A 114,669-nucleotide genomic window follows, 5' to 3' on the forward strand; every position below is an offset into this window, starting at 1 on the left:
CGCTGGCTCGAGCGCGGCCGGTCCGAATGCCTGGATTGAGGCGGCTTTCGCGATGAAGGGACCCGGAACCTTTGGCGTGCCACGCGGTTGAATCTGGCTAACGTGTCAGCGGCACGGCACGACGAAGGGGACCGAGTGGATCGCGAACTACGTCACACCGACACGAAGTCGGAAAACGATCGATACCGCCTGCTGGTCGATGCGATCACCGACTATGCGATCTACATGCTCGACCCAGACGGGATCGTCACCAACTGGAATGCGGGCGCGCAACGCTTCAAAGGCTACACCGCCGATGAAATCATCGGCCAGCATTTTTCGCGTTTCTATTCGCCGGAAGATCGCAGCGACGGATTGCCGGCGCGGGCGCTGGCCATAGCCCGCACCGAAGGCAAGTTCGAACAGGAAGGCTGGCGGATCCGCAAGGATGGCGAACGTTTCTGGGCGCATGTCGTCATCGACCCGATCTGGGCGAAGGACGGCGCGCTGATCGGTTTCGCCAAGATCACCCGAGACTTGACCGAACGCCAGGCCGCCGCGGAGTCCTTGCGCCGGAGCGAGGAGCAATTCCGGCTGCTGGTCCAGAGCGTGACCGATTATGCGATCTATCGCCTCGATCCCGAAGGCCATATCGTCAGCTGGAATTCGGGTGCCGAACGAATCAAGGGCTATACGCCCGCCGAGGCCATTGGCGCCCATTTCTCGCGCTTCTATACGGAAGAGGATCGCCTGGCCGGCGAGCCCCAACGCGCTCTGTCGATCGCGCGCGAGCAGGGCCGCTTCGCCGCGGAGGGTTGGCGCGTTCGCAAGGACGGCAGCCGGTTTCGCGCCAGCGTGGTGCTCGACCCTATCCTAGGCGACAAAGGCGAGCTCATCGGTTACGCGAAGGTGACGCGCGACGTGACCGAACGCGACGATGCCCAGCGCAAGCTCGACCTCGCGCGCGAGGCGCTGTTCCAGTCGCAGAAGATGGAAGCGATCGGTCAACTGACCGGCGGTGTGGCGCATGATTTCAACAATTTGCTGATGGCCATCCTCAGCAGCCTGACGCTCCTCGAACGGCGCGTCTCGGGCGACGCTTCCGCGCAACGGCTGATCGACAATGCCCGGCAAGGCGCCGAACGCGGTGCCGCGCTCACGCAGCGCATGCTCGCCTTCGCGCGCCGCCAGGAACTCAATCCGGAGCCGGTCGACGTGCCCGGACTCGTCCGCGGCATGAGCGATCTGCTCCAGCGCACGCTCGGCCCTTCGCACCCGATCGGGCTGCAATTTCCGCTGTCGCTCCCGCCGGTGCTCGCCGATGCCAATCAGCTCGAAATGGCGCTGATGAACCTCGCGGTCAACGCGCGCGATGCAATGCCCGACGGTGGCGCGATCACGGTTGCCGCAAGCGAAGTCACGGTGCGCGACAGGGAGGTCGATGGCCTCGATCCCGGGGGTTACGTCAAGCTCGCCGTCGTCGATACAGGGTCCGGCATGGACGCCGAGACGCTGGCGCGCGCGACCGAGCCGTTCTTCACGACCAAGGGAGTCGGCAAGGGCACCGGGCTGGGCCTGTCGATGATCCATGGCCTTGCCGAGCAAATGAAAGGCGGACTGGCCCTGCACAGCGTCGTCGGACGCGGCACCACCGCCGAACTGTGGCTGCCGGTTACGAATGAATGCGATAAAGCCGTGCCTGAGCCGACGGCACCGGCCGCGATCGTCGACCAACAGCGCAACCTCCGCATCCTGGTGGTGGACGATGACAGCCTCGTGCTGATGAACACCGCCGCCTTGCTCGAGGATATGGGGCATGTCGCGATCGAAGCCAGCTCGGCGGCGGAGGCACTGGCGGTGCTCCGCGGGGGAGCGGCGATCGATCTGCTGATCACCGATCAGGCAATGCCGGGCATGACCGGCGCGCAATTGATCGAGCAGGCGCACGAATTGGTCGGCGACCTGCCGATCATCCTGGCATCGGGCTATGGCGAACTGCCCGAAATGGCATTTCAGAGCATCGTCAAACTCGGCAAGCCGTTCGGTCAGGCGCAACTCGCCGCCGCGATCCGCAAGGTAGCAGTCGAACGACAGGCTCGAACAGGCGCCGATCATGCGCCAGCGCCCGCCTTGAAAGCCGAGGTCGTTGGCCATGCATGACAGCGCCAGCCAATTTCCTCAATAGACGCAACTATCCGACAATATATATCGATAGTTATAACAGACCCGAATTTGGATTTACGTAGTAAACCCTGGCCTGTTATTTTCTAAATCTCGATGTTACCAATATTCATGGGGAGAACTTCGAGCATATTTTATAGTAGCTGCGTGCTGTGTTTCGCTTGTGCCGGTGCGACAGGTGCGCGTGCCATGGACGAGCCATTCCTGTTCGCGGCCCTTCAGCCGGAAAAGGCGGACCAGACCGCTGGTCCTCAGGATCAGCAGCCTGGAACTGCGGATGACATCATCATTTACGCATCCCGACAGGGCGTGTTGCCGGGTGTCGCACCGGAAAACGAGCTCAACGAAGAAGATATTGCCGCATACGGCGCCAACAGCGTCGGCGACCTACTCGATGACGTGGGCGGCGCGGCCGATTCGTCAGGTGAAGGCCCGGTGATCCTGATCAATGGTCGGGAAACCACCGGGCTGAACACGGTGAACGACCTTCCGACCGAAGCGATCCGCAAGATCCAGGTATTACCGCAACGTGTTGCCGGTCGGCTGGGTGAACGCCCAACCCGGCGGGTGATCAATGTGGTGCTCAAGAATAACCACCGACAACTCACCGGAAACGCCGAAGGCACGTTCGCAACCGCTGGTGCGGGACGAAATTACAAGGGCGAGATCAACTTGTTGCGGCTGAAGGACGGCAATCGCGACAGCCTGGTCCTACGCGCCGAGCGGGTCGACCCGCTGCTCGAAAGCGACCGCAACATCGTCAGCGAGCCGCTGACGGCACCCTATGATACACGCGGCAATATTTTCGCCTCTACGATCTTTGGCGCGGAGATCGACCCGGCGTTGAGCGCGCTCGCGGGACAAATGGTCGCTGTCGCACCGGTTCCAGCAGGCAATGCGGCGCCGACATTGGGTGCGTTGGCAGCCAATGCCAACAAACCCAATTTTACCGATGTTCGTGATTTTCGCACGCTTACTGCTGGCAAGCGCACCTTCTCGGTGAACGGCAACATTGCGCGGCAATGGGGCAAGACAGCGCTCTCGCTCAATGCGCGCGCGGAATGGGTGAGCACGGACTCGCAGTCGGGCCTTGCCGGCGTGTCGCTATTGCTGCCGGCCGGTACCCCATTTTCGCCGTTCACGCGCGATGTCAGGATCGCTCGATACGTCGGCGATGCGCTGCGCCAGCAGGGGCACAACGCCAATCTCGAGCTTGGCGGCGATTTCACGACGCCGGTCGGGAACTGGAACCTGCGCGTTGCCGGGAATTGGCAACACCTGGCCGCCAGGACCGACAGCCAGGCAGCCTTCGATGCGACCCTGCTCCAGGCCGCGATCAGCGCCGGGACGGTGAACCCGTTCGGAGCGCTACCCGCCGACCTGACGGCGCTCCGCTACAATTTTTCGCGTTCGCGCAGCGACAATGCGTCGTTGCGGGCGACGCTTTCCGGTCGGGTGTTGAAACTGCCGGCGGGCGCGATGCGCGCCGCGGTGACGGCGACGGTGCGGACCGACCGACTCAATGGGCGGTGGGAATTCCTGTCGGTGCCGAACATGACGAGGTTCACGCAAAACGAAGCGGCACTTTCGGGCAACCTTCAGGTTCCCCTCCTCGGCGACAAGTCGCCGATCGGCAATTTGGAGCTCGACCTCAATGGAGCGATCCGCAGGCTCAACCGGATCGGGACGGTCGAGGATTTCGGCGCCGGCCTGGCGTGGCAACCGGCCAGGTCACTGAATGTCCGCGGCTCGTTCGACCTGCAGCGGCAAGCGCCTTCGGCCCAGACGCTCAGCGACCCGCAGATCGTCTACGATAATTATCGTATTTTCGACTTTGTCACCGGACAGACGGTCCAGGTCCGCTATATTACCGGGGGTAATCCCAACCTGCCCGTCGCCAGGCGGAGAATCTGGTCGGTCGGGGCCACTTATCTGCCGTTCAGTAACGCGAATCTCATCCTGTCCACCGAATATTCCAGGCGGCGAACCACCAATCTTCAGTCGACACTCCCCCCTGTCAACGCGCAGGTCCAGGCGGCATTTCCCGATCGCTTCGTGCGCGACGCCAACGGCGTTCTGACGCTGGTCGACAGCCGGCCGGTCGCCTTTGCGTACGACAATAGCGACCAGTTGCACTCGCGGATCGACTTTCACGGTTCGCTCGGAAAGCCGAGCCGGAAACGCGCGGCTGGCCCGGGGAGCGATCCCGACGGAGCTTTTTCGTTCGACGGCCGACCACGCTTCAATTTCAGTATCGAGCACAATTGGATCCTCCGCAGCGTGCGTCGGGCCCAGCTTGGCCTGCCCGAGGTCGACCTGCTGGCCGGGGGCGCGACTGGATATGGCGGGGGCTTGGCTCGGCACACCGTCCGGGTTTCGGCCAACCTCGCGGCTCGGGGTGTGGGGATGCAGCTTTCCGGCATCTGGCGCAGCGCAACGCTGATCAAATCCGCCGATACGCCCTCGCCAAGCGACCTCTTTTTTTCGGCGCAGACCAGCGTCGATATGCGGCTTTTCGCTGATCTTGGCACCCTGGCACGGGGCAGCAGCGTGTTGAAAGGAGCGCGCTTGTCGTTGTCGGTCACCAATCTGCTGGATTCCAAGCAACGGGTTCGTGACGGCAACGGACTGACGCCGACACGATATCAGCCCTATCTGCTGAACCCGCTCGGGCGCGCGATCACGATCGGCCTTCGCAAGGCATTTTGAGCCGGCGCAGCTCACCGCCGCCGGGAATCAAAAGCCCCGCCAGTGTCAGCTGGCGAGGCTTTTTGAAGTTCAGCTAGCTGGCAAATCAGATCACCGGAACCGTGACCCAATTGTGGCTGCCGTCATTGAGGTTCGGGACGCCGACAGTCGCACCACCATTGTACCAGACAGTCGTGCACTTGTCGCCGGTATAGCCGTTCTGCTTGGCCCAGGCACCCGGCAGCTTCGTCCCGGTCTTGCTCGGCGAGATGCAGACCACGACCTGACCGATGATCAGCGTCGCACTGGTGTCGAAGCCTTCGCCAGCATCCTCGTGGGCGCGGAGCGCATTGGTCTGGTCGACGTTGACCGTAGTCTGCGCTTCGTTGCCCTGCAACGTCGCCGGATCGTTATAGGCATCATGGTGTTCGGTGTAAGCGGCGGTGCCCTGGAACTTGCAGTGCGGATTGGCGTCGCTGCCGCCATGGAACGGGTCGCCCCACCAGCTCGGGAGGTTCAGCGGATCCGAGCCTTGTGCGGTGAAGGCGGCGCAATTGCCCCGAACCGCATCCTCGGAATCGCCGAAGTCACCGTTGATGACGTAGATGCCGACCGCCGGATGGTAAATGTCCACGGCGGGATGATAGACCGCCTTGAGGATGTCGCAGCTGAACGCATGGGCGTACGTCGTCTTGAACGTTCCCATGAAATCATAGGTGCTGGCGCTGTAATGGCCCCCGACGGCCTGCTTGATCCCGAACATGTTGACGCTGCCGCCGTTGCGATACGGGTCGCCAAGAATTTCGACATGCGCCGGGGTAAAGGTACCGGCGCCGACCAGGGTGCCGGGAATTGCGTCGGTAATCGAATGGGTGCCGGTTTCGACAGGTCCAGCCGCCAGCGTTACTGGGCCGAGGACCACTTGGCCGGTCCAGATGTCGCCGCCCGCACCATCGGTGTCGTGCACCAATGCCGCCGCGTCACAGGTCGCCTGCATTCCGGGAAGAACAACCTGCCCGGGATCGGCTGCCGGCGTCGGATCGACAAGGGTGACCGCGGCGAATGCCGGAATCGGGGCGACGGAGACTGCGAGCGCGACAATCGCACTCGCAGAGGCTCGAAAGGTCGAGATCATGGTCTACTCCTAATTTATTCCGCGAATTCATCATCTCCCGTCGACGACTCGCTGTTCAATCGGGATCTGTGGGAATTTTGTAGGTAGTAGTAGCTATAGTAAATAGGACGTTTACGTCTTTATGGTAAAAATATGGCCTAATACGACACCAAAGATATAAGATGTTATTCAAGTATAACTTTGGTTATATTAATCAAAATTAGCTCTTTCTGTCTTCAGCATTAGAACTTCTTCTTTTCTTCCAGACACTCCCTTCCGCCGAATATACCGATCTTCAGAGCGGCATAAGCTATGTCCTAAGCTCGAAATGGGTATGAGCAAACGCGTCAGCGGATTGCGAATCGTTAGGTTTCCGACCATATCGGCCGCACTGCTTTGGCAAACAGCAGCATCACTTGGGGCCGCCTTCGGGCGGCCCCTGTTTTGTCCGGCCTATTTCATCTGCCGCCTGGCAGAGGCCATCGTCGCCTTGCCATATGGCGGCTTGAGGCCAGCGAGCTTGGCGATATCGAAGCGCGACTGGCGGTACACCGCCTTGGCGTGGCTGAACGTCCTGAACCCGTCATGCCCGTGATACGCACCCATCCCCGACGGGCCGATGCCGCCAAACGGCAACTCCTCGTTGGAGATGTGGAAGATCACGTCGTCCAAGGTCACGCCGCCCGAGATCGTGCGATCCAGCACGCGGCGGCGCTCCCTGTCATCGCTGCCGAAATAATAGAGCCCCAGCGGCCTGTCGCGCCGGTTCACCTGGGCGATCGCGGCATCGATATCGTCATAGCGCCGCACCGGCAGGATCGGCCCGAAAATCTCTTCCTGCATCACCGTCATGTCGTCGGTGGCGTCGCGGACGATGTGGAGCGGCATCTTGCGGCTGTTCGACGCGGCGAAATCCTCGTTCGCCGGATTGACCGTCTCGATCGTCGCGCCCTTCGCGCGGGCATCCTCCAGCCAGTCCTGCAGCCGCTGGTGATGGCGATCGTTGATGATCGAGGTGTAGTCGGGATTGGCGAGCAAGGTCGGGTACATCGCCGACACCGATTGCTTCAGGCCATCGACCACCGCTTGTTCCTGATCCGCGGGCACCAGCATGTAATCGGGCGCCAGGCAGATCTGACCGGCGTTGAGCATCTTGCCGATCGCGACGCGTTCGGTGCCCCGTTTGACGTCGGCCGAGCGCCCGAAGATCACCGGCGACTTGCCGCCGAGTTCGAGCGTCACCGGCGTCAGATTGTCTGCCGCGGCGTGGAGGATGTGCCGGCCGATCCCGGTGGCGCCGGTGAAGATCAGGTGATCGAACGTCAGCCCCGAAAACTCCTTGCCGACCTCCGGCCCACCCGACACGAAGGCGAGCTCGTCCGCGGCGAAATAGCTGGGGCAGATTTCCTCGAACAAGGCGGCGACGCGCGGCGTGAACTCGCTGGTCTTGACCATCGCGCGATTGCCCGCCGCGAAGACGCCGGCCAGCGGCGCCATGATCAGGTTGACCGGAAAATTCCACGGCGAGATCACGCCGACCACGCCCTTGGGCTGGAATTCGATCCAGCCCTTGGCGCCGAGCAGCCCGAGCGGTGCGGTCACCGGCCGGCGCTCTGGGCGCGACCAGCTGCCCACGTGCTTCAGCGCATGTTTGAGCGGCGCGACCGAAGCGGCAATGTCTGTCAGCATCGACTGCTCCCGGCTGCGATGCCCGAAATCCTCACTCAGTGCATCGCACAAACGGTCGGCATTGTCGGCGATCATCGCGGCGGCGCGCTTCAAGCGATCCTTGCGCACACTGAGGCTGACCGGCAATTCGGCCATGAACGCCGCGCGCTGCGCCGCCAGGATGTCGTGCATCGTCATCGCTTCGTTCCTCTCCGATTGTTCAGGCGCAGCCGATCGCCCCGGCGACCGGTATGATGACGCTGGCTTGGCCCGTGCGGTCGATGCGGAGCGTCGCATCGGAAATCGACCCGCTTTTCGGCGCACTGGCGTCGGTCTTCACAGCGACTTGCAAGGTCGCCGTCGCGCCGCCGCCCTTATATTCGGTGATCTGCGAGTAACCGAGGCCGCCGATTCCGTTCTGCGCGCTGATCGCAAGATCCGCCACCTTGCCGTCGATCGTTACCCGCAACGCCGCGGGATCGGTGGTTGCCATCGCCACCAGCGCCATGCTCGGCGTCCGCGTCCACAGAAATGCCGCACAGCCTTTGGCCGGCAATCGCTGCGCGGGCAGCGCGCTGATCGGCAGTCCATCGACCGAAGACACCAGCGGATCGATAACCTGCGGTGCGGGCGGCGCTACTGGAAGTGTTTTGATCGGCGGCGCGTCCTGCCCCGGCGCGGGCGCGGCAATCAACAACAGAGCGAGCGGCAACATCCTCATCGCCGTGCTTGCTATCACGCGTTGACGTTAAGGGTAAGCGGGGATCAGCTGGGCGCCTTCTTGCGGATCAGATAGCGATAGACGCCGAACGCGTTGATCCCGAGCAGCACGCCATTCTGCGTGCCCAGCGCCCCGTCGCGCGCCAGCACCGCGCCGGCGATCCAGCAGAGGGCGGACCCGACGAAGATCACGAACCCCCAGCCGGTCACCCGCCGCCCCGAATCGAGCGACACCATCAACGCTGCGATGATCCCGCTGCCGGAAGCAGTCCATTTGAGCACCGTGGTCAGCGTTTCCATCATCATCTCTTAGCGAACGAACGGCATCGCCGAATTGCCGCAAAGCAAGCCGCGCAATTTGAATTCGCCGCCGCCCGAGCCTAGATCGCGCCCAGCATCCTTTCCGGAGTTTCTCATGACCGCCGATCCCATCGTCATCCTGTCCTATGCCCGCACCCCGATGGGGAGCTTTCAGGGGACGCTGACCGGTGCAAGCGCGACCCAACTCGGCGCGACCGCGGTCAAGGGTGCGGTCGACCGCGCCGGCGTCGACCCCAAGCAGATCGAGCGCATCTATATGGGCTGCGTACTGCCTGCCGGGCTCGGCCAGGCGCCCGCGCGCCAGGCAGCGATTAACGCCGGTCTGGGCGATCATGTCGAGGCGACAACGGTCAACAAGATGTGCGGGTCGGGCATGCAGGCGACGATCATGGGTAGCGAGGCGCTCGCCGCCGGCTCGGTCGACCTCATCGTCGTGGGCGGCATGGAGAGCATGACCAACGCGCCGTACCTCTCGCTGCGCCATCGTGGCGGCGCGCGGATCGGGCACGACGTGCTCAAGGACCACATGTATCTCGATGGGCTCGAGGACGCGTATGAGCCCGGCAAGCTGATGGGCGCCTTTGCCGAGGAAACCGCGCAGGAATATCAGTTCACCCGCGCCGCGCAGGACGATTACGCGATCGCCAGCCTCGAGCGCGCGCAGGCCGCGCAGAAATCGGGCGCGTTCGAGCGTGAAATCGTCGCGGTCGAAGTGGTCGGCCGCAAGGGCACCGACACCGTCACGCTCGACGAACAGCCGGCCAAGGGCGATGCGTCGAAAATCCCGACGCTCAAACCCGCCTTCGCCAAGGACGGCACGATCACCGCGGCCAACGCCTCGTCGATCTCCGACGGCGCCGCCGCCTTGGTGCTGACGCGCGCCTCGGTCGCCGGCAAGCTCGGCAAGAAACCCGTGGCTCGGATCGTGGCGCAAGCCGCGCATGCCCACGCCCCGGCCAAGTTCACCACCGCTCCCGTCGCAGCGATGCAGAAGGCGCTCGACAAGGCCGGCTGGACCGTCGCGGATGTCGACCTGTTCGAGGTCAACGAGGCGTTCGCCATCGTCGCGATGATCGCGATGCACGACCTCGGCATCCCGCACGACAAGATCAACGTCAATGGCGGCGCCTGCGCGCTCGGTCATCCGATCGGCGCGAGCGGCGCTCGCATCCTGACGACGCTGGTGTCAGCGCTTCAAACGCGCGGTCTCAAGCGCGGGATGGCGTCGTTGTGCATCGGCGGTGGCGAAGCCACGGCGGTGGCGGTCGAACTGATCGACTGACCGGCCACGCGGCGGTCATAGTGGCCGCCGCGCATGACTGCGTCAGGCCTTGCCCATATCAAACGGCAGCGGCAGCATCGGCAATTGCGCCACCGCCAGGACGATCGCCGCGCGCACCGCCTCGACATGACGCCGATTGTCGGCCTCGCTCATCGTTTCGATCATCGGGTTATAGTCGGCCGGCCGGATTCCCTGCCCGTCCATCACCGCGAACCAGCTGGCGTCGCGGAACAATTCATCGGTCGACAGAACCAGCCGACCCGACGCCCGGAACTGATCGATGCGATACGCAAGCGTGTCGGGGATCGGCATGTCCTGGCAATAGCGCCACAGTGGCTCGTCACGACCCCCCGTCATCTTGTAATGCAGCACCAGGAAGTCGCGGACGTCGAGCATTTCCTGCCCGAATACGCGGTCGAATTGTTCAGCGACCAACGCGTCGTCGCCGCGGCGCGGAAACAAAGCGAGCAGCTTGGCGATGCCGCTCTGGATCAGGTGGATGCTGGTCGATTCAAGCGGTTCGAGGAACCCACTCGACAGGCCGATCGCAACCACGTTCTTGACCCAGCAGCGCTTGCGCTTGCCTGGCAGGAAGCGGATCAAGCGCGGCTCGGCGATCGGCTCCTCGCCCAGCGCATCGAGCAGCGATTGGCGCGCGGCGTCATCCTCCTGGAACCGGCTCGAATAGACATAGCCATTGCCGGTGCGGTGCTGGAGCGGGATGCGCCAGCGCCAGCCCGCTTCCGCGGCGGTGGCGCGCGTATAGGGGATGACTTCGGTCTCAACAGCGCTGGGCGCCGCCCAGGCGCGATCGCAGGGCAGCCAGGCGCTCCAATCCTCGAACCCCGCGCCCAAAGTCTGTTCGATCAGCAGTCCGCGCAGCCCCGAACAGTCGATGAAGAGTTCGCCGACCACTTCGTCTCCACGCTCGGTGACAAGGCGGGTGATGCAGCCGCTTTCTGGATCCTGGTCGACCCGTGCGACCTTACCTTCGACCCGCGCGACGCCGCGTGCCTCGGCATGGCGGCGCAGATAGCGCGCATAGAGTCCGGCGTCGAAATGGTAGGCATAGCCCAGGGTCGAGCGCAGCGATCGCGGATCGCCGACCGGCGTCGCGAACCTGCCTGCGCGCGCAGCTTGCGCCGTCAGCGAGAAATCCTCGGTCGCCGCCGCCATCCCACCCAGCCATGCGCGGATCAGTCGGTGAAGGAACATCACTCCGTCGCCGGGTGGGCCGAAGGTGCCGAACGGATGGAGATAGGTGCTGCTGTCGCCGCTCCAGCCGGTGAACTGAATGCCGAGCTTGTAGGTCGCCTTGGTCTCGCGAATGAACTCGGCTTCGTCGAGCCCGACGATCTGGTTGAACCAGTGGATCGTCGGGATCGTCGCCTCGCCCACGCCGATCGTCCCGATCTCTTCGGATTCGATCAGAGTGATGGTGCGGCCCGATCCCTGTAGCGCGCGGCTCAATGCCGCGGCCGTCATCCAGCCGGCGGTGCCGCCACCCAGGATGACGATATGCTTGATGCCGGCCTCGTCCATGTCAGCGACTCTAGCCAAGCCTCAATTGCCTGGACAGGCCGCGCGGCCATCAGGCTCGGGGCGCTTGAGCGCTAGATAGACCGTGCTCCACAATTGCGCCGCGTTGGATTCGTCGACGTCGCGCCCGCTCGCGCCGAACGCGGCGACCTCGTACCGGCCGCCGCCAAAGCGCCACGACCATAGTTCGGAGCTCTGGACTTGGCGGGTGGCGGCGATGGCGCGCCACAAGCATTGCTGCGTCGCTCTGAGCTTCGCGCGGACCGCGGGCGACACGTCGCTCCGCGCCAATTGACGCTCGAGCCCGGCGGCAGCGAGCGCCTGTTGCCACGACCAGATCACGGTGCCGTGATAGGCATTGGGGCCGAATTTGGCGGCGAGCGAGCCTGGCGCGAAGGCAGGATTGGCGACCAGCATGCCGGCCCCGGTCATCAACCCCGCCGGGAACGGCTTGCCGATCACGTCCGCCGCTGTCGTCAGCGCAGCATCGTCGGGACTGCCGAACAACAAGGCAAAACCCTCGTCCGAATTCTCGATCGGAACGGGCGCGCCCTGCGCGTCGAGCGCGATCGCGTTGAAGCGCAAACCGGCCTGTCCAACCGCCTGCAGCGCCGCCGTGGCGGGCACGCCGGCTTGCGCGGCATAGGCCGCGATCGCGGCGCGGGCACGCGGGGCCGGGATAGTCATCGCGAACAGCCCCGGCGAGCGAGCTCGCCAGGTCGCCTCGATCTCCGGCAGCCTGGCGAACGCCGCGCGGTCATCGGACGTCATATAGGGTGCGAGCAGGCCGGCGCGGTCCATCGCTGCCGCCGCATCCAGCGCCGCGGGCACGAAGATCGCGTTGACGTCATAGGGAAAGCGACCGCCCCCCAGCCCGTCATTGCTGTCGCGCCACTCGCCGGCGTCCATGCCCGGATTGAGCGATATCAGATTGGTCGGCGCGGGGTTTTCCGCGAAGGGCCGCGCGCGGCGCAGGACGTAGCGCAGGTTGCGCATCAGCGCATCGCCGGCGCGCTCCTTGCCGTGCCGCTGCGTCAGGAAGGCGGTGGCCCGGGCCCGCCCGCGCGGATCGTCGACCAGCCAGGCGCGCGCGACCGGCGCGAGCATGAAGTCGCCGTCGATCATGTTGTAATTATAGGTCGGCGCGCCCGACTTGCTGCCGTCGACCTTTAGATGATCGAGGATCGCGAACTCGCCGATATCCTCCTCGTGCGCGACTTGTCCTTTGTCGGACAACCGTTCGAGCACCGAACTCAGGCCCGTCTCGACCGCGGCGGGTTGCAGCACGGGCATCAGCAGCCGCACCGACATCAGGGTGTCGCGCCCGAAATAGGTGTTGAAGCGCCACGACCCGGCGAGGAACTTCTCGCGATAGCTCAGGAATTCCAGCGCGCGACGCGCCCCGGCGTCGGGATTGGCCTGCGGGGTGAGCAGGCCGGCGATCGGCACCGGGGCCAGCGGCGTCTCGCCGGACAAAGCGGTGATCGCGAGCGTTATCCGGCCATCCGCTTCGGCGACGATGCTCCGTCCGTCCAATCGGCCACGCACGACGCGGACGCTCAAACGATAGCCGGGCGCTCCATCGAGCCGATCGCGGGCCCAGGTCAACATGTCGCCACTTACCGTCACGCGCGTAAGTATTTCGGCCGGCGCAGTGCCCAGCGCCTGATAATCGCGCAGCACTCGCACGCTCGACAATACCGCCTGCTTGGCTGTGAGGCGCGGCGTCGCGATCCGGGCCGTGAAGGAAACGCCGTGGAGCGGCCGTCCCTTAGCATCCGGCATTGTCAGTGGCGTGGCCGGCGCCATCATCGTCCATTGCGGCTTACCCTGGACAGGATCGAACCACAGGCCGACGCCGCTATTCCCGGCGGGAAAGGCGACGATCAGGCGCGGATCGCTCCCCGAGCGCAACACGATATGCGCGGCGACCGGTCCTTTGCGCACGAAGCTGTTGAGATTCAGCCCTTCCTTCTGGACGAAAGCGGGATTCGCGCGGGGCATCGTTCGGGCGCCGAGCGCGGTGCCACAGGCCAGCGCCAGGAGCAGAATCGATCGTAGCCGCATCCCCTGTCCTTCGTGCAACATCACGCCAGCCCGGGAGCGCCCCGGGCCGGCGCGATCCCTTTTCCTATCAGAATTTCGCCGTGATGCTGGCGAGAACGTTGCGCCCGACGATACCGCGGCCATAGAAATAGCCGTTGACGATCGACTGCGTCTGGCCCTGGCGCGGATTGCCCTCGGTATAGCCGCGTACATTGGTCAGATTGTCGACGCTGACGTTCAGGTTGATCTTGGACGACAGGTTGATCGAGCCGCCAACGCTGAACACGCCATAAGCGGGCAGCGCGACGCCGTTGCCGGCATCGGCGTAGATCTTGCCGATATATTTGTATCGGCCGTAAATCTCGCCCAGCCCGCCCGGCAGGATGAATTGCGGCGTGACGGTCAGCAATTTCTTGGGCGTGCGCTCGGGCGTATTCCCTTCATATTGCGGCTGCGCGGTGCCGTCGAAGCGCAAATTCTGCAGCTTGGGATCCTGATACACGCCCGACAGCGACAGCTTGAAGAAGTCGACCGGCTTGAGGTCGAAATCGAGCTGGATACCCTTGATATTGTCGTCGGCGGTCGCGTTGGACACCTTGGTCGGGTCGCTGGGGTCGAGGAACGTATAGCCCTGGTTGCGGAACTCGGTCTTGAACGCGACCAGCGAGCCGACCAGCATGCGTGACTGGAAGCGAACTCCGGCCTCGTACAGGGTCAGGTTGGCAGGCTGATGGATACCGCCATTGTCGCCGGCACTGGTCTGAAATCCGCGGGCATAGCGGGCATAGACCGAGAAATTGCGCGTCAGCGTGTAGTTGATGCCCGCCGTCGCCGCGAGGTGATCGTAGCTGCCTTCCTGGCGCGTATAGGTGCCGTTGAACGACTGCCCAAGTGTAGGAATGATCCCCGGCGTGCCCGCGGGCACCGGCGGATTGACCGCGTAGGAATTGCCCATATCGACGCGGTCGTGGACGTGCTCGTAGCGCGCGCCAAAGTCGATATGGAGATTGTCGCCGATCTTCAGCTCATCGTTGAAATAGCCTGAAATCGATTCGAGCTTGTCCTTGAAGATGCCCTGGCCCCAGTCGCCATAGCTGACCATGCCGTTGTTGGTCAGCTGACCGATGACATTGTTCTGGGCGTTGAGCGCAACCACGTCGTAGATGTTCGAGCCGTTGGTCACGTCGTTGATCAGCGACGCGGTCGCGGACTGATCGTTATATTTGGTGACGTTGTAATACATGCCGCCGATCGTCAGCGAATTGTCGATCGCGCCGCTGCCAAAGTCGAACTTCACGCCGAAGTCGCTGCCGAAATCCTTGCTGTCGAGCCGTTGGTGGTTGAGCACCGTCTGCTGCAGCAAACCGTTACCGTTGAGCGCGTTGAGCGTCGCGGTATCGCTGACCGGGATAACCTGCCCCGTCACCACGTTGCGGATGCCGAAGCTCGTCGTTCCGGGGAAGGCCATCGCGCCACGAGTCAGAAAGCCCGGCTGAATAATATTGCCTTGGGCGTCGCGCACCGGCTGGTCGAGCGGAGAGATGCCCTGCGTCAGATACGTGACCGCCGAGGCCGGCGGCTGCCCGTTCGATCCGGGGAAGATGCCGTTAAAGTCGAACGACGACTTCAGATAGCGCGCGCGGGCGAAGACGCTGATCTTGTCGGTGATCGGCTTTTCGAGATCGATGCGATATTGCGTCGTCTGGGTGTGGATACCGTCGCTCAGGCTGAACGGCCGGAGGCACGTGCCGGTCGCGCACGAATCGGGCACCAGGATCTGGCCAAACGCGCGGCCCGCGATATTGTCGCGCAGCCCGTTGAGCCCCGGGACGTCACCGATCTTGCCGCCGTTCGAGGTGAACGGCATGTCGGCGTAATAAGCGTCGTGCTGGTCGCCCTTCTTGAAGGTGAAGCGCAGGAAGCCGCCGCCGGCGAACTTGGTCTCCAGCATCGCCTTGAAATGGTAGGTCGTATAATCGAAGTCGGAGCGGCGGAATCCGGGGTTCGACGTCACATAACCGCCGACCGAGAAAGCGACATTGTCGGTAATCGGCGCCGAAAAATACCCGTCGGTGCGCAATTCGCCATAGCTGGTGCCGGTGAACCGCGCCATCGCGGTGGCGCGATCGTAGCTCGGCTTGAGCGAGATGAAGTTGATCGTCGCCGCGGCGCCATTGACCGCCAGCACGCCCGACGTGCCGCCTTCGACCGCCTCGAGCCGATCGATTGTGATGTCGTTCTGAAAATATTCGTCGGCGCCGCCACCGCCATAGATGATCGGCATGCCGTCTTCTTCGAGCTGGATGAACGTCTGGGCACCGCCGCGCAGACCGCGCACCGAATAATTGTTGGAGACCGCACCGGCGGTTCCCTCGACGAAGATGCCCGGCACGAGTTCGAGCGCTTCGGCGGTCGAGCGCGGCGCCTTGCGTTGGATGTCGGCGGCATTGGCCAAGGTGACGTCCGACGACGAGTTGAACAAGGTGCGCTTGCCCGACGTGTTGCCGACCACGACGATGTCGTTGAGCGTCTGGCCGTCCGACTGCGCGTCGGTGTTAGGGGCCGTGGTCGGCTCGGCCGATTGCGCTGCCGGTTGGGTGGCATCCGGCGTTTGCGGCGGCGTCTGCTGCGCCATCGCGCCGGTTGCCGGGAGGACGGCCGAACCGACCAGCAGCGCGGCCTTGAGCCCGAGTCGGAGGCGCCCGCTGCCCGTCGTTTCGCGCGGCTCAGCCGTTACGGACGCCGGCACGAGGCGATTGAATACTCCAGACATGACATCCTCCCTTACGCATTACGCTGTTAAGGCGGCGGCGCTATCCGTTTCTGAAATTCATTTCAATAGCAGATATTCTAGTGATTTTACGCTACGGAATCAGCCGATAGCAGCGGCAATCGCACTGCAACGATTGACGGCAGGAACGAACCGCGAGGACGGCGGCGCCGGCGTCAGGCCAGACGGACGGCTGCGCACCAAATCCCACGGGTAAAATCTGTCTCTTTGAAAAAGTTCCCCGATTTGAGACGAGTGGAACCAAATGCGCGGACTGCCGGCGCGCCCGCGGAACGTCGGCTTAGCGGCGCCCATCAACAAGCGCCGATCGTTCGGATCAAAGATCGAAGCTGAAATACCGGCTGAAACGGATATCTGTATAAGGCCCAAACGGCCCACACGGCACGAACCCGGCACGTTCGTACAACGCCCAGGCTGGCGCGAACGGCGCATTGCTGCCCGTTTCCAAACTGAGACGACGATAGCCCCTCGCCCGTGCTTCCCGCAGGATATGATCGAGCATCGCGCGCGCGACGCCGCGCCGCAGCGCGTTCGGCGCGGTGCGCATCGATTTGATCTCGCCATGCTCGGCATCGAGTTGCTTCAACCCACCCATGCCGAGCAGATCGCCGCCATCCCAGACCGTCCAGAACGTCACGCTCGGATGCTTCAGCCCCGACAAATCGAGCGCGAACACGCTGTCGGGCGGCGAAATCTCGTGCATCGAGCGGAGATGATATTCGACCAGCGCGACCACTTCAGGCCGCGAGACATCGTCCAGCTCGATCCGCATCACTCGATCGTTTCGGCCGAATCGACGCCCCATAAATGGCTGACCTCGACGAAACCGCCGCGGCCGGTGACGTCGAAATAGCACCAGCCGTCGCCGCACTTGCTGACGCGGCCGATCACGCCCGGCTCCGCCCGCCAATTGATCTTGCCCGCGAAGCGCGGCGAATCGCGCAATTCGGCGATATCGCCCATCACCATTGCGGTGCGCTGGTCGCTGATCAAATTGGCCTGCATCCAGCCCTGCGTCCCACCCGGATCCTCGACCTTGCGCCAATAGGCGCCGCCGCCCTTTTCCTTGTAATTCTCGATCACTTTCACCGGCAGGCCCTGGCGCTGATATTTCCAGCTGACCGGATAGATCCGGCTCGGGCCGGTGCGCATGAACGCCGATTTGGCGTTGATCGATGCGAAATAAGGCGGTTTCTTTTCCACCAGCGCGGCAATCGCCGGCACCGCAATCGCAGCCGCCGCGATTCCCGACAACCCCCAGCCGATACGCATGGCCATCCCCTTTTACGCCACAATCGATTCGTACCTATTGCGCAGGCGCCGCAGTGCATCAACCGCATTGACCAAAACCCGTGAAGCCGCCAAGCCGAGCGCATGGCCGGGTCCAAGCGCAAACCTCGGGTGATCGTGACGCGCGAGCTGAGCGATGCGGTGATGGACCGCATGGCGCAATTGTTCGACACGCGCCTCAATCGCCAGGACATCGCGATGACCCGCGACGAACTCGTCGCCGCGGTCCAGGATGCCGACGTGCTGGTCCCGACCGTCACCGACACGATCGACGCCGACCTGATCGAAGCCGCCGGCGAACGGCTCAAACTGATCGCCAATTTCGGTAATGGCGTCGACCATATCGACCTGAAGGCGGCGCGTGCGCGCGGCATCCTGGTGACCAATACGCCCGGCGTGCTGACCGAGGACACCGCCGACATGACGATGGCGCTGATCCTGTCGGTGCCTCGCCGCCTGGCCGAAGGCGAAAAGCTCGCGCGGTCGGGCCAGTGGAGCGGCTGGAGCCCCGGCGCGATGCTCGGCCACCGGATCGGCGGTAAGACACTCGGCATTGTCGGCATGGGGCGGATCGGTCAGGCAGTCGCGGTGCGTGCGCGCGGCTTTGGTCTCACCGTCCATTACCACAATCGCCATCGCCTGCCCGAGAGCGTCGAGCATGAACTCGCCGCGACCTGGCACGCCGATCTCGACGAGATGCTGGCCGGGTCTGACTTCATCTCGATCCACACACCGCACACCGATCAGACCGAGCAATTGATCGACGCGCGCCGGCTGTCGCTGCTCAAGCCCCAGGCTTATATCGTCAACACCTCGCGTGGCTCGGCGATCGACGAAACCGCTCTGATCGACGCGCTCGAACGCGGCAAGATCGCTGGTGCCGGACTCGATGTGTTCGCGCATGAGCCGGCGATCGACCTACGCCTGCTCGCGCTGCCAAACGTCGTGCTGCTGCCACATATGGGATCGGCGACGTTCGAGGCGCGCGCCGCGACGGGTGAGCGGGTCATCAGCAATATCCAGCACTGGGCAGACGGCCATCGCCCGCCCGATCAGGTGCTCGAGGGGTGGATCTGACCTAGGCTGGGGACTCATATTCCTGTCCTCATCCCAGCGCATCCTCCCGTCACCCCAGCGAAAGAACATCGGGTTGAACATGCTCCGCATGCTCAAGGATCGTCCGGGGGACGATCCGACCCGATGTTGGTCTCTGGCGGTGACGCAATGCCGCTTGAGATCCCAGCTTTCGCTGGGATGACGAGTTTTGGAGGTTCCCCTGCCGAGCCTCGATCAGCTACCGAGTCCCGCCAGCCATTCGGCGATCATCGCCCGCCCCGCCACGACCGCAGGCGGACCCAGCCGGTCGTGCGCCGCCCGCAAAACCTCCGGCGTCGAACCGACTTCGGCGATATCGGCGCCGTCATTGGCGAGCCAATGCTCGAACCGTTCATCCTCGCCCATCTCGGCATGGAATTGGAGCGCGAGCAGGTTACGACCGCGTGCGAAGGCTTGGGCGTAAGGTGTCGTCGTCGCAAGCAATTCTGTACCATCTGGTAGGTCGAACGTGTCGCCATGCCAATGCAGCAGATCGATGCCGTCGAGGTGACGCAATGGGCCCGCTTTGCCCGCATCGGTGAGCGCGACAGGCGCGAATCCGATCTCTCGCACCGGCCCTTTGCGCACTTCCGCACCAAGGGCAGCAGCGATCAACTGGCTGCCCAAACACACGCCAAGCGTCGGCAGGTCTGCCGCCAGGCGCCGGCGGATCACTGCGATCTCCTCGCTCAGCCAGGGATAGCGGTCGGTGTCGTAGACGCCCATCGGGCCGCCCATCACCACCAGCAGATCGGGCGACATGGTGTCGAGCCGCGCGCACCCCGCGTGGTGCGCGGCGACGCGTTCGATCGCATAGCCCGCGGCCTCGATCGGCTCGCGATACCCGGCGATGCCTTCATGCTCGACATGACGGAGAACAAGTGCACTCTTCATCGCCGCCACAGGTAGCGGATCAGAATTGCCCGGCAATGAACCTTCTTTTGGCCGTTCCAAAGCCGGGCTGCGCCGTCAGTCGCCGGTCAGGATACGATCGACCAATTGCTTAACCGTCGGCACGAAGCCGTTCGAATAGAACGGATCCCTCTTGAAATTATACGCGCCGTGCCCGGCGAACATCAGATTCTGGTCGACATCGCCGCCATGCGCGATGTCCTGCAGGGTCTTCTGGATGCAGAAGCTACGCGGATCGGCCAGCCGCCCGGTCGAATTGGTCTCGCTGTCGGCCCAACTCGAAAACAGGCATTGCGACAGGCAGCCCATGCAGTCCGCCTGATCCTTGCGGATTTCCGCCTTCTCGGTCGGCGACACGAACACCAACGTGTTGTCGGGGGTCTTGAGTGCTTCGGTGAACCCATGCCCGAACCATTCGCGCGCGCGGAGCAGATCGTTCCTGGTCACCCAGAAATTCTTGCCCTTCACTCCGACGTCGAGCTGGAAAGTGTGATCGCCGGCTTCCTGGGTGGAAAAGGCGATCTGGCGCTCCGACCGTGCCTCAAGCGCGCGCAGGAACGGATTGCGGACCGCTGAGGAATAAAAGCCGGTCGGCGAGAAACGGTGCAGCAACACGGCGCCTTCCTCGATCTGCGTCAGCCTGGCCTTCCAGGCCTCGGGGATCGGGCTTTCCTGGGTCAGCAGCGGCCGCGTCCCGAACTGGAATGCGATCTTGCCGAGTTCGGGATTGTCGATCCAATCGTTCCAGTCGCGCAGGAACCACACGCCGCCCGCCATGACGATCGGCACGTCGTCGGAAATGCCACCCTCGCGCATCGTCTCGCGCAATTCCTTGACGCGCGGATAGGGGTCCTGCGGCTCGAGCGGATTTTCGGCGTTGGACAGGCCGTTATGACCGCCCGCCAACCAGGGATCCTCATAGACCACCGCGGCGAGCCATTCCGCCGCCTTCGAATAAGCCCGCTTCCACAAGGCGCGAAATGCGCGTCCGGAGCTGACGATCGGCAGGTAATTGACGTTGTACGACGCCGCGATCTCGCTGAGCTTGTAGGGCATGCCAGCGCCGCAGGTGACACCCGCGACCAGGCCGCGCGTGCGTTCGAGCACCCCGTGCAGCACCCGCTGCGCGCCGCCCATTTCCCACAGCACGTTGATGTTGATCGCGCCCTTGCCGCCGGCGATTTCGAATGCGCGCTTGACCTGCTGGACCGCGCCTTCGATCGCATATTCGACCAGTTCCTCATGGCGCTCGCGGCGAGTCAGCGCCTTATACACCTGAGGAATGATCTTGCCCTCGGGATCGTAGCTGTCGGCATTGACCGCGGAGACCGTACCGATACCGCCAGCAGCCGCCCAGGCGCCAGCGCTGGCATGGTTGGTCGCGGCGACGCCCTTGCCGCCTTCCACCAGCGGCCATACCTCGCGGCCATTATAGACGATAGGCGTCAAGCCCTTGAACACGTAACTCTCCTGCGACCAATAACGCAGCCTATAGCGTTTCGCTGCCTGGAGGCGAGCAAAATACTCGTCAGGACAGGGCGCCTGCCCTGCCCAATGCCTGCTCGTATAAATCCGCATAGGCGGCGATCATCGCCTTGTCATCATACTCGGCGATCGCCTTGGCGCGGTTCGCCTTGCCCACGGTCGCGCGCAGCTTGGCATCGGCCGCCAGCGTCTGGATCGCGTCGCGCAAATCGACCTCGCCCGAATGCGGCGTGATGTAGGGGCGGTTCTCTTCGCTCACCATGTGCGGGATGTCCCCGGCTGGGACGGAGGCAATCGGCAACCCGGCAGCCATTGCTTCGACCACCGAGATCGGGAATTGCTCGCTCAGCGATGATAGCGCCATGATGTCGAACAGCCCGACATAGGTGTGCGGATCGGGCAGGAAGCCGGGCAGCAGCACCTTGTCCTGCATTTCGAGCGCGCGCGCCGCCATCTCGATCTTCGCGCGCTCGGGCCCCTCGCCGACGATCACCAGCCGCACGCGCGCCGAGCAGCCGGCGGTCGCGCGCACCAATGCCGGCAGGTTCTTGACCTCACGCAACCCGGCCAGCGCGCCGACGATCACTTCTCCAGGGTTGCGGATCAAGCCCGGTATCGCCTTGGGATTCGGCTTTTTCGCGTAGAGCGCAGTGTCGATCCCGTTGGAAATCCGGCGCAGCCGCGGTGCCGATTGCTTCCAGACATTGGTCGCCACCCATTCGAGCGTCATCGACGGCACGACAACAGCATAAGCGGCGGGAAACGCCATCCGGCGATAGACCGCGCGCTGCGGCTTGAGCTTCATCGCTTCGTCGGCGTTGAAGCCGTCTTCGTGATGAATGATCGGCGGCATGGTCTTGGGAAAGACGCGCTTGGCCATCACCGCGTCGATCGCGCCCCAATTATAGCTCAGCACCAGGTCGAACCGGCGCATATATTTGGCGATCGCCTCGTACCGGCCGACCGACGGTCGCCCCGTCAGCGGCGGCGGGTTTTGCGCGATTTCATAGCTGATGCCTGACGCGATCGCATCGCGCGCCGAATATTGGTCGGGCATGCCCGACACGATCGTGTGCCGCGAGCGGTCGCCGAACGCGTTGATCAACTGAACCGAGCGCGCTTCCTTGCCGCCCAGGTTGAACGAGGAATGCATGTGCAGGATATTGAGGGGTGCGGGCAAAACTTGGCCTCTATTCCGTCATGCCGGACTTGTTCCGGCATCCTCCGTGGTATGAAACAGTTCGTGTCGGGCTCTAGCCGCACGGTGGACCCCGGAACAAGTCCGGGGTGACGGTAGGAATTACAGACCAAAGACGCTCTTCGGGATGTGCGTGATGCGGCACGCCAGATCAGCTTCGCCGCTCGCGATGACGAAATGATCGCCGGCGTCGGCAATACCGGTCGTGAAGACGACATTGTCGAGATACATCAAGTCCTTGATCGGATCGGTCAGATGCGGCGCGGGCTCGAGCAACGGCAGATCGCTGGTCGCGATGGTGACCGACGGATCGCGCGCATCGAGCAGCGACCAATAGGTACGGTAAATGCCGACCACGCCATAGGGCTCGACCCCATGCCACAAGGAAAGCCAGCCGCGATCGGTCAGCGCCGGCGGCGCCCCCCCACCCATCCGCGCGGTCGCCAGCGTCGCGGCATGCGGCCGAATGCCGGGTTTGTCGTGCGGCTTCCAATGGAGCGCGTCCGGCGAGGTAGCGAGATTGATCGACGGACCGGCGCGCCACTCGCTGCCCGGCGGATAGGCGAAATAGAGGTCGCCCAATGGACGCGTCTGCGCCCAGTAATTGGCGCCGATCCGGTCCTCGAAGATCAGCATGTCCTTGTTCTGGTGATCGAGCACGATCCCTTCGAGCAGCCAGTCGCGCGCGTCGTTGGAGGAATAGAGCGTGGTCGAATGCCGCTCCGGGCTGACCGAACAGGTCGTCATCAGCCAGCGATTGCCGATCCGGCTGATCCGGGCATCCTCGACGCCATAGCATTGGTAGGAGGCGCGCGGCGCGATCGCGTCGCGATAATGGACATCCACCACCGACCGTCCCTCGGCATCGAGTTCGACCGGCAGCAACCACGACAGGCTGGTCAGCGCCATGACTTTCCACCCACCGCCGCGCATCATGAATTTTCGCGGATCGGCGGTATCGACCATCTCCAACGGCCAGGGATCGAGGCAATATCTGCCGGCATCGGGCGCCGTGCCGTCGCTGGGTACCCAGCGGAGCGAATGGATCTTCTGGTCGACGATCGGCGTCTTGAGTGCCTCGGCGATCCGCACCATCATCAACAGATTGCCGTTGGGCAGTCGCGTCATCCCGGGGTTGAACGCGCCCAGGCAATAGGTCTCGGCATCGATCCGCCCGGCCAGAGGCCCTTTCGACAGGTCGACATCGAGCGGGCTGAAAACAAGCTGGTCGAACGGATAGCTCATTCGTCATCCTTGCGCAGGGGTGCGATGGTGATCTGCTGCACGACCGCGCGGCGCGGCTGGGTCAGCGCATAATGGACGGCGACGGCGATATCCTCAGATCTCAGCATCTTCTCTGCCTTGACCAACTGCTTCTGCTGTTCGGCGTCGATATCGGGATAATGGAAGTCGGCCTGGGTAAAGCCGGGCTCGATCAGGCTGACCTTGATGTCGCGGCTGCCCAATTCCTTGCGCAACGCCTCGGCAAACGCCGCGATGCCGGCTTTCATCCCCGCATAAACCGTCGAGCTCGGACCAAGGATGTGCGCCGACATCGACCCGATCAGCACGATATCGCCGCCCTTCCCCATCGCCTCGACCGCCTCGTGCGCGCTCATCAGATAGGCGGTGAAATCGGTCGCGATCGCATAGCGCAGTTCGCGCCCGCTCATCCCGCTCAAGCCGCCGGCCGGGACCGCGGCGTTGATCACCGCGATGTCGAGGCCGCCCAGCCGCGCCGTCGCGTCGGCGAAATAGCGTTCGACATTGTTCTGATCCGCCAAGTCGATGGCACTGCCCTGGGCCGTGCCGACCTGCCCGATCGCCTCCAGCGCGTCGTTCAGATGTTGCTCGGTGCGGCCGCAGATATCGACGATCGCCCCCTCGCTCGCCAGCAGCACGGCGATCGCGCGGCCGATCCCGGTGGTGCCGCCGGTGACGATCGCGCGCTTGCCGTTCAGGCTCGGCCTATCGGTATGGGTATCGGAAACGGCGCCGGGCCGATCGACCAGGCTGTCGGTGGTGTCGGACACGATCGCTCTCCCTGTTGAGCGGGAAGACGCGTCACGCCGTGACCGGTTCCTTGGCGACGCGATCGAGCAGACGGTCGATCGCCGCCACCGCTTCTGGTTCCATCAGGGTCGGCGTGTGGCCGACATCGGGCACCATCACCAGCTCCGCGCGATCGAGCCGAGCCGCCATCTTTTCGGCGGTTGCCGCCGACAGGACGTCCGAGCGGGCGCCGCGCAGGATCAGCGCCGGCACGTCTTTCAGCGCGTCGAGCGCACGCCACATATCGGGGCCAGCCTCATTTCCCGGCACGCGGAACGGTTCGGCGATCTTCATGTCGTAATCGAGCACGATCCGCCCCGAACTATTCAGGCGGTACAGCCGCTTGGCCATCGCCAGCCATTCCTCGATGCCATAATGCGGATAGACGTCGGCATTGGCTTCCTGAACCCCACGCGCCGCATGCATCCAGGTCGGCCAGGTATTGGCGCGGCCGACATAGGACCGGATCCGGCCCAGCCCAGCCGGCTCGATCTCCGGCCCGACATCGTTGAGCAGCACGCCGGCCAATTTCTCGCGCCCGGTGCCGGCCAGGAGCATGGTGACGATCCCACCCAGCGAGGTGCCGAACGCGACATAGCGGTCGATCGCCAGTTCAGCGAGCAGCGCCTCGACATCTTGGACATAGGTCAGCGGTGCATAGGACATCGGGTCCTTGGCGTAACCGCTCTCGCCGCGTCCCCTCAGGTTGACCAGGATCACCCGCCAGTCGGGCGACAGCCGCTCAGCGAGATCCTCGAAATCGCGCGCGTTGCGAGTCAGGCCGGGGATGCAGACGATCGGCGGACGTCCGTCACGGCCGGTGTCGGGGCCGGGATAGTCGCGGCAATGCAGCCGCACCTCGTCGTTGGACCACCAGTAGCGATTTTCATAAGCTGACAATGGTTGCGTCCCCGCGGCCGGTCCACCCATATTGCCGCATGACCGCGCGACCGCAAGCTTATCGCCCCGAAACAGCAATGCTCGATCTCGGGGACGCCTTTTACGATCGCGTCACCGCGGCCGATTTTCCCCAGACGATCCTGCGCTATCGCAACGATCGCGCCGCTGCCGAGGTCGGGCTGGACACGCTGAGCGATGAGGAGTGGATCGCGCATTTCGGGCGGTTCGCGCCCTTGTCGGGCTCACTGCCCGAGCCGCTGGCACTGCGCTATCACGGCCACCAGTTCCGCAACTATAATCCGGATATCGGCGACGGCCGGGGATTTCTCTTCGCTCAGATGCTCGCGGCCGACGGCCGGCTAATGGACCTGGGCACCAAGGGGTCGGGCCAGACGCCGTATAGCCGGTTCGGCGACGGACGCCTGACGCTGAAGGGCGGGATTCGCGAGATCCTGGCGACCGAGATGCTGGAGGCCTTGGGCGTGCCAACCTCGCGCACGTTCTCGCTGATCGAGACCGGCGAAGCGCTCGAACGCAACGACGAGCCTTCCCCGACGCGGTCGGCGGTGTTGGTGCGGCTCAGCCACAGCCATGTCCGCATCGGCACCTTCCAGCGGCTGGCCTATTTCCGCGACGAGGACGCATTGCGCGCGCTGACCGGCTATGCGCTGCGCCGGCTCTATGGCGAAGAGCCCGGCGACGATGCCCCGGCGCGCTTGCTCGATCTGGTGGTCGGCCGCACCGCGACGCTTGCCGGCAAGTACATGGCAGCGGGGTTCGTCCATGGCGTGCTCAATTCGGACAATATCAACGTCACTGGCGAGAGCTTCGATTACGGCCCATGGCGCTTCACCCCGACCTGGGACCCGGCCTTCACCGCCGCCTATTTCGACCATGCCGGCCTCTACGCGTTCGGTCGCCAGCCAGAGGCGATCCATTGGGACGCGATGCAGCTTGCGGTCGCGCTCCGCCCGATCTGCGAGGCCGAGCCGCTGATCGCGGCGCTCGACACGTTCGGAGACCGCTATCAGCGCGCGGTCAGCGACGCGATCCTGTGGCGGCTGGGCCTGACTCCGCGCGATCCCGACGGCGACCGCGCGCTGGTCCAGACGATCGAGCCGGTATTGCGCGGCACCGCGACCGGGATCGACCGCTTCTTCTTCGACGCCTTCGGCGGTCAATTGCCCGAAGCTTATGGCGAGGCATGGCAGGAGGTGCGCAAGACACTCGCCGCCCACGCACCCCGCGCCGACAGCTCCCATCCTTATTGGTCGGGCGAACCCTGCTCGATGCTGATCGATGAAGTCGAGGCGATCTGGTCGGCGGTCGACGAGCGCGACGACTGGGCACCGCTCCACGCCAAGGTCGCGGCGATACGCGAAATGGGTCAGGCGCTCGCAGGCGAGCCGCTGGCGGCGGCGGCGGCGAACGGCTAGGGACCGTGATCGATGTCGGATGAACTTCTTTCCTACGAACCGGCGACCGGCGCCTTGCTGTGGCGCCACGCGATCGGCGATGCCGATAGCGAAGTGGCGGCCGCGCGAGAGAGCTGGGCCGAATGGGCGGCCAAGCCGGTCACCTTCCGTATCGAGACGTTGCGCCGCTATGCCAATGTCGTCCGCGCCCGCACCGATGCCTTCACTGACCTGATCGCGCGCGAAACCGGCAAGCCGTTATGGGAAGCCAAGACCGAGGTCGATTCGGTGATCGCCAAGGTCGACATTTCGGCCGGCGCCTTCGCCGAGCGCACCGGCCAGCGTCAGCTCGACTCTCCGATGGGCAGCCGCATGGCGCTGCGCCACAAACCGCACGGCGTGCTCGCGGTGCTGGGCCCCTACAATTTCCCCGCGCATCTGCCCAACGGCCACATCGTCCCGGCACTGATCGCGGGCAACGCGGTGGTGTTCAAGCCGTCGGAAAAGACCCCCGCGACCGGCGCGTTCATGGTCGATTGCCTGCATGAGGCCGGCGTGCCCCAGGGATGCGCGCGCCTGCTGATCGGCGGCCCGGCCGAAGGCAAGGCGCTGGCCGGGCATGACGGCATCGACGGGCTGTTGTTCACCGGATCGGCCCGCACGGGGATCGCGCTCAACCGCCAGTTCGCCGACCGGCCCGAAAAGATTCTGGCGCTCGAAATGGGCGGCAACAATCCGATCATCGTGTGGGACACGCCCGATCTCTACGCCGCGGCGATCGTCATCATCCAGTCCGCCTTCACCACCGCGGGTCAACGCTGCACCGCCGCGCGCCGGCTGATCGTCGACGAGGCATTGTACGAGCCGTTGATGGCCGAGTTGCTCAAGCTCACCAGCCGGTTGATCGTCGGCGATCCGCATGCCGACCCGCAGCCCTTCATGGGCCCGGTGATCGACAATGAGGTCGCCGATCTGCTGACCGAGAGCTTCCTTGAGCTGATGATGCGCGGCGGTCGGCCGCTCAGGCACATGGAACGCCCGTTCGACGACAAGCCGTTCCTGACCCCCGGCATCCTCGACGCGACCGAGATGGCCGACCGGCCCGACATCGAATTGTTCGGCCCGATCCTCCAGGTGATCCGCGCGACCGATTTCGACGAGGCGATCGCGGAGGCCAACAACACTCGCTACGGCCTGTCGGCCAGCCTGATCAGCCAGACGCCCGACCTCTACAACCGCTTCTGGGCCAATGCCCGCGCGGGCATCGTCAACTGGAACCGCCCAACCAACGGCGCGAGTTCGGCGGCGCCATTCGGCGGTGTCGGCTGGAGCGGCAACCACCGGCCCAGCGCGTACTATGCGGCGGATTATTGCGCCTATCCGGTGGTGTCGAACGAGGCTGACCAGGCACGGGCGGCTATCGCGGTGGGATTAAGGGAGGAGTGAGCGCCCAACCGGCAGTCACAAATAACGTGAATGCCGCTCGGTGTTGCCGCAATTCCAGATTCACCTTGATTTTCTAATATACGAAAATATTGCAATTAAAATTACCAACACTGACAGATACATAATTTGGCGAGTGTCGGGCCAATTTCCGTGAAATACGAATACTCCAAAGAAAATAAGAAACATTATAGTCGCTGCAGCAGCTAGCGGAGCTTTTATTATCTTAATCATCGCTTGCCTACTTCGGTGACAGGTTAATTTTTGAGTCGAAAAACGCATTTTTTCCCGGCAAATGCTCCAACTCCAAATCTCGATCCTGGTCGCAATGCAATGCTAGACCATAGGCTGCAATAACCGCGCGATGGGCTTTTTCCATGCCCGTGTGCGGCGACTGCCTTGGCACCGGGTCGCGTAGTGAGGTTCGCAAATTGCTCATACCTAGGTGTACTACGCAGCACCTCCGCACGAAACCACCACACTGCCACCGCAATCGAATCATCGTAACCCGATCACCTCCGGGTCACATGGGATTAAGCAAGTCAGTGCCCATGACACCATCACACCTTCCATCGGCGCAGTCTTCCTTAAATAATTCATTTGTTGTTTCATTTATGACGCCATTCCAATCAACCAAGGTAGCCGCAGCATAGCCCGCGCCGGCAACAGGAACACTGCTCATGGGGGTCTTAGCGCCTATATAAGCCCCCGCCAGAGTGCCGTATAGCCCTTCAGTCCAAAGGAACACCTTTACCCTATTTCTATCCATATCATAAGCGTATTCTTCATTCGGGGACATTCTATTATCGACTATCACAATATCATCCGGACGCTGGTCATTATTATCAGTTGTCGATGTCGATGAGTCAGGAGTCGCCTGGGATTCCAAACTTCCCTTGCCACCACCATTGAAAAGACCTGGATAAGTACCGTCGACACTTCCACAGCCTGAAAAGGTAACATGGTATCACACTATCTTTTTAGTCACGGATCCATCGGACCATGTCGTTGTCTCTACTTCAGCATAGTTTTCATATGTGCATGAAAGACCTGAAGTATCTATCCTGTTTATTGGATCACCGCCGACATAATTATACCAGTTTATTCCGTCGCGGTATCCGATTGGGTCGGCCTGCATGAAACGGCCCAATGTGGGCGAATACATTCTCGCCTTATAATAATACATGCCCAGTTCTGAGAGGTAGATTTGGCCCGTATATTGCCGTCGGAGCGTGTTGCTGGCGCTTGGAATCCCGTATTCGTCGTAGCTGTTGACACTTACGGCACTACCTGACGAGTCAGTCCCGGCAATCACCGAGCCACGCTCATCTGCAACGATCCAGGTTTTGACACCGGCGGCGTTGATCTCAAGCAGTTGCTCGTCCGCCTTGGCGCCCAAAATATAGCGTTGTGTCAGCGCTCCGGAGGAGGCGAGATACGACGCGATGAGCCGCTTGCCGTCATAAAGACCCTTGGCCGCCGCCACGGAGGCACTGCCCGACTGGTATAGCCGCATCAAGGGGTCGTAGATGAGGCTTGCCGAATTGGGGCCGGTCAGCAGCAAATTTTCCGAGCTATAGGAATAAGTATTGCTGCCGGACGTCGTCAGATTGCCGCGCGCGTCGAAGCCGAAAGTCGTGCTGGTCGCCGCGCTATACTGGTTAAGCCCATTGGACGTGTAGTTGCGCGCAACGTTTGCGGCGCCCGTCCAAGAGTAGGCATTGTTCGATCGCGTTGTGGACGTGATCTGAGAAGCGGGGTTGTAGCCAAACCCGAGCGTCAGATCGTTCGTCGTCCCCGTCAGATCAGATGCCAGCGACGTCAGCCGTGAAACGGGATCAAAGCCGTAGGTAGTGACGACGCCGTTGCCGCGGGTGAGCGTCTTGCGCCGCCCGAGATCATCATAGGCGTAGGTTCCGAGGGTCGTAGTGCCGCTCTCCCTGATGGTCGTCATCTCGCCAGTAACTTGATAGTCGTAGGTCACATAATAAGCGTCGGGCCAAGTCAACCGCGTCCGACGTCCGGCGGCGTCATAGAGCTGGCGTCGGGCGGCGAAGCCCTGCCGTGGATCGACGGCATCGCCTTTGCGCGCCGGATCACCGCACTGGCCAGGCAGGATCATGACGCGGCTCGCACCCTGTCCGGCCCCGTCTTCTTCGACCGCGGACTGATCGACGCCGCAGTCGCGCTCGAGCATCTGGCGGGCGACGCGGTGCTGGCCGATCTCGCCGCGCGCTACCGTTATTCCAGCCAGGTCTTCCTCGCCCCGCCCTGGCCCGAATTGTTCGTCTCCGACGCCGAGCGGCGGCACGATTTCGCCTCGGCGGTCGCCGAATATGATCGGCTCACGGCCGCCTACCCGGCGCTCGGATACGACGTGATCCTGCTGCCGAAGCTCAGCGTTGCCGAACGCCTCGTCTTCATCCTCGAACGGGTTGGGACGAGCTGAATCAAGTTGCGATGAGATGTGGAACCCGTCCGCGATTCGTGAATTAGCCGAGATGTGAAGCCTGCCAACGACCTGTCCATTCCCGCCCGCGCGCTCCGTCTCAAAACCGAAGCCGGCAATTGTCTGACCATCGCGGTGGGCAAGACCGATCCGGTGTTCGCCGGCGAGTTGATCGACGAGGCCATGCGCCTGATGCGCCGGGCACAGGAGCTCGCGAGCCGCGCATCAGGCGGTAAGGACTGACGCGCCGCAAAGTTTCGCTATTCCAGCCAGTAGCAAGCGTCGGTTGCCCGTGCCGCGTCCGCGGCCCATCTGCCCTGCATCATGGCGACACTTCTCGATCCGCACGCGCGTGGACGCGTCATCCTGGTCGGTGCCGGCCCCGGCGACCCAGGCCTGCTCACCGTTCGCGCGGTCGACGCGCTGAAAAGCGCCGACGTCGTCGTGCATGACGGGTTGATCGACCCGGCGGTGCTCGACATCGCGCCGGCCGATGCGCACCGCATCTCGGTCGCCAAGCGGCGCAGCAAGCACACTTTGTCGCAGGACGCGATCAACGCGCTGATCGTCGCGCATGTGAAGGCCGGCTCGATCGTCGTGCGGCTGAAGGGCGGCGATCCGTTCATCTTCGGCCGCGGCGGCGAAGAGGTGGAAGCGGTGCGCGCCGCCGGCCTGCCGGTCGAGGTCATTCCCGGCGTGTCGGCTGCGCTCGGTTGCGCGGCGGAAGCGATGCTGCCCCTCACCCATCGCGATCATTCGTCCGCGGTCAGCTTCGTCGCCGGCCAGTGCAAGGGCCTGGCCGATCAGAATTGGTCGGGGCTAGCTGGCAAAGGCCGTACGCTCGTCATCTATATGGGCGTCGCGACCTGCCCGGATATCGCCGACAAGTTGATGGCCGATGGCGTCGCGCCCGATATGCCGGTCGCGGTGCTGGAGCGCGGGACGCTGGTCGGGCATCGCGCGATCAAGACATTGCTCGCCGACCTTGGCCCGATGGTCGAGCGCGAGAAGGTGCAGAGCCCGGCGATCATTGTCGTCGGTGAAGTCGTCGAGCTGTCCGATGCCGAGGACAAGCTCGCACGCTGGGCGAAGATGGCGGAGGCTGCGGCGTGAAGATCTTGACGGGTAACGATCTGCCGACCGGCGACGTGATCTGGTGGACCGGCAGCGGCTGGTCGCGCCATATCGAGGATGCCGCCGATGTTGGCGATCAGGGCGACGCGATCCTGCAGGCCGAGGACGGCGCACGCCGCGTCAACGGCGGCTATATCATCGACGCCACTCCAACATCGGAAGGACCCCGCCCCGCGCATATCAAGGACCGCATTCGCGCCCTGGGCCCGACCGTGCGGCCCGATCTGACGCTTAAGCCAAGCGATCCCAACGCCGGTAACTGGGTTATCTGATGTACAAATACGACCAATATGACCAGGCGATCGTCGATGCGCGGGTCGACGAATTCCGCGATCAGGTGCGCCGCCGTCTCGCCGGGCAGATCACCGAGGACCAGTTCAAGCCGCTGCGGTTGATGAACGGCCTCTATCTCCAGCTCCACGCCTATATGCTGCGCGTAGCGGTGCCCTATGGCACGCTCGACGGCCGTCAGATGCGAATGCTCGGGCATATCGCGCGCAAATACGATCGCGGTTACGGCCATTTCACCACGCGTCAGAACATCCAGTACAATTGGATCAAGCTGGAGGACGCGCCGGATATCCTCGCCGACCTCGCGACGGTCGAGATGCACGCGATCCAGACCAGCGGCAATTGCATCCGCAATATCTCGTCGGACCAGTTCGCCGGGGCCGCCGCGGACGAGATCGCCGACCCACGCCCCTGGGCCGAATTGCTCCGCCAGTGGAGCAGTTTCCACCCCGAATTCAGCTATCTGCCGCGCAAGTTCAAGATCGCTGTGATCGCGGCGCCGGAAGATCGGGCGGCGATGCGGCTGCACGATATCGGCATCGAGCTGGTCAAGCGCGACGGTGCGCTCGGCGCCCGCATCTTCGTCGGTGGCGGCATGGGCCGCACCCCGATGATCGCTCCCGAAATCAAGGACTTCGTCGCCGCCGACGATCTGATGAGCTATCTCGAGGCGTGCCTGCGCGTCTACAATCGCTACGGCCGGCGCGACAATATCTACAAGGCGCGTATCAAGATCCTGATCCACGAACTCGGTGCGGACGAGTATCGACGCCAGGTCGAGCAGGAGTTCGCATTGGTCAAGGCGCTGGGCATCGATCCGCCCGCAGCCGAACTCGAGCGCATCACCGCCTTTTTCGCGCCGCCGGCGTTCGAAGCTGGCGCCAGCGACGCCATCGACCGCAGCGACCCCGATTTCGCGGTCTGGCTCGACCAGAACGTCAAGCCGCACAAGCAGCCGGGCTATGCAATCGTCAATATCAGCCTGAAGCCGGTCGGCGGCATTCCCGGCGACGCCTCGGCCGACCAGATCGACGTCATGGCCGATCTCGCCGAGCGTTATTCGTTCGACGAGCTACGCGTCACCCACGCGCAGAACATCGTCCTGCCGCACGTCCGCAAGGCCGACCTCTATACGGTGTGGCAGAGACTGTCCGACGCCAAGCTTGCCGACGCCAATCTCGATTTGATCAGCGACATCATTGCCTGCCCCGGCCTCGATTATTGCAGCCTGGCCAATGCGCGCTCGATCCCGGTCGCACAGAAAATCGCGACGCGTTTCGCCGATCTCGGTCGCCAGCGCGAACTGGGCGAATTGAAGCTCAAGATCTCTGGCTGCATCAATGCCTGCGGGCACCATCATGCCGGGCACATCGGCATATTGGGCGTCGATAAGAAAGGCACCGAGAATTATCAGCTTTTGCTGGGCGGATCGGGCGCCGAAGACGCAAGCCTGGGTAAGATCACCGGTCCCGGCTTCAGCGAGGATGGCATCGTCGATGCGGTCGAGCGCGTGACCGACAAATATCTTCAAGTGCGCGATGACGGGGAACGCTTCCTCGATACCTACCGTCGCGTCGGCATCGACCCATTCAAGGAGGCGATCTATGGCTGACGACCTGCTGCGCTTCCGCGATGACGAAGCGCATGACGAACCAGCGGTGACGCTCGATTCGTTCCTCGCCGATCAGACCAACGCGACCGCGGTGCGGCTCGAATCGGGCGATGACGCGCGCGCGCTGATTCCCTTTCTCGATCGCCTGTCGCTGATCGAGGTATCCTTCCCCGTCTATCGCGACGGTCGCGGCTATTCGTCGGCGCGCGTCCTGCGCGAGGCGGGCTATGTGGGCGAACTCCGCGCCGCCGGCGACGTGCTGGTCGACCAGGTGCCGTTCATGCGTCGCTGCGGCTTCGACAGCTTCGCACCCGAAGCGCCGATCGATCCAGCGGTGCTCAAGACGTCGCTCGATCGTTACCAATACCATTATCAACCTGCCGCCGACGGCGCGGTGCCGGTATGGAAATTGCGGCATGGGTGAAGCGCTGCGCAAGATCGACGTGATCGACACTTCCCCGGCCTTTACCCAGGCCGATGCGGACGCGCTCAACGCGCGGTTCGCCGGGGTCGACACGCTCGACATGCTGAAAGTGTTGTTTGCCGAGGGGATCCTTGGCAACACGGCCGTGGTGTCGTCGTTCGGCACCGAAAGCGCGGTGCTGCTCCACCTCATCGCGCGGGCTAATCCGGCGACGCCGGTAGTGTTCGTCGACACGCTCAAGATGTTCCCGGAAACCCTCGACTATCGCGATCTCCTGATGGAGACGTTCGGGCTGTCCGACAGCCGCACGGTCAAGCCCGACCCGGTCGTGCTCGCCGCCAGGGACGCGCAGGAATTGCGCTGGTCCTACGATCCCGACGGCTGCTGCGAGATCCGCAAGGTCGAGCCGCTGAAGCGCGCCAAGGCCGGGCTCGACAGCTGGATTTCAGGCCGCAAGGCGTTCCAGTCGCAAACCCGCCAGAACATCGCGCGGTTCGAGATCGAGGACGGCCGGCTCAAGGTCAATCCGCTCGGCGATTGGGTGAAGGCCGATCTCGACGCCTATTTCGCCGAATACGATCTGCCCCGCCACCCGCTCGAGGCGGACGGCTATCCGTCGATCGGCTGCCAGCCCTGCACGTCGAAAGTGCTGCCGGGCGAGGATCCGCGCGCGGGCCGCTGGCGCGGCTGGGAAAAGACCGAATGCGGGATCCACGTGCCCGAAAAGCCAGGCGAAGAGCCGGTTTTCTAAATATCGCCACCCCAGCGAAAGCTGGGGTCTCCAGCCGTATCGCGATACCGTTTGAGATCCCAGCTTTCGCTGGGATGACGGTTATGGGGCGAAAGCGCAATATTGCCCGAGACCGCAGCTTTCGCTGGGGTGACGAGCTGGCTTTCGCTGGGCTTACGGACTATTCATAATCCGGGCTGGCATAGTCCCCGGCGTAGTCGCTGAACAACGTATATTGAGGTTCGAACCGCAGGATGACCTTGCCGGTCGATCCGTGACGCTGTTTCGCGACGATCAGTTCAGCCAGTCCATGGACGCGCTCCATTTCCTGGCCCCATTTCGTATAGTCCTCGAACACCTTGGCGTCGTCGCCATCGACCGGTCTCTTGGGCTCCCGCGCGGCGACGTAATAATCCTCGCGATAAACGAACAGCACGACGTCGGCGTCCTGCTCGATCGATCCCGATTCGCGCAGATCGCTCAATTGCGGGCGTTTGTCCTCGCGGCTTTCGACCTGACGACTGAGCTGCGACAGCGCCAGCACCGGCACGTTAAGATCCTTCGCCAAGGTCTTCAACCCGCGGCTGATCTCCGAAATCTCCTGCACGCGGTTGTCGCTCGCGCGCGAACCGCTGCCCGACAGCAGCTGGAGATAGTCGACTACCACCATCCCGATGCCATTTTCGCCGTGGCGCCGCTGCAATCGTCGCATCCGCGTATGAAGTTGCCCGATCGTCAGGCCGGCGGTGTCGTCGATCACGAATGGCAGGTTCTGCAATTCGCCGGCGGTCACTACCAACCGATCCATGTCCGCCTGGCTGATCTTGCCCATGCGCAGTTCCTGGCTCGAGATGCGCGACTGTTCAGCCAGCACGCGCGTCGCGAGCTGATCGGCCGACATTTCGAGGCTGAAGAACGCTACCTTGGCACCGATCCGTTGCTTGGGATCGATCCCGTCCTGCTCGTCCTGCATGTAGCGCTGCGCCGCGTTGAACGCGATATTAGTGGCTAGCGACGTTTTGCCCATGCCCGGTCGCCCCGCCAGAATGATCAAGTCGGAGCGATGGAAGCCGCCCATCTTGCCGTTGACCGAGCTGAGGCCGGTGGTGACCCCCGACACGCCGCCGCCCGAATTGAGCGCGCGGTCGGCCATCGCCACCGCCAATGTCGAGGCCTGGGCGAAGGTCTTGACCGATGCCTCGCTGCCGCCGTCGCCGGCGACCTTGAACAATTCCTCTTCGGCCGCTTCGATCTGCGCGCGCGGATTGACCTCTTGCGACGTGTCCATCGCCTTGTCGACCAGCTCGCGACCGACCCCGACCAAGGTGCGCAGCAGCGCCAAGTCATAGATTTGCTGGGCGAATTGCCGCGCGCCGATCAACCCCGCGCCCGACCCAGTCAGCCGCGCCAGATAGCCCGGCCCACCCAATTCCTTCATCGCCGGATCGGCTTCGAACATCGGCCGCAGGCTGACCGGCGTCGCCGGCATCTGGGCATCGACCATCTTCTTGATCGCGCCGAAAATCCGCCCGTGCAGCGGCTCGAAGAAATGATCGGGCGTCAGCTTGTCGATTTCCTCGGCAATGCGGTTGTCGATCATCATCGCGCCGAGCAAGGCGGCTTCCGCCTCGACGTTCTGCGGAAGCGAGGGCGTCTCCGCCCCCGGCAAGGAATGAATCGCTGTCGCCATGGCGCCCTTCTACGCCACTCCCCCGCCGGGACAAAGCCAGCAGCGCTGTGGATAATCGCATTGGATGGGGATAAGCGCGGTCCGTGGCGGATCATCGCATCAAGGACATCACGCTCGACGACCGCACGATCGTGTGGCGCAGCGCGGACGTCGAACAGGAACGCCGCATCGCGATCTTCGATCTGCTCGAGGACAATGCCTTCCGCCCGTTGCGCGACTATCCCGACGGCTATGCCGGTCCCTATGTCCTCCATCTCGGGGTCGAGGAAGGCCGACTCGTGCTCGCGCTGTCACGCAAGGACGGCTCGCCGCTCGAAACATTGATCCTCTCGCTCGGCACGCTCAGACGGCCGATCAAGGATTATTTCGCGATCTGCGACAGTTATTACGAAGCGATCCGCAACGCCACGCCGCAGCAGATCGAGACGGTAGACATGGCCCGACGCGGCATCCACAATGATGCCGCCGAGCTCTTGAAGGAGCGGCTGGGGGGCAAGATCGACGTCGATTTCAACACCGCGCGGCGGCTGTTCACGCTGATCTGCGTGCTGCACATCCGCGCGTGATGCGGCGCCTGGCATTGCCGGTCGGCCTGGCGGTCGCGATGCTCGCGCTGGCTGGCGCGCTGTATCTGGTCGCGCGCGACTGGCGTCCATCGGCCAGCGATTATCAATTCCAGGGCGTCGACGTGTCGGACGCCAATGGCACGGTCGACTGGAACGCGGTCAAGGCGGCCGGCGCCGATTTCGGCTATGCCCGAGCGACGCTGGGCGGCGACCGCGACCCGCGGTTCGAGGATAATTGGCACGGCATCGCGGACGCAGGCATGCGCCGCGGCGCGATCCACGCCTGGTCACTGTGCCGGCTCGCCGCCGACCAGGCGAACAACTTCAACACCACCGTGCCCAAAGCGGACGACGCCTTGCCGCCGGCGGTCGAGATGGATTTCATCGATGGCTGCAACGACCGGCCGTCGCGCGATGTCGTGCTGGAAGAACTCAAACGCTTCATCATCATGGTCGAAGCGCATACCGAGCGCCCCGTGCTGCTACTCGTATCGAAGCGGTTCGAAGCGAATTACGACGTGACGTCGGCGCTCGACCGCCCCATCTGGAGCGCACAGAACTTCTTCCCGCCGGATTATGCCGCGCGGCCATGGCGGATGTGGCGGGCGAGCGATATGCGGCGCATCGATGGGGTCGAAGGGCCGGTCAGTTGGGACGTGGTGACGAAATGAACGATACGGATATGGCCGAACGCCTGATCGAGGCGGCGCGCGGCGCGGCGGCGAATGCCTGGGCACCCTATTCGCGCTTCTCGGTCGGCGCGGCGCTGCTGATGGCCGACGGCAGCGTCGTCACCGGCGCCAATGTCGAGAATTCGAGCTACGGCCTGTCGCTCTGCGCCGAGACGGTGGCGGTGGCGAAGGCCAGTGCCGACGGCCGGATGCGCGACGTCGTCGCGGTCGGCATCGTCGGCGGCATGACCGGCCAGGAGGGGGTCGAGCCGATCCTGCCCTGCGGCCGCTGCCGCCAGGTGCTCAACGAAGCCGCGCAGGCGGGCCGCCGCGATCTCGCAATCTGGTGCTCGGGGCTGACCGGCGGTCCGATTGCCAGCTACACGCTGGCAGAATTGCTGCCGCACGCATTCGGGCCCGCCAATCTCGGCATTGCCTGAGCAGGACACCCCTCCCTGCCAGGGAGGGTCCATCTGCGTCCTACCGTACCGTCCGCGTGACCTTGCCGGCGGCGTCGCGCAACTCGACGCTCGGCGTGCCGTCTTTCCCGACCCCGAGCGTCAGGCGCGGCCTGCCCTGCGGATCGCTCAGCACAAGCGCGACCGTGCCGTCCGTCGATCGGCCGAGCCATGCCCGCCGTGCGTTGCTGAACCCCGCTTTGGCGAGCAGTGCGTCGCGATCCGGCCCCGCCACCATGGTCCGGGCCTTGAGCCCCGCCGCAACATCCATCGGCGCATCGGGACGGTCGTTGATCGCGAGTCCGACATGACGGTCCTTGCCGTCCTCCATACTGATCAATTGCAGCGTCTGATCCTGATGATAGCGATCGAAGGTGAAGCTGCCGCCATTGGTCGGTTTTCCGTCCTTCAACCCGCCGTCGAACACCAGCCCGCCATTCTCGTCGCCCTGGTCGTTGTAGAAGATCATCCCGGCTTCGGGCCGATTGGGATGCGGATATTCCTTGCCACCATAGATGAGGCCGGGGATCAGCGCGTGGTTGGAGATGGCGAGCCGCAGGGTCCCGTCGGGCTCGCGCACATTGATCCGCTCGACGTCGATCGTATCGAACTTGGCCGCCGCGGGTGCCACCGCCGCCAATGCCAGCCACGCCGTCGCCAGGGTCATCACCGCGGCATAGCCGCCAATCGCGCGCGAGGGATCGATCCGCATTCTGTCGTCTCCGTGGATTTCGCCAGCGCTGGGTACCGCGCCTCTTGCCCGATCGCTTTATTGCCGCGAAAGCTGCTGGCGAACAGGGAGTAGAGAATGGCGATCCTTTCCGACCGTTGGATTCGCGAGCAGGCGACGCAGCACGGCATGATCGAGCCGTTCGTCGAAGCACAGCGGCGCGAGGGATGCATCAGCTACGGCCTGTCCTCTTATGGCTATGACGCGCGCGTCGCCGACGAATTCAAGATCTTCACCAACGTCGATTCGGCGACGGTCGATCCCAAGGATTTCGCCGCGAACAGCTTTGTCGACCGCAAGACCGATTGCTGCATCATCCCGCCGAATAGTTTCGCCCTGGCGCGAACCGTCGAATATTTCCGCGTACCGCGCGACGTGCTGGTGATCTGCCTGGGCAAGTCGACCTATGCGCGATGCGGCATCATCGTGAACGTCACCCCGCTGGAGCCGGAATGGGAAGGCCATGTGACGCTCGAATTCTCCAACACCACCCCGCTGCCGGCCAAGATATACGCCAATGAGGGCGCGTGCCAGTTCCTGTTCCTGCAGGGCAACGAGCCCTGCGAGACGAGCTATGCCGACCGCGCGGGCAAATATATGGGGCAACGCGGGGTGACTTTGCCGCGGCTCTGAGCGCGGATAAGACATCCGCCAATCCTTAGCGGGCGTAAAGTGTTGAAGCCCGTGGCAAAGCCTGCTGTATGCGTGTATTGCTATAGCAATACACAAAGGAGAGAGCGACGATGTTGCGGCGCCTGAGCTTGTCGATCGCCGTTGCCGGCGCAACGGTCGCGATCGCCCCTGTTGCTGCACAATCGACGTCATCCCCAATGTCGCCGGACGAGCGAGCCGTACGCGAGGCCGATGATGCCTTCTGGCGCGCCTTCAACGCCTGCGACGCCGCCGCCATGACCCCATTTCTCGCGGACGATGTTGAATTCTATCATGACATGACCGGTCTGACCCGCTCGCGCGAAGCGGTTGCCGCCTCTTTGATGAAGGGACCGTGCGGTACTCCCCACCTGCGCATGCGTCGGGAGCTGGTTGCACCAAGCCTGCTTTATCAGGCGATACCGAGCTATGGCGCCATGCTGGCCGGCGAGCATCTCATTTATGCAAAGCAAGGAGATGCGCCCGAGAAGGCCGCGACCAATGCGCGGTTCCTGGTGATCTGGAAGCTTCAGTCCGGCCGTTGGCTGATGACGCGAATCGTCAGCTACGACCACCGCCCTGTGCCCTATCGCCCAGCGGCAACGGCGCTCTCGATTCCGCCCGATGTGTTGAAACGCTATGTCGGTCGCTACCGCACCGGGGCTGGCGATGTGGACGTCGCCGTCGAGAATGATCGGCTCGTGCTCCGGTCCGGCGGTCTTCGGGTTACGCTTGCCGCCAGCGCGCCCAACCGATTCTTCGCGCTGGAGCGCGATCTACGTATCGATTTTGCGGACACGGACGCGCCTGCGATCAAGATCGAGGAGAACGGCGCCGTCGTCGCAGAGGGCCCGCGCTACCCCGGACCAAGGACCCGGCGCCGATTATCGCACCGATCTCCGCGTGTCCGGCATCAAGCGCCGAATGCGATGGGATCATGATCGATTCGCGCCTAAGCGAGTTCATGTCCGAACCACTAACGACGATCGAACGCGCCATCCAATTGGCGCAGTCAGGTGACTGCAGCTCCGTGAACGACGTGCGCCAACGGTTGCGGCGCGAAGGCTATATCGGCATCGGAGCCGAACTGGCGGGCGTCGCAATCAACCGCGAGTTGGTCGACTATCTCCATGCTGCGCGGCATTAGGCCCGATCGGATTATCAGCCCGCATCCTAAATCGAACAGGCCAGCACAGTTCACCGACCAACGAAAAGGGGCGACCGCTTGCGCGACCGCCCCTTTCGACGAAATCGATGCCCTGAAGCGTCAGAATTCGTTCGCGTATTGCTCGTTGCCGATGAAGCCGAGCTTGCTGATCCCGGAGCGCTTGATGACCGCCAGGACCTTGTCGACCTTCTCGTAGCGCGCGTCCGGAAGCGGCTGGAAGTGCAGCTCCGGTTCGGGCTGGATCTGCAGGGTCGCCTGCAGATATTGGTCGAGCTGTTCGTCGCTCGTCACCGGCGTGCCGTTCCACGTCACATTGTCGTTCGCGTCGATGATGATCTTGTTCTTCTGCGCGTCAACCGGCGGCGGGTTGTTCGCCTGGTTGACGGGAAGGTCGACCTTCACCGCGTGCGTCTGGACCGGGATGGTGATGATGAACATGATGAGGAGCACGAGCAAGACGTCGATCAACGGCGTCATGTTCATATCCATCATCGGGGCGCCATCATCCCTGCCGCCACTCATTGCCATGATTCAAAACTCCTGAGCTAGCGAGACGGTTAGGACGCCGCGGCGGACCCGTCCTTGGGGGGAGGCTGCGAGATGAAGCCGACCTTGATGAAGCCCGAGGACTGCATCGTGTAGATCGCCGCGCCGATGCACTTGTACGGAACGTTGACGTCGCCGCGGATGTGCACTTCGGGGATCTTCTCGGGGTCGATCGGACCGGCCGCCCTGAGACGTTCGATATCGGCCTGCATTTTCTTCGTCGCCCTTTCGAGCAGCTCTTTGTGCGTCATCCGGGTCATGCCCCAATAGATGCCGCACTGACCCGCGTCGTCGGACACGATCGACAGATTGACATTTTCCGGCTTCGTCTGCGTCACGTCGTACTTAACTTCTGGCAGCTTCAGCTTCACATTTTGCACCACGACCGGAACCGTGATGATGAAGATGATCAGAAGCACCAACATGACGTCGACGAGCGGCGTCGTGTTGATGTCCGACATCGGCGTTTCGGAGGAGCCTCCGGTGCTAATAGCCATTAAGCATTCCTATCCTTACTTCGTGCGTCCAGGCCATGGCCCGGACGTCTGGCGGAACAGGGCACCGCGCCCGTTCCGCCATCACGTGCTTACGGCTTGGTGGTAACGCCACCCGCCTGACCGGCGGTGGTCGTCACCGGCTTGGCCGGTGTCGTCGCGGCGGCGGCCGGCTTGCGAACCGCGGCGCTGGGCTTCACCGCGCCGTTCGACGCGAGGTAGCCGAGGACGTCGTTCGCGAACGCGCTGAGCGCTTCCTGGATCGCCTTGTTGCGGCGCTGCAGGAAGTTGTAGCCGAGCACCGCGGGAACCGCGACGACCAGACCGAAGGCAGTCATGATCAGCGCCTCACCGACCGGGCCGGCGACCTTGTCGATCGAGGCCTGACCAGCAGCAGCGATGCCGAGCAGCGCCTTGTAGATGCCGACCACGGTACCGAACAGCCCGATGAACGGCGCCGTCGCGCCGACCGTCGCGAGGAAGGCGAGACCGCCGCCGAGCGCCGAGTTGATCGCATCCTCCGAGCGCTGCAGCGAGCCGTGCAGCCAGTCGTGCGCCTCGACCGGATCGGTCAGCCTTGCATGCTGTTCCTGCGCGGCCAGGCCGTCATCGACCAGCTGCTTGTAAGCCGAGTTCTTCTCGAGCTTGGCGGCACCTTCGCGCAGCGAGTTCGAGTTCCAGAACGTGGCGCGCACGCGGCGGCCCTGGTTGATGATCTTCTGCTGCTCGAACACCTTGGTGAAGAAAATGTAGAGCGTGAAGAACAGCATGATCAGCAGAATGCCCGCGGTGGCATAGGAAATGGCGCCGCCTTCGTGCAGCGCGTTCCAGAAGCCGAACTGTTCCTGGGCGGCACCGGCCGCACCAGCGTTAAGGATGGAGATGCTCATTCGGATGCTTCCTCTAAAAATATCGTCTCAAGATACAACCCGGCCGGCGCCCGGGTTTCCGGGCGCCGGCGTGAAAAAAGTCATTCGTCCTTCAGCGTCCAGCGGATGCCGGGCAACGTATAGCTGTAAGGCTGAGCGTTACCTTCCGTATCCTTCTGCACGGTGAAGCGGCCACGACGCTGCGCGAGACGGCAGGTCGCGTCGTCGAGCGACGAGTTGCCGCTCGATGCGGTGACGCGACATCCGGCAACCTTGCCCGACGTATCGATGCTGAGCAGCACCGAAACACGGCCCGAGGCGCCAGCGCGCTTGGCGTCGGCAGGATAATCGTCGTCGGTAAACCAGCTACCGGGATTGCCCCTCGGCCCGCCTTTTACGGCTACGGGTTTGGGTGCAGGCGGCGCGGGTGGCTGCGGCGGCACGACCGGGGCCGGCGGCGTCACCGGGGGCGGCGGCTGCGGCACGTTGGTCGTCGCGATGTTGACCGGCGACTGCACCGGCGGCGTGATCGGCGGGATCACGACCTGAGTCGGCGGCGGCGGCAGATTCGGCTGGTCCGGCGGCGGGGGCGGCGGCTTGTCTGGCGGCGGCGGCGGTGGCGGCGGTGCCACGTCGAACGCGTTCAGTTTTTCAGCGGCCTTCTTGGCGAAATCTACCGCCAAGCCGGTCACGAAAGCATAACCGAATCCCGCAACGATCAGCGAAACAATGATAATCGCTACGATACGGCTGCCGGTTGTATCACGATCAGCGTATGACATTCAGAAACTCAACTCCTTCGTGTCCGACCCGCGAATGTCGCCAGACGTTAATCGTTCGGCAACGAACCCTTCGGCTAGCGCCAGATCGGGCAGAGCGCGAGTCTCTATCGTTACCCCTGCGACGACGCAAACGCTTTGTCGGGCGCAACAAACGTACAATCGCAGCATGGCAGAATTATTTCTGTAAAGGAACGTTCTGATCGCCTAACTCATTCGATATGTCACGCGTTCCCATGGCTCGATTCCTCTCTGTCCTGTTCATTGCGGGCGCCGCTCCGATGATACCGGTGTCAGCAACCAAAGTGCTCCCGCCGCCGCCTGTTTATCGTTATGCCGATATGGCTGATCTGGCGACGAAGGCGCCGGTGGTCGTGGACGCCACTATCACCGATGCCGCGAAGATCAAGCCGGCGGAGGCTACCGGGCTCGCGCCGGGGCAAATACGCTATTATCTCACGGTCACGATCAACGCGCTGATCCGCGCGCCGGGGGCGTTGCCGCCACAGATCGGCTATCTATACGACGCCCCGCTCGACGCCGCCGGCCGGCCACCCAAGTTGAAGAAAATGCGCGTGATTATCTTCGCGCGCGCGGTCGCTAACAGCCCCGACCAGCTTCAATTGGTGACCCCCGGCGCGCAGTTGCAATGGTCGCCGCAGACCGATGCAACGGTACGCAGACTGTCCGCCGATCTGGTTTCGCCAAAGGCGCCGCCCGCGATCGTCGGCATCTCCAACGCCTTCCATGCGGCAGGCACTCTTCCCGGCGAAGGAGAGACGCAGATCTTCCTCAAGACCACCGGACATCCGATCTCGCTCGGCATCCAGCGCAAACAGAATCAGGCGCCGGTATGGACGGTATCGCTGAGCGAAGTAGTGGAGGATGCCTTGCCGCCACCACAGCGTAACACATTCCTGTGGTACCGTCTGGCCTGCGGCCTGCCGGTCGAAATACCAGCCGACACGTTGACCGGACTCGACCCGGCCGACGCCGCGGCGATCCAGCAGGACTATGCGCTGGTCAAGCAAGGGCTCGGTCCCTGCCGAGCCGGAGCGAATCCGTCCTGACGGATTCGCTCCGCGATTTCCGAGCCGCCGATTGTTCCGATCGACTTGAAATCGCTCCTAGCGGCGATGGCGGACCAGGGTAATCCCGATCGATTCGCCGCCTTCGGAGATCGCCAGCTTGACGATCTTCACCTCGACGCGGGCGACGCGCTTGTCCTGCAGGAACAATGTCTCGCAAATGTGATCGGCGACGCCCTCGATCAGCGTGAAATGCACGCCCTCCGGCAGCGATCTGGTCGCAGCGTGTTTCAAATCGAGATAATTTTTCGACATGGAAAGCGGCGATTCGGGACCGAATCGACCCGGCAGGTCGAGATCGACCGTGATCGAGATGCGCAACGGCTGGGGAAGATGCGTTTCCTCGGAATAGATGCCGGTCAGCACCATTACCTCGATATCGTGCACTTCGAGTTGCAGCCGGTCTTCCAAGTCGCGTGATCCCATCTAAGGAGCGCGCCCCTGCCCGTCCCGGGGCCCGCGATCAACCCCTTGTGGCGCCGCGGCCTGCGCATTCGCCTTGTATTCAGCCGGGATGCCGATAAAGCGCCCGCCCCCGGGCGTATTGCCCGAGCGTTCGAGGAGACTCCGCCAAGTGACCGATTTCGTGCCGATCAACGCCATCGATCCCGCCGCCGTCGAGGCGTTGCTGGACCGTGCGTTCGGCCGAGACCGTCACGGCCGCACTGCCTATCGCCTGCGCGACGGCGTCGAATCGATTCCCGATCTCAGCTTCGCGGCGATCGAGGACGGCATGCTCGTCGGCACCATCCAATGCTGGCCGATTGCGCTCCGTGGCGACGACGGCAGCATTCACCCACTCGTCCTGGTCGGCCCGGTCGCGGTCGAGCCGTCGCGCCAACGCGGTGGACTGGGCAAGGAACTGGTCCACCAGGCGCTCGACGCCGCGCTCGAGCTCGATCTTGACGGCGCGATGATGCTGATCGGCGATCCGGAATATTATGGCCGCTTCTGGGGATTTTCCGCCGCAGCGACTGCGGGGTGGCGCCTGCCGGGGCCCGTGGAGGCGCATAGATTGCTCGCGCGCGGGTCAAACGTGCCCGCCATCGCGGGAGAGTTGGGGTCGCGCGTCAGCGTCGCGGTCTGACGTAGCGGGAAAACAGCCGTCGCCAGCCGGTCGTCACCCCCGGCTTGTTCCGGGGGCCAACGGGCGGCTGAGCGAAGGGCAAGAGACTAAAAGTCCGGTGCTCGCGGCACCTTGGGCCCCGGCACAAGGCCGGGGTGACGTGGGAGGAGTCATCATCCCGACCGCCATATGCCGGCTCGCGGTTGCAGCCCGATCTTCCCTGCCCTAGCGGTCATCGCATGCCGATGGCCCCGCCTCCCGATCTTGCCAGCCTGTCGCTCACAGACGTGGCGCGGCTCGTGGCGGAGAAGCGCCTGCCTCCGGTCGAGCAATGGAATCCCAGCCATTGCGGTAACAGCGACATGCGGATCGCGCGCGACGGAACCTGGTTCCACATGGGATCGCCGATCGGCCGGCAGGAAATGGTTCGGCTGTTTGCCACCATCCTGCGGCGCGAATCCGATGGCGGTTACGTGCTGGTCACGCCAGTCGAGAAGCTCGACATCGAGGTCGAGGACGCTCCCTTCCTCGCGGTCGAGATGAAGGCCGAAGGCGAAGGGCGCGACGCGGCGCTCGCTTTTCGCCTCAACACTGGCGAATTGGTCACCGCCGACGCCGGTCACGCGCTGCGATTCGAGCAGGGTGAAGACGGACCGCGCCCCTATCTCCACGTTCGTGGCGGGCTCGAGGCGCTGGTCGCACGATCGGTCTATTATGACATTGCCGAGCGGGCGCTGTCGGGCGACGACGATCCGCCGGGCGTGTGGAGCAACGGCGCCTTCTTCGCGCTGGAGTCCGACGCATGACGACGCTCGCCGAACGGCTGCGCCTCGCGCTCGACCATGTCCATCAGCCCGAATTGCTCCCCGGCGATCATCCCGGGATCGGGAGCACGCGCATGCCGGCCGCGGTGCTGGTCGCGGTGACCGATCGGCCCGAGCCCGGGCTGATCCTGACCCAGCGCACCGAAAGCCTGCGCCGCCATGCCGGACAGGTCGCCTTTCCCGGTGGCCGGATCGATCCTGGTGACCTCGACGCAGCCGATGCGGCATTGCGCGAGGCAGAGGAGGAAATCGCCTTGCCCCGCGCCGCCGTCACCTTGATCGGCGAGGCGGATCGCTACCTCACGGTCACCGGATTCGAGGTGATCCCAGTGGTCGGTGTGGTCCCGCCCGATCTCGATTATCACCCTAACGAGGCCGAAGTCGCCGACGTGTTCGAAGTGCCGCTGGCGTTCGTGCTCGATCCCGCCAATCAACTTCGCGCCAGTGCGGAATGGCAGGGCCGGACACGCTATTTCTACGAAATCCGCTGGGGCGAACGCCGCATCTGGGGCGCGACGGCGGCGATGCTGGTCAATCTGTCACGGCGGCTGCGATGGGCGGCATGACGTTGCTTCCTCCGGCAGAGTGGCGCGATCGCCCCGGTCTCGCTCGGTTGGTCGCGGCGCTCGGCGCCGACAATGCGCGGATCGTCGGCGGCGCGGTGCGCGACACGCTATTGGGAATCGAGACCGCCGATATCGACCTCGCCACTCCGCATGACCCGCGCATGGTAATCCAATTGCTCGAAGCCGCCGGAATCAAGGCGGTTCCGACCGGGATCGACCATGGCACGATCACTGCGGTGTCGCGCGATGAAGTGTACGAAGTCACCACCTTGCGGCGCGATGTCACCACCGACGGCCGCCGTGCGACAGTCGCCTTTACCGACGATTGGCGCGAGGACGCAGCACGGCGCGATTTCACGATCAACGCGCTCTATGCCGATCCCGCAACTGGCGAGATCCACGATTATTTCGACGGGATCGCCGATCTCGACGCGCGCCACGTCCGCTTCATCGGCGACCCCTATCGCCGCATCGCCGAGGATCATCTGCGCATCCTGCGCTTCTTCCGCTTCCTCGCGCGGTTCGGCGATATCGCCGACCCCGACGGTTTGCAGGCCTGTACCGAGCGCGCCAATGACCTGATGGCGCTGTCACGCGAACGCATCGCCAACGAATTGCTGCGCCTGCTCGTGGCGCCGCGCGCGGTCGAGGTCATCACGCTGATGATCGAGCGCGGCGTGTTCGTCCCCGTCTTGCCCGAAATCGTCGGCATCGCGCGTCTCGCCGATCTGGCGAGAAGAGAAGCCGATAGTGGGATCGCTCCCGATCCGATCCGCCGGCTGGCCGCATTGCTGCCCGCCGATCCTGCCGTCGCGGCGAGCGTCGGCGCGCGGCTGAAGCTATCGAACAAACAACGCCAGCGGCTGGAAAGTGCGACACTGCCGATCGATGCCGATCCGCACACGCTGGCCTATCGGCTGGGCACCGAGTTCGCGGTCGATCGGCTGTTGCTGTCGGGTGGCGACGCTGCGGCGATCCGCGACTGGGTGCGGCCAAGGCTGCCCATGTCGGGCGGACAGCTCGTCGCCAAGGGGCTGAAAGCCGGACCCGATGTGGCGAAGACCTTGCGGGCAATCGAGGATCGCTGGATCGCCGAGCACTTCCCCGATGCCGCGCGTGTCGCCGCGATCACCGACGAAGAAGTCGCTCAGAGTCTGTTTGAAAACTCGCGAAAGAGCGAGTTTTGAGACCGCACCAGCCCGCTCCCCCACCCGACCTCCCAATCAGGGTATTCTATGGGAGGTCGGGTGGGGGAGCGGGCTGGTGCCGCGAAACGCGCCCTCAGCGCGTTTTCAAACAGACTCTCAGGCCCTCGACGCGACCAGATAGGCATAGGCCTCGTCGGCCTCGAGCGGCTTGGCGTAGACGAATCCCTGGCCATAGGTGCAACCCAATGCCGCCAAGGTCTGCGCCAGCTCGTTGGTCTCGATCCCTTCCGCGGTGGTTTCCTTGCCGAGCGCCTGGGCCAGGCTGAGGATCGCGCGAACGATCGCCACCTTGTCGCGGTCGGCGAGCATCCCGGTCACGAAACTGCGGTCCATCTTGAGCACGTCGATCGGCAGTTTCTGAAGATAGGCCAGGTTCGAATAGCCCGTGCCGAAATCGTCCATCGCCAGGGTCGCGCCCAGGCTCTTGAGCTGATGCATGGTCTCAGCGACGCGCTCGGGATCGGAGATCAGCGCGCTTTCGGTGAGCTCGAGCGTGAAGCGGCTACCGGTCAGCTGATTGCGCAGCAGCGCCTGCTCGACCGCCGGCGCGATATCGTCGCGCTGCAGCTGGATCGCCGACAGATTGACCGCGACGCGCACGCCGCAGTCGCCGCCCGCGCGGATATCCCATGACCGGAGCGTCCGCGCCGCCTCCTCGATCGCCCAGCGGCCGAGCGGAACGATCAGTCCCGATTCCTCGGCGACCGGAATGAAGTCGGCGGGCGAATGTTCATGGCCGTGTTCGTCGGTCCAGCGCGCGAGCGATTCGAACGCAACGACCTGGCCGGTCGCGAGATCGCAAATCGGATGATAGGTCAGCCGCATCGCGCCATTTTCGATCGCGCGGCGCAGCTCGGTCTCGATGCCGAATTGCTCGCGCGCGATATCTAGCGCCTGGGTCTGGTAATATTCGGCCTGGCCCGACGTCTTGGAGCGTTTGACGGCGAAATGGGCGTGGCGGATCAGATCCTCTGAATCCTCCACCGCATCCGACCCGAACGCGATGCCGATCGAGCACGACACGCGGATTTCGAAGTCCGACATACGGAACGGCGTCGCCAGCGTCTCCTGAATCCGACGAACGACCTGTTCGGCTTCCGCCTCGCTCTCTTCGAGCGCGAGCAGGATGCCGAATTCGTCGCCGCCGGTGCGCGCCAGCATGTCCGACGCCCGCAACGCGCCCTTGAGGCGCCGCGCGAGTGTGATCAGCAATTCGTCGCCTGCCATCGACCCCATACAGGCATTGACCCGGCTGAACCGGTCTAGGTCGATGATCAACACCGCGTAGCGCGCGCCACCGCCCTCGGCGATCCGCTCCTCAAGCAATTCGCTGAAGCCGCTGCGATTGGGCAGACCGGTCAGGCTGTCGGTGATCATCTCGCGGCGCAAATTGCGCGCGGTCCGCAATTCGCCGGTATGGTCGACCAGGGTGGCGAAGCAATAAGACGATGCCGACGAGCGCCGCGCCAGGGTGACGCGGAAATGGCGGCAATCGACCGCGTCGCCGAATTCCCAGGTGAACTCGTCGTTCACGGCCTCCCCCGCCAGGAACGTCGCGATCCGCTCGCCCAAGGCGGCGATCAGCGGCGCTTCACCCGCGGTATTGCCCAGTCCGGCGGCGCGAAAGGCGCGGTTCGCGGCGGCCACGATAACAGCATTGTCGGGGCGCCCGACAAGAGCCAACGGCACCGGGATCAGTTCGATCGATGCGGCGATTCCGGCGATCTCGTCGGGGCGCAGCACGACCGCCGCCGATTCGACGGGCACGGCTTTAGCGGCCTTCGCGCGAGACAATCCGAGCGCCATTGCGACCCGCTTAGGCGGGATTGGTTAAAGCGCGCTGAAGCTTGCCCCGGTTTCAGCCACTTGGGGGTGGCTGGCGGAGCGACATTCTAGCCCTCTCCCGTTTACGGGAGAGGGTTGGGTGAGGGTCTTCTTTCTTCTTTTTTCGTCCGCCGCTTGGAAGAAGAAAGAAGACCCTCACCCTCCCGCTTCGCGGGTCCCTCCCTCTCCCGCAAGCGGGAGAGGGGTTAAATCAAAACCTGTTGTCGCGCGGGAACCCTGTCGGTGGCATTCGCCCCGCAGCGCCGCGCGCGGTGCGCCACGGCTGCAGGTCGGTTTCGGTGCGCGTGCGGCCGCTCTCGCCGCCCATCGCCCAGCTCAGCCCCTCGGCGAACTTGAATGTGACCGCGTCCGACAGCCCGCCGTCGCGATAGCGCTGCAGCTGGACGCCTTGCCCCTTGGCTAGTTCGGCGACTTCCGACAGCGGGAATACCAGCATCTTGCGGTTGTCGCCGATCGCCGCGACGTAATCGTCCTCGCCGGCGATCGGCCGGACGATCTTGAGCTTGGCGCCGGCCCGCGGCGTCACCACCGCCTTGCCCTTGCGCGTCTCGGCGATCGCGTCGGCGGCCTTGAGCACGAAACCACGGCCATCGGATGCCGCGACCAGCAATTTCTCCGCCTCGCTCGCGCGCAGCAACGCGGCGATCCCGGCCTCTCCGTCGAGGTCGATCATCAGCCGCACCGGCTCGCCGAAGCCGCGTCCGCCGGGCAGCCTGTCGGCGGCGAGCGTGTAGAACCGCCCCGTTTCGGCAGCGAGCAGCAATTTGTCGGTTGTCTGGGCGTGGAAGGCGAAGCGCGGGCCGTCGCCTTCCTTGAACTTCATCGCATCGGCCGAGGCGAGCTCGACATGGCCCTTCATCGCGCGGATCCAGCCGCGCTGCGACAGGATCACGGTGATCGGCTCGCGCTCGATCATCGCCTCGAGCGGGATTTCGCGCGCCGGCGCGGCTTCCTCAATCTTGGTCCGCCGCCTGCCGAGCGCGGTTTCGGGGCCGTAGCGGTCGCGAACCTTGCCGAGGTCGCGCTTCAACCGCGTGCGTTGCCGCTGGTCGGACGAGAGCAGCAGGTCGAGCTCGGCCTTTTCCTTCTCGAGTCCCTCGCGCTCCTTGCGCAGCTCCATTTCCTCGAGTTTGCGCAAGCTGCGCAGCCGCATGTTGAGGATGGCTTCGGCCTGACGGTCGGTCAGCTCGAACTCGGCGATCATCACCGGCTTGGGCTCGTCTTCGGTGCGGATGATCTCGATCACGCGATCGAGGTTGAGATAGGCGATGATATAGCCGTCGAGCAGTTCGAGCCGGTCGGCGATCTTGTCGAGCCGATGCTGCGACCGGCGGCGCAGCACGATGAACTGGTGGTCGACCCAGGATTGCAGCGCTTCCTTGAGGCTCATCACGCGCGGCGTTCGCGTCGCATCCAATACGTTCAAGTTCAGCGGAATGCGCGTTTCGAGATCGGACAGCCGGTACAGGCTTTCGATCAGCGTGTCGGAATCGACGGTACGGCTGCGCGGTTCGAGCACGATGCGCAAATCCTCGGCGGATTCGTCGCGGACATCGGCCAGGATCGGCAAGCGCTTGTCGTTGACCAGGTCGGCGATGCCCTCGATCAACTTGCCCTTGGACACGCCGTACGGAATTTCGGTCACGACGAGATGCCAGCCGCCACCCTTTTCATTGACCCGCTCGATCGTCGCGCGCGTCCGGAACGAGCCGCGGCCCGTCGCATAGGCCTCGGCGATCGCCGCAGGGCTGTCGACGATGGCGCCACCGGTCGGCAGGTCGGGACCCTTCACGTAATCGAGCACATTGGCGTCCGGATTGTCGATCAGCGCTATCGACGCATCGAGTAGTTCGGCGGCGTTGTGCGGCGGGATGCTGGTCGCCATGCCGACCGCGATGCCGGCGGCGCCATTGGCGAGCAGATTGGGGAAAGCGCCCGGCATCAGCTCGGGCTCATGGTCCTCGCCGTTATAGGTTGGGCGGAAACCGACCGCATCCTCGTCGAGGCCGTCCATCAGGTCGGTAGCGACCTGGGTCAGGCGCGCCTCGGTGTAGCGATAGGCGGCGGCGTTATCGCCATCGATATTGCCAAAATTGCCCTGCCCGTCGACCAGCGGATAACGCAGCGAGAAATCCTGCGCGAGCCGGACCATCGCGTCATAGACCGAGGCATCGCCATGCGGATGGTATTTGCCGATGACGTCGCCGACCACGCGCGCCGATTTCTTGTAGGCGCTGTTGGGATCCATCTTGAGCGTCCGCATCGCCCAGAGCAGGCGGCGGTGCACCGGCTTCAGCCCGTCGCGGACGTCGGGCAGCGAGCGCGCGGTGATCGTCGACAGTGCGTAGACGAGGTAGCGTTCGCTGAGCGCGCTATCGAACGGCGCGTCGAACACGCCCACGGAAGGATTGTCGGGAAGGTCGGTCGTCTCGGCTGCCATCCGAAAGCGGTTAGAGCCTATTTGCCCGAGAGGAAATATCGGGAACGAAGAAGGTGTGGATGGGTCCGGCCTCTAATTATGAGACGGCCCCGCCCCGCGCGCGTTCGAACTCGGCACGGCGGCGCTCGCCGCGCGCCTTTAGCAGATCGTGGCGCGATAAGATGCCCACCACCTTGCCGCTGGCGGGATCGACGATCGGCACGCGGCCAATTCCGGTTTCGACCATCAGATCGGCGACCTCTCCGATTGGCGAATGGCGATAGGCCATCGGTTGCGAGGCATCGGACAATTCGTCGGCGAGTGGCGTGTCGTCCTGACTACGCTCGACCTGCCAGCGCAAGGCGTCTGAGCGCGACACCAATCCGAGCAGCCGGTCGTCCTTCCCCACCACCGGATAGGAACGGTGCGTCGCATGATCGGCGAAGAACGCGACGACGTCACAGATCGGCATGTCGCCCGGCAAGGTCTCAGGATCCCGCGTCATCACTTGTTCCGCCTGGAGGAAATCGAGGGGGTCGACGGTATATTCCTGCAGGATATGGCGCCCGCGGCGTGCGATCTTCTCGGTCAGGATCGAACGGCGCATGATCAAGACGCTGACCGCATAGGCGCCGACCGAGGCAGCCGTCATTGCAGGCAGATCGGTAAAATGCCCGGTCACCTCGACCGCGAAGAAGGCGCCGGTCAGCGGCGCGCGCATCGCGCCGCTCATGATCCCGGCCATTCCTGCCATTGCCCAGAACCCCGCCGGCCCCGGCAGGAACTGTCCGAGTGCGACCCCGAGCGCGCCGCCCAAGATCAGCAACGGCGCGAGCACGCCGCCCGACGTTCCCGACCCAAGAGCGATCAGCCAGACCACAGCTTTGACCACCAGCAAGGCAAGCACGATGCGCAAGGTCATCGATCCGTCGAGCAAGGCCTGGATATTCGAATAGCCGGCGCCGAGCACATGCGCGTCGATCAGCCCACCCAGCCCGACGACGATACCGCCAAGCGCGGGCCACCAGAACCAGTGAACCGGCAGGCGGTGGAACAGATCCTCGACCTTGTAGAGCGCGACCGAGAGCAACGCCGCTTCGAGCCCGGCGAGAATTCCTGTGGCGAGCGACCCCGACGCCGCCTGCCACCAGTCGAGCGTGACCGCCGGGAACGGGAAGAGCGCGCCCGAACCGAGCAGCATCGGGCGGCAGGCGAAGGAAACCAGCACCGCGGTCACCACCGGCACGAAACTGCGCGGCTTCCATTCGAACAGCAGCACCTCGATCGCCAGCAGAATGGCGGCGAGCGGCGTGCCGAAAATGCCGGTCATGCCCGCCGCGGCGCCCGCCACCAGCAATGTCTTGCGCTCGGCGGCGCTCAGCCGGAAACGCTGCGCGAACAATGAGCCGATCGCCCCGCCGGTCATGATGATCGGCCCTTCGGCGCCGAATGGACCGCCGCTGCCGATCGAGATCGCCGAGGACAATGGCTTGAGCAACGCTACCTTCAGCGACAATCGGCTTTCGCCATAAAGGATCGCCTCGATCGCTTCGGGAATGCCATGGCCCTTGATCTTCTCCGATCCGAACCGTGCCATCAGCCCGATCAAGAGCCCGCCGATCACCGGGATCGCCACCGTCAACAGGCCGAGATGCGCGCTGGTGATATCCGTCGGGCTCGCCGACAATCGGCCGAACCAGAACAGGTTGGTCGCGATCGCGATCAGGCGGATCAACAGCCATGCCCCCAGCGCCGCGCCGATCCCGACCGGGATCGCAGCGGCGGTCAGCATGATCATGCGCAAATCGGCGCTGTGATCGCCTAAAGGACGCGCCTTGTCGGCGGACGTGAAATGGAGTGACATGGCGTCCTGTTTTGTAGGGAGACGCCGCGCAACTATATCGCGGCGCGACATAGTTCAATCGAGGATGACGAAACAATGTCGAGCGGGCACGAGTTGACCGACGCCGAATATGCCGCGCTGGCCGATTTTCGCCGCACGTTGCGCCAGTTCCAGGCGTTCAGCGAAGAGCGGGCAGCCGATTTCGGGCTGACGCCGCAACAGCATCAGGTGCTGCTCACCATCCGCGGCGCTTCCCCACGACCGGTCAGCATCGGCTATGTCGCCGAACGCCTGTTCGTGAAGCCGCATAGTGCGTCCGGGCTGATCGTGCGGCTGGAAACCTTGGGACTGATCGCACGCCGGCCATCACCGCATGACGGCCGTCAGGCCTTGCTCGAGTTGACCCCAAAGGCCCGCGAAATCCTCGAACGCTTATCGACGGTGCACCGCGACGAGATCGTCCGGATGCGGCCGATGCTGAAGCAGTTGCTCGATACGATCGCCTGACGCGCACTCTTGATTTATATCGCAATACGATATAAATTCCGACCAGGAGGATGGCCGGATGCAAATCTTGTTGGTGATCGTCGAATCGATAGGCCTGATCGTCGGCAGCGTCGCCGCCGCGATCCTGCTGTGCTGGTCGCTATGGCGCGCCTTCCGGCTGATCCGCCACCCCGCTTGGGGTCCCCCGATCGTCGTCGTGCCCGTCATCTTGTGGGCGGCCAACATGCTGCCGCGCAGCGAATTCCTGCGCATGACGTTGGTATTCGCGTTGCTGGCGGCCATTCCCTTCTGGATCGAGGGCCGCGCCTGGCGCCTGGCGTGGATCGAACGGCAACACCCCGGCGTCGACGATCCCCTGCACGGGTGAATGTTCGTGGAATATCGCTTGCTCTACCCAGTGCTTGCCGCCTGCATCGCACAGGATCGTGCACCACGACCGGGCGAACTGGAGCACGTCGCGCAACGGATCATGCGCGAAGGGTCGGTCGGCACGCCTGGCGCGCTTCTGGATCGCCGCATGGCGACCCGCGCGGCGCGCACCGCGCTGATCGGCGCGCCGAAGAGTTGACGCGAAGGAGAGGTCAGCGGATCGCGGCTACCATTTGATCTGGTTGCTCGACGGCGCTTTCCATTGATTGCTCGAAGGCGCTTTCAACTGCGTACTGACCGGGCCCTCGCCCTTGATCTGGCTGCTCGAGGGCGACTTCCACTGGTTGCTGACCGGCGCCTGACCCTTGACCTGTTCGCTCTTGATCTGGGTGCTGTCCGGCTTGTCCAGCCCGATCAGGACGCCTTGCGTCTCGCCCGTCGGTACGCCGGGCTGCTTTTGCGCCGCCGCGTCGGTTACGCCCAGCGACAAGCCCAGCATCGATACCGCCGCCGCCAGCGCAGGTTTCATGAGATCGGCCATGCCATCCTCCCTGCAAAGCGAGAGCGCACTCCGGGAGCGGAGAGCGGCTCTCGACCCTTGGAGGGATAGGCCCATGCCCTCCGACCGTATTGGCGGAATGCGACATGCCCCACGCGACGCGATCAGACCGGGCTCGGCATATCGCGGGCGAGTTCGTCGAGCAGCCATTCCCGGAAGCGACGGATCTTGGCGACGCCGCGCCGCGCTTCGGGATAGCAGAGCCAATAAGCGTAGCCGCGGGTCGAGACTTGATCGAACGGCCGCACCAATCGTCCGTCGGCCAAGTCGTTGCGCCAGAAGAAGGGCGTCAGCATCGCCATTCCCTGCCCCGCCATCGCGGCATGTCCTTCATGCGCCTGGCTGTCGAGGCGGACGCCGACGCGTGGCGGGCCATCGGGCACTTCCACCCCGGCCTCGCGTAGCCAGAACGGCCACCACGGATCGTGCGGGCTGATTTGCGGGATGCGCAGCATGTCCTCGACCGTGAACGGTCCGTGGCGCTTGAGGAATCCAGGCGAGCACATCGGCGTGAAATCGATCCGCACGAGCAACTCCTCGTGCAGCCCGTCCCATCCGCCCAGGCCGGCACGGATCGCGACATCGACGTCGTCGCTGGCAAAGTCCGCCAGCGCGTCGCTGGTCAGCAGGCGCACCGCCATTTCCGGATGGTTCATCTGGAAACTGCCGAGCCGCCAGGCGAGCCAGGTATTGGCGAAGGTGTTCGAGGTCGACACGGTCAGCACCGCCGCATCGTCCGCACGGATCGCGCCGAACGCGGCGTCGATCGCGTCGAAGGCGCGCGTGATCTGGGGCGCTGCCTTGCGGCCCGCATCGGTCAACACCACGCGGCGCTTTTCGCGGCGGAACAGCGGCGCGCCGAGCCGCTCTTCGAGCAATTTTACCTGATAGCTGACCGCTGCCTGGGTCATGCCGAGCTCATTCGCGGCGGCGGTGAAATTCTCGTGCCGCGCGGCGGCTTCGAACACGCGAACGGCGGCAAGGGGCGGCAGGCGGCGCATGAAACTTGATAAGCATGGCTTGTCGATTATGTCCAACGATTTGTTGGCGAAGCGACGCCGATACGAGCATATCCACCTCATCGCCAACGCCGGATTTTATGAGGAGGATTGAGCCATGCGCGATGATTTCCTGAGCGGCGACTGGGCCGCGAACAAACACCGCCTGACAGCGGACGTCGATAAGCTGGGCCATGATCTGGCCGAGAAGGTCAGCGACAGTTTCGAAGCGCTCAACCGGGCGCAGTTCGACGCGCCGTGGCACCGCGTTTGGCGCAAGGTCCGCATCTCCGGGCTGCGGTGAGCCGCGCCAGCCCCAGGACCGGGATGCGTGCCCCCATGCGCGCCCGGCCCTTTCTGGACCTACGCTTCTCCGGCGGCGTCGATCGGACGGCAGGACCCGCTTCCTTCTTGCCTTCCGCGCGCCGCCGGTCTTTTCCCTTCACATGAGCGACGATTTCGAGCCGCTGACCTGGGCAGACCTGACCGCGCGCCCACGTCCCGAACCGCAAGCGGCGATCGCCTATGGCGACGATCCCTGGCAACGCGTCGATCTCTGGCTGCCCGATGGCGCCGGCCCTTTCCCTGTCGTGTTGATGGTCCATGGCGGATGCTGGACGACCAGCATTGCGGATCGCACGCTGATGAATTGGGTCGCCGAGGATCTGCGCCGCGACGGCTTTGCGGTTTGGAACCTGGATTATCGCGGCGTCGACCGCCCCGGCGGCGGCTATCCGGGCACCTTTCGCGACGCCGCGGCGGCGGCCGATGCGTTGCGCGGCTATGCCCCAAAATACGGGCTCGACTTGCGCCGCATCGTCGCCACCGGCCATTCGGCGGGCGGGCATCTGGCTTTATGGCTGGCCGGACGGCGGCGACTGCCGTTCGACAGTCCGCTGTGGTGCGCGACACCCTTGGCGATCGCGCATGTCGTCGCCTGCGGCGCGCTTCCCGACCTCGAAGCGGTAGCGGCGAGCCCTGACAATGGCTGCGGTATCGACGTCATCCGCGACCTGGTCGGCGCGCCGGGCAGCGACGGGCGCGACGTTTATGCCGACACCTCGATCCCGCCACTCTTGCCGATCGGCGTGCGCCAAGACCTGGTCAATGGCCGCGAGGATCGCATCGTCCCCTATCGACTGGCGACGGATTATGCCGGCAAAGCGGCCGAGGAAGCCGTCCTGCACACCGTGCCGGGTACCGGCCATGTCGAATTGGTGACGCCGGGCACCGCCGCTTGGGCGCTCACGAAGCAGCTGATCGCCGCCGCCTTCACCGTAACCGGTCGCTAAGCCGGCGGCGGGACCAGCGCGCCGAACGGATCGTCGCGCAGCGACGCCGCCACTTCGGCGAGCAGCCAGGTGCGGAACGCCGCGACCTTGCGCTGCCGCTTGCGGTGCGCGGGATAGACCAGCCAGAAACTGTTGCGCCAATAAGCGGTGCGCTTGATCGGCTGGACGAGCTGCCCGGCATCGATCGCGCGTTGCCACATTGGCGGGCTGAGTACCGCGACGCCGTGCCCCGCGATCGCGGCCTGACCCTGCAGCACTTGCGATTCGAGCTGCACGCTGGGCGGCGACTCGCCGGATTGATCTCCCAACACGCTTTCCAGCCATAATCGCCACCAGCCGTCGCCCGGCGACAATCGCGGCAGCGCCAGCAAATCGTCGATCGTTTCGACCGGCGGATGGGCAGCGAGCAGCGCCGGGCTCGCCAGCGGCGTAAACGGCATCCGCATCAGGAAGTCCGCCTCCAGCCCCGGCCATGGCGCCGGCGCCCCACGGATCGCGACATCGATCTCACCGCGATCGAACTCGGTCAGCGCGTCCGACACGCGGAGCCGCACGGCCAGATCGGGCCGGGCAAGTTGGAAGTCGCCGATGCGTGAAGACAGCCAATTGGTCGCGAAGGTCGACGGGGCGCTGACCGTCAGCATCATCTCGTTATCGCTGCGCGCGGCGCGGAACGCCTCGTCGAGCTTCTCGAACGCGCTGGTCACTTGCGGCGCGATCAATTGGCCGAGTTCGGTCAGTTCGACTCCGCGCCCCTTGCGGGCGAATAGCGGCGCGCCGACCCGTTCCTCGATTACCTTGATCTGATAGCTCACCGCCGCCTGGGTCGTGCCGAGTTCCTCGGCGGCCCGCGTGAAATTGCCGAGCCGCGCCGCGGCTTCAAACACGCGCACCGCGCCGAGAGGAGGAATAGAGGCCATCTGAGACATAAAGCAGATTTATGGTTTGCTCTCAACGTTCGATTGGAGCTGCAGCGCGGCCCGCGGCATATCGGCGTCATCGCCACCCCCGGCGACGACAGGAGAAAGAAGATGTTCAAGCCCTTGATGATGACCGCTCTGATGCTCGCTGCGGTCCCCGCATTTGCCGGCGACAAGCCGCTTCCCCCGACCGCCCGCGTGACGACCGCCGATCTCGATCTCTCGACCGCGACCGGCCGTCGGATGCTCGACCGTCGCCTGCGTGTGGCGATCGATCAGGTATGCGCCGCCGCCGATGCCGCACCACGCACCGGTATCCTCTCGAACGACCGCTGCCGGTCGGTCGCCGCGACCTCTGCCCGGCGTCAGCGCAACGTCCTGCTCGCCACCGTCGACGCGGGTAAGACTCGCAAAGCGGGCGTCGAGGTTGCGACCGCTATGGTCAAGACCCGCTGATGACCGATTAACTGCGACGATAGGTGGCCCACGCCGGCAGGCGCCTGTCATCGCTCTTCCGAACACCGCCATGTCTGCTGACGAGCTGATGGCGACCCCTGCATATCCTCACGTTTCATCGCCAAAAACACTCGCCTTGACGCAATATCCCATCAATGAGATGTTGTATTGCGACAGGGAAGAACGGGAGAGAATGCGATGCGATACGTATTGCTGACGACGACGTGCCTGACAGTGCTGCTGGCAGGATGCGGCAAGTCCCAGAACGACCAGCCCTATCAACCGGATCGATATTCAACAGCGTCCAATGCCACAGCCGTTGCGGACGCCGCGCCTGTAGACCGTGCGGCGCCATCGATGACCATTGTCCCTCCCAGCGACGTCGCGCCGGGGGTAAACGTCACCGCCGCGCCGGGTGTCGCGTTCAGCTACACTTATGCGTTTCGGCTGCCCGCGCAGAACGTCAAGGACGCGCAGGAGGCGCACGCCTCGGCCTGCGAGAAGCTCGGGCCGCAGCATTGCCGCATCACCGGCATGCTCTACCGGCTGATCGGCGAGAACAACATCGTCGGCGCGATCCAGTTCAAGCTCGACCCGGCGCTCGCCCGGGCGTTCGGCAAGCAAGGGATCGACGCGATCGTCAAGGCAGACGGCAAGCTGGTCGATGCCGAAATCACCGGGACCGATGCCGGTGCGGCGATCAAGACTCTCGACGTGCAACGCCAGCAGGCCGAGGCCGAAGTGCAGCGGCTCGACCGCCAGCTCGCGCGCGGCGATCTCAAACCGGCCGAGCGCAGCGAATTGCAGCGCCAGCGTGCCGCGCTCGCTGCCCGGCTGCAGGAGGTGAAGACCGAGACGGGCAATCAGGAGGAATCGCTCGCCACCACGCCGGTCAGTTTCCGCTATGAATCGGGCGCAGCAGTCCGCGGGTTCGACGGCAGTGCGCCGATCACCAGCGCCGGTAATGTCTTCCTCGATTCGGCACAGATAACGCTCGGCGTCGTGCTGACCGCGCTCGCCGCACTGGCCCCGCCGGGCGTGATCCTGCTGATCGGCTTCCTGCTCTGGCGCCGCTTCCGCCCGCGCCGCGCCGTCCCGCCAACCGAGGCCTGATTGCACCGGAGCAGTCGTTCCGGTATAGGTCATTGCTTCCCGCCCCGGCGCGCTATCCGCGTTGCCGGGGCGCTCATTTTACAAAGGTAAGCGCCGAAGATGGCACGCCGCCGCCAGATCTACGAAGGCAAAGCCAAGATCCTCTATGAGGGCCCCGAACCAGGCACGCTGATCCAGTATTTCAAGGACGACGCGACCGCGTTCAACGCGCAGAAAAAGGGCACGATCAGCGGCAAGGGCGTGCTCAATAACCGGATTTCCGAGCACATTTTCACTTTGCTCGGGATGATCGGAGTACCGACACACTTCATCCGCCGTCTCAACATGCGCGAGCAGTTGATCCGCCAGGTCGAGATCGTGCCGATCGAGGTGGTGATGCGCAACGTCGCCGCCGGGTCGCTGTCAAAGCGGCTCGGGATCGAGGAAGGCGTCCAGCTGCCGCGCACGATCATCGAATATTATTACAAGGACGACGCGCTCGGCGATCCGATGATCACCGACGAGCATATCGCGGCGTTCGGCTGGGCCAGCCAGGAAGAGATGCACGATATCGCCGACCTGGCGATCCGCACCAACGATTTCCTGTGCGGCCTGTTCGCCGGAATCGGCATTCGCCTGGTCGACTTCAAGATGGAGTTCGGGCGGATCTGGGATAATGACTACAGCCGCATCATCCTCGCGGACGAGATCAGCCCCGATGGTTGCCGGCTGTGGGACATGGTGACCAACGAGAAGCTCGATAAGGACCGGTTCCGCCGCGACCTGGGCGGCGAAGTCGAAGCCTATCAGGAAGTCGCACGGCGGCTGGGGCTGTTGCCCGAAGGCGCCGATGGTGCGGTACTCGACCTCGAAACGCATCGCCAGAACCGGGGCAAATAAGCGCGTTTTGCAGCTTCGCTGTTACGGCGCCAGCCCGCTCCCCCACCCGGCCTCCCATAGAATATCCTGATTGGGAGGCCGGGTGGGGGAGCGGGCCGGCGCCGCGACCGTTTCAGCTTGGCTGAAAACGGAAAGGACTCAGTCCTTGACTCGGAATCCGCAGATGATTCCGAAGATGAACGACGACACCAGCGACAGCTGAATCCACCCTCCGGAGTCGGTCCAGCCGAAATACTGTCCACCAAAGGTGAACAGCGCGATGAACATCACCATTGCCAGTCCGGCCATGTCCGAACCCCCTAAACCGGCGAGCGCGACCCCTTGGCGAGTCGCCCGCTGGACGAAACGCTGCGCTTCGCGGGTAAACGAAGCGTAAAACTTGCGGCGAACCGCCGGCGCGGCCATAGGGACGCCGACTCCGTTTCAGCCAGGAAAGCGCCGCTCCATGAAGGTTCGCATCGTCGTCACCCTCAAGCCGGGAGTGCTCGACCCGCAAGGCAAGGCGATCCACAAGTCACTCGAAGGTCTAGGCTTTAGTGGCATCAACGACATCCGCGCCGGCAAGGTGATCGAGCTCGACGTTGCCGACTCGGTGACCGACGAAGACCTCGACGGAATGTGCCGCAAGTTGATCGCGAATACCGTGATCGAAAATTACAGGATCGAGCGGTGACCGCCGCGGTCGTCGTTTTTCCCGGCTCCAATTGCGACCGCGACCTCGCGGTGGCGATCGAGTCGATCATGGGGCGCAAGCCCAACATGGTGTGGCATGGCGAGACCGACCTGCCCGCCGGGACTGACCTGATCGCGTTGCCGGGCGGGTTTTCGTACGGTGATTATCTGCGCTCGGGCGCGATGGCAGCGCGGTCGCCAGTCATGCGCGCGGTGGTCGATGCCGCCGAGCGCGGCGTGCCGGTGCTCGGCGTGTGCAATGGCTTCCAGGTGCTGACCGAAGCGGGGCTGCTGCCCGGCGCGCTGATGCGCAATGCCGGCCTCAATTTCGTCTGCCGCGACGTCGAATTGTCGGTCGAGAATGCGCAATCGGCGTTCACCAGCCGTTATGCCGCTGGCGAGACGATCCTGATCCCCGTCGCGCATCACGACGGCAATTACACCGCCGATGCCGAGACGCTCGACCGGCTCGAAGGCGAAGGCCGCGTCGCTTTCCGCTACACCGGTAACGTCAACGGATCGTCGCGCCAGATCGCCGGCGTGCTCAACGCCGCGGGCAACGTGCTCGGCCTGATGCCGCATCCCGAACGCAAGATCGAAGCGGCGCATGGCGGCGACGACGGTCGCCGGCTGTTCGAAGGACTGATGGAGTTGGTCTCGGCCTGACCGGGACTTATCCAAATAGGCACTTGCTATTTCGGTCACAGCGCGGCATTTAGCTGTCGCCATGACGATCTTCGTCCTCTCCGCGCAACCGCGCCCCGTTACCTGTCGACATTGACGGGCGACTGAGTCGCGCCCGTAGTCCGGGTGCGGCTCGATATGGAGAGGGGCTCGCCTCAGTGCGGCAATCTGCAGGTTTTTACGCCTGCGCTTCGATCTAAACCTCTCCGATTTCCACTGCCTTCAGGTGTGGCCGAACGCAATGCAGTGCGCGGTCGGTTTGTGATTCCGATGTTAGCGGGTGCAAATCCCGCCGGTCACCCCTGAGGGCAGTAGGGCTGTCCGAGTGGCGAAATGGGAACGCAGCGGATTGCAACTCCGCGATGAGCCGGTTCGATTCCGGCCTCGGACTCCATTTACCTATTTGGTTTGTTCGTTCACAAATCTGCGTTCGAAAAAGTCAGACCGTCGCCTTGAACGGCGAGAAGTCGGTGCCTTCGTCGAACACGTCGACGCCCTCGGCACGTTTGAGCGCGCCGACGACGATATAGGTGACCGGGGTCAGCAGCACTTCCCACGCCACTTTCAGGAACCATTGCGTGAACAGCACGGTGATGACGAGGTTGGTCGTCCAGCCCACCGCCCCCAGGAACGCGAGCGGGTAGAAGATCAGGCTGTCGATCCCCTCCCCCGCGATGGTCGAGCCGATCGTGCGCGTCCACAGATGCTTGCCGCGCGTCATGATCTTCATCTTGGCGAGCACGAACGAATTGACGAACTCGCCCGCCCAGAACGCGGCGCAGCTGGCCAGCACGATGCGCGGTACCTGGCCGAAGATCGTCTCGTACGCCGCCTGGTTCTTCCAGTCGGGCGCGGGCGGCAGCGCCACCACCACCCAGCTCATGAACGCCATGAACAGCACCGCGCCGAAGCCGGCCCAGATGACGCGGCGAGCGCGCGCGTAGCCATAGACCTCGGTCAGGACGTCGCCGATCACATAGGAGATCGGGAAGAACAGGATGCCGGCTCCGAACGGCCAATAGCCGACCCCCGGCAGCCAGACCTGCGCGACCTTGCCCGCGCCCAGTACGTTGGACAGCAGCAGGATCGCGACGAACGCCGCCATGACGAAGTCGTAATAGCGGAAATGGTGGACGGTGTTGGCCGTCACGGCGCGCAGCGCGGTCGATTCCCCCTCGGTCATGGCGACCGTTATGATCAAGCTTGCGTTCGCCCGCAATCCGCGTCGAGGGCGTTGCCGCTCGCGCGCAAACGCCCTAGGCGGAAATCGGGCGCCCGTAGTTCAACTGGATAGAGCACGAGCCTTCTAAGCTTGGAGTTGCAGGTTCGAGTCCTGCCGGGCGCGCCAATTCATCCCGATAATTATAGGGTATTAAATGATAAATCTTGCGAAAGTTGCATTAGCTCCCCCAACCGCTCCCACATCGTCGTGAGTTGAGTCTATCCGGGGCGCCGGGGGCGCAACTAGCTCCACTCAGTCCTTAGGCCCTTCGGCGAGGGGCAGCCAAACCAGCGCAGGTGCATCCGCCCTCGAGGTGTCGGTCATCACCTCGGACCAACAGCATAATATAGGAACGCGTTGCCACGCGTAGGACACAGCTGTGGCCCCATGCCGGCTTCACAATCAGCGAGAATGTAGAGCGAATTCGATCGCTTCGTGGACGCCCTGCCCCTCCTGGTCTGGAGCGCCAATCTTGATCGGCGGGTCGAATTCCTCAACCAGTGGTGGTGCGAATGCACCGGATTGGCTGCGTCGGGCGCCGCGATCCACCATGACGATACACCGGGGCGCTTCCTCTATTGGCAATCCGGTCTGGGGACGGACACTCAAATCGACACCGAGACGCCCATGCGCGGGTTCGATGGCGCATATTGTTCGTTCGTCCGCCGCGCCAACCGTTACGCAACGGCAACGAACCATCGTGAAATGGTGTGACTCCAATGCGGATATCGAGAATCGCGTGCCCGCCGACGAAGCGCCGCTGGCCGAGTGGGCGGCGCTCGTCGGATAGGCGCCGCCTCAAGCGCAAGTTCTATCGTAGAGAAGGACGAACTCGCCCTAGACTGACTGCCGTTACGGCACATCCCCTTTCGGATTGCGTGAGCTAGCGTTAGGGCAATTTAACGGTCCAAAATGCAACGCGATCGATTGTGGGCACCCCGTGCTCGGACACGTTCGGCTTCGTTTGTAGTAAAAACAGCCTTGCTACACAGCCGTCAAAATTCAATAGTTTAGCCGCCGGCATTCATGGGGTGGCGCGTGTCGATCGATGCACTGTTGTTCAGAAAGGAGGTCCTGGAGAAGCGATCCGATCGATTGCAAGGTGAAATCAGCTTGGCCATACCAATGTCGTGGCAGGCGATCGGTATTTTGCTCCTGGCCGGCTTGGGCAGCGTAATAGTGTTCCTTGCTACGGCAACCTACTCCCAAGTCGAAACCGTGAGTGGCTCAATCACTCTGGACAAGGGCGTGGCGCAGATCATTCCATCGCGTGCCGGCATCATCACCGCTATTCCGGTGTCGGAAGGTCAAGAGGTTCATGTCGGCGATCCCTTGGTTCTGATCCGATCGGGTGAGTTTGTCGGAGGAGGTGGAACTGCGCCCGAACAGATGAAGCGCGCTTTGACTCTGCAGGATGCCCGTCTAGCCAAACAAATAGATGCACTACTGATGGCATCCTCGGCCGAACGGGGCGGGCTTGTCGAGCAGATCGCGGGTCTAAAGAACGAAATAAAAAGCCTGACAACTCAGATCGATGATCAGCAACGCCTTGTTGATGTTGCATTTTCGGACTACCAACGGTTGCAAACGTTGGCCGCCAAGCGCTTCGCTAGCAAACGTGATTTGGAGGCAGGCGAATCGACGTTGGTTTCCCGACGGCAGCAGTTGGCACAATTGGAAGAAAGCCGCTCCAACAAGCTATCGAGCATTGCCACCGCGGAAAAGTCCATCGCAGCAGCGAGCGCGAACGCGGCGGCCCAGATCGCCAGCACCGGATCCGATCGTGCCGAGCTCAACCAGCAACTCGCCCAAATCGAATCTGCGCAAGGCTATACCTTGGTTTCGCCAGTCGATGGGGTCGCCACCGGAATCACGGCGAGAGTCGGACAAACAGCGGGTCAGCAGCCATTGATGATGGTGATCCCCGCTCGCGCTATAATACGCGCCGAGTTGTACGTACCGACAGCAGCCGCCGGTTTTCTGAAGATTGGACAACCTGTTCGGCTGGCGATCGACGCCTTCCCGTACGATAGCTTTGGCACAATCGACGCGCGGATCGACAGCATTTCGTCTGCGACGATTCACCAGGTCAGTTCTAACGGCACAACGGCGCCTGTTTATCTCATCTCCGTCTCGGTCGCCCACCCGTGGGTTATGGCATTTGGTCGCAAACAGCCTCTATTGCCGGGAATGACCCTCACTGGGCGCGTTACGACGCGCCGACGGAGTCTTCTCGAATGGTTGTTTGAGCCGATTTTTGCGGTGAGCAGACGATGACTAGCCAACTACAGCTTGGCTTCTTTCGACGCTCGCGAGTGAAGCTGATTTGGCAGACCGAGGTCGCTGAGTGCGGTCTCGCCAGCCTAGCTATGATTGCTAATTATTATGGCATGGACGTCGGCTTAGGAGCTCTCCGACGTCGATTTCAGCCATCGCCTCGAGGTGCATCGCTGAAGTCGTTGATCGCCATTGCCGATCAGATGGCGTTGATTCCGCGCGCTGTGAAGTTGCCGCTCGAACAACTCGACGCGATCCACATGCCAGCGATCCTACATTGGGATATGAATCATTATGTCGTCTTAGAAAAGATTAGGTACGGCAAAGCGCTAATACACAATCCCGAAGGCTTGTCGCGATGGTATGCCTTCGAGGAGCTATCGGAGCATTTTACCGGAGTAGCGCTTGAGTTGCGCCCTGCGGAGGATTTCGAACCCCTACATCAGCGCGATCGTCTTCGAATGTCCCAGCTTTGGCGACGCGTTACCGGTCTGAAACGAGCATTGATTCAGATCTTAGTCCTCAGCATCGTAATGCAAGTATTCGTCTTAGCTTCACCTTACTACATGCAAATCGCGATCGATGATGTGCTGCCGGCCCTGGATTCCAACCTCTTGACGGTTCTCGCGCTCGGATTCGGCTTGTTTGCCGTCATGAATGCTGGCGCGACATTGTTGCGATCGTACGTGCTGTTGTCCGCAGGTACCTCTCTCGGCTTTGGCATCGAAAGTAACATCGCTCGGCGCTTATTCCGTCTGCCGATTTCGTGGTTCGAGAAACGTCAAGTGGGAGATATACTGTCGCGTTTCCAGTCCGTCGCGCCAATTCAACAATTTCTAACGCAAGGCGCAGTTGGCGCGCTGCTTGACGGTAGCCTTGCGATCTTCGCGCTTGTAATCATGCTGTTCTATAGTCCGATGCTAGCCATGATGGCGTTACTTGCCTTTGGACTTTACTGCCTCGTTCGCGCCGTCACGTTTGCTGCCCAACGTACAGCGCAGGAAGATGCGATCGTTAGCAGTGGAAAAGAGCAGTCGACGATGATCGAGTCGTTACGCGGCGTTGTCACTCTGCGGCTGTTTAACCGCGAGTCCATGCGCCACGCCCAGTGGCAGAGTCGGCTCACCGACTCCATGAACGCGGGTGTATCCTTGGCACGCATAGGAATTTGGCAAACCACCGCTAGCATATTAATTTTCGGGTTAGAGAACATCCTATCAATTTGGGTCGCGATCCGTTTTGTGATCAACGGCGGATTTAGCGTGGGCATGGTCTTCGCGTACATGGCTTACAAGGGTCAATTCTTGCAGTTAGCAAGCTCCCTGATCGACCAAGGAATCGCGTTCCGCATGCTTGGACTGCACCTGGAACGATTGTCGGATATTGCACTCGCCGATCAGGACAAGAGCTTTTCACTGCCAGTCGGACCTAGGCCGGAATTAAAGGGCCGTATCGAACTAAAGAACGTTAGTTTCCGATATAGTCCCAGCGATCCACTCGTGCTGGAAGGCGTCAATCTGATTGCGGAATACGGAGATCATATTGCCATTACCGGTCCGTCAGGGGAAGGAAAATCGACGCTAGTCAAAATCCTTCTGGGTTTGTTGGAGCCCGATGAGGGCGAAGTCCTCATTGATGGCATTCCACTCGCGCGGTTCGGATATAAGAATTATCATGAGCAGCTTGGCGCGGTCCTGCAAACGGATCATCTATTCGCCGGATCACTCAGCGACAACATTGCCTTGTTCGATGATGCTCCGGACATGCAACTAGTCACATCAGCAGCTATGACGGCCGCGATCCACGACGACATTACTCGAATGCCAATGGGCTATGACACGTTGGTCGGCGATATGGGCTCCACACTTTCGGGCGGCCAAATGCAGCGCGTTTTGCTTGCTCGGGCGCTGTATCGCCAGCCCAAGCTCCTAGTGATGGACGAAGGCACTTCGCATCTTGATGCGGAATGCGAGCGCGCCGTCAACTCAGCAATAGCAGCGTTCGGTATCACACGGATTGTGATCGCTCATCGAGCTGAAACAATTGCAACGGCAAAGCAAGTCTACGTCATGCAGGAAAGGAAAGTTAGCCGACGGGCCGAGGGCACAGTGATTGCCTCAGAGCGATGATCCTACCGTTGCCATGCCGATCGGTAAGCGATGAGTAAAACTAACGCCGAACAATTAGGGCGGATCGGATATTCACAATTTGGACCTGGACGTGAATTTTGCAAGCAACAGTAGCAGCTCGGTCAATTCTTTGCCCCGCGCCATCGCTGTGATAGCAGTAAAATGCGTCGAGATTTCCGCCATTTGCCGCGAACTGCTGCGGCGACATGACCGGCGGCAGTTCAAAATTTTCTCACAGGACTTTTCGTATCTCGAACCTATGCGCTTCGTTAGCCGAAAAATCGCGATTGCCGAGAACCGCGGCATCGGCGCACTCGCGGTTCGGCCCCTCTCATTCCGCCGTCATTGGCAAGTACTTCAGTATCACGGCTCATGAAAACCTAAAGCATAACGCTAGTAAGAACCGGCCTTACATAAACTAGATTCCAAACGCCACCCCCAATAGTACATGGGTAATTAACGTTGAGGCAACATGAATTATAAGCTATCATTCGGCGAAGATAAGGCTCTCAATTACAGCCTGATGCTCGAAAACGCAAAACTTGGCGCCGCGTCGAATATATTGGCAAACGTGAGAATGCCGGGCATGTTTTCGATCGGAGACGTTGTAGCGCGGTTGCTCCCGCCGATTAGGCTCAGCCAAATTGGCTTCCTCACGAGTGCGCAAGGAACCCCACTTGGTTTTATAACGTGGGCTTATGTGACACCTGAGGTTCTCACGGCCATGCGCCAGAGAAGACCTCTTCAACTAGAACTTGAGCAGTGGAATGAAGGATGGAACCTTCATATAGCCGATCTCGTTGCGCCGAACGGCGGCGCACGCCTCTTGATAAGGGAAGCGCTAAAACTCTCATTGCGCGGCCATTCAACCATCTCCTATCGCTCACAGCGGCGCGGCCTGGTCGAGGTACCCGTTCCGCTGACCGCTTATGGACCAAGGCGCCCGTCTAAACTATACCCGCCGCAGCGAGCCTTCGCATGATCAAAGCCGGCGCTGCCATCAACTACGGTCAGATGGGACAATCTGCCTGCGTGCAGTTCCCTGTCAAAAAGTTTCGGAACTCTACCGTTCTTTGGCTAAATCTCCGTTGGCTGTTGTCGCAGGGTGTGCCCGTACACGATATGCGAGTCAGGCAGCAGCTGGAACGTTGGCTGCTCGACCACTTTGCGGTCAGCACATCTGGTTCGTCAGCGGATGCTGACTTTGAACCAGAGGAGCTTTTTCTAAACGCTGACAGATACGGAAGAACTGGTGGATCAAAGGCGGGCGGAAGTGGCCGCTGCGGCAGCATCGGCGAATTCAATGCTAAAGGGGTGGGCGCTACCCCGCTAGTGTCGCGCGATACTGATTGGTATCACTCGCATGGATGCTTGTGGTTTGAAGAGGCCATTCGTGAAATCGTGTATTCGGAGATCGCAAGTTCGCAACTACGACATGGCTCAGTGCCGGTGATCGCATTGATTGACACCGGCAGTAATATCGAGTGGAGCGATGGCTCGCGAGGCGAGCGGCGAGCTATAATGGTACGACCGAATTTTATTCGGCTAGCGCACCTCGAGCGTACCATTTTCTTCGGATCAGCAGGAACTGACGATTCTGATCAGGCGCACGATGCCAGACGAGTCGACAGCTTTACCAATGCATCCCTATCAATGTTAGGCGCCTCGGCGTCAGTGGACGGTTTGATAGAGAAAAGCATAACAAGCAACTACGAACAGATAGTAAGCGGCAGGGTTATTCGCTTCTGGCTCGGTCCCTTCATGTCATCGAACGCAACGGTTTTCGGCCCGGCCGTCGACTTTGGCTCCGCGAGGTTCGTGCCTTCCTGGGCGCGCCAACACGGCGAGCAATCTGGCCCGGGCTTCGGTGACGAACAAAAGTCGCTTGTGGCAACACTTTTTTCCCTCATGCGGAATCTCCGGTTGCGCGGCAACCCGGTAGCTCGCGATCTTCCTCATCGGCTGAACTTCGAAGCGATAACGAAGGATATTTTCGAGAAGACCCTGCAGATGATTATACCGCTATCAGGTACCCAAGATGCATCCGACGACGCTCTCTCGGAACTATCGGAATTATTGATAGATCTGTATGAAGATCAGCAAATTATCAGGTTATATCTCGATGATGATTATCGTCTAATGAAAGCTTCATCCGTCTCTATGCGAGCGAACGCATTAAAGAGAATGGAAGGACTTTTGGAACGTCGTTGGGATATCCCGGGAGATATTAAGCGCTGCAGTCGCATCGCCCTGGCGAGGTTGATTGCCCCACGATGGGGGCTCAGCCGCGAAGCTATTCTGGAAGCCAGCAAGAGGCTTTTCGACACCACAGCAACTATCGTAGAACGCCCAGCTTATCTAGCCCCCAGCATTGATAAGTTAATCACAACATATGTGGCGAAGGCGCGCGTCATTTGGCCGAATAAACCAGCGTATATACACATTATTCGTTTTTATACCGACGGGTTAATGTGGGTCGCCGATGGCTATGATCTGCGGAGTGCTGCCCGAATTACCTGGGTAGAGGCCCCCTTATTAAACGGACTGATTCAATCGAAAGCGGGGCCTCTCCCGAAAGAGCTTCGAGCCACGGCGGAGATTATCTCGAATGGAATGCTATACGGTTCGATCGATATTTCATACGATAAAGCAAAACAATTGATCGCGCGAGTGTGAATATGTTCCGACCCCGCAAATGATAGATTAATTAGAACCCCCATCGGCTTCGGTCGCGGGGGATGACGCAGATGTACGCGTTCCCAATTCGAGGTATCCGTCGTAGCCGGAGCGTCTGTCCTTTAAGATTACCACGCCGCGCGGCTTATGCCGATTAACATTCTCAGGATGGGGACCACAATCGGGCGAACAGTTCCACGAGGCCCCTCCATTTGTTCGCACGTTGAGCGTCAGCGTCTGTTTCGGCGGCAGCCATCCAGCAGCAGGTTTGAAGGTGATGTCGCCCCATTTTACGTCCGATGTCGCGGCGTGGATATTTCCAGTAAAGACTAGAACGAGTTCGTCGCGGGTGGCTGGAATGGATGCCAGATTCGACGCCATTTCCTTTTCTCTTGCTTGTACGTCACTCGTGGTGGCTGCAAATGCCACAACGCGTTGTACTGCACCCATCATATGCAGCTGCCGAAGTCGTTCAACAAGCAAGAAGTAAGCTTCACTTGTCCTTCCGTCTTTTATGGGGCTATTCCACATTTCCGACCTGAGGAAGCGCTGGCGTGCAGCCAGATCGCCGGACGAAGCCATATACGCATCAATGTCCTTCTGAGTGTAGGGCGCTTGCTCGAGAGCAACTATGATCGGCCTGTTTGTCTTTTTTGCCGCGCAGACGAGGTCCGCAAATACAGCCGGAATCTCGGTGGTTCCGTGCTCCTCGCCTACGATAATCCATTGGAGTTCGCGGCGTCTCCACAACATATCCGCGCCAGCCAACGGACGACAGGCAAATGCAGCCGAGAGACCCATTGCGAACGCAGGTAGCACCACCATTCTCGGTCATTAGGCGATCACGATGTGGAGATCAATCCGCCGCTCAAGATGTTGGATCTGCTCCCAAATTCTCCTCGCCGTCGGGCGTCTAGTGAGGTAGTGTGCCATTGAGATGGTGTTGTATGTTAGAAGCGACGTAGGCACAAACGCACTCCGCCCAATCTGCGATGTGCGCGCGTCACCGCGACGCTGCAGGCATTCAAAATTCGAACTCGCAATTAGCAGCGCCGTCGGCCAGGCCAGCCACCTCGGACATCATTGCTGTCGGAGCCCATTCCCAAGGCAAGCCGCCACCGTTGAAAGTATTGTTGACAATACAATTGTCATCTACGGGCACAAGAAAGCAATACACCAAGAATTTACGCCATTCTCACCGGACACATTATGATGATGTTGGTATTGAAAGCCGATATCTTCCAGTGTTAGACAGCATATCCTGCGTTTCGTAATATATACAAGTTAAATAGGTCGCTATAATGATACCCTCTAACGAAATATCTGTTGCAGTGGCTAATTCTAAACAGATTACTTGCGACCCAGCACATCCAAAACTCACGCTCGTTCTCCTATGTATATTCTGGTCGGGGACCATATATGCTCTGCACGCGATAGGCATCTACAAAACTGCTATAATAGCTCTATTTTCCGTACTGCCGTCGATAACATTCTCTCTCAACGCCTCTATGCTAACTGTAGCGCTTGTAACAAGACCATTGTCGCGCTCGCGAGACGCCTACAATACGCGGGAATCCAGCAGAGACTTATTAACTCCTATTGTTATCCCAGTAATAATAAGGAGCGACCGAGACTTAAATATGATCAGTTCCTTGGCCAAGGAGCAGTCAAGGGGTTTGTTTTCTGTAAAAAATCATATCATCTTTCTTGTCGATTTATTTGACGCCGATACGAAAGAAAATCCAGCGGATGTGGAGTTACTAAATAAATTAGATGTTGTTTTGGATGAAAGTAATTCACTCTTACGCCACGCTCGAGATGGAAAGATATCGGCACTAGTGCGCGAGCGGAGATGGAATCCCTATGACAATTTGTGGATGGGATACGAACGGAAAAGGGGCAAGATTGTTGAGTTTTGTAGGTTGATCCAAGGCCTAGAGGGCGACTTTATCAGGAGCTCTCTCCCCTTTGATAGGTCAAAAGTTACGAACGTGATTATGATGGATATCGATTCCAGAATAACGCAACACGACGCGGATACCCTTACGCATGAATTTGATCTACTCCGTCAATCGGGAATTGCGTCTCCTCCACCTGCTTTCCTCGCCCCTTGTTTGAAGGTGTTGCAAGCCGACAGTGACCGGTGGGAGCGCTGGCTTATCCAACCTGAAGTACTTGAAAGCGGCAGTGACGTTAGAGAGCTAACGCCACGGCAAGTGGCCTTTGGTCGAGACATATATAACGGTAAGGCCATCTTGAATGTTGATGACTACGTTAGATTATCGGTTAACATAAAAGAGAATACAATTTTGAGCCATGATCATCTGGAGGCGATACTAGGTTATGGTTGCTCTACAAACAGGGCGTCGATTTACGAGCCTTTCCCAAAAAATCGAGCCGATTGGGAACGTCGGCTACATCGATGGATGAGAGGGGACTTCCAGATTGCCCCTTGGATTACAGGCCATGGAGCGGATCCATCTCCTCATTTGCGCGTCGGGCAATGGTTTGCGCTTATCCATGTTGTTGCTGCGGCAATAGATCCGCTGATAAAGTATATATTTGTGGTGTTGGCCTTTTCGAGCGGCACGGGGGTTGGCATAATCGCTCTAATGTTTGTCTTGCTGACGGACGAGAAGGGGATAGTCATTGGGGTTATTCAACTGGTCAGGATGTATTTTAAAGGGAGCAGGCGGTACGATCTATTTTATTTGCTGAAGTACATTTTCGCTAATGGACTTCTTTGCACCATAGGGAATTTAATATACTTTCAGAGGAACGCTTTGATCATCGCGGATGCGGGCGTTCGGTCGACCTTCCGAATGTTGAAAGGTCGTAAAGGCTTGCTGGAGTGGCATCCGAAGGATAGCGAGTCCGTAAGACGGAATCGCATATCGCAAGAAGCACTTACGTTCATTATGGCGCTGTCTTTAGCCCGTCTTGCTATCGAAGAAAACTACTTGGTGTACTTAGTGATATTTTGGATTGTCGCGCCGGCGGTGTTAGCGCGCTTGCCTTATTCGGTCCGACGCATTGGCAATCAGTATCCTACAGTCAATTGAAGTTCGCCTAGAGAAAGAGTGCTCGGATCACGGGACCTTTGCATCTTGGACGCAGGCGTCGAGGCGACTGACCTGCTCCCCTGAAATTCGGCCGGTCTGAGCTAGAGTCCTTCATGAAGGAGGTCGGCGAGGAAGCGCGGCAGGTTTACCGAGGAGCGGATCATACCGATCCTGCGTGAGCAGGAAGCGGGATCGTCGACGGCGGACGCGTGCCGCAAGCACGGTGTCAGCGGTGCGACGTTCTACAAGAGGAAGGCGACCTAGGGCGGATGGACGCGTTGCAGGGGCGCAGGTTGAAGGTGCTCCGGACGAGAACGGGCGGCTGAAGCAACTGCCGGCTGATGCGATGCTCGACAATGCGGTGCTGAGGGAGGTTGCTGCCTAAAAAAATGGTGAAGCCTACCGCTAGCCGAAGGGCTGTCGAGGATGTTCGACAGCCCTTCGGCATCAACGAGCGCCGGGCGGCGGAGCCCAAGATTCCGACGATGCAACACATCGTTGGAATGGCTCCGGAGGGTTGTACCCTCCTTTGCGTGGATCGGTCGTCGATACGCTATGCGCTTCGACGTGATGATGATGGCAACCTTCGGTCGCGTCTTCGAGATCGCGCTTGAGCGTCGCCGTCCGACTACCGGCGACTGGGGATCATTTAGCCCATGAGGGCATCGTCATGAACCACAAGAAGCTGATGCGATTGTACCGCGGGGAACCTACGGATGCGTCGCCGGCGCGGTCGCGAGCCGGCAATGGGCACGCGGGCGCCGATGACGTTGTCGCGAGGGCCGAATCGGCGGTAGAACCTGGACCTCGTCAGCGACACGCTGGTCTGCAGCCGAGGTATCCGCATCCTTGCCGTCATCGATGACTTCATACGCGAGACCCTGGCGCTTGTGGTCGACACGTCTCTATCCGGCGCGCGTTGCCCGGCAGCTCGACGCGATCATCGCGGTTGGCGGCAGGCCGCTGATGATTGTGAGCGACAACGGGACCGAGCTGACCAGCTTAGCAATGGCCCGGATTGATAGGTACCTACTAAGTCGGCTCCCGTTCCTCTACAGCCCAATATTTCAAGCTAGTTGTGGGAGACATCGGATCATTGGGGTCAAAGCCGTCAAATTGACTGACATCGCCGATGATAGATTTGAGACTTAAACTTGGCGAGCACCACTCTTGATTCCAATGAAAGTTGTCATCTGCGGAGGCCAGAAAACGAGCAAAGGGCTCAAGAACGTAAACGCCTTCGCAAAACTCTTCCTGCCACAAGAACGCTCCGCTTTCATTGACTTCGAAAAATACTATTTCCCCGTCCGAGGTTTCAGCTAAGTCGAAGGTACCAAATCGTAAACCCAATCTCTTTAACATTGCACGCGCCGCGTTGATGACCGCGTCTGGCATGATCGCCGGTGAGAGACGTCCTAAGTACCGATTGGAAAATCGCCAATCTACCGCATCGACGCCGCCATCAATCTGGTTATCAATCCGAACGGCGGCATGGTAATTCCCAAACACCGTAAGTCTATACTCGCATTTCTTATCGACGAATGCTTGATAGATGTTCGGGTTTAGGGAAATACTAAGAGGATCTACCGACGTTTCAGGATTAACTGTGGCGGTCAGTGCTCGGATAAGGGAGGTCCCCTTACGCCAAGAAAATGATTCCAATGATTTTGTACAAACCGTTTTTACTTCGTCGATAAATCCGCTTACCAATGCCGGGTCGGTGGCGATCACAGTATCTGGCACGCGGAAGCCAACATCTCGAGCAACGGCCAATTGGATAACTTTATTTGACGTAAACAACACGGACTTGAGCGGATTTACCGCGAAGGCATCTTCTAGTAGGGAAAGAATGCCCAAAAGGGTCATTTTTAGTTGGCGTTGGATGTAGGGTTGGTCAATTTCTAAACAATATTCTGGAAGAGAATAGTCATCAGGCAATCGACGATTGTAGATCGACTTTACATCATCCGCCGTGCCTGTGAACTTACCAAGTTGAAAGACAGGCTTTTCGCGTCTATAATCAATGTTGATCTCGCCTGTACCAGACAGCGTCTGAGGCAAGATGAGGTGCGAATCTTCTCCAAGGAGACTCAAGCAGCGCTCAACGGCGAAGGAGTGAATGTCACTCTTCTCGCAAACTATTAAGATTGAACTCGACAAGCCCTGCCCCAATATCTACTTTGCCTTAAGTCGCAGCCAAGTCGATCTTCCGAGAAGTCTTATTATCGAAAATCGTCGGTAGCCCACTGGTGCTCAACAGTACCATTTTCGACAGTCCCAACATCGCAAAACGTTGTAATGCTACTTTGGTTTACACCGCTGCCACCGCCATGCACCAGCGCAAGCTCTTCCGATGTAAGCTCTCTGGCGAACTCCCGAGCGACAGGCCTTACAACACTGCGTTCCGCGGGCATACCCTTCTCTCCAAATTGGTTTCGGACGATTAAGCTGCCCCACGGCAAAGGAGCCGCCTGCCGCCCTCGCCCGAACTATTAAGCCCGAACTAGACGACATCGCTCCAATGCCTGGCCACTATCGCCGCAGCCAATTGAGGTCTTGGGAGGCTATTTAGTCGCCTCGGAAGTCGTCGGGACCGATATGATGCTCAACAGAACCGCTTTCGACAGTGGCAATATCGCAAGTCGTTGACGAGCCAGTTTGGGCAATACTGCCGCTGCCGCCATTCACCAAGGCAAGCTCTTCCGACGTAAGCTCTCTGGCGAATTCCCGAGCAACGGGTCTCACGACACTGCGATTCGTCAACATAAGCTGCTCCTAATCTGACTGGTGGACGGTCTAAGCTCTTAATCGTAAACACTATTTGGGCCCCGAGTCAACTCGTAATGGCGGCGCGTGTTTTTCGGGTATTTGTGTCGCACGGAGTCGCCAAACCGACGTGCCCGCGAGCGAAGGGCGCCCGTTAGCGGAGTAGCGGGAGCAGCATAAGCAGCGGTGCGTCAGGCCTACGAATGAAGCCAGCTTCACGCAGGACCATGCATCCACCGCGCTGCATGCGCGGGTCACGGTCCAGATCTAGCATCGGCCACGCAATCCTGTCCGCGTAAAGGCAGCCTCATCCACAGTTACAGTGTTGTCTGCCTCAACCGGACTCAAGTTTACACGCGGCTAGAAAGGGCTTGGAGAACTTGATCTGCGGCTTCTCGCCAACCTCGCCAAAGCTGTAGGTGAAGACCTTGATATCAGCTCCGCGGAGCGCGCTCGCCATGCCGGGTCGAAGTGGCCGACTGTCGGGCAAAAGCAATGCGGGCGTTAGGCCTGGTTTGAGGCCGATCAGCGAAGGGTAGAGCTTTAGCTGACCGACACCTTCGTAACAATGCTTAGCGAAACTACCTGTCTTGATCTCGATGAGCATGTTGGCCGCTTCCAACAGCCCGTCGACCTCGTACCCATCGCCCTTCGGCTTGGTGAGCGCGGCACCCAATCGCACCCTTAGCGCTTCAAAGACTGCGCCCTGAAGCAGCTTGACCTGCTTCTTGCCACCCTTGGTGGTCCGGGTGACGACGCCGTATTTCTCATCAACGCCAAAGCTGTAGGCAGGCTGTTCCGGCTGTGGCTCCTTGCGCCCACCTCCTGCGGTCTGTCGCGCATCAATACAGGCAAGCGTGAACCGGTTGGTCTCTTCGACGATACGCTTCTTGGAGTGAGCAAGATGCGCAACGACGTACCAATGACGACTCGACCTTGCGCCCCTGACGACGACTGGCTGGGGCACGAGACCAGTAAGTGTTGCGAAATCCTGCTTGATGAGGCGCGAGACATTGTTGCGTTCGAGCGACCCTTCACGAAGCAGGATCAGGTTGCCGACCTTGTCTCGTCCGATGACAGTCTGCTTGCCCTTGCCGTTCGTAGCGGTCTTCGGCCGGACGATCTTGACGGTGCCATCGCCCATATCGGCGTCATGGCCAAGCATGACCTGATCCTTGATGACACCGGGCGGAGCACTGCCGTAATTGGTGAATATAAGACCGCTCGGCTCCAATGCCCAGCCATAGCCCTGCTTTCGGCCACGCGAAAGCATCGCATCCACCCAAATATGAAAGGCCGCGTCGCTCTCCGTTTGGTCAGTAAGAAGTTCAATCATACCCGAATTTCCGCGTTCAAAGGCGGCAACCGAAGGCCGTCATCCGCTCTTCGCACTCATTGTCCAATCCCAGCAATGCCGTTCTATCGAGTGCGCAGGCGGTCCGGAATACGGAGCCCCGCGCTGCAACCCTGCCATGGAGGAAGAGTGTGCACTCTGCGGAGCGACACGGAAATGGTGAATAGCGAGCGCGGTGGAGAATATGACGTGGTCATTGTTGGTGTGGACGCTACCCGTTTCGGGTTCGAAGTGACGGCAAAGGAAGCGGTTCGGCTTTAGGGCCTGACCCTCAAACCAACGGCAGCAGTCCTCCCCAGCGGAGCTGTGGAGAGCCTTAGAAGTCCATAGGCCGGGGAGGGCGAGGGACTGCCTAGCGGCAGCTTTCACGGTCGAAAAACTTGAAAAGCGACTTTCCGCTTACGGCCGAATACTCGCCCTTTCCACTTGAGGCATTTTGGCGAGATTGTACTGAGTCCGGGAATGAATCCTAACGACTGAAGGCGACATAGAAAGGAGTGTGAGGCCATGAATTTGAGCAACGCCGCACATGCGATTGTCAGCATGTGCGCGCTCGCTCCGAACTGGCGCTCACAACCTTAGCTCAATCCGAATTGCCTCTCGAGTAATCGGGGTCGGTCGGCGGCGGCGGCGCCAATCGAGCAGATATCTTTCTCAGTTCGATCATACTCGCAGCGTTGCGATCAATTCCCAGATCCTTGGCATAGGCTGTTGCATCACCAGCGCTGGTGTTCACCACGACCGATCCATCGCCGTCGAGCGAGGGGGAGAGGGTGTACCGAATGGGAAACGTTCGTCCATCCTCGCCCTGTTCGACAATGGTGATGTTTGCCTGGCAGGCCATCCTGGACGTGTCACGGTCGACGCCGACCAACGTCACAGCATCGATGGCGTACGATACAGGAATTTGTACGGAAGCGATTTCTTCTGGGGTCCAGTCGCTAGGGAATTTTTGCTCAGGCCTAACTGCGCTAATTACAGTGTTGCGAACGTCGGCTTGGACACACGCAGCCCCCTGCCCGCTTATCAAAAGATCCCGCGTCGACGACGTTGAACTAGAAGCGTGCGTTGGTTCGGTCGCCAATACATCGGCGTTAGAGGGTCGATCAGCTGACGAGTTAGCCTCGGCTGCGTTCTCAGTTGCTGCTCTTGGCGCACATCCAGGGGAGCCAAGCAAAAGCAGTGCCGTGGCCATCGGGCGCAGGACAACCATCTGTTTACCGCGAGCCATCAGCATCGCCCTCCGCATTCGACGGATCGCGCCAATAGATCGAATGCACCTTCTGCCGATCGCCCGTGGTCTCTTTCAACCAAGCGGGACCGCCAATAATACACGACAACTCGAAGCGCACGTCGCCGCCGGCGAAGCGAATTATATTGTCAGCACTAAGCGTGTAGTCTGCGCGCGCGCGGACTTCTCCGTCATAGACGATCTCGATTTCGTTAGGGCCAAGAACGACATGTGCGTCCCGAACAGGGTTGGTGACGTAGTCGCCATATAGGCAAGAGCCGGCAGCATAGCGCGTCCGCTGGCCGTCAGTTGGCTCCTCAGGCAGCGTCGGTCCTGCCGATCGTGTAACTGCTAGTGCTAGAAGGAATCCGCTGATCATGTCGCCCCCAAATCTGGGCAGCGAACCTGCTTCAGCCTCGCGCTGCCCGTATGTCCACTCGGGGCAGCGGCCGAAGCCGGATGTTAGTAACCTGCTCATCACAGGCGCATGCGCCTTTACCGTTGCCGGCTGGACATGCGCGCATGCCACCCGGCCTCCGAATTCGGCGACCGAGCATGATGAGAAGGGGTTACTAAGCCCCACGCTGCGGCTTTCACGCAGCGCAACATTATTATAAATGAAAAGCTGCGCTAGGGCAACGCGGGCGAAAATCGACGCCGAATGCCAAAACCAGGGGCATGGCCGCTAATGGGCCGGTAGCAGACTAGCAGCTTTCAGTTTCGAGGCGTTGAAAAGCGGAACGCAAGAGAGCACCGGCTTTTGATCGGCCGGAACCCTCCCGCCTCGATTGCAGGTCAGCCCTTCATCGCGCAGAGTATCGGCCGTGATCCCTGAGCACACCCATGTTGATAACCGATGCGCTTCTTAGAGGACGGCCCCGACATCCCCGAGACGTTGTTGGAGGCTCGCGACCTCGGCGAGGTCGTGTTCTTCTGCGGTGCCGGTATTTCCCTGCCCGCGGGCCTTCCGGACTTTGGCAGACTGGCTGACACGTTGCTCGACGAGCTCACTGCCGAGAGTTCCCGCAGGGCACGTGCGGAAGGACAGAGCCTCGACAACGTCTTCAAGGAGATGGTCAAGGAGTTCGGTTCCGCAGCCGTTGACCGCGAACTCGCCAAAGCGCTGCGTACACCGCGCAACACGGATCTGCGCTACCACCGCGCCGCGATCGACTTGTCGAGGGGACACGACGGAGTGCCCAAGATCGTGACGACCAACTTTGACCTGCTCTTCGAGAGGGCGGACCGGCGGTTGCGGGGCTACGTGCCGCCGAGCCTCCCCGATCTCTCCCAACTCCAACCGATCGATGGGATCGTCTACCTGCACGGACGGCTCAACAGGGCTACCGGAGTCCGGTCAGGCTACGTCATCACGAGCGCCGACTTCGGTCGTGCCTACCTCGCGGAAGGCTGGGCGGCGCGCTTCGTGCGCGCGCTCAGCGAACGCTACACTATCGTTCTCCTGGGTTACTCGGCGAACGATCCGCCAATGCGATATCTGCTGGAGGGGCTGAATAGCCGCGACGACCCCAGCAGGCGCTCCCTGATCTATGCGTTCGCTCCCGAGGGTTCGGCAGCGGCGGACGAATCCTGGCGCGACAAGGGCGTCACCGTGATCAGTTACGGGCCACGTGACCGCGCGCATAGCGGCCTCTGGGACAGCCTCTTCGCCTGGGCGGAAGCGGCCCGTGACCCTGAAGGTTGGCGTACGCGACAGGTCGCGCTGGCGCAGCGTCAGCCGGCCGACCTACAGCCGTTCGAGCGCGGGCAGGTGGCGAACCTCGTCAGCACGACGGAGGGCGCGCACGCCTTCGCGTCCGCAGATCCACCGCCGCCGGCCGAATGGCTCTGCGTCCTAGATGTCAACAGCCGCTACGCCAAGCCTGGTAAGCGGAAATGGGATGACGAGAGCGAAGTCGACCCCCTTGACATCTTCGGACTCGATGGGGACCCGCCACGCCCTGAACCGAGGAGCGACGGCCGCTTCGTCGCACCCGGCGAGGATTTGCTGGGTTGGCGGCGCGGCGACGAGAACTGGCCCGAGCGCCAGCGTCTAATGGGTTTCGACCAGAGGTGGACGAACCAGCTCCCGAGACGCCTGTACCGGCTCGCCACCTGGTTCGGGCGCATCATGGAGCAGCCCGCCGCTATATGGTGGGCGGCTGGTCGCGCCCTCCCCCATCCCGGGATGGCGCGGGAGATCGACTACCGCCTCGATCGCGGCGCCGACCTTCCTCCGCCCATTCGCCACTTCTGGAAATGCTACCTAGCGGCCGCCGAAACGCAGGCGCGCGACACGCAGGATTTGCGTCAATATGATGTGCTCGAACGGGTCAAAAAGGAGGGCTGGACGAACGGCGCGCTGCGCGACTTTGAGGTTGCGCTCGCACCCGTCTTCTCCATCTCGCGAGCGCTGCTCGGCCCGCCGGTCCCGCCCCAGGGCGCGTTCGACGATCTCGGCCTGCAGGGCCTCGCCGAGATCAGCGTGACCATATCGAGATGGGCGGACGGCCTCGATCCACCCCCCGAGAGGCTCGTCCGCGTCGTCGAGATGGTCCGCCGGTCGCTTGAGCGCATGTCGGAAATGATCGCGGAGAGCACTACCCTTTACTGGCGGACACCTACGCTGCATCCGACCCGCGATCGCGGCGAGGACTTCCAGGGCGATCGCGAGAAGAGCCACTTCCTGAAGTTTCGGGATCTTTTCGCCGCCCTCGTCGCACACGACACGGAGGCCGCCCGGCGCGAGATGGAGAGCTGGGACGTCGACGACCCGGACTTCTTCGCCAAGCTATACCTCTACGCCGCGACGCTGCCGGGATTGGTCGGAGCGGCTGACTTTGCCCGCCGCGTCCTGGCGATGCCGGATGGGACCTGGTGGTCCGAGGACCTTACGCGCGAGATGCTGTTCGCGCTGAGGGCTCAGTGGACGGGGGTGCCGGGGCGCGACCGCATTGCGATAGAGGAGCGGGTCATCAAGGGTCGTCCCCTAAGGGAAGGCTATGATGAGGCGGACCACGAGCGTATGCGCGCCGCCACGTCGGCGAGCTGGTTGCGCTGGCTTGAGCTTAACGGCTGTACGCTGTCGCGCCCCACACGCCGGCGACTGGTCGCCTTGAAGACCGCCGATCCGCGGTGGTCCGACGCCTGGGCATTGGCAGCCGACGACGGTGGCGGTCCGCGCGGCGGCTTCGTAGAGCGCGTGACCGCGAGCCAGGGCCTCGAGGAAACGCCGGTCCCCGACATCGTCACGCTCGCGACAGAACTGAGCACGGACGACCATCGGCAGTTGCGCGACTATCGGCCTTTCGTTGGCCTGGTGAAGGAACATCCGCTGCGCGCCTTGTCCGCGCTCCGCCTCGTCGCGCGCGGAGGCGAGTACCCGATGCGCTTCTGGCATAACGTCGTCGAGGAATGGCCCGAAGAGACCGGCGATCGCCTAGTACTGCTTCTCGCTCATACGCTCGCGCGCCTGCCGGACGCGGCGTTCGCCGAGCTGCGGTTCGGGATCGCCCGCTGGGCGGCCAAGACCGTCGGTCCAGTCATGCGTCGCCAACGCAGGCCGGGTCGCCGGGCCTTCGATGAGATCACCGCGCGCTACCTATCGGCTGCGCCCGCAATGCTCTCGAGCGCGATCGGCACGGTGCGCACCGGCGGCGTCGAGCGCGAGACGTCTGAATTCTCGCTGATGAAGGCGATCAATGCGCCGGGAGGCAACCTCGTTCGTGCGGTACTCGATCAACTCGGCAACAGGAAGCGCCCAGGGGCCATGCCGGCCTGGATCGGTTCGCGCCTTGGGCATCTGCTGACGCTGCCGGGGGACGGGGCCGGTCACGTCGCGTGCGTGATCACACGGCAGTATCATTGGATGAACTATTGGTTCCCCGAATGGACGGCGCGGCTGACGCCGTTCTTCGCGCCGGACCATCCTCTGTCTGAGGCCGTGTGGCACGGCCTTGCCTCGGGCGGCGACTTCATCGGCAACGCCGCGGGCCGGAGGATCGGCCAGGATCTGGCCGCCGTGCTGACGGGCGGCACCCCATGGGAACTCGATACCGAGGCCCGGCGCGGATTGGCGGCCCTGATGGTCAACCTCTCCGTGCCGCGCGGCGACGAGCCTGCAGCGTTCTCCATGACCGAGGTTCGCCGCATCCTCGTCGCCGCCGGCGAGGAGATCAGGACAGAGGCTTTGGGTGTGCTCGCCCGTACCCAGCCCAATGATGATCTCTGGGTTCACCTCTTCCGCCCCTTCCTTAGCGACGCCTGGCCGCAGCAGGTGAAGTACCAGACCGACAGCACCTCACGCCAGCTCGCGGCCATCGTGGAGAAGGCTGGCCCGCACTTCCCGGAGGCGGTGGCGCTGGTCGTCGATCACCTTCGTCCCGTTGCTCACTTGGACACGTTCGCGTACCGCATCAGGAAGCAGGGCGAGGCAGGTGAGGGCTATGCGCTCGACCACCCGGCCGAGACGCTTCGCATCCTGAACGCGCTGGTCGGCGACGATCCCCAGACCGCGCCATGGAACCTGCGCGAGGTGCTCGAGATTATCGCCGCAGCCATGCCCGCGCTCAGGCAGAGCGATCCATGGCGCCGCCTCAAGGCGATCACCCAGTGAGCGGGGAAGAAAATAGTCATGGACCTTCGGAAGTAGTGCCGGACGCGTCCAAGACACCGTCGCCGTCCCCCCGCACAGATGGTTTAATGGAACGCCAGACGCGACGGGAAGCAGTTGCGCGAAATCTACGAGCTGCGGCGCTACTCCGATGCGTGGTATATCGCCCAGGCCTACAATCTTGGGCCATATAGCTTCCTGAACACAGTTCCGCCAACGCGCGCGGGCGGCATGTATAACCTCAAACCCGCCATCGCTCCGCGCGGAATGGCTGTTGGCTCCCGAGGCCTGCGTCCCGATGGAGACGGACGACGAGCACTACCACAGCGGCGGCGTCTTCGACGAGGTAGCTGCGCTGGCCTCACTGGTGCTCAACGCACGGATCGTGGCGGGCCCAGTCGATCGCACCTTCTCCCCAGGGGAAGATCCGCTCGGTAACGCGCGGCGCCCTGCTGAACTGGTGGCGCGGCATGGGAACGTCGGGGACGGAACGCGAGGAACTGGTCTTCTCCGATCGGGTGACAGACTTTCGCCCGCTTGTCGAACGGTTCTCGCCACCGAACATAGATGGCACCCAGTCGTCACGGCCGGGGGCGGCGGATGACTCGGGTCGCCACGTAATCGGCCCGGTCAGCCGCCGCTGACCGCGAATGCCCCATCGCTGACACTGCCCTCAGCCGAAGTTGGGCCGTTTACAGACAGGCTGGTTCAAGCGCGACGGCCGTTAAACCGGACATCAGCCAATCGACCAGGTAATCGGCGTAGCTACATGCTGTCCAGTTTGCGGAGCGCCCGCAGCGCCGACCGGGCATGACGAGGCGCGTTTGCTAGGTTCCGCAACCGCTGGAGATCCGTCCGGTCACCGAACTGCTCAAGAATCGTGAACGCCAAATCGGGGCCGCGCTCTCGGTGATACGCAAAATGAAAGTGCACAGCCTCGCCTCCATCATCCAGATACCGGCGCGACGCCGCCAAGGCTTCCGCTGGATAGGTGGCCACAAGGCTCAATCGAGGCAGCGCATCCTGCTTGAGCCAGTCATGTTCTCGCAGCGCCGCCTCCATCTCGGCGAGGCAACCGATTACGACCCCGGGCGGCATCATGTTGAGCGCCGCCCATATTGGCTCCGATGACTCGCACACGCCACCACCGTCCGCGGCGTACAACAGCGAGCGCATCAAAATGATCGCCCGCCCGGCATCACTGTCGTCAGCGACGTCGGGCAGATCAAGGCCATGTCGCCCGAGGTACCGCGTAGCCATGGCGAACGCCGCCCACTCCTCTTGCGGAAAGCTATTATGGCGGTCTGGCAGCCCCGCGAACTTCTCCATGACCGTCGCGTCTGCCGGGTCGCCGAACGCCGCCAGTTCGCGGATCAGCCAGCTGAGGCTCATACTGGACCGAGCTGCTTCGGTGCTCAACGCTCGTTGGATCACGATATGGCGTCGGGCATCGGACAGAGCGTTGAACTCTTCTGCGTAGACGCCGCTATACGGATGATCGAACGACGCGACATAGACGGTAAGCGCGAGATCGAGGACGTCGTCAGCCTCCAAATCGCCACTTGCTCGCTCGAGCTCGGCCCGGATGCCGTCGCGCGCTTCTTCGGCGGAATCATCGAGACCGCCCAGAAACCGCAAGGCTTCGACGATCGACGTGCTGACGAAAATATGCTCGCGATTGGCGTCGATCGCCTGGATCGCGTCTAGGAGAGCCTCGATCCGCTCGCGGCTCGCCCAGCGCACGAACCCCGCCGCATGCAATATCGCCAGTTTCACGTGATAGGGCTCGAACCGAAACCGCGCGACGATGAGCCGAGCCAGCGCGTCCGCCATGTCATCGACACCGTCCTCGGGGGTGAAGACATGCCGCCGCTCCAGGTAGAAATGCAGCTGGCCAGACGTGAGCGCCAGCATATCGCGTGGCGCAAACCTTTTTCCCCCGTCAACAGGGCCGAACATGCCGCTCGAAAAAGCCCGAGTGAGCCGCGTGAAACCGCATTGGCGGCCGAATCCGAAATAGGCGAGGCTGAACCCTTCGCTTCGAAGCGCGTGGATCCCGGCAGCCTTCGCGTCCTCGAAAAGGCGCTGCCGCTCCTCCAGCAGCCGCGCGTCCATCGCTTCGCACAGCGCGAAATAACCATCGACACGGTCCCCGGCAGCGATGGTACGCGCCAGCGTTTCGATCCGCGCCAGCGCCGCGTCATCCCAGGTGAAGAGCGAACCTGCCTCCCAGTCAATCGATGGACGAGGATCGGTTACGATCGATAGGCGCAGGCGTTCGATCTCGTCACCGATCGCCGTCTCGGTTGCGTCGAGCAGATTGCCGACCGCCAGCGCTGCGAGTGGGCCAGCTATCCCTTGGGCGGCATCGAACAACAAAGCGGGATTTCTCGTCGTCTCGAGCACCGTCCGCACGACCTTCGGGTCTTCGATCACCGACACGATATCGGTTGCGATCGGTTCAAGCACCGGCACTTCGAGGAGGAATGCGAACTTCGCGCCGGCCTCGGGCGCCAGCTGCGCATAGGCCGCGGCCGCGCAAGCGCTGAGGAGGATCTCGTGCGCAAAGGACACACGGCCGCCGCGGCGAACGAGGATGCGCGCGGCCATCAACGTGTCGATATCAGTGCTCGCCAGGCCGCCCTCGAATATCAACTCGTCGAAGATCGTCTCGTTCATCGAAAAGCTTGTCGTTTCGAGAAGCCGTTTCGCGAATAGGCGAAGCCCCGCCGCGCCTGCTCGCTGGACCGCGCCAAGCCGGTGACGAATGAACTGATCGACGAGCAGCTGGCGCGACGCATCGACCGGTAGGGCGGCGCCGACCTCGGCGGCCATCGCCGCTTCGAAACCACTTGCGACAGCCCTCAGCACATCCCGGACGCGGTCGTTGACTCGATCGGTGCCAACCGCGGCGATCCGGCTCTTGAGGTCGAGGCTTGGCGCTTCGACAGCAAAGGCGGTGATGCCCGCCAGCCGGTCCGGCCTCTCGGACTGCCCCGTTACGATCACGCGCGCATCGTATTTTCGTGCCATCGCCTGAAGACTGCGAAGCAACGGATCGCGCGCCACGCCGATCTCGTTGATGCCATCCAGGACGATGCGAAGCGGTGCGCCGGTATCACTGAACGCGCGCAGTAACGCGCCTGCGCCGGTGTCGGTGACCAGTGCAATTTCGCGCCTCAGGAGACGTGCCCACGACCCGGCGAAATCCTTCGCCGAGACGAACAACACACCCTCGCCGGCCTGTGCTAACTGACCCGCAAGCCAACGCGCCGCCAATGTCTTGCCGCATCCCGATGGCCCATGAATATAGGCTCCGAGCGGATCATCGCCGGCCATCCTTAGCGAGTCACGCTGCCCCTCATCCTCGGCGAGCCAATGACCGCCGTCGCGCAGCAGCTCGCTTGCGACACGTTGCCGATAATCCCTGACGATCGCGAACGCGTGCTCCTGTGCCTCGCCGCCGAGCACTTCCCTGAGTGAGGCTGGTCGCATTCCGAGACCGGCCGCGAACGCGCGCCAATCGGCCAGCGTCCAGGGGTTCTGCTTGTCGCCGTTGCCACTTGGGACGAACCGATCAATGTCCGTCACAGAAACCTTGAAATCACCCCCCGTGAGGCTTGAACCCGGCGGCAGAGGCTTCGCGAACACGACAGCCGCATCGGGATAGAACCGACCAATGTCGCCGCGCCGGCGCATCGCATCGACAAGTCGCTCTTTCTGGCCGAGCGCCTGACGATATCCATTGGTGTAGTGCCGCCACTCGCCGGAAATATCGAGACGGGCCCAATCGCCGTCGACCTCGCCGCGGACGGGCAGCACGGACGCCTTCGCTTCGATCACGACCACGCGCCGTTCGGTCACGACGACGCAATCTAGCTGCCTTCCGCCGAGTTGGAAGTTCGCCAGCAGGGCAAACGGCAACTTCGCCGCAGACAGTTCGCGATGAATGCGCTCGATCACCCGCCGCTCGGATGCAGCGCTAATCGCCCCTCCGATAAAGATGGTGCTGTCCGTCCCGCCCGCGCTCATGCGAACGACTGTAACAAGAACTGCCGCCGTCAGTAATCATTCTGGCCACCGCGACGCCATCAACCTCGATAGGGCTCACATGCGATCCCATCGTCATCGCCATCCATCTTCGACCGATACCCCGGCTCGCCGCGATAGATCGGCGCCGTCCCGGCTGCGCGCGCCTCGCGACAACCACTCCACTGATCACCCGGTTGCGGTTCGCGTTGTCTCTTCAAGCCAAGGCCAACCGCAGCGTTGGTTGCCCTTGCCGCCAGGTCGGCACGTCCATCGGGCTTGATTGCGACCAATCCGACGCCGATCACTGCGCCGATCGCAACACCGCCGGCGAGGATTGATACCGAGGATAATCTAGTTCGACCGCTCATCAGCCGATCGTAGAACGCTGGGGTAAACGGAAGCCAAATGCCGGGATGCCGGTTTCGCGAATGAAAGCGATCGCGCGAGCTACCCGATCGATATTTCGGGCACCCCGGCGTCTTCAAGGAGCTTGTAAAGCTCGGCGACGTTCTGGCGACGGCCACGACCGCTGCAAAACGCGAATATGGCGCGTTGCTTCGCCCGGGAGAGCGCAACGAAGAATGTCGAAAGGCCCTCGACGTCACCCGGACGGTGCGACCACCAGGCGCTATCATCAAGGCCGAGGAAGATCACCGTGTCATATTCGAGCCCCTTGCTCTTGTGGACGGTCATCAACGGGACTTGGTCGGCCCCCTCAAACCGATCGAGCGCGACAGTCCAATCGGATGCAGCGGTCGCGCTGTTGGCCAGATGAATGCGAAAAGCCTCGACCATGAGAGCAAGGAAATCGTTGGCCGAATATTCGAGATATGTGCGGCGCATCGCTTGCAGGTCGAAAAGCGCGAATACTCGATCGGCGACCGTCTCCGCGCTTTGCGGGCTCGGCGCATTCCGGGCCATCTCGGATCGCAGCCCGACCATCGCGTAGGAGAGGTCGCGCTCGCAAGCAGCTTCGGCCTCATGATCTTCAGACGTCACCGCTCGAAGCTCGCGCATTGCCCGGAGGCAATGTTGCCAGGCGGACGGCGCGCGCAGCTGCGCTCCCAGCCGAAGAAAGGAAACCGCCGTTTGCACGGCCCGATCGCACAGAAGATCCTGCAGCGTCGTGCGACCGATTTTCGCGCTCTCGTTGCGAAGCGCCAGACCGACTCGATTGAGGCTTTCGGCAAGCTCGGGCTCGATATTTTCCGGCTTTTGCTTGACGAGCAAGACATAGTCCCGGGGACTGCGTGCGCGGGCTTGCATATCGGCAACGAGCCACTGCGCGAGATGGGCCGCCTCCCCTTCCACGGTTTGACTCGCCCAGACCTGCGCGACGTCGCCATCGACCTGGCGTCGAGTCTGGGACAGTCCCTGTGCGACCTGCGGATCGAGCGCACGGGCAACGACGTGCTGGATCGCCACAAGATCGGGCGACGACCTGAAGTTGAACGTCAAAGGGACGGTCTGGGCGGCAAAGTCTGTCATGACGCGCTCGAACGCATCGGGCCGGGCACCGGCCCATGTCATGATACGTTGCTTGTCATCGCCGACAGCGGTCAGAGAGACGCTCGACCCGTGAAACGCCGAGAGCAGAAAATCATACTGGGCGTATGTGGTGTCCTGGAATTCATCGACGAACACGAACGGGTAGGTCAGCTGGAGCCCGCGCCGGACGTGCGGGACGGCGCGCAGCAATAATTCGGCGAGACGATTGAGCCCAACGAACGTCATGTGCGACTGAGACTGCGATTGCAGCATTTACGCCCACCATCGCAGTATCGCGAATTCGACGCCTGATTGTGGCATCTGCGGCGTGAACGGCAGATGGTAACTACCGACATGTTCTGGTTCGAACCGAAGCCACGAGAGTCCGGCTATCTCCGCCTGCCATTGACCCGGCGCGTTCAGCCGGCTCTCGGTCAGGTGCCCCTCGGTCTGCGCCTTGGTCGGAAACCAGATGTCGTAGGGCCGGCTGGGACGCCAATCCGCCGGAATCGCAAGCTGGAACCGATCGACCAATCCTTTGGTGAAGGCGTCGAAGGTCAAGGAGGTGAAGCGGCTGCCAAGCTCGGGTGGGCACCGCCGCCGGACGCGCGCGCCGAGATTTTCGGCGGCATCGCTCTTGAACGAGATCGCCAGGATGCGGTGAGGTGCTGCGCAAATTCCCGTTTCGAGCAGGTACGACGCCCGCTGGGCGAGAAACTCGGTCTTTCCGGCACCCGGTCCCGCCACGACGCAGGTCGATCCCGTCGCGCGCAGCGCACGCCACGCATTGGGTTCAAGGTCCTGGATCCCACGCGGGCGCCAATGTGCTGGATCAACGAACGCCATTCTCAAAACTGCGGCGGCAACGGCGGCGGCACGGGCGGCAAAGGTGGACGCGGCACGGGAGGCGGTGGCGGAACCGGGACCGGCGGAGCAAGGCGTTGGACGATCGAGGTCAGCAAGGCGCGCAGGGGTTCGGGCACGCCGGCGGCAAGGTCGTCGGGAGCAATCCCGCTCAGCACGCGGACGTGCGTGCTGGGCTTTCCCCGACCGAGGAACAGGTAGCGATACCAGCGCAGGTCGGGTTCGGAGCCGGCCTCATAGAGGTGCCCTAGGCCATACTCTCCGAGGACAGCGGTGCGTGGATCGCCGGTCGACGACGGTCCCTGGCGTCCGGGCTCGAGTGTCCGATAGGCCAGCGGATAGGCCTTGAGCATCGCGTAATCGAGGTCGAGCGGGGCCGAGAAGAACAGATTGAACCGCCGTAGGCAGGTGAACCACGAGTCGAATAGTTGAACGTTATCGATAGGGTTGTTCGCCACGGCCGCGAGGTTGGTCGCTGGACTCAGGGGGCCGAGATTCTCCTGGCCGAACAGGTCTGCCGGCGGCACGCCGATCTTCAGCAGCTCCTCGCAGCTGGTCTTGATACGGCCCCACCCGCCTCCGTCGCGGCCCCAATCGAGGTCGAGCAGCGTTGCATGTGGTATCTTGAGCGAATTCAGGAGCCGCCAGAGGTGGTTCACGTGCCGCCCACCCAGCGGCACGACCGCGACGAACGAGCGATCGATATCCAGCCCCATCGCCTCGGCCAACCGAGGCAGAACCACTTCTTCCGATGCCCCCTCACCGAGCACCACGAAGCGGGCGAAGTAGAGCTCGGGATAGGTTCGAACCGCTTCTCGGACGAACTTCGATGCCTCTTCCAGGTCGGGTGGAAGGTCGATACCGCGGACATGCGCCGTCCGGGTTGCGTTGTTCAGTCGGAAATAGCGAACCTGCTCCGGATCGACACGCGCCAAAATGCTTGCGGAATGGCTCGAAACGATCGCTTGCGCGCGTCCGCCCGCCGTCAGGTCGGTGATCTGGTGAACGATGCGTCCGAGGTAGAACGGCGCGAGATTGTTCTCGGGTTCCTCGACCGCAATCAGCGTGAGCGCCGGTAACGGAACGCCGCCGGACTGGAAGCCGGACGTGCCGGCCGTGGTCGCGATCTGGCCTTCGACATCGAGCGTTGCTGCGGTCATCGCAAGATGAAACAGCGATCGCTGGCCGTCGCTCAAATCGTCGAGCGCCCGTTCTCGACCGGCTTCGTCCGGCCGGAACACAACGGCCACTTTACGGATGAACTCCTGAAACCGCAGATCGATCGGTCGAAAGAGGGGCGTAGAGTCGGTACCCGCGCTGTGAACTTCCTGCCATCGCCTGGTCACCGCGCCGACGACAAGATCGACGGCGGGCTCGCTGGCAAATGCGCCGTTGAGCGTTGTCCCGGTATCGGCAAACGTCTGTCGCACGCCGGGCGACCAGTTGATCGCGCGCCAGAGGCGGCCACGCAGGAATGCGGCGACTTGCGAGGCTCCATCGCGCGAGGCGGGCACGTAGATCATCTGAATCCTGGCCCGGTCGAGCGGTTTCAAATCGATGCAATCGGCCTCGGTAAAGTTGCCGAGCGCCCGGACCGCCGAATATTTCTGTTCAACCGATCCTTCGCTTGAACCATCGTCAGTCCAGGTTGCATCGAGACGCAACCGGCATTTCAGCTTCCCCGCTTCGTCGGCCGCCATCTGCTGGAAGAACTCGGGAACGGCGCCCGCAGAAGTCCCGGGATCGTCGAGCTCCGGGAAAGCGAGGATAACCTCGAGCGACAGCGTGCGGTTGAGGACCGGCGCCAATTCGCCAGCAGGAATATGGAAGTCCTGACGTCGCAGCCGACGTTGGTCGCCGACGACGCCGAACATGCGTTGCAGCGCCTGCAGGACCGCAGTTTTGCCCGCACCATTGACGCCGACAAAGGCCGTCAGTCCATTGACGAGGCTGATTTCGGTCGCCTCGGGTCCGAAGCACCGAAAGTTTTTTAGAACAAGCTTCTCGATGAACATGAAAATAGGCCCGCTGAAATCGCTCGACGCTGTCTAACCCCTCGCAGATCAGTGCGATACGCGAAACGAAACCAACACTACCTGGCATTGAGAGACGGCGGCCTCAGCGAAGGTCGAACGGGAGTCGCCGGCAATAGCGGGGCAGTCATGGAGCCAGTGCCGAGCGGCGGCCTCACTCTGATGCGCCGAGCGTCGTGAACAATTCCCTCTCCGCCGCATGTGTCTGCTGACCTGTCACGCGCTGCCATGCAGCGGCGATCCGCTCGGCGAAACCATCCGGCAACGGGCGTCCGGAAATCGAGGAGAAGGCCGAAAAGCTGTTGCTGGCAGCGGCGGTTTCGACACCCAAGCCGAACGACGTCTCGATCACGAGTGCCCCGTCAAGGCCGCGACGATCCTCCGCCTGGTTGACTACATCGTTGATGAGCCACCCAATCGAATCGTGGCCGATCCGTTCAGGCGGACTGACGAAAACAAGCAGCCCAAATGCCTCGGGCATCTTTAGGATATCGCGCGTCGCCTGGATCTGCTTGGCCGCATTTGCGACCTCGACCCGAACCCTCTTGCCGACTACCCGCAGCGAGCGTTCCGCCAAAAGCGGCGGGAGATCATGGAGGCGCACGGTCATCTTCCCGAACGGAATGGGACCGCCCAGGTTCGCATTCTCTACGAAGACCTCGCCCAGCTTGCTCATCACCTCCGGATCGTTCCGACGATCGCTGGTCAACGACTTGATTTCGACGATGAGGCGGTCGGCCGCGAATAGCACGTCGGCGCGCTTTCCAGCATACTCGCGCGGGATAACGGTTTCGACGGGTATCCCTCCGGCTGCGCCAAGGACGCGCTCGATAAACGCATGCTAATCGATCACCGCCCGAGTCATTGCCGCCAAACCTATCCCAGCTTTGGCGCGTGCCCAATCGAAAGCCGCCTCGACGGCTGACGAGATGCTGCAAGACTCCGAAGACGATCGCCGATCCGATAAGATTTCGATCCGGCGTCGACGTCGGTTTGGACCCGGACAGCTACGTCCGCTATCTCCGACCAGGTTATGGGCAGTTGGAGCATATGAGCGACAAAGGCGGGAGCCTCGCGATCGCGGGGTTCGTCTATCAGTTCCTCAACACGATCGACCGTGGCCTGGTCGCGAGCCTCGCGCTTGGGGGCAACAACGGTCCGATCCTGAGTCTGGAACCGCCTTTCGCGGACGCCGCCGAAGTGGCCGGCGAGAGCCGCGTTATCCAGTACAAGACGCGCACGGTCACCCGGCCATGGTCGAACCATGCCATCCTCTTCGACGTGCTTCCGACCCTATTGCGCGCGGCACTGGTCGCCCCGGGGATCGATGCCCGCCCGGTGTTCGTGACGTCTGGCACCCTACAAGCCGGTGGAGCGCTTCGCGACTTCCTCGCGCTGTTGGACTCAACGCAGGACCCCGGAATGCTGCGCGTCGGCCATGACCCACTTTCTCATCATGAAATCGTCGCGAGGATCATCGAGGCGGTCGCCGATGGCGGCAATGTTGTCGTTGAGGGGCTCAGCGAGCAGCGCGTGCGCCGATTGCTGTCGCGCGTCGTGATCGAGGAATCCGTCCGCGTCGACACGGTCCGGCGCCGCATCATGGAGGCGCTGACACGCGCGACCGGGTCTCGGCGACGAGCGACCGTGGCATATAACGCGCTGTTCAACTTCATCGCGGAACTGAGCCCGACCGCCGGGGCAATCGTGACCGCCGAGGAATTTCTCGAAGTGGGCGGCCTCACGGCCGACGTCTTGCGACCGATCGTAGAATTCGATCGGCGGGCAAAAGACCAAGTGCTCACGACCCTCGGACACCGGGGCTATGACCAACATCGAGACGTTCGCGGTCCGCTCAACCTGCCGGAAGCCGCCATTGTTCTCGTCGAGGCGGAATCGGGCGCCGGCAAGACGTGGTCGCTGGCGGCGAGCGCAACGAACGCTTTGCGCGACGGCTCGCTGGTCGCGTGGCTCGACCGCCCGTCCGGTCTCGATGACTGCCGCGCACAGATCCTGGATCAGATCTGGCGACAGCTTCTTCGTCGCACCGATGAGACCAGCTTTCATACGCTACTCAGCGATGTTGCCCATGTGCTGCAACGTGATGAGGTCCCGTCCCTGCTGGTGCTCGTCGACCAGCTGCCAATGAATGCGGCGGATCGCGATAGTCTGTTGGCGTTTGATTGGGGGTCGGCCGGCATGCGGGTCATAGCGGCCGCATCGGCTGACGAGGCTGGTTTAGCGCAGGAAGCCTCTGCGGCCCCGGTCGTTCGGATCGGCAATTTCAGCCAGGTCGAGCTACGCGAGTTGCTCGGTCGGTATGACCTCTCCTGGTCCAACATCCCGAGCGACGTGCGGATGTGGATCAGCCAGCCGATGCTCGCCGGTCTCTATGTCAGGTTGAGGTCGGGCGAGCAGAGCTGGGCAGACAATAGCGAATATGAGTTGTTCGACGCATTTGCCGAGCGGGCTCGCCAGCGCGGGGTCGCCAACCACGTGCGCGGCTGTCGGCAACTCATCGCGGCGTTTGGCGCGCAGGCCCTGGTCGGGACATCGCTCGATCCGACGGCGACGATGCCCCCAGCAACGACCGAGCAGATCGACGTTCTGGTTCATGCGGGGTGGCTCATTTTCGGGGGCAACGACCAGCTGGCCTTCGCGCATGGCCGGTTGCGGGACTGGGCGGTGGCGGAGCACCTTTCGCAATCCAGCGGGGACCCAGCAGCGCTGGCGCTGACATTGGCGCAATTGTCCGGGTATCGACCCGACGTCGCACCTCCGCTTCCACAAGCGCCCTACGCCCTCATGGACACGCTGTGGCTGGTCGCGCAAGCATCGAACGGTGCCGGACGGCTAGGCGCGCTTCTCGACGCCTGGGATGCCGACGACAGATATTGGCAAATCAGGGACGCCCTCTACCGGCACCTGCTTGCGACGGGCGGCAGCCAGTTGCTCGAGTCCCTGTTGCCGGCGTTGTTGGCGCGCCTCTCCGCGCAGCCGGAGTCGGACCGCCAGTCCGATGCGACCGCGTGCCTGAAGGCCTTCGCCGATGCGCGGCAAGGCTCGAAAGCGGCGGTCTCGCGATTGCTTGGGAATCCCAATAAATCCGCCAAGAGGTGCGCCTGCTTGCTGATCGCCGCGCAACCCGATCCGTCGCGCCTCGACGCGCTGGCCGTCATCCATCGTCAGACGCCGGCGCAAACCTCGGGTTCAGATTTTGACGACAGCGCTCTGTCCGAGGCGGCCTGGGCTGCAATTCGCGCGTGCGCGCTGATCGCACCCGGCTGGGCGACAGCCTATTTCGACAGGGAAATCGGTCGTGATCCGGGGCCCTGCCATTTGATCTCGCTGCTGTCGCACCTGCCCGAAGGGCGTTCGATCTGGCTCAAACATGGCGACGCCCTTGTCGAGCGACATGCGGCTGACCGCGCGGCGAGATACTGGCTGGCATCGTGTATCGGCGCGTTCGACGATCGCCGGTTCGACGCTGCGCTGTCGGATTGGTGCGAGGACGGTACCGGCATGGCCGCCTTGCCGGCATGGGGCGCCGTGTGTCGCTGGCGACCCGATCTGGCAGAAGCACTGGCCGGAAAGCTGCCGCCGGGACTGCTGAATTTCAACAACGACAGCTGGATCACGTCACTGCTCGAACCCGGACACGAGCGGGCCTTGGCCGCGGTGGTGGCGGCGATCAAAACCACCGACCCCAGCGGGTGTCAGCTCGCCTTCACGTTCAGCGGGCGAGCCCAGGCTCTTCGCGACGCCGATATCGCCTGGGCCGCCGCTCGACTGAGCGACGCCCTCATCCCGGAAGAACGCGAAGATCTGGTAGCGACCCGCCTGCTCGACCTCTTCGCGGCGATCGACGATCCAGTGCGCATCGAACGACTGCCAACGCTGGTCCCGGAAGAACTCGGACCGCGCCTCATGGCGCTCGTGCAGCGCCGAATCGCCAACGGCGGATTGTGGCACGACCCCGATCTCGTGGCGGCCGAAACGCTATTGCGCTACATCGATCCACTGGCCAGTGCCGAGGTGCTGCGGATGCAGCTATCGCAGAGTCACCCGACATTGCGGTGGAACGCGGTGCGCGACGCCGGCCTTGCCGATCTGGCGGCAATCCGTACCGAGCTTGAAGCAATCGCCCTCTCGGATCACGCTACCGACGAACCCGGGCGTTGCCAGGCGCTCGAGATGCTGGCCGAGCGCGACCCCGATTGGGGTCGTACCCATGTGCGCGACCTTCTAGCCGCCGGCACGCCATCAGACCTCAATCACGCCTTCTGGCTGGCCCAGCGAATTCCGGGTGATGACGTCGTCGCCGACGCTGTGGCGCGCATCCCGAACATCTTCGCCGGGACACAGCCACTTTATCGGCTGCCCGATTACCTTCTCTCGCGAAGCGCCGGGCTGGCGCAACTTAGCGACGAACTCGTCCCGGCGCTCTCGAGCCAGCCGGCGGACGCGAACTGGATCGAGCGTGTCCTGGCCGTTCTCGACCAGCCCGGCGCCGATGCGGCTCTTCTCGCGATCGCCGAGACAACAACCGAGCCCCTGAAGCGGGCGGAACTTGGGTTTTGGGGAACCGTGATGCGTCCGGACCAGCCCGAATGGCGCGCACTGGCAGCTGAGGCCGTCGATACGATTCCCACTCGATCGCTGCGCCATGTTCGCTGGTTCTATCAATACGCCGCCAGCCAGGACGGACCGGCGCACGATCAGCTGCTGAGCGACGCATATCCGGTCAATGCATCCCAGTATCACCGAGCTCTCCGGGCGATCGGGGCGATTGCCAGCGTCGATCTCGAGCTTGCACATGATGCGCTCGGGTCGCTCTGTGGCTTGACGACCGCCAAGACGCCGGAGCTCCCCAAATTGGCGGAGGCCCTGTCATCCGGCACATTTGCCGGCGGTCGGACGATCGTGTTCCGGTGCAACGCTCTCTGGCCGGTCAAGGAGCTATTGCTGGCCCTTACCCCGGATGGCCGGCCGTGGGAGGAAACGCTGATCGCAGCGGTCGAAGCATTGGCGACCAGTCCGGACGAGCATCAGCGACGCGCCGCCTGTGCCTGCATGCCGTTTGTCCTCGATCGCCCGCCAACGACCGCCTTGCTCGGCGATCTTGATCGCGGCGTCCGCGAGGCGGCGCAGCGAGCCATGAAACTTTACCACAAACGCCAGGACGCGCTGCGGTTACTCGAGACGATGCGCGCGGGACCGCCGGCGGATTCGAGGCATGCCGCGACCATTTTGCTGGCCATGGTCGAGCACACCAAAACCGTGAGCGGGACGCTGCCCTTTTCGAAGGCGGAGTTCCTTGCCGCTGCCCCGCCGGGCAGCGGCCTGCATTGGGCCTATCCCGGATCCTGATAAGAAACACGGCGGGCGCCGAGCATCGGGTTCGTCGCGGGCGATCCGGCTCCCGGCTCGGGCGTTGATGGATCTCGCCGCCCGGTCCGCGTGGCAGTGTGATCAGCACAAGCGACAGAGCCGTAAAGCTCCCGCCATCGCCGCACCATCAGCTTTTGCCGATGATCCTGAGCATTGCCGACGCTGGCAAAACTTCGTCGCCGGCATAGGATTGATCCCATTGAGCATTAGTGGCAGCCAGAAGTACGCGACACCGGACCAACCGGTTTTGAAGAGGTGGCGGTGGACCGTTTGGCTGTGGAGAGTGACGGGATCGTCTTTGGCTTCACGACGCTGAACGGGCGCTCGTACAAGTCGATGAACTACCATCGGCAGGTCAAATTCAAGAGGGGCAAGACGCTTTGGGCAAGCGAGGTCGGCGTCGCTGAGGAGCCCATGTTCTTCGAGTTAAGCGACGCCAATGGTTGGTCATGTGCAGCAGATAACTATTGGTGGATTTCTGCTAATGGTGTGCGTGCGATCGGGGCGCTTGGCGAGCGAATTGCGTTTTTCCCCCGCTGCGGCAATCATCCTGGACCGTGGCACGGTTACCCCGTCGCCCCCTCCAATGATGAGCACTATGAGGTACCGGAAGAGATCATTGCGATGTGGGAAGCCGGTGAAAAGCCCTGGGTGGACGATCTGATCGCCGGGCGGATCCGGAAGGGCAAGATATGAGGCGTCTCTCGCTGCGGCTGCATGGCGCCTATGTGGAATGCTACCTCTATTTCGACTTCGCGTGGCTGATCACCAAAGACGGACTGATCCGGGCGTTCGACATCGAGGAATATTGCTGTCGGCGTCTCAACGGTAGCGGCAACGCTGCAAGCAAGCTCTTCGCAAACAACCAGCGGTTAACGGCCGGCAAGCTCGATCCCGAGGTCGATGGGCTACTTCGGTCGATGAGCGCAATCGACGTCAGCGAGGATGAGGTCGAGCAATTTTCCTACTCGTTCAAAAGCCACGTTGACTTCAAATCGGTCCTCGACGTTCGCTTTTATTACGGCCGCGGGTTCTACAGCACCGAGAAAAGCATTCAGCAGTTTACCGCGCATGATCGCGACGACCTGGAATTTAACGGTATTGGTCGCACCGTCAGAGAACCGCTCGGCGAGCGCCTCGTGTCGGATTCAGCATGCCGCCAGTTTCAATGTCGATACGGCGCGGTCAGCGCCGCCTGCGGCAAGGACGGTGGCCTTATCGGTTTCGGCGCAAGCGTCGATGATCCGGACTGGGAAATCGCTTTCGACAGGTTCGCACCGCAATCCTACGGCATCGAATTGAATCCGGACGCCATATCAAACCTGCGGACGCCCACGCAGGTAGAATTCTATCGCGCGCATTCAGACCGGGTTTCAACGAGTCCGAATGCGGATATCAGTAGCGATGAAGGCAAGCCTGACCAGCTCGAACTCACCACGGTCGATCAACTCGGTTTTGAGGCGCAGACCAACCTTATTGCCGAGCTCGTGGCAAAATCTGGCCAACCCGTAAAGCGCGTGTTCCTCTTCAAGAGCACGCTATGGGTAGAATTCGAAAACGGCACCATGCGTCGCGTCAAAGCAACCGAGGACGACAAGATCACCGACAACCCGACAATTTCACACAGTTTCCGAGCACCGGGCCGCATACTTTCGACGAGCCTGACGACGCTCGGCGTGATTGCCGAAAGTGATGATCAGGCGTTCATCTGGTACAAAAGCCAGTGGCGCCTGTTGGTTGACGATCAGGTTCATTCCCTCCGGGGGTATATGGCGTCGAGGCGCTATCGACATGTTGTAACCGCCGTTCGCCGACAGCAGGTGGAGTTGATCTCGCTGATCAACTGAAACTGCCTCGACTTACGTCTCGCCTCCAAGAAGCGAGTTTCACAACATGATGGATTGATACTGCTGGCGCAAAAACTTGTGAGCCGAAGGCTCGCAAGCTCCTTCGCCGCCGCAGCTGCAAAGATATCTCCCGGTTCTGCGCTTCGGGACGCGGCTTAGCCAAGTGCAGGTGATGGCCCTTTCGGCGAAGCGGATAAACGTCCGCTTTTGGGATCGGTAGGGCCTGCGATGAGTGGCATAATTGGGTGCTGGCGAGATCGAACGCAAGCTAGCGAACGCTCTTCTCTTTCCTAGAGCCAGCCACCTGGGCGCGGTGCGCTAGCAATGAACAAACGGCAGCTTTCAGGGTCGCGGGCACCCTTGCTGAATGACCACTTCTAGGGCGTAGCGGCCTTTTGGGAATGCTAAGGCGAGCCTCTCATTGCGGGCCGGGGCGGCCGGACTCCAAAATACGAAGCGCCAAACCAAGCCATCGAACGGATCAAAATGGATTCATTTTGTGTGGCAGACCGCAAATGCTTCGTGGCATCCATTCAACGAACTCTCGATGTCAATGCTTCGAGTTCCGCACCGAATGCTCGTGAAAGGTAGCGTTTTGCTGAAGCTGATCGAGGACCGCAAAGCGAAGGACAACGCGCAGCGCGAACTGGAAAGCGTCGTTAAGGCTGCCCTCAAGCGACAGGGCATTAGGAACATCGGCTTCCCCAGCGGCAACCGCGACGAGGTCGTTTATTCCAACGGGACCGGCAAACTCTATTGCGCCTTCGGCTCCGCGGAGGATGCGAAAATACCGAGGCGGTGGAACGCGTTCGGCGTCTTTGACGAGCGTCGCCACGCGCAGATGATTACCGTTGAAATCAACATTCCGACCACGACCAATTCCGCCAGCGTGGCAGGTTTCTTCGCGCGCGATCCCTACACCGATACGGTATACCTGATGCACGACGGGAGTGTCGGCGGCGGTAAAAAGGGCGTCAGCCGGAACGCATTTCTGTGGTGGACGGCGCAATCGTTGGTCGAGGTTGAGCGTCCGGATGGAAGGGCCCGCGAAGGCGTAGTCATTGGGCGCGTCAACTCCCGGGACCTCCCGTCAAGGCTTTGGCGCTACGTCCAATCTGCTCACGCCTTCAAAGACGCCGTGAACCGGGGCGAAATTTCGAATGCCGCGGTGCGAAAGCTAATTGGCGAGTGGGAAGGTTATCGGCGCGAGAGCTCAGGGCGTCGCCGCGGCAGCAGACGGAGCGAGATCGACTATATCTCATATCACGGCGATATCGTCGAACTGCTAAAGCAAGAGCTTGAACGCAAGCGACCCCCGAACTCCGTTAAGAACAGCCGTCTAATCGATCTCTATGTTCGGCCGTCCTCTCAGATCACCGAAATATACGAAGTGAAAACGAGTCTCCAACGCCAGTCGCTCTATACCGGTATCGGACAGCTGCTATCCCATTCGGCGTCCGAGCCGGAGACCATCCAAAAGACCCTCGTGCTCCCCGAAGGCGACCTGCCTTTCGGTATGGCAAAAAATCTCAATGCGCTGGGCATCCGCATACGCCGATATCACCTCAAGCCCGGCGTAAAGCCGAAGATCGAGCTTATATAGCTCGATGCTTGTGCGCCACCGGCAGCTTAAAGATCCTGCTGCGACCGGATTGCTGCGCGATCACGAGGTGCCTTAGGAACTGCCCTTCGCCAACGCATTGGTAATCATAGCCGCCAACGCCTCCTCGGCGGCGGAACGCGCGTTGCGATCGTCGGAAAGCAGATCGCGGCGTAGCCATTCGGGTGCGCGCGCTAAACTTCGCCGATCACACGGTTTGTGTCAGTCATAGATTTGCTTCAGCAGAAAGTGGGCCTCTCGGCAATGTGAGTGCGCCCGGTCAGGCAGCGTGAAAGGAAATGGCCCGAGATCCTATGATATGGCGTGCTCTGGCTCCCCGCGTTCCGAGCGAACGCTTCTCAATCCAGCGATAGCCGTAGCTGTCGAACAATATCCAACGCTCGTCAGTCACCGCCGACACGACGGTGAAGTGGTTCAAGCTCTTTCGCAACTCGACCGCGACCGGCGTGCCGCCGACGACCGTTTCCTCGATCACGGCAATCGTTCTCGGCAAGCCTTCCGGCTCTTCATGCTGCGCGATTCTGCCCAGGTGTATTCGGGCAATTCCATGTTTTGCGGCATATCGCGCCACATGATCGGCCAGTTTTATCCAAAGGTCAGAAGAAACGCCTTCGCGCACCGCATCGGCGTACCCCCGGCGATCGAGGAATCGCCAGCCTCTGTGAAACACGCGCATGCTGTCCGTTCGCGACAAAGGCGACTTAGGATGGTTGGCGAGCCGGATACCGTTCACGATCGCGTACAGACCGCACAATTCATCTAAATCGCCCTGGGCATAAGGTTCGATATCGTGTCTCTGCTGTATGCGTTGCCCCGAGACGAGGGGAGCCGACGAAGCGCCTTCTCGCATCAATATTCCGATGCCAGCATGATCGTCATTACGCGTGTCGTGACATCCACATCGGCTGGATCGGGCGACCCGAACTGGAGGTCGATGTCGTAATAATCGATCTTCCAGAACAGCAGTTTGCCGTCCCATTCAAGCGATCCAAAGTCGTGCTCGCCGTACGGATCGTTGTCGGCGTTGAACGACGAATATGTGCGCACTGCGCGCAGCATCCCATCCGCCGTACCGTTGACGTGCCGAATGACCCCGGGAGTGACGCACAAGCGGCCGCCTGCCCTCCCCGCTCGAAATTCATCATTCAATTCTGCTATCTTTTGCGCGCCCACGGCTTCGGCGCGCATGCCCTTACTGGCCATGCGATGTTCCTTTCAGCGATGGTTGATGGTGGTGTTAGACGAGGCTCACGAGCTTACGCTGAGCCTCACGGTCGCCTTGAATATAGCGCTCGGTCGTCGTGAGCGATCGGTGTCCGGCGAGCTCCTGCACGTCACGCAACGAACCGCCGCTTTGCGATAGATGGCGGGCCGAGCGCGTGATGAACGTGCGCCGGCCTGAGTGTGAGGAGCATCCGATGTAGTCGAGATCTTCGTACACTTCGCGGAACCAGTTGACGATGCTGCGCGCCGCCATATGACCGCCCCGTTCTGATCGGATGACGGGCCCCGCTCGCGAAAACCCCTGTTCGCCGTTTAGCACAGCCAGTTCAGCGGCGAGATCTGTGTGTATTGGGATGCGGCGGGCCGACCCCATCTTCGCGATGTGCCGCCCTATGGAGAGATGATCGGCAACGCGTCCGTCAGGTCGTAGTGTCATTTGCCAATCTAGACCTGCGATCTCGCAGGCTCGTAGGCCAGCCTTGAAGCTAAGCAAAATTATCACGCGATTGCGTATCGGGTATCGGTGCCTGGAAACGTGCTGCAGCAGCTGCCGCACGTCGCCGGGCTCCAGCACCCTCGCGGGTCCGGGCATGATCGCTCCTATGGATTGAAGTTCAATGCGCAGCCATTGCGGCACTGTCTCAGTAATATAACACACTTAGCAGTTTTCGTCAAAGATTTGCTGTGCGCAGCGTAATTCCTCTTCGTAGCATCATCGATTTGTCCGCAGCAATAACAACGCTCTAGCGTGGGCACGGCAAAGAACTAAAGCGGGGAACTCGGAGCAACCGGGCAGAAAAAGGATTGCTAGTGACCCCAGGCAAAAGTGCGTTGGATCGGGCAGGAATCGATCTGGATGAGAAACTCGCCCCAGTTGTTGGCTCGCACGTTATGGCGATTGCGAACTGGCTCATGGCGACTGGGGCTAGTATCGCCGGGCGCGATCAAACGACGCATCTCCGTGATAGCGTGAACGACATTAGAGACGCCGCTGCACTTGGCGCAAAGCTGACGCAAGAAGAGCGCGAGCAAGCCAAAAAGATGGCGTATTCCGTCGTTCTCGTTGCTGCATATGGCGGGTTCAATTCGCGGCGCGGCGATGATGAAGACGGTAAGGTCGAAGAACCGCTAGCACCCCGCACCGAGCTGTCCATGTGGATTGAGTATATCCGGCCATTATTCAAAATCCGGCGCTCCCAGCGCGGTGATGCGCTCGATGTCGAATACGTCATTCGTTCGTTGCTAGCGCTAGATGCCGGGGAGACCACTGAGCTGTTTGCCGCCAAGCCGCCGATAGCGCGATCGAAATTTCCGTACCGGCTGCGGGAAATCCAGCTCAAAATATTGCTCGCGATCGATGAGCTAAAGGCGCGTGGCTGGACCACAGCTAAGATCAATGACGCAATTCGCCTGGAATACGATACGGTGAAACGCTGGCGGGGACCGGTCAACGACCTCCCACCAGAAGCTGCGCAGAAGCCGCGGGAAGACCATCAGCGCTTTCTGGACTCGAATCCCGACGACACAGCACTAAGCGACCGTCTCGCGGGGCTCTGCGACGAGTTCAATGCCGTCAAGCAAGCGTCGGCAGAACACGGCAGGCGGTAAGCATTTACCGCGTTACTTACCGGCGGGAGGCAGTCCGGGATTCTAATTACCTCGTAATACACAAATTACGACTATAAATGCTCTTGCTCCATAAACATGGAGTTGGAAATGGAAAAGCTGTATCGAATCTCTTCTGCTTGTAAAATTTTAGCAATAGGCCGAACAAAATTTTACAATTTAGTTTCCGGAGGGAAACTGGACCTGCATAAAATTGGTTCGGCATCGCGAATTTCAGAAAGCAGTCTGCAAACTTATATTGCGTCCACGAAGAAGGAGGCCGGGCGATGAAGTCCAAGTCTCGCGTCGGCAAGCGCCATATTACTAAAAAGTGCGACGCGGCGCCGACCGTCAGGCCGCGCGAAATTCGGGCAGCCGCGACAACGCCGGCCGTTCGGAAAAATGATGCTGTGCCCGTCGAGATAGAGAAACAAACGGTTAGCGAGCCCTTGCTGACAGGCGCAGTGCTCTTGAATTTCGAAGTTGCGGCGGCAACCCACGGTTCGAGACCATGCCTGAGGCTCGGACGCCAACTAACGCTCGACGCAATGGAAGCGTTGTCCGCCGCAGAACCCTATAGAGGGCTCTCTTTCCAGACCATACACAGTCAATGCGACGAGGCCGACAACGTTCCGCTGGATTTCAAGGAATTGAAGCGGAAGGCGAGCATCGAGATGCGCCTTCAGTTCGACGACGCATTCTGCATGATGAGACCGACTGTCATGGAAAGCCGCCTCGCAATCAGCGCGTTCATTATAGGAATACGGAAAAGGCCTAACGGTCTTACTCGACGACAGCGCAATGTGCCGATAGTTCCTGCCAGTCCGATATTCGATCTTCCCGTCATTCTCGACGTCGGCGAAGCCGCAAAGCCCGTACGCCAAGCGGTGGCGCGGATGTGGTCTTGGTCAGACATAGCAGCGTCAACCATGCGTACGGAAATGGACAACGCATTCTTGAGCCTTCGTGTGGAGGCAGCTCGGCTGCTCACACCGCTAGACCGAACGATGTTTGGTACCGGTCGAGGCAAGCGGCTGGCGTCCACCTTGAAACGCCTGCTGCGCCTCAAGGCCGAACTACTCGACATCGCGCAGACATGCGAAATCCGGCCCGAGGCCGTGCCGTCACGTCTTGCCAGCCTTCCTGCAAATGACGCGGGCGACCGTATCCAATTGCCCGTCATAGTGCTGCCCTGACTTAAGCAACCCAATCCAGGCTCCGCGCGACGCACAATTTCCGCGCGGGGCCTGAGGAGCCCTTTCCCATCAAAGGACATGAACATGGCCAGACTGGGCCTGCGCGACCTTCCGTCGCCACCTCGACGCTATGACCCAGCGAACGTTGTCGAATGCAAGTTCGAATCCGCTGACGATGCTAGGAAAGAGGACGCCCGCCGGGCCCGATCGATCCGCCGGAATCCACCCATAGAAAGAGGGCTCGCGAAAGCAGCGCGATTAGCGACGCGGCTGGCCCGCACAGGATCATATCCTGTCAGTTTGGCCAGCTCCCGCTATTGGCGCTGCTTTAGGCGTAAGTTGATTGCCGCCTTGTGGCGACTGGTTCACGAAGGACGCTATCGGGTGGTGTCCACCGCCACGATCATCCCGCTAGGCTGGGTAAAACAAGCCGACCATCTGGATTCCCTCAAACCGGCAACCTTGCTCTGGCAATTACGTACCGACCTCAATCGATCCGGAGGTGCCGACGCCAAAGGTTGGGCCGTCTTCGTGCTGCACGGAGAGTTTGAGTCCAACACCAAACGTTACGTCATCCATGCGCATGGCGTCGCGGTGGACGACATGGTCGACGTCGTTCGCGACCTCGCCAAACTCCCGAAATATGAGTCTTCCAAACAGCGGCATCCTAGCGACGGCGTGGCGCAGCGCGCCAGAATATCACGCGAATTGCTGTCCAACATGCCATCACCACTCACCTATTTAGCCAAATCTTTTTGGCCAGCTAAGTGGCTTGGCATGATAACACGCAACGGCCTCGTTTACGTTGCGCGCGAACGCGTCGGTCGCCGCATACCGGAACCCTATCACGCGCGTTGGCTGTGTTGGATGGACCGATGGGATTGGAGGGATATGGTCCTTCTATACGGCGTGCATGTCGGCAAGAACGGCTTAGTGGCCCGCTAGCTGTATACGAATGACGCGGCTTCGCACGCCCAGACATGGCTGGAATGGCCCCATCGACATGGCTAGCTGCCTGTTCTGGCGCTTCATGCAATATGCGCTTCAGCAACACTGTCGACAGCACCCGCCTCAGTCGCGAGCTCGCCTTCCCCCTAGCGACACGAAGTTTTCTTTTTTGTCCAGCGCGTCACGTTAATTCGACGTCAGTACAAAATATGAATTTTGTCACGAGTTGGGCTCGACGCCTTTGAGGAAAACGCTCCATGCCTCCAGCAAGTCGCGGCGCATCTCGACGAATTGCGTCCGCTTGTATGCCGCAACCACCTTATCCGAAACGGCATGGGCCAGCGCGGCTTCGGCCACCGGATCGGGGACATGCACCATCTGCTCCGCCGTCCAATCGCGAAAGCTGCTACGAAAGCCGTGCGCGTCATATGGAATCTTGGCATCGCGCAGCACCTTGTTCAGCGCCATGTCGGACAATGCCTTGCCGCGCACGCTCGCGAAGATCAGTCCCTCGCTCGGCCTTCCCGCTTCTTCCCAAAGTGTCGCCAGTAGCGCTACTGCAGCCGCATTAAGCGTGACGACATGAGGCTCACGCATTTTCATCATCGCGGCAGGACGCGTCCATAGTCGCTGCTCAAGGTCGATCTGCTCCCACCGCGACATTCTTATCTCGCCTGGTCGCGCTGCCGTCAGGATCAATAGCATGAGCGCCCGACGCCCAGTGGTCGGCGCAGCCTGCGCCAGGGATGCCATGTATGCCGGGACTTCCATATACGGCATTGCTTTGTAGTTGGACCCTCTCGGCTGACGCGGCAGGCCCAGCGTCAGCGACCGTCCTGGCGCCTCGGTCGAACGCCAACCTTTAGACAGGCTGAAATTCAGAACCTGGCCAATCCGCATTCTGACCTTACTGGCCAACCCCGGCTTGGTCGTCCAAATGGGGGCGAGAACGTCGCGAACGTCGCCAGTGCCGATTACATCGACCGGCAGGTTGCCCAGCTTGGGAAAGGCGTAGGTCGACAGCGTCGTCAGGAATGCGGCAGCATTCTTATCCGTCCAATTGCTGCGCAACGCGGCATGCGTTTCCTTTGTGGCGACGCGAAACGTAGGGATGAGATGCTTGTGCTTATCGCGCTCCGTGATCGGGTCCCGGCCGTTCAACGCGTGTTTGCGTAACTCAGCCGCCTTCTCTCTCGCCTCGGCCAGCGACAGCGCAGCCGTTGAGCCCAGACCGATGTCGCGCCGGCGGCCGTTGACCTGAACGCGTAACAGCCAAGACTTTGCCCCGGTCGGCTTTACGAGAAGGTACAATCCATGGCCGTCTCCATGCCGCCCTGCCTTGGCGTTTTTCACCCCGATCGCACTGAGCGCCATGAAAATGTTCCCACACTAGCTCCCACACAAATGTGTGTATTGTGGCGCGCCGTGGTGCACAAGAGCGAACAGGGATTTCCATAAAATACCATTATTTCATATGCTAATACGCACACTGGCGAACGTCAGCGACGATAGAGTTATAATTATGCCGGGCGCGCCATTCCTCGACCGCTGGCGCTCGACATGCATCCGATCGGCGATCGGCGCGTTGTGTTCGGCATGACCGATCTCGATCGCGGCGACGCGCCTTTTCTGTTCGATCCCGAACGCCGCTTGCGGTGCTATATCGCGCATGAGCGCGATATAGCGTCGACGCAAGACGACCCGGCTCGCCGAGCACGCCACCTTTCCCGTGCGCGCGCCTTGTCCGCCCGGCTCCCCCAATCGGCGTGCGAACGGCTGCTGCTCATCATGGGCTGAAGGGTGACGCCGCTCGCCTTGTAACCGCAGGCTGATTGGTGGAGAGCGCAGGATAATCCACCATGCCGGAAAGTCCGCGATGCGCCTCCCTTTCGTCACCTCCGCTTTGTTGATCGCCTCGGCGGCGATCGCGCCCGCCGCGACTGCCGCCCCCGACGCGCCGTCGCCGATCCTGACCAGCCCAGACGCGAAGGACGTGCTCAGCTATGCGCGGCCCGAGATCGCCCGCGTCACCCATGTCGATCTCGACCTGACCGCCGACTTCAAAACGCACATCATGCGCGGCACCGCGACGCTGGACATCCTTGCCCGGCCCGACGCGCGGGAGATCGTCCTCGACGACAAGGACCTGGTCATCTCGCGGATCACCGACGCGCGCGGGCGTCCGCTCAAATGGGCAGTCGGCGCCAACGACGATTACATGGGCGCGCCGCTGACGATCGAGATCGGTACCGCGCGGCGGATCGTCATCACCTATCGATCCGATCCCAAGGCACGCGCGCTCGGCTGGCTGGCGCCGGCGCTGACTGCGGGAAAAAAGAAGCCCTATCTCTTCAGCCAGGGCGAAAGCATCAACAATCGCAGCTGGATCCCGACCCAGGACAGCCCCGGCATCCGCCAGAGCTGGTCGGCCAAGATCACCGTCCCGTCCGACCTGGTCGCGACGATGAGCGCCGAGCGGCTGACCCCAGCCGGCATTCCCGCCGCGCGCGGCTGGCGCAGCTATCGCTTCCGCATGGACCACAATGTCCCGCCCTATCTGATCGCGCTGGCGGTCGGTGACCTCCGCTTCCAGGCGATCGATGCGCGCTCCGGAATCTATAGCGAGCCAAGTGTGCTGGCGAAGGCCGCGGCCGAATTGTCCGACACCGGCAAGATGGTGACCACCGCCGAGAGCCTCTACGGCAAATATCGCTGGGGCCGCTACGACGTGCTGGTGCTGCCGCCGTCCTTCCCGTTCGGCGGGATGGAGAACCCCACCCTCACCTTCGCGACGCCGACGATCATCACCGGCGACAAGTCGAACGTCGACGTCATCGCGCACGAACTGGCGCATAGCTGGTCAGGCAATCTCGTCACCAACGCGACCTGGTCGGATTCGTGGCTCAACGAGGGGTTCACGACCTATTTCGAGAACCGGATCGATGAAGCGCTATACGGCAAGGAGCGCGCGGCGACCTTGGCGGATTTGTCATGGGACGACCTTCAGCGCGACCTGAAGGCGGCGCCCGACGCCAAGGCGACGCGACTGCATGGCGATCCCGAAGGCGTGTACGGCGAGCTCGATTACACCAAGGGTTCGACCTTTCTGCGCACGATCGAATATACTGTCGGCCGAGCGCGCTGGGACGCCTATCTGCGGTCCTATTTCGATCGCCACGCCTTCCAGCCGCAGACGACCGCCGGCTTTCTCGCCGACCTGCGCACCAATCTGATCAAGGGCGATCAGGCGCTCGAGGCGAAGCTGCAGCTCGACCAGTGGGCGTACGGAACCGGCCTGCCGGACAATGCGGTCCATATCCGCTCGGCGACGTTGGCCAGGATCGACCAGACCTTGGCCTCGGTCGCGGCCGGTGCGCCGATCCATTCGATCGATGCGTCGCGTTGGTCGACCCAGGAATGGCTGCGGTTCTTGAACGGCCTGCCGCGCCGGCAATCGGCGGAGCGACTGGCCGAGCTCGATCGCTCGCTGGGACTCTCGACGTCGAGCAATGCCTATATCCGCTCCGCCTGGCTCGTGCTCGCGATCGGCAATCGCTACGAGCCGGCAGTTCCGTCGATCGCGCAATATCTGCCCAGGGTCGGGCGCGGCCTGCTGATCCTGCCGGTCTATGCCGCGCTCAAGGCACAGGGCGACTGGGGGTTGCCGATCGCGCGCAAAGTCTATGCGACCGCGCGCCAGGGATATCATCCGACAATTGCCGCCGCGATCGACAAGATGCTGCTCGGCCCGAAAGCGTAGCACATCTACGACGAGTGCCGATGATGGAACGAGAGATTTCCCGTACGCGCAGCGTCGGTGACGACGGGTCGCCGCTGGTCGTGATCGAGTATCAGCATGTCGAACGCCGCCAGACCGATAGCGGCGAGCGCAGCTATCCGGGCGCGCGGCGATGGGCGCTCGCCAGCGGCGAACCGGTGCGGCCGCTGGGCGACGGCGTTTGGGAAGTGATTGCCACGAGCGAAGTGGTGAGGCGGGTATGATCGTCTCGCCAACGGTTGACGCGGGCGCGCCATGCGTCGATCGCGCGGGCATGACGTCCAATCACGCTCCCCATGACCGCGCCTGGGCCGACGAAGCGGTCCGGCTGATCGAGGCCGACTATAATCGCTCGGCCGACACGCATCTCATCCCGATCCCGCTGCCGCGGTTTCCGGGCGTCCAGCTCTATCTGAAGGATGAATCGAGTCATCCGACGGGGAGCCTGAAGCATCGCCTGGCGCGCTCATTGTTCCTTTATGCTTTGTGCAACGGCCGGGTCGGCCCCGACACCACGATCGTCGAGGCGTCGAGCGGATCGACCGCGGTGTCGGAGGCCTATTTCGCCCGCATGCTCGGGCTCGATTTCATCGCAGTGGTGCCGCGCGCCACCTCGGCGGAGAAGATCGCCGAGATCGAATTCTATGGCGGCCGGCCGCATTTCGTCGAGCAGGCGGTCGAGGCTGCCGGCGAGGCCGCGCGGCTCGCGAACGAGCTGGGCGGCGTGTTCATGGATCAGTTCACCTTCGCCGAACGCGCCACCGACTGGCGCGGCAACAACAATATCGCCGAATCGATCTTCGCCCAAATGGCACTCGAACAGCATCCGATCCCGCACTGGATCGTGTGCGGCGCAGGCACCGGCGGCACCTCGGCGACGATCGGCCGCTATGGCCGCTACCGCCGGCTCGCGACCCGGATCTGCGTCGCCGATCCCGAAGGATCGGTGTTCCACCGCCATTGGGCCGACCGCAATGTTGCCAAGCTCGATCGCTGCGCCAGCCGGATCGAGGGGATCGGCCGCGCGCATGTCGAGCCGTCGTTCGTGCCGGAGGTGATCGATCGGATGGAGATCGTGTCCGACGCGCGCAGCATCGCCGCGGCGCGGTTGCTCAGCGAGCGGCTTGGACGGCGCTGCGGCGGGTCGACGGGCACCAATTTATGGGCCTGCGCGACCTTGGCCGAGGAGATGGCGGCCGCGGGTGTCGAGGGATCGATCGTCACCATATTGTGCGACGACGGCAATCGCTATGCGTCGACCTATTTCGACGATGCGTGGCTCGACCAGTGCGGGATCGACTGGAAACCCGAGGCGCGCGATCTCGCGGACCGGCTGGGCTGGAACGGCGGCTGAACCGCAGTGTCTACAGCCGCGTCGCCCCAGCCGCGCGGACATGGTCGAGCGTCGGCATGCCGTTGACCGCCATCATCAGATCGGCCTCGGCCAGGATGCATTTGAGGACGTGCGCCGCGCCTTCGGCGCCGTCGAGCGCCAAGCCGTAGATGAACGGCCGTCCTACCCCGACCGCGCGCGCCCCCATCGCCAGCGCCTTGATCACGTCACTGCCCGAGCGGATGCCGGAATCGAACCACACCGGCACTTCCCCCGCTGCCCCGACCACACCCGGCAACATGTCGATCGCGGCGATCCCGCCATTGGCCTGGCGTCCGCCGTGGTTCGAACAGAAGATCGCATCGGCGCCCATGTCCACGGCTTTGCGCGCATCCTCGGGATGGCAGATGCCCTTGAGCACGATCGGCATCTTGGTGACCGACTTGAACCAGGCCATGTCGTCCCAGGTGAGCGGCCGCGCGAACAGCGAGCCCCATAGCATGACGGCTTCAGGCAGCGCGTGAGCGGGGTCCTTGCCCAGCAGCTTGCGGAAGACCGGATCGACGAAATAGTTGGTTAGGACATGGCCGCGCAGTTGCGGGAAATTGCCGGCGTTGAGGTCGCGCGGGCGCCAACCGGTTACCCAGGTGTCGAGCGTCACCACCAAAGCGCGATAGCCCGCTGCTTCGGCCCGACGGATCAGGCTCTCGGCCAGATCCCTGTCGCGCGGCGTGTAGAGTTGAAAGAAGCCCGGCGTGTCGCCGAGATGCGTCGCCACCTCCTCCAGCGTGTCATTGCCCAGTGTCGAGACGGTCATCGGCACGCCGGTCATCGCCGATGCTTTGGCCGCGGCGATATCGCCATGCTGGTCCTGGCCGCAAATGCCGGTCACGCCGATCGGACTCATGAACAACGGGCTGTGATATTTGTGGCCGAAAATCTCGGTCGACAGATCGCGGCTGGTCGTGCCGACCATCATCCGCGGCACCATGCCCCAATGATGGAACGCAGCGGCGTTCTGGTCCTGGGTCCATTCGTCGCCGCAGCCGCCCTGGACATAATTGAGCACGTGCGGCGGCATCGCCGCGGTCGCGCGCTGGACGAGCGTGGCATAGTCGACCGGCACTTTCGGGAGCACACCGCGCAGGCCGGCGCCGTAAATCTCGTTCTGATAGTCACCGAAATGCGGCATCGTCCCTCTCCCGTTCAGCGTATCATCGCGGCGGATCGCATGGCGTCGCCGAATAGCGTGGCGCCGGCGCCGGTTGCATCACGCCGTGGACCTCGACGAACGTTCCGCGCGCCTTGTTGTGGGGATGGTCCGCCACTTCGTCCCAGGCGAGGACCGGTGCGAAGCAGATATCGCTCGCCTCCATCGACGCGCACCATTGGTCACGCGTCTTCGTCCGGAATATTTCGGTCAGCCGTGCCTTTTGCGCCGGCCACTGCGCGCGATCATATTGGCTGTCGAACAGCGGATCGCCGGTCAGTCCGAGCGCCTCGCGGAGCAGCGCGTAGAATTGCCCCTCGATCGACCCGATCGCGACGAACTTGCCGTCGGCGGTCTCGTACGTGTCATAGAATGGCGCTCCGGTATCGAGCAGATTGGTGCCGCGCGTGTCGCCCCAGATTCCCTGGGCGCGGAATCCCCACATCATCGCCATCAGCAACGCCGACCCGTCGGTCATCGCGCAGTCGATCACTTGCCCGGGCGCGCCGTTCTTCACCGCCAGCAACGCGCTGACCATGCCGAAGGCGAGCATCATCGCTCCGCCGCCGAAATCACCGACCAGGTTGATCGGCGGCGTCGGCTTTTCCCCCGCGCGGCCGAGCGCGCCGAGAACTCCTGACAAGGCGATATAGTTGATGTCGTGCCCGGCAGCCGCGGCATAGGGTCCGTCCTGGCCCCAGCCGGTCATCCGGCCGATCACCAGCTTGGGATTGTCGGCGAGCAGGATATCGGGACCGATCCCCAGCCGCTCGATCACGCCGGGCCGGAATCCCTCGATCATCCCGTCGGCGGTCTTGAGCAAGTCGCGGAGCGTCGCGATGTCGTCAGGCGATTTGAGGTCGAGTGTTTCGATTGTCCGCGACCGCAGCAGCGGATCACCGCCATGGCGCGCGGTCGGCCCGCGGGGGTCGCCGTCCGGCGCCGGCCGATCGATACGGATCACTTCCGCACCGTGGTCAGCAAGCATCATGCCGCAGAACGGTCCGGGGCCGATCCCGGCGAGTTCGACGATGCGGATGCCAGCGAGTGGACCGGGCATGGGTTCTCCTGCTTCTTACACGTCACCCCGGCCTTGTGCCGGGGTCCAAGGTGCCGCGAGTCCAGCACAAGAGCCTCCAGCCCTTCCCCCAGCCTCCCGTTGGACCCCGGCACAAGGCCGGGGTGACGGTTGAGCGTGAGGCTCGGCTGTCCTCCTTATCACCTCACCGCGGCGCCATGCGGATGGCGCCGTCGAGGCGAACATCCTCGCCGTTGAAGTACGAATTCTCGATCATCGTCAGCGCGAGCTGCGCATATTCGGGCGGATTGCCCAGCCGCTTGGGGAACGGCACCGATGCGGCGAGCGCGTCCTTCACATTCTGCGGCGCGCCCTGCATCAGCGGCGTCTCGAAAATGCCCGGCAGGATCGTGTTGATGCGGATGCCCTCGTTCATCAGGTCGCGCGCGATCGGAAGGGTCATGCCGACGACCCCGCCCTTCGATGCCGAATAAGCCGCCTGGCCGATCTGGCCGTCCTCGGCAGCCACCGACGCGGTCATCACCATCGCCCCGCGCTCGCCATCCACACCGGGCTCGAGCGTCAGCATGCCCGCGGCCGACTTGGCGACGCAGCGGAAAGTGCCGATCAGGTTGATCTGGATGAGCCAGTTGAACGCTTCCAGCGGGAAATGCTTGATCGATCCGTCTTCCTTCGATCGGCTGGCGGTCTTGACCGCATTGCCGGTGCCCGCGCAGCAGACCAAAACGCGCTCCTGGCCATGGGCGGCACGTGCCTTGGCGAAGCCGGCGTCGACGCTGTCGTCGCTGGTCACGTTGACCTCGCAGAACACGCCGCCGATCTCGCCGGCGAGCGCTTCGCCTTTCTCCGCCTGCAGGTCGAAGATCGCGACCTTGACGCCCTTTGCGGCGAGCGCCCGCGCGGTCGCCGCGCCAAGCCCCGAGGCGCCGCCGGTGACGACCGCGGCTACCGAATTATCGAGCTTCATTCTTCTCTCCCGTCGCCCCGGCGAAGGCCGGGGCCGCTATGTTGTAAAGTGCCGCCGGCGGCCCCGGCCTTCGCC

At 62.2% G+C, this 114,669-nt stretch carries 105 protein-coding genes, 2 tRNA genes and 1 pseudogene (1 of these 108 running past the window's edge); 58 read left to right on the forward strand and 50 right to left on the reverse strand.

Going from position 1 to position 114,669, the window contains the following annotated elements:
• From AC1DSD_RS07860 to AC1DSD_RS07870, 3 genes are all read left to right on the forward strand, one after another.
• Nucleotides 1-39: the end of an RNA polymerase sigma factor gene (locus tag AC1DSD_RS07860; protein ID WP_478029376.1), read on the forward strand. It extends 1,170 nt beyond the left edge of the window; 39 of the gene's 1,209 nt are visible here — the last part of the coding sequence; its start codon lies beyond the left edge, outside the window; it ends in the stop codon at nt 37-39.
• Between the two features lie 96 nt (nt 40-135).
• Complete coding sequence (locus tag AC1DSD_RS07865; protein ID WP_478029377.1) at nt 136-2,139, forward strand: hybrid sensor histidine kinase/response regulator; 2,004 nt, start codon at nt 136-138, stop codon at nt 2,137-2,139.
• A 210-nt stretch (nt 2,140-2,349) separates the two neighbouring features.
• Nucleotides 2,350-4,869 carry a TonB-dependent receptor gene (locus tag AC1DSD_RS07870; protein WP_478029378.1) on the forward strand — a complete coding sequence of 840 codons (2,520 nt, stop codon included), beginning with the start codon at nt 2,350-2,352 and terminating at the stop codon, nt 4,867-4,869.
• An 85-nt stretch (nt 4,870-4,954) separates the two neighbouring features.
• Here AC1DSD_RS07870 and AC1DSD_RS07875 read toward each other — a convergent pair whose 3' ends face one another.
• From AC1DSD_RS07875 to AC1DSD_RS07890, 4 genes are all read right to left on the reverse strand, one after another.
• The gene (locus AC1DSD_RS07875) at nt 4,955-5,983 is read right to left on the reverse strand and encodes a hypothetical protein (RefSeq protein ID WP_478029379.1); all 1,029 of its coding nucleotides are present in this window, start codon (nt 5,981-5,983) and stop codon (nt 4,955-4,957) included.
• A 432-nt stretch (nt 5,984-6,415) separates the two neighbouring features.
• On the reverse strand, nt 6,416-7,828 hold the full coding sequence (locus AC1DSD_RS07880) for a coniferyl aldehyde dehydrogenase (protein WP_478029380.1): 1,413 nt from the start codon (nt 7,826-7,828) through the stop codon (nt 6,416-6,418).
• A 22-nt stretch (nt 7,829-7,850) separates the two neighbouring features.
• Nucleotides 7,851-8,345 carry a hypothetical protein gene (locus AC1DSD_RS07885; protein ID WP_478029381.1) on the reverse strand — a complete coding sequence of 165 codons (495 nt, stop codon included), beginning with the start codon at nt 8,343-8,345 and terminating at the stop codon, nt 7,851-7,853.
• 50 nt (nt 8,346-8,395) lie between these two features.
• A complete protein-coding gene (locus tag AC1DSD_RS07890) occupies nt 8,396-8,650 on the reverse strand; it encodes a hypothetical protein (RefSeq protein WP_478029382.1) in 255 nt (84 codons plus the stop codon).
• 115 nt (nt 8,651-8,765) lie between these two features.
• Between AC1DSD_RS07890 and AC1DSD_RS07895 the strand changes: the two genes are divergently transcribed.
• The gene (locus tag AC1DSD_RS07895; RefSeq protein WP_478029383.1) at nt 8,766-9,953 is read left to right on the forward strand and encodes an acetyl-CoA C-acyltransferase; all 1,188 of its coding nucleotides are present in this window, start codon (nt 8,766-8,768) and stop codon (nt 9,951-9,953) included.
• Between the two features lie 42 nt (nt 9,954-9,995).
• Here AC1DSD_RS07895 and AC1DSD_RS07900 read toward each other — a convergent pair whose 3' ends face one another.
• The 5 genes from AC1DSD_RS07900 to AC1DSD_RS07920 form a co-directional block, all read right to left on the reverse strand.
• Complete coding sequence (locus AC1DSD_RS07900) at nt 9,996-11,495, reverse strand: tryptophan halogenase family protein (RefSeq protein ID WP_478029546.1); 1,500 nt, start codon at nt 11,493-11,495, stop codon at nt 9,996-9,998.
• 21 nt (nt 11,496-11,516) lie between these two features.
• Nucleotides 11,517-13,559 (reverse strand): glucosidase family protein, encoded by a 2,043-nt coding sequence (locus AC1DSD_RS07905; protein ID WP_478029384.1) that lies wholly within the window; start codon nt 13,557-13,559, stop codon nt 11,517-11,519.
• 67 nt (nt 13,560-13,626) lie between these two features.
• Nucleotides 13,627-16,311 (reverse strand): TonB-dependent receptor domain-containing protein, encoded by a 2,685-nt coding sequence (locus tag AC1DSD_RS07910; RefSeq protein ID WP_478029385.1) that lies wholly within the window; start codon nt 16,309-16,311, stop codon nt 13,627-13,629.
• A gap of 334 nt (nt 16,312-16,645) precedes the next feature.
• Nucleotides 16,646-17,101, reverse strand: coding sequence for a GNAT family N-acetyltransferase (locus AC1DSD_RS07915; protein WP_478029386.1), 456 nt, complete (start codon nt 17,099-17,101; stop codon nt 16,646-16,648).
• Entirely contained in the window at nt 17,101-17,601 is a 501-nt protein-coding gene (locus tag AC1DSD_RS07920; RefSeq protein ID WP_478029387.1) for an SH3 domain-containing protein, read from the reverse strand. The genes AC1DSD_RS07915 and AC1DSD_RS07920 overlap by 1 nt, the downstream gene beginning before the upstream one ends.
• 102 nt (nt 17,602-17,703) lie before the next feature.
• Here AC1DSD_RS07920 and AC1DSD_RS07925 point away from each other — a divergent pair, with 102 nt between their 5' ends.
• The gene (locus AC1DSD_RS07925; RefSeq protein WP_478029388.1) at nt 17,704-18,696 is read left to right on the forward strand and encodes a 2-hydroxyacid dehydrogenase; all 993 of its coding nucleotides are present in this window, start codon (nt 17,704-17,706) and stop codon (nt 18,694-18,696) included.
• Between the two features lie 213 nt (nt 18,697-18,909).
• On the opposite strand, the gene AC1DSD_RS07930 is transcribed toward AC1DSD_RS07925, so the two are convergent.
• The 6 genes from AC1DSD_RS07930 to AC1DSD_RS07955 form a co-directional block, all read right to left on the reverse strand.
• The gene (locus tag AC1DSD_RS07930) at nt 18,910-19,608 is read right to left on the reverse strand and encodes a glutamine amidotransferase (RefSeq protein WP_478029389.1); all 699 of its coding nucleotides are present in this window, start codon (nt 19,606-19,608) and stop codon (nt 18,910-18,912) included.
• A 75-nt stretch (nt 19,609-19,683) separates the two neighbouring features.
• Nucleotides 19,684-21,087, reverse strand: coding sequence for an NAD(P)H-dependent flavin oxidoreductase (locus AC1DSD_RS07935; protein ID WP_478029390.1), 1,404 nt, complete (start codon nt 21,085-21,087; stop codon nt 19,684-19,686).
• A 67-nt stretch (nt 21,088-21,154) separates the two neighbouring features.
• A complete protein-coding gene (locus tag AC1DSD_RS07940; RefSeq protein ID WP_478029391.1) occupies nt 21,155-22,291 on the reverse strand; it encodes a glycosyltransferase family 4 protein in 1,137 nt (378 codons plus the stop codon).
• Between the two features lie 120 nt (nt 22,292-22,411).
• On the reverse strand, nt 22,412-23,554 hold the full coding sequence (locus tag AC1DSD_RS07945; protein WP_478029392.1) for a glycoside hydrolase family 130 protein: 1,143 nt from the start codon (nt 23,552-23,554) through the stop codon (nt 22,412-22,414).
• On the reverse strand, nt 23,551-24,342 hold the full coding sequence (locus tag AC1DSD_RS07950) for an SDR family oxidoreductase (RefSeq protein WP_478029393.1): 792 nt from the start codon (nt 24,340-24,342) through the stop codon (nt 23,551-23,553). Before AC1DSD_RS07950 ends, AC1DSD_RS07945 begins: the two co-directional genes overlap by 4 nt.
• A gap of 31 nt (nt 24,343-24,373) precedes the next feature.
• Nucleotides 24,374-25,261 (reverse strand): alpha/beta fold hydrolase, encoded by an 888-nt coding sequence (locus tag AC1DSD_RS07955; protein WP_478029394.1) that lies wholly within the window; start codon nt 25,259-25,261, stop codon nt 24,374-24,376.
• Between the two features lie 38 nt (nt 25,262-25,299).
• On the opposite strand from AC1DSD_RS07955, the gene AC1DSD_RS07960 reads away from it, so the two are divergent.
• Together AC1DSD_RS07960 and astD are read left to right on the forward strand one after the other, a co-directional pair.
• Nucleotides 25,300-26,697 (forward strand): protein adenylyltransferase SelO, encoded by a 1,398-nt coding sequence (locus tag AC1DSD_RS07960; RefSeq protein ID WP_478029395.1) that lies wholly within the window; start codon nt 25,300-25,302, stop codon nt 26,695-26,697.
• A gap of 12 nt (nt 26,698-26,709) precedes the next feature.
• On the forward strand, nt 26,710-28,122 hold the full coding sequence (gene astD, locus AC1DSD_RS07965) for a succinylglutamate-semialdehyde dehydrogenase (protein ID WP_478029396.1): 1,413 nt from the start codon (nt 26,710-26,712) through the stop codon (nt 28,120-28,122).
• 520 nt (nt 28,123-28,642) lie between these two features.
• Here the strand turns inward: astD and AC1DSD_RS07970 are convergent.
• Nucleotides 28,643-29,008: a hypothetical protein gene (locus AC1DSD_RS07970; RefSeq protein ID WP_478029397.1), complete on the reverse strand. Its 366-nt coding sequence runs from the start codon at nt 29,006-29,008 to the stop codon at nt 28,643-28,645.
• Between the two features lie 78 nt (nt 29,009-29,086).
• Nucleotides 29,087-30,103, reverse strand: coding sequence for an RHS repeat-associated core domain-containing protein (locus AC1DSD_RS07975; protein WP_478029398.1), 1,017 nt, complete (start codon nt 30,101-30,103; stop codon nt 29,087-29,089).
• Between AC1DSD_RS07975 and AC1DSD_RS07980 the strand changes: the two genes are divergently transcribed.
• The 7 genes from AC1DSD_RS07980 (at nt 30,086) to AC1DSD_RS08010 (ending at nt 34,780) form a co-directional block, all read left to right on the forward strand.
• Entirely contained in the window at nt 30,086-30,568 is a 483-nt protein-coding gene (locus AC1DSD_RS07980) for an AAA family ATPase (protein WP_478029399.1), read from the forward strand. The two genes, AC1DSD_RS07975 and AC1DSD_RS07980, sit on opposite strands and share 18 nt — an antisense overlap.
• Nucleotides 30,569-30,622: 54 nt before the next feature.
• Nucleotides 30,623-30,811: a hypothetical protein gene (locus AC1DSD_RS07985; protein ID WP_478029400.1), complete on the forward strand. Its 189-nt coding sequence runs from the start codon at nt 30,623-30,625 to the stop codon at nt 30,809-30,811.
• 81 nt (nt 30,812-30,892) lie between these two features.
• Nucleotides 30,893-31,681, forward strand: coding sequence for a uroporphyrinogen-III C-methyltransferase (gene cobA, locus AC1DSD_RS07990; protein ID WP_478029402.1), 789 nt, complete (start codon nt 30,893-30,895; stop codon nt 31,679-31,681).
• The gene (locus tag AC1DSD_RS07995; RefSeq protein ID WP_478029403.1) at nt 31,678-31,974 is read left to right on the forward strand and encodes a DUF2849 domain-containing protein; all 297 of its coding nucleotides are present in this window, start codon (nt 31,678-31,680) and stop codon (nt 31,972-31,974) included. The genes cobA and AC1DSD_RS07995 overlap by 4 nt, the downstream gene beginning before the upstream one ends.
• A complete protein-coding gene (locus AC1DSD_RS08000) occupies nt 31,974-33,605 on the forward strand; it encodes a nitrite/sulfite reductase (RefSeq protein ID WP_478029405.1) in 1,632 nt (543 codons plus the stop codon). The genes AC1DSD_RS07995 and AC1DSD_RS08000 overlap by 1 nt, the downstream gene beginning before the upstream one ends.
• Nucleotides 33,598-34,029, forward strand: a complete 432-nt coding sequence (locus AC1DSD_RS08005; protein WP_478029407.1) for a DUF934 domain-containing protein — start codon at nt 33,598-33,600, stop codon at nt 34,027-34,029. Before AC1DSD_RS08000 ends, AC1DSD_RS08005 begins: the two co-directional genes overlap by 8 nt.
• The gene (locus AC1DSD_RS08010; RefSeq protein WP_478029409.1) at nt 34,022-34,780 is read left to right on the forward strand and encodes a phosphoadenylyl-sulfate reductase; all 759 of its coding nucleotides are present in this window, start codon (nt 34,022-34,024) and stop codon (nt 34,778-34,780) included. The genes AC1DSD_RS08005 and AC1DSD_RS08010 overlap by 8 nt, the downstream gene beginning before the upstream one ends.
• A 160-nt stretch (nt 34,781-34,940) precedes the next feature.
• On the opposite strand, the gene AC1DSD_RS08015 is transcribed toward AC1DSD_RS08010, so the two are convergent.
• Nucleotides 34,941-36,449: a replicative DNA helicase gene (locus AC1DSD_RS08015; protein ID WP_478029410.1), complete on the reverse strand. Its 1,509-nt coding sequence runs from the start codon at nt 36,447-36,449 to the stop codon at nt 34,941-34,943.
• Between the two features lie 83 nt (nt 36,450-36,532).
• Between AC1DSD_RS08015 and AC1DSD_RS08020 the strand changes: the two genes are divergently transcribed.
• Genes AC1DSD_RS08020 through AC1DSD_RS08030 form a run of 3 tightly spaced genes read left to right on the forward strand, consistent with a single transcriptional unit; the run spans nt 36,533 to nt 38,126 of the window.
• Nucleotides 36,533-37,015, forward strand: a complete 483-nt coding sequence (locus tag AC1DSD_RS08020) for a UPF0262 family protein (protein WP_478029412.1) — start codon at nt 36,533-36,535, stop codon at nt 37,013-37,015.
• Entirely contained in the window at nt 37,015-37,686 is a 672-nt protein-coding gene (locus tag AC1DSD_RS08025; RefSeq protein WP_478029547.1) for a GH25 family lysozyme, read from the forward strand. Before AC1DSD_RS08020 ends, AC1DSD_RS08025 begins: the two co-directional genes overlap by 1 nt.
• The gene (locus AC1DSD_RS08030) at nt 37,683-38,126 is read left to right on the forward strand and encodes a cytidine deaminase (protein WP_478029414.1); all 444 of its coding nucleotides are present in this window, start codon (nt 37,683-37,685) and stop codon (nt 38,124-38,126) included. Before AC1DSD_RS08025 ends, AC1DSD_RS08030 begins: the two co-directional genes overlap by 4 nt.
• A gap of 40 nt (nt 38,127-38,166) precedes the next feature.
• Here AC1DSD_RS08030 and AC1DSD_RS08035 read toward each other — a convergent pair whose 3' ends face one another.
• Nucleotides 38,167-38,856 (reverse strand): hypothetical protein, encoded by a 690-nt coding sequence (locus tag AC1DSD_RS08035; protein WP_478029415.1) that lies wholly within the window; start codon nt 38,854-38,856, stop codon nt 38,167-38,169.
• Between the two features lie 96 nt (nt 38,857-38,952).
• On the opposite strand from AC1DSD_RS08035, the gene dcd reads away from it, so the two are divergent.
• The 3 genes from dcd (at nt 38,953) to AC1DSD_RS08050 (ending at nt 40,672) form a co-directional block, all read left to right on the forward strand.
• Entirely contained in the window at nt 38,953-39,507 is a 555-nt protein-coding gene (gene dcd / locus AC1DSD_RS08040; RefSeq protein ID WP_066824368.1) for a dCTP deaminase, read from the forward strand.
• A 110-nt stretch (nt 39,508-39,617) separates the two neighbouring features.
• Complete coding sequence (locus AC1DSD_RS08045) at nt 39,618-40,466, forward strand: nuclear transport factor 2 family protein (RefSeq protein ID WP_478029417.1); 849 nt, start codon at nt 39,618-39,620, stop codon at nt 40,464-40,466.
• Nucleotides 40,463-40,672, forward strand: a complete 210-nt coding sequence (locus AC1DSD_RS08050; protein WP_478029419.1) for a hypothetical protein — start codon at nt 40,463-40,465, stop codon at nt 40,670-40,672. Before AC1DSD_RS08045 ends, AC1DSD_RS08050 begins: the two co-directional genes overlap by 4 nt.
• Nucleotides 40,673-40,792: 120 nt before the next feature.
• Here AC1DSD_RS08050 and AC1DSD_RS08055 read toward each other — a convergent pair whose 3' ends face one another.
• The 4 genes from AC1DSD_RS08055 to AC1DSD_RS08070 form a co-directional block, all read right to left on the reverse strand.
• Complete coding sequence (locus AC1DSD_RS08055; protein ID WP_066806755.1) at nt 40,793-41,221, reverse strand: ExbD/TolR family protein; 429 nt, start codon at nt 41,219-41,221, stop codon at nt 40,793-40,795.
• Between the two features lie 29 nt (nt 41,222-41,250).
• The gene (locus AC1DSD_RS08060) at nt 41,251-41,736 is read right to left on the reverse strand and encodes an ExbD/TolR family protein (protein ID WP_478029421.1); all 486 of its coding nucleotides are present in this window, start codon (nt 41,734-41,736) and stop codon (nt 41,251-41,253) included.
• 89 nt (nt 41,737-41,825) lie between these two features.
• Entirely contained in the window at nt 41,826-42,623 is a 798-nt protein-coding gene (locus tag AC1DSD_RS08065) for a MotA/TolQ/ExbB proton channel family protein (RefSeq protein WP_478029423.1), read from the reverse strand.
• 80 nt (nt 42,624-42,703) lie between these two features.
• Entirely contained in the window at nt 42,704-43,384 is a 681-nt protein-coding gene (locus AC1DSD_RS08070) for an energy transducer TonB (RefSeq protein WP_478029425.1), read from the reverse strand.
• A gap of 371 nt (nt 43,385-43,755) precedes the next feature.
• Between AC1DSD_RS08070 and AC1DSD_RS08075 the strand changes: the two genes are divergently transcribed.
• Nucleotides 43,756-44,451, forward strand: coding sequence for a hypothetical protein (locus AC1DSD_RS08075; protein WP_478029427.1), 696 nt, complete (start codon nt 43,756-43,758; stop codon nt 44,449-44,451).
• A 57-nt stretch (nt 44,452-44,508) separates the two neighbouring features.
• On the opposite strand, the gene AC1DSD_RS08080 is transcribed toward AC1DSD_RS08075, so the two are convergent.
• Entirely contained in the window at nt 44,509-44,880 is a 372-nt protein-coding gene (locus tag AC1DSD_RS08080) for a dihydroneopterin aldolase (RefSeq protein WP_478029429.1), read from the reverse strand.
• 163 nt (nt 44,881-45,043) lie between these two features.
• Here AC1DSD_RS08080 and AC1DSD_RS08085 point away from each other — a divergent pair, with 163 nt between their 5' ends.
• The 4 genes from AC1DSD_RS08085 (at nt 45,044) to AC1DSD_RS08100 (ending at nt 48,112) form a co-directional block, all read left to right on the forward strand.
• A complete protein-coding gene (locus AC1DSD_RS08085; RefSeq protein ID WP_478029431.1) occupies nt 45,044-45,556 on the forward strand; it encodes a GNAT family N-acetyltransferase in 513 nt (170 codons plus the stop codon).
• 218 nt (nt 45,557-45,774) lie between these two features.
• Nucleotides 45,775-46,341 (forward strand): DUF1285 domain-containing protein, encoded by a 567-nt coding sequence (locus AC1DSD_RS08090; RefSeq protein ID WP_478029433.1) that lies wholly within the window; start codon nt 45,775-45,777, stop codon nt 46,339-46,341.
• Complete coding sequence (locus AC1DSD_RS08095) at nt 46,338-46,925, forward strand: CoA pyrophosphatase (RefSeq protein ID WP_478029434.1); 588 nt, start codon at nt 46,338-46,340, stop codon at nt 46,923-46,925. The genes AC1DSD_RS08090 and AC1DSD_RS08095 overlap by 4 nt, the downstream gene beginning before the upstream one ends.
• Nucleotides 46,913-48,112: a CCA tRNA nucleotidyltransferase gene (locus AC1DSD_RS08100; RefSeq protein WP_478029435.1), complete on the forward strand. Its 1,200-nt coding sequence runs from the start codon at nt 46,913-46,915 to the stop codon at nt 48,110-48,112. Before AC1DSD_RS08095 ends, AC1DSD_RS08100 begins: the two co-directional genes overlap by 13 nt.
• Before the next feature lie 117 nt (nt 48,113-48,229).
• On the opposite strand, the gene AC1DSD_RS08105 is transcribed toward AC1DSD_RS08100, so the two are convergent.
• The 3 genes from AC1DSD_RS08105 to AC1DSD_RS08115 form a co-directional block, all read right to left on the reverse strand.
• Nucleotides 48,230-49,939, reverse strand: coding sequence for a putative bifunctional diguanylate cyclase/phosphodiesterase (locus AC1DSD_RS08105; RefSeq protein WP_478029436.1), 1,710 nt, complete (start codon nt 49,937-49,939; stop codon nt 48,230-48,232).
• Nucleotides 49,940-50,168: 229 nt separating this feature from the next.
• Nucleotides 50,169-52,418 (reverse strand): DNA topoisomerase IV subunit A, encoded by a 2,250-nt coding sequence (parC, locus tag AC1DSD_RS08110; protein WP_478029437.1) that lies wholly within the window; start codon nt 52,416-52,418, stop codon nt 50,169-50,171.
• 76 nt (nt 52,419-52,494) lie between these two features.
• Nucleotides 52,495-54,261 (reverse strand): chloride channel protein, encoded by a 1,767-nt coding sequence (locus AC1DSD_RS08115; protein WP_478029438.1) that lies wholly within the window; start codon nt 54,259-54,261, stop codon nt 52,495-52,497.
• A gap of 75 nt (nt 54,262-54,336) precedes the next feature.
• Between AC1DSD_RS08115 and AC1DSD_RS08120 the strand changes: the two genes are divergently transcribed.
• From AC1DSD_RS08120 to AC1DSD_RS08130, 3 genes are read left to right on the forward strand one after another with little or no spacing between them, the layout of a single operon-like run.
• The gene (locus AC1DSD_RS08120) at nt 54,337-54,747 is read left to right on the forward strand and encodes a MarR family winged helix-turn-helix transcriptional regulator (protein ID WP_478029439.1); all 411 of its coding nucleotides are present in this window, start codon (nt 54,337-54,339) and stop codon (nt 54,745-54,747) included.
• A gap of 58 nt (nt 54,748-54,805) precedes the next feature.
• A complete protein-coding gene (locus AC1DSD_RS08125) occupies nt 54,806-55,114 on the forward strand; it encodes a hypothetical protein (protein ID WP_478029440.1) in 309 nt (102 codons plus the stop codon).
• Nucleotides 55,115-55,315, forward strand: coding sequence for a hypothetical protein (locus tag AC1DSD_RS08130; protein ID WP_478029442.1), 201 nt, complete (start codon nt 55,115-55,117; stop codon nt 55,313-55,315).
• Between the two features lie 27 nt (nt 55,316-55,342).
• Here AC1DSD_RS08130 and AC1DSD_RS08135 read toward each other — a convergent pair whose 3' ends face one another.
• Both AC1DSD_RS08135 and gcvA read right to left on the reverse strand, forming a co-directional pair.
• Complete coding sequence (locus AC1DSD_RS08135; RefSeq protein ID WP_478029444.1) at nt 55,343-55,657, reverse strand: hypothetical protein; 315 nt, start codon at nt 55,655-55,657, stop codon at nt 55,343-55,345.
• A gap of 122 nt (nt 55,658-55,779) precedes the next feature.
• On the reverse strand, nt 55,780-56,676 hold the full coding sequence (gcvA, locus tag AC1DSD_RS08140; protein WP_478029445.1) for a transcriptional regulator GcvA: 897 nt from the start codon (nt 56,674-56,676) through the stop codon (nt 55,780-55,782).
• 115 nt (nt 56,677-56,791) lie between these two features.
• On the opposite strand from gcvA, the gene AC1DSD_RS08145 reads away from it, so the two are divergent.
• Both AC1DSD_RS08145 and AC1DSD_RS08150 read left to right on the forward strand, forming a co-directional pair.
• Nucleotides 56,792-56,977, forward strand: coding sequence for a hypothetical protein (locus tag AC1DSD_RS08145; protein ID WP_478029447.1), 186 nt, complete (start codon nt 56,792-56,794; stop codon nt 56,975-56,977).
• A gap of 142 nt (nt 56,978-57,119) precedes the next feature.
• Nucleotides 57,120-57,965 carry an alpha/beta hydrolase gene (locus AC1DSD_RS08150; protein WP_478029449.1) on the forward strand — a complete coding sequence of 282 codons (846 nt, stop codon included), beginning with the start codon at nt 57,120-57,122 and terminating at the stop codon, nt 57,963-57,965.
• Here the strand turns inward: AC1DSD_RS08150 and AC1DSD_RS08155 are convergent.
• On the reverse strand, nt 57,962-58,852 hold the full coding sequence (locus AC1DSD_RS08155; RefSeq protein ID WP_478029451.1) for a LysR substrate-binding domain-containing protein: 891 nt from the start codon (nt 58,850-58,852) through the stop codon (nt 57,962-57,964). The two genes, AC1DSD_RS08150 and AC1DSD_RS08155, sit on opposite strands and share 4 nt — an antisense overlap.
• Nucleotides 58,853-58,996: 144 nt before the next feature.
• Between AC1DSD_RS08155 and AC1DSD_RS08160 the strand changes: the two genes are divergently transcribed.
• The 3 genes from AC1DSD_RS08160 (at nt 58,997) to purC (ending at nt 61,333) form a co-directional block, all read left to right on the forward strand.
• Nucleotides 58,997-59,341, forward strand: coding sequence for a UrcA family protein (locus AC1DSD_RS08160; protein ID WP_478029452.1), 345 nt, complete (start codon nt 58,997-58,999; stop codon nt 59,339-59,341).
• Nucleotides 59,342-59,698: 357 nt separating this feature from the next.
• On the forward strand, nt 59,699-60,454 hold the full coding sequence (locus AC1DSD_RS08165) for a hypothetical protein (protein WP_478029453.1): 756 nt from the start codon (nt 59,699-59,701) through the stop codon (nt 60,452-60,454).
• 99 nt (nt 60,455-60,553) lie between these two features.
• Nucleotides 60,554-61,333 carry a phosphoribosylaminoimidazolesuccinocarboxamide synthase gene (purC, locus tag AC1DSD_RS08170; protein WP_478029454.1) on the forward strand — a complete coding sequence of 260 codons (780 nt, stop codon included), beginning with the start codon at nt 60,554-60,556 and terminating at the stop codon, nt 61,331-61,333.
• A 138-nt stretch (nt 61,334-61,471) separates the two neighbouring features.
• On the opposite strand, the gene AC1DSD_RS08175 is transcribed toward purC, so the two are convergent.
• Nucleotides 61,472-61,738: a hypothetical protein gene (locus AC1DSD_RS08175; protein WP_478029455.1), complete on the reverse strand. Its 267-nt coding sequence runs from the start codon at nt 61,736-61,738 to the stop codon at nt 61,472-61,474.
• Between the two features lie 40 nt (nt 61,739-61,778).
• Between AC1DSD_RS08175 and purS the strand changes: the two genes are divergently transcribed.
• The 3 genes from purS to AC1DSD_RS08190 all read left to right on the forward strand — a co-directional run bounded on the left by purS (nt 61,779) and on the right by AC1DSD_RS08190 (nt 63,083).
• On the forward strand, nt 61,779-62,006 hold the full coding sequence (gene purS, locus AC1DSD_RS08180; protein WP_478029456.1) for a phosphoribosylformylglycinamidine synthase subunit PurS: 228 nt from the start codon (nt 61,779-61,781) through the stop codon (nt 62,004-62,006).
• Entirely contained in the window at nt 62,003-62,671 is a 669-nt protein-coding gene (gene purQ / locus AC1DSD_RS08185) for a phosphoribosylformylglycinamidine synthase subunit PurQ (RefSeq protein ID WP_478029457.1), read from the forward strand. Before purS ends, purQ begins: the two co-directional genes overlap by 4 nt.
• A gap of 337 nt (nt 62,672-63,008) precedes the next feature.
• Nucleotides 63,009-63,083: transfer RNA gene (locus AC1DSD_RS08190), tRNA-Cys, on the forward strand.
• A gap of 45 nt (nt 63,084-63,128) precedes the next feature.
• Here AC1DSD_RS08190 and AC1DSD_RS08195 read toward each other — a convergent pair.
• Nucleotides 63,129-63,872: a queuosine precursor transporter gene (locus AC1DSD_RS08195; protein WP_478029459.1), complete on the reverse strand. Its 744-nt coding sequence runs from the start codon at nt 63,870-63,872 to the stop codon at nt 63,129-63,131.
• A gap of 88 nt (nt 63,873-63,960) precedes the next feature.
• Between AC1DSD_RS08195 and AC1DSD_RS08200 the strand changes: the two genes are divergently transcribed.
• The 7 genes from AC1DSD_RS08200 (at nt 63,961) to AC1DSD_RS08230 (ending at nt 70,993) form a co-directional block, all read left to right on the forward strand.
• Nucleotides 63,961-64,037, forward strand: a tRNA-Arg gene (locus AC1DSD_RS08200).
• Between the two features lie 309 nt (nt 64,038-64,346).
• Nucleotides 64,347-64,625, forward strand: a complete 279-nt coding sequence (locus tag AC1DSD_RS08205; protein ID WP_478029461.1) for a hypothetical protein — start codon at nt 64,347-64,349, stop codon at nt 64,623-64,625.
• 324 nt (nt 64,626-64,949) lie between these two features.
• Nucleotides 64,950-66,188, forward strand: a complete 1,239-nt coding sequence (locus AC1DSD_RS08210) for an HlyD family secretion protein (RefSeq protein ID WP_478029462.1) — start codon at nt 64,950-64,952, stop codon at nt 66,186-66,188.
• A complete protein-coding gene (locus tag AC1DSD_RS08215; RefSeq protein WP_478029464.1) occupies nt 66,185-68,317 on the forward strand; it encodes a peptidase domain-containing ABC transporter in 2,133 nt (710 codons plus the stop codon). Before AC1DSD_RS08210 ends, AC1DSD_RS08215 begins: the two co-directional genes overlap by 4 nt.
• A 79-nt stretch (nt 68,318-68,396) precedes the next feature.
• Nucleotides 68,397-68,693: a hypothetical protein gene (locus tag AC1DSD_RS08220; protein ID WP_478029466.1), complete on the forward strand. Its 297-nt coding sequence runs from the start codon at nt 68,397-68,399 to the stop codon at nt 68,691-68,693.
• Nucleotides 68,694-68,789: 96 nt separating this feature from the next.
• Nucleotides 68,790-69,299: a toxin-activating lysine-acyltransferase gene (locus AC1DSD_RS08225; RefSeq protein ID WP_478029467.1), complete on the forward strand. Its 510-nt coding sequence runs from the start codon at nt 68,790-68,792 to the stop codon at nt 69,297-69,299.
• Complete coding sequence (locus AC1DSD_RS08230) at nt 69,296-70,993, forward strand: protein adenylyltransferase SelO family protein (RefSeq protein ID WP_478029468.1); 1,698 nt, start codon at nt 69,296-69,298, stop codon at nt 70,991-70,993. The genes AC1DSD_RS08225 and AC1DSD_RS08230 overlap by 4 nt, the downstream gene beginning before the upstream one ends.
• Before the next feature lie 27 nt (nt 70,994-71,020).
• Here the strand turns inward: AC1DSD_RS08230 and AC1DSD_RS08235 are convergent, their stop codons facing one another.
• Nucleotides 71,021-71,818, reverse strand: coding sequence for a hypothetical protein (locus AC1DSD_RS08235; RefSeq protein ID WP_478029469.1), 798 nt, complete (start codon nt 71,816-71,818; stop codon nt 71,021-71,023).
• A gap of 815 nt (nt 71,819-72,633) precedes the next feature.
• Here AC1DSD_RS08235 and AC1DSD_RS08240 point away from each other — a divergent pair.
• Together AC1DSD_RS08240 and AC1DSD_RS08245 are read left to right on the forward strand one after the other, a co-directional pair.
• Nucleotides 72,634-74,055, forward strand: coding sequence for a hypothetical protein (locus AC1DSD_RS08240; protein ID WP_478029471.1), 1,422 nt, complete (start codon nt 72,634-72,636; stop codon nt 74,053-74,055).
• Between the two features lie 141 nt (nt 74,056-74,196).
• Nucleotides 74,197-74,319: pseudogene (locus tag AC1DSD_RS08245) on the forward strand (transposase); the annotation flags it as partial.
• A 768-nt stretch (nt 74,320-75,087) separates the two neighbouring features.
• Here the strand turns inward: AC1DSD_RS08245 and AC1DSD_RS08250 are convergent.
• The 4 genes from AC1DSD_RS08250 to AC1DSD_RS08265 form a co-directional block, all read right to left on the reverse strand.
• Nucleotides 75,088-76,116 carry an ATP-grasp domain-containing protein gene (locus AC1DSD_RS08250; RefSeq protein WP_478029473.1) on the reverse strand — a complete coding sequence of 343 codons (1,029 nt, stop codon included), beginning with the start codon at nt 76,114-76,116 and terminating at the stop codon, nt 75,088-75,090.
• 1,039 nt (nt 76,117-77,155) lie between these two features.
• On the reverse strand, nt 77,156-78,157 hold the full coding sequence (locus AC1DSD_RS08255; protein ID WP_478029475.1) for a hypothetical protein: 1,002 nt from the start codon (nt 78,155-78,157) through the stop codon (nt 77,156-77,158).
• A gap of 601 nt (nt 78,158-78,758) precedes the next feature.
• Entirely contained in the window at nt 78,759-79,406 is a 648-nt protein-coding gene (locus tag AC1DSD_RS08260; protein ID WP_478029477.1) for a hypothetical protein, read from the reverse strand.
• Nucleotides 79,393-79,785 carry a hypothetical protein gene (locus AC1DSD_RS08265; protein ID WP_478029479.1) on the reverse strand — a complete coding sequence of 131 codons (393 nt, stop codon included), beginning with the start codon at nt 79,783-79,785 and terminating at the stop codon, nt 79,393-79,395. The genes AC1DSD_RS08260 and AC1DSD_RS08265 overlap by 14 nt, the downstream gene beginning before the upstream one ends.
• Nucleotides 79,786-80,262: 477 nt before the next feature.
• On the opposite strand from AC1DSD_RS08265, the gene AC1DSD_RS08270 reads away from it, so the two are divergent.
• On the forward strand, nt 80,263-84,021 hold the full coding sequence (locus tag AC1DSD_RS08270) for an SIR2 family protein (protein ID WP_478029481.1): 3,759 nt from the start codon (nt 80,263-80,265) through the stop codon (nt 84,019-84,021).
• A gap of 762 nt (nt 84,022-84,783) precedes the next feature.
• Here the strand turns inward: AC1DSD_RS08270 and AC1DSD_RS08275 are convergent.
• From AC1DSD_RS08275 to AC1DSD_RS08300, 6 genes are all read right to left on the reverse strand, one after another.
• On the reverse strand, nt 84,784-88,050 hold the full coding sequence (locus AC1DSD_RS08275) for an NERD domain-containing protein (protein WP_478029483.1): 3,267 nt from the start codon (nt 88,048-88,050) through the stop codon (nt 84,784-84,786).
• Between the two features lie 59 nt (nt 88,051-88,109).
• Entirely contained in the window at nt 88,110-88,418 is a 309-nt protein-coding gene (locus AC1DSD_RS08280; protein ID WP_478029484.1) for an excalibur calcium-binding domain-containing protein, read from the reverse strand.
• 79 nt (nt 88,419-88,497) lie between these two features.
• Nucleotides 88,498-89,811 (reverse strand): 3'-5' exonuclease, encoded by a 1,314-nt coding sequence (locus tag AC1DSD_RS08285; RefSeq protein WP_478029486.1) that lies wholly within the window; start codon nt 89,809-89,811, stop codon nt 88,498-88,500.
• A complete protein-coding gene (locus tag AC1DSD_RS08290; protein WP_478029488.1) occupies nt 89,812-90,384 on the reverse strand; it encodes a UvrD-helicase domain-containing protein in 573 nt (190 codons plus the stop codon).
• A gap of 2 nt (nt 90,385-90,386) precedes the next feature.
• Complete coding sequence (locus AC1DSD_RS08295) at nt 90,387-92,417, reverse strand: ATP-dependent nuclease (protein ID WP_478029490.1); 2,031 nt, start codon at nt 92,415-92,417, stop codon at nt 90,387-90,389.
• 172 nt (nt 92,418-92,589) lie between these two features.
• Nucleotides 92,590-93,186 (reverse strand): hypothetical protein, encoded by a 597-nt coding sequence (locus AC1DSD_RS08300; protein WP_478029492.1) that lies wholly within the window; start codon nt 93,184-93,186, stop codon nt 92,590-92,592.
• Nucleotides 93,187-93,485: 299 nt separating this feature from the next.
• On the opposite strand from AC1DSD_RS08300, the gene AC1DSD_RS08305 reads away from it, so the two are divergent.
• From AC1DSD_RS08305 to AC1DSD_RS08320, 4 genes are all read left to right on the forward strand, one after another.
• On the forward strand, nt 93,486-97,805 hold the full coding sequence (locus tag AC1DSD_RS08305) for an NACHT domain-containing protein (protein ID WP_478029494.1): 4,320 nt from the start codon (nt 93,486-93,488) through the stop codon (nt 97,803-97,805).
• Between the two features lie 282 nt (nt 97,806-98,087).
• Nucleotides 98,088-98,522, forward strand: coding sequence for a hypothetical protein (locus AC1DSD_RS08310; RefSeq protein ID WP_478029495.1), 435 nt, complete (start codon nt 98,088-98,090; stop codon nt 98,520-98,522).
• Nucleotides 98,519-99,673: a hypothetical protein gene (locus tag AC1DSD_RS08315; protein ID WP_478029497.1), complete on the forward strand. Its 1,155-nt coding sequence runs from the start codon at nt 98,519-98,521 to the stop codon at nt 99,671-99,673. The genes AC1DSD_RS08310 and AC1DSD_RS08315 overlap by 4 nt, the downstream gene beginning before the upstream one ends.
• Nucleotides 99,674-100,268: 595 nt before the next feature.
• Nucleotides 100,269-101,276 (forward strand): hypothetical protein, encoded by a 1,008-nt coding sequence (locus tag AC1DSD_RS08320; RefSeq protein WP_478029499.1) that lies wholly within the window; start codon nt 100,269-100,271, stop codon nt 101,274-101,276.
• Nucleotides 101,277-101,553: 277 nt separating this feature from the next.
• Here the strand turns inward: AC1DSD_RS08320 and AC1DSD_RS08325 are convergent, their stop codons facing one another.
• From AC1DSD_RS08325 to AC1DSD_RS08335, 3 genes are read right to left on the reverse strand one after another with little or no spacing between them, the layout of a single operon-like run.
• Nucleotides 101,554-102,144: a hypothetical protein gene (locus tag AC1DSD_RS08325; protein WP_478029500.1), complete on the reverse strand. Its 591-nt coding sequence runs from the start codon at nt 102,142-102,144 to the stop codon at nt 101,554-101,556.
• Nucleotides 102,144-102,497: a DUF3768 domain-containing protein gene (locus tag AC1DSD_RS08330; RefSeq protein WP_478029501.1), complete on the reverse strand. Its 354-nt coding sequence runs from the start codon at nt 102,495-102,497 to the stop codon at nt 102,144-102,146. Before AC1DSD_RS08330 ends, AC1DSD_RS08325 begins: the two co-directional genes overlap by 1 nt.
• Before the next feature lie 34 nt (nt 102,498-102,531).
• Nucleotides 102,532-103,110 carry a tyrosine-type recombinase/integrase gene (locus AC1DSD_RS08335; RefSeq protein WP_478029502.1) on the reverse strand — a complete coding sequence of 193 codons (579 nt, stop codon included), beginning with the start codon at nt 103,108-103,110 and terminating at the stop codon, nt 102,532-102,534.
• Between the two features lie 218 nt (nt 103,111-103,328).
• Here AC1DSD_RS08335 and AC1DSD_RS08340 point away from each other — a divergent pair, with 218 nt between their 5' ends.
• The 4 genes from AC1DSD_RS08340 to AC1DSD_RS08355 all read left to right on the forward strand — a co-directional run bounded on the left by AC1DSD_RS08340 (nt 103,329) and on the right by AC1DSD_RS08355 (nt 106,264).
• Complete coding sequence (locus AC1DSD_RS08340; protein ID WP_478029503.1) at nt 103,329-104,126, forward strand: hypothetical protein; 798 nt, start codon at nt 103,329-103,331, stop codon at nt 104,124-104,126.
• A gap of 108 nt (nt 104,127-104,234) precedes the next feature.
• On the forward strand, nt 104,235-104,414 hold the full coding sequence (locus tag AC1DSD_RS08345; RefSeq protein WP_478029504.1) for a helix-turn-helix domain-containing protein: 180 nt from the start codon (nt 104,235-104,237) through the stop codon (nt 104,412-104,414).
• Nucleotides 104,411-105,319 (forward strand): hypothetical protein, encoded by a 909-nt coding sequence (locus AC1DSD_RS08350; protein ID WP_478029506.1) that lies wholly within the window; start codon nt 104,411-104,413, stop codon nt 105,317-105,319. The genes AC1DSD_RS08345 and AC1DSD_RS08350 overlap by 4 nt, the downstream gene beginning before the upstream one ends.
• 384 nt (nt 105,320-105,703) lie before the next feature.
• A complete protein-coding gene (locus AC1DSD_RS08355) occupies nt 105,704-106,264 on the forward strand; it encodes a hypothetical protein (protein ID WP_478029508.1) in 561 nt (186 codons plus the stop codon).
• A gap of 222 nt (nt 106,265-106,486) precedes the next feature.
• On the opposite strand, the gene AC1DSD_RS08360 is transcribed toward AC1DSD_RS08355, so the two are convergent.
• Nucleotides 106,487-107,641, reverse strand: coding sequence for a tyrosine-type recombinase/integrase (locus AC1DSD_RS08360; protein WP_478029510.1), 1,155 nt, complete (start codon nt 107,639-107,641; stop codon nt 106,487-106,489).
• Between the two features lie 186 nt (nt 107,642-107,827).
• Here AC1DSD_RS08360 and AC1DSD_RS08365 point away from each other — a divergent pair, with 186 nt between their 5' ends.
• From AC1DSD_RS08365 to AC1DSD_RS08380, 4 genes are all read left to right on the forward strand, one after another.
• Complete coding sequence (locus tag AC1DSD_RS08365) at nt 107,828-108,064, forward strand: hypothetical protein (protein WP_478029512.1); 237 nt, start codon at nt 107,828-107,830, stop codon at nt 108,062-108,064.
• Nucleotides 108,065-108,143: 79 nt separating this feature from the next.
• The gene (locus AC1DSD_RS08370; protein WP_478029513.1) at nt 108,144-110,027 is read left to right on the forward strand and encodes a M1 family metallopeptidase; all 1,884 of its coding nucleotides are present in this window, start codon (nt 108,144-108,146) and stop codon (nt 110,025-110,027) included.
• 20 nt (nt 110,028-110,047) lie between these two features.
• Nucleotides 110,048-110,269, forward strand: coding sequence for a hypothetical protein (locus AC1DSD_RS08375; protein WP_478029515.1), 222 nt, complete (start codon nt 110,048-110,050; stop codon nt 110,267-110,269).
• A gap of 50 nt (nt 110,270-110,319) precedes the next feature.
• Nucleotides 110,320-111,399, forward strand: coding sequence for a PLP-dependent cysteine synthase family protein (locus AC1DSD_RS08380; RefSeq protein ID WP_478029516.1), 1,080 nt, complete (start codon nt 110,320-110,322; stop codon nt 111,397-111,399).
• A gap of 10 nt (nt 111,400-111,409) precedes the next feature.
• Here AC1DSD_RS08380 and AC1DSD_RS08385 read toward each other — a convergent pair whose 3' ends face one another.
• The 3 genes from AC1DSD_RS08385 to AC1DSD_RS08395 form a co-directional block, all read right to left on the reverse strand.
• A complete protein-coding gene (locus AC1DSD_RS08385) occupies nt 111,410-112,570 on the reverse strand; it encodes an alpha-hydroxy-acid oxidizing protein (protein WP_478029518.1) in 1,161 nt (386 codons plus the stop codon).
• Between the two features lie 22 nt (nt 112,571-112,592).
• Nucleotides 112,593-113,648: a CaiB/BaiF CoA transferase family protein gene (locus tag AC1DSD_RS08390; protein WP_478029519.1), complete on the reverse strand. Its 1,056-nt coding sequence runs from the start codon at nt 113,646-113,648 to the stop codon at nt 112,593-112,595.
• A 163-nt stretch (nt 113,649-113,811) separates the two neighbouring features.
• A complete protein-coding gene (locus tag AC1DSD_RS08395) occupies nt 113,812-114,594 on the reverse strand; it encodes an SDR family NAD(P)-dependent oxidoreductase (RefSeq protein ID WP_478029520.1) in 783 nt (260 codons plus the stop codon).
• Between the last annotated feature and the right edge of the window lie 75 nt (nt 114,595-114,669).

It is taken from the genome of Sphingomonas sp. P4_D12, from assembly GCF_056401895.1.

What these genes read in the sequence shown, in the direction of transcription:
- AC1DSD_RS07870 (WP_478029378.1), top strand. Translation starts at nt 2,350, where the DNA reads ATGGACGAGCCATTCCTGTTCGCGGCCCTTCAGCCGGAAAAGGCGGAC.
- AC1DSD_RS07875 (WP_478029379.1), bottom strand. Translation starts at nt 5,983, where the DNA reads ATGATCTCGACCTTTCGAGCCTCTGCGAGTGCGATTGTCGCGCTCGCA.
- AC1DSD_RS07880 (WP_478029380.1), bottom strand. Translation starts at nt 7,828, where the DNA reads ATGACGATGCACGACATCCTGGCGGCGCAGCGCGCGGCGTTCATGGCC.
- AC1DSD_RS07885 (WP_478029381.1), bottom strand. Translation starts at nt 8,345, where the DNA reads ATGTTGCCGCTCGCTCTGTTGTTGATTGCCGCGCCCGCGCCGGGGCAG.
- AC1DSD_RS07890 (WP_478029382.1), bottom strand. Translation starts at nt 8,650, where the DNA reads ATGGAAACGCTGACCACGGTGCTCAAATGGACTGCTTCCGGCAGCGGG.
- AC1DSD_RS07895 (WP_478029383.1), top strand. Translation starts at nt 8,766, where the DNA reads ATGACCGCCGATCCCATCGTCATCCTGTCCTATGCCCGCACCCCGATG.
- AC1DSD_RS07900 (WP_478029546.1), bottom strand. Translation starts at nt 11,495, where the DNA reads ATGGACGAGGCCGGCATCAAGCATATCGTCATCCTGGGTGGCGGCACC.
- AC1DSD_RS07905 (WP_478029384.1), bottom strand. Translation starts at nt 13,559, where the DNA reads ATGCGGCTACGATCGATTCTGCTCCTGGCGCTGGCCTGTGGCACCGCG.
- AC1DSD_RS07910 (WP_478029385.1), bottom strand. Translation starts at nt 16,311, where the DNA reads ATGTCTGGAGTATTCAATCGCCTCGTGCCGGCGTCCGTAACGGCTGAG.
- AC1DSD_RS07915 (WP_478029386.1), bottom strand. Translation starts at nt 17,101, where the DNA reads ATGCGGATCGAGCTGGACGATGTCTCGCGGCCTGAAGTGGTCGCGCTG.
- AC1DSD_RS07920 (WP_478029387.1), bottom strand. Translation starts at nt 17,601, where the DNA reads ATGCGTATCGGCTGGGGGTTGTCGGGAATCGCGGCGGCTGCGATTGCG.
- AC1DSD_RS07925 (WP_478029388.1), top strand. Translation starts at nt 17,704, where the DNA reads ATGGCCGGGTCCAAGCGCAAACCTCGGGTGATCGTGACGCGCGAGCTG.
- AC1DSD_RS07930 (WP_478029389.1), bottom strand. Translation starts at nt 19,608, where the DNA reads ATGAAGAGTGCACTTGTTCTCCGTCATGTCGAGCATGAAGGCATCGCC.
- AC1DSD_RS07945 (WP_478029392.1), bottom strand. Translation starts at nt 23,554, where the DNA reads ATGAGCTATCCGTTCGACCAGCTTGTTTTCAGCCCGCTCGATGTCGAC.
- AC1DSD_RS07960 (WP_478029395.1), top strand. Translation starts at nt 25,300, where the DNA reads ATGACCGCGCGACCGCAAGCTTATCGCCCCGAAACAGCAATGCTCGAT.
- astD (WP_478029396.1), top strand. Translation starts at nt 26,710, where the DNA reads ATGTCGGATGAACTTCTTTCCTACGAACCGGCGACCGGCGCCTTGCTG.
- cobA (WP_478029402.1), top strand. Translation starts at nt 30,893, where the DNA reads ATGGCGACACTTCTCGATCCGCACGCGCGTGGACGCGTCATCCTGGTC.
- AC1DSD_RS08000 (WP_478029405.1), top strand. Translation starts at nt 31,974, where the DNA reads ATGTACAAATACGACCAATATGACCAGGCGATCGTCGATGCGCGGGTC.
- AC1DSD_RS08005 (WP_478029407.1), top strand. Translation starts at nt 33,598, where the DNA reads ATGGCTGACGACCTGCTGCGCTTCCGCGATGACGAAGCGCATGACGAA.
- AC1DSD_RS08010 (WP_478029409.1), top strand. Translation starts at nt 34,022, where the DNA reads ATGGGTGAAGCGCTGCGCAAGATCGACGTGATCGACACTTCCCCGGCC.
- AC1DSD_RS08015 (WP_478029410.1), bottom strand. Translation starts at nt 36,449, where the DNA reads ATGGCGACAGCGATTCATTCCTTGCCGGGGGCGGAGACGCCCTCGCTT.
- AC1DSD_RS08025 (WP_478029547.1), top strand. Translation starts at nt 37,015, where the DNA reads ATGCGGCGCCTGGCATTGCCGGTCGGCCTGGCGGTCGCGATGCTCGCG.
- AC1DSD_RS08030 (WP_478029414.1), top strand. Translation starts at nt 37,683, where the DNA reads ATGAACGATACGGATATGGCCGAACGCCTGATCGAGGCGGCGCGCGGC.
- AC1DSD_RS08035 (WP_478029415.1), bottom strand. Translation starts at nt 38,856, where the DNA reads ATGCGGATCGATCCCTCGCGCGCGATTGGCGGCTATGCCGCGGTGATG.
- dcd (WP_066824368.1), top strand. Translation starts at nt 38,953, where the DNA reads ATGGCGATCCTTTCCGACCGTTGGATTCGCGAGCAGGCGACGCAGCAC.
- AC1DSD_RS08045 (WP_478029417.1), top strand. Translation starts at nt 39,618, where the DNA reads ATGTTGCGGCGCCTGAGCTTGTCGATCGCCGTTGCCGGCGCAACGGTC.
- AC1DSD_RS08050 (WP_478029419.1), top strand. Translation starts at nt 40,463, where the DNA reads ATGATCGATTCGCGCCTAAGCGAGTTCATGTCCGAACCACTAACGACG.
- AC1DSD_RS08055 (WP_066806755.1), bottom strand. Translation starts at nt 41,221, where the DNA reads ATGGCAATGAGTGGCGGCAGGGATGATGGCGCCCCGATGATGGATATG.
- AC1DSD_RS08060 (WP_478029421.1), bottom strand. Translation starts at nt 41,736, where the DNA reads ATGGCTATTAGCACCGGAGGCTCCTCCGAAACGCCGATGTCGGACATC.
- AC1DSD_RS08065 (WP_478029423.1), bottom strand. Translation starts at nt 42,623, where the DNA reads ATGAGCATCTCCATCCTTAACGCTGGTGCGGCCGGTGCCGCCCAGGAA.
- AC1DSD_RS08070 (WP_478029425.1), bottom strand. Translation starts at nt 43,384, where the DNA reads ATGTCATACGCTGATCGTGATACAACCGGCAGCCGTATCGTAGCGATT.
- AC1DSD_RS08090 (WP_478029433.1), top strand. Translation starts at nt 45,775, where the DNA reads ATGCCGATGGCCCCGCCTCCCGATCTTGCCAGCCTGTCGCTCACAGAC.
- AC1DSD_RS08095 (WP_478029434.1), top strand. Translation starts at nt 46,338, where the DNA reads ATGACGACGCTCGCCGAACGGCTGCGCCTCGCGCTCGACCATGTCCAT.
- AC1DSD_RS08100 (WP_478029435.1), top strand. Translation starts at nt 46,913, where the DNA reads ATGGGCGGCATGACGTTGCTTCCTCCGGCAGAGTGGCGCGATCGCCCC.
- AC1DSD_RS08105 (WP_478029436.1), bottom strand. Translation starts at nt 49,939, where the DNA reads ATGGCGCTCGGATTGTCTCGCGCGAAGGCCGCTAAAGCCGTGCCCGTC.
- parC (WP_478029437.1), bottom strand. Translation starts at nt 52,418, where the DNA reads ATGGCAGCCGAGACGACCGACCTTCCCGACAATCCTTCCGTGGGCGTG.
- AC1DSD_RS08115 (WP_478029438.1), bottom strand. Translation starts at nt 54,261, where the DNA reads ATGTCACTCCATTTCACGTCCGCCGACAAGGCGCGTCCTTTAGGCGAT.
- AC1DSD_RS08120 (WP_478029439.1), top strand. Translation starts at nt 54,337, where the DNA reads ATGTCGAGCGGGCACGAGTTGACCGACGCCGAATATGCCGCGCTGGCC.
- AC1DSD_RS08125 (WP_478029440.1), top strand. Translation starts at nt 54,806, where the DNA reads ATGCAAATCTTGTTGGTGATCGTCGAATCGATAGGCCTGATCGTCGGC.
- AC1DSD_RS08130 (WP_478029442.1), top strand. Translation starts at nt 55,115, where the DNA reads ATGTTCGTGGAATATCGCTTGCTCTACCCAGTGCTTGCCGCCTGCATC.
- AC1DSD_RS08135 (WP_478029444.1), bottom strand. Translation starts at nt 55,657, where the DNA reads ATGGCCGATCTCATGAAACCTGCGCTGGCGGCGGCGGTATCGATGCTG.
- gcvA (WP_478029445.1), bottom strand. Translation starts at nt 56,676, where the DNA reads ATGCGCCGCCTGCCGCCCCTTGCCGCCGTTCGCGTGTTCGAAGCCGCC.
- AC1DSD_RS08145 (WP_478029447.1), top strand. Translation starts at nt 56,792, where the DNA reads ATGCGCGATGATTTCCTGAGCGGCGACTGGGCCGCGAACAAACACCGC.
- AC1DSD_RS08150 (WP_478029449.1), top strand. Translation starts at nt 57,120, where the DNA reads ATGAGCGACGATTTCGAGCCGCTGACCTGGGCAGACCTGACCGCGCGC.
- AC1DSD_RS08160 (WP_478029452.1), top strand. Translation starts at nt 58,997, where the DNA reads ATGTTCAAGCCCTTGATGATGACCGCTCTGATGCTCGCTGCGGTCCCC.
- AC1DSD_RS08165 (WP_478029453.1), top strand. Translation starts at nt 59,699, where the DNA reads ATGACCATTGTCCCTCCCAGCGACGTCGCGCCGGGGGTAAACGTCACC.
- purC (WP_478029454.1), top strand. Translation starts at nt 60,554, where the DNA reads ATGGCACGCCGCCGCCAGATCTACGAAGGCAAAGCCAAGATCCTCTAT.
- AC1DSD_RS08175 (WP_478029455.1), bottom strand. Translation starts at nt 61,738, where the DNA reads ATGGCCGCGCCGGCGGTTCGCCGCAAGTTTTACGCTTCGTTTACCCGC.
- purS (WP_478029456.1), top strand. Translation starts at nt 61,779, where the DNA reads ATGAAGGTTCGCATCGTCGTCACCCTCAAGCCGGGAGTGCTCGACCCG.
- AC1DSD_RS08195 (WP_478029459.1), bottom strand. Translation starts at nt 63,872, where the DNA reads ATGACCGAGGGGGAATCGACCGCGCTGCGCGCCGTGACGGCCAACACC.
- AC1DSD_RS08215 (WP_478029464.1), top strand. Translation starts at nt 66,185, where the DNA reads ATGACTAGCCAACTACAGCTTGGCTTCTTTCGACGCTCGCGAGTGAAG.
- AC1DSD_RS08225 (WP_478029467.1), top strand. Translation starts at nt 68,790, where the DNA reads ATGAATTATAAGCTATCATTCGGCGAAGATAAGGCTCTCAATTACAGC.
- AC1DSD_RS08230 (WP_478029468.1), top strand. Translation starts at nt 69,296, where the DNA reads ATGATCAAAGCCGGCGCTGCCATCAACTACGGTCAGATGGGACAATCT.
- AC1DSD_RS08235 (WP_478029469.1), bottom strand. Translation starts at nt 71,818, where the DNA reads ATGGTGGTGCTACCTGCGTTCGCAATGGGTCTCTCGGCTGCATTTGCC.
- AC1DSD_RS08240 (WP_478029471.1), top strand. Translation starts at nt 72,634, where the DNA reads ATGATCAGTTCCTTGGCCAAGGAGCAGTCAAGGGGTTTGTTTTCTGTA.
- AC1DSD_RS08255 (WP_478029475.1), bottom strand. Translation starts at nt 78,157, where the DNA reads ATGATTGAACTTCTTACTGACCAAACGGAGAGCGACGCGGCCTTTCAT.
- AC1DSD_RS08260 (WP_478029477.1), bottom strand. Translation starts at nt 79,406, where the DNA reads ATGGCTCGCGGTAAACAGATGGTTGTCCTGCGCCCGATGGCCACGGCA.
- AC1DSD_RS08265 (WP_478029479.1), bottom strand. Translation starts at nt 79,785, where the DNA reads ATGATCAGCGGATTCCTTCTAGCACTAGCAGTTACACGATCGGCAGGA.
- AC1DSD_RS08270 (WP_478029481.1), top strand. Translation starts at nt 80,263, where the DNA reads ATGCGCTTCTTAGAGGACGGCCCCGACATCCCCGAGACGTTGTTGGAG.
- AC1DSD_RS08275 (WP_478029483.1), bottom strand. Translation starts at nt 88,050, where the DNA reads ATGAGCGCGGGCGGGACGGACAGCACCATCTTTATCGGAGGGGCGATT.
- AC1DSD_RS08280 (WP_478029484.1), bottom strand. Translation starts at nt 88,418, where the DNA reads ATGAGCGGTCGAACTAGATTATCCTCGGTATCAATCCTCGCCGGCGGT.
- AC1DSD_RS08285 (WP_478029486.1), bottom strand. Translation starts at nt 89,811, where the DNA reads ATGCTGCAATCGCAGTCTCAGTCGCACATGACGTTCGTTGGGCTCAAT.
- AC1DSD_RS08290 (WP_478029488.1), bottom strand. Translation starts at nt 90,384, where the DNA reads ATGGCGTTCGTTGATCCAGCACATTGGCGCCCGCGTGGGATCCAGGAC.
- AC1DSD_RS08295 (WP_478029490.1), bottom strand. Translation starts at nt 92,417, where the DNA reads ATGTTCATCGAGAAGCTTGTTCTAAAAAACTTTCGGTGCTTCGGACCC.
- AC1DSD_RS08305 (WP_478029494.1), top strand. Translation starts at nt 93,486, where the DNA reads ATGAGCGACAAAGGCGGGAGCCTCGCGATCGCGGGGTTCGTCTATCAG.
- AC1DSD_RS08315 (WP_478029497.1), top strand. Translation starts at nt 98,519, where the DNA reads ATGAGGCGTCTCTCGCTGCGGCTGCATGGCGCCTATGTGGAATGCTAC.
- AC1DSD_RS08325 (WP_478029500.1), bottom strand. Translation starts at nt 102,144, where the DNA reads ATGCGAGAAGGCGCTTCGTCGGCTCCCCTCGTCTCGGGGCAACGCATA.
- AC1DSD_RS08330 (WP_478029501.1), bottom strand. Translation starts at nt 102,497, where the DNA reads ATGGCCAGTAAGGGCATGCGCGCCGAAGCCGTGGGCGCGCAAAAGATA.
- AC1DSD_RS08335 (WP_478029502.1), bottom strand. Translation starts at nt 103,110, where the DNA reads ATGCCCGGACCCGCGAGGGTGCTGGAGCCCGGCGACGTGCGGCAGCTG.
- AC1DSD_RS08345 (WP_478029504.1), top strand. Translation starts at nt 104,235, where the DNA reads ATGGAAAAGCTGTATCGAATCTCTTCTGCTTGTAAAATTTTAGCAATA.
- AC1DSD_RS08350 (WP_478029506.1), top strand. Translation starts at nt 104,411, where the DNA reads ATGAAGTCCAAGTCTCGCGTCGGCAAGCGCCATATTACTAAAAAGTGC.
- AC1DSD_RS08360 (WP_478029510.1), bottom strand. Translation starts at nt 107,641, where the DNA reads ATGGCGCTCAGTGCGATCGGGGTGAAAAACGCCAAGGCAGGGCGGCAT.
- AC1DSD_RS08365 (WP_478029512.1), top strand. Translation starts at nt 107,828, where the DNA reads ATGCATCCGATCGGCGATCGGCGCGTTGTGTTCGGCATGACCGATCTC.
- AC1DSD_RS08370 (WP_478029513.1), top strand. Translation starts at nt 108,144, where the DNA reads ATGCGCCTCCCTTTCGTCACCTCCGCTTTGTTGATCGCCTCGGCGGCG.
- AC1DSD_RS08375 (WP_478029515.1), top strand. Translation starts at nt 110,048, where the DNA reads ATGATGGAACGAGAGATTTCCCGTACGCGCAGCGTCGGTGACGACGGG.
- AC1DSD_RS08380 (WP_478029516.1), top strand. Translation starts at nt 110,320, where the DNA reads ATGACGTCCAATCACGCTCCCCATGACCGCGCCTGGGCCGACGAAGCG.
- AC1DSD_RS08385 (WP_478029518.1), bottom strand. Translation starts at nt 112,570, where the DNA reads ATGCCGCATTTCGGTGACTATCAGAACGAGATTTACGGCGCCGGCCTG.
- AC1DSD_RS08390 (WP_478029519.1), bottom strand. Translation starts at nt 113,648, where the DNA reads ATGCCCGGTCCACTCGCTGGCATCCGCATCGTCGAACTCGCCGGGATC.
- AC1DSD_RS08395 (WP_478029520.1), bottom strand. Translation starts at nt 114,594, where the DNA reads ATGAAGCTCGATAATTCGGTAGCCGCGGTCGTCACCGGCGGCGCCTCG.